The organism is Candidatus Methanogranum gryphiswaldense, assembly GCA_019262145.1.
Taxonomy (GTDB): Archaea; Thermoplasmatota; Thermoplasmata; order Methanomassiliicoccales; family Methanomethylophilaceae; genus Methanogranum; species Methanogranum gryphiswaldense.
In genome coordinates, this window is sequence record CP076745.1 from 746,025 (window position 1) to 861,367 (window position 115,343).

Consider the following 115,343-nt stretch of genomic DNA (forward strand, 5'->3'; position numbering starts at 1 on the left):
GAAGCTCCAAATGTGGTTGATAATTCAACAAAAGAAAATCTTAGAATTTTATTTGATAAATTAAATGAAAATGAAGTATCTTTATTTTCAATAACAGATCACAATCGTTTTGATGCCGAGTTATATGAAGAGATTGAAAGAATAATTAAACTTAATGAATACCCTAATGTAAAGAATATTTTAGCAGGAATTGAATTTGATGTTAAGTTAGAAGAAGATATGAAAGATTGTCATATAATTTGCATATTTAATGCAAAAAATTCTATTGCTGCGTATCTTCATATTGAAAAATGTATCAATGAAAAACCATTAATGAAAAAAGACGAGTTTTATTTAAAAAAAGATTTTGAGAATTTATTAGAGAATATTGGAATGGATACAATATTAATTGCATCTCAAAGAAAAGACATTTCTAATCATAATGGAAAAAATGCATCATTAAGCGATTCTACATTAAATGTGGAAGATGTTATAAAAATCGGTTATATTGATGCATTAGAATTTCAAAAACCAAATGTGGAAGGAATTTTAAATAGTAATCTCAAAGATCTACCACATAATATTTTGTTAATTTCTGGGAGCGATTGTCATGATTGGAGATATTATCCTAATCATGATGGAATAAATGGAAATCCCAATTTTCATCATTCTAAATCAAAAATGATGCCCACATTCAAGGGGCTTTTAATGACTATAAGTTCTCCAGAGCTTAGATTGAATAGTATTGAAAATAGTAATATTTCATATATTCGTAGTATAGAAATAGGAAATAAAACCATAGAGTTGGTGAATGGTGTTAACGCAATAATTGGTGAAAATGGTTCAGGTAAGTCTACTTTATTGCAACAGATTAGTGGAAAGGAATCAAAGAAAGATTACATAGTAAAGATAGTAAAAGAGAACAATATAAAGAGCATCAAAGAAGGAAACCCTATATTGAAATTTATTTCGCAGGGTGAGATAATAATTAATTTTAATAAGGGTAGTTTATTTGACACGAATTGCTATCCCGATATCGACACTTCTGAATTTACTGATTTGTATAGTAAATATTCAAGAGAATTAAAGCAGTATATTGAATATTCAATTAATAATGAAAAAGTATTAAGTGAGTTGTATAAGAATGAAATAAAATTTGAAAAATATAATTTGGATAAGACACATTACATTCAGATAGATTCTGAAATGAAACCAATTGAGAATAATCACGGATCTAAATTAAAGATCATAGATGGATTGATCACTACTATTGAATCTTTATTAGGCGATGTATACTTTAGTGAGGATTTTCAAAAATTGAATGATATTTTAAATAATTTATCGGAAATTAAAGATAAAATTAAAATTAAAAATGATGCGATAGAGATAAAAATAAAAGTTCAATCAATTGTCACAAGCTGTAGTATTGATTATATGTTAAAAGTATATCCTTTATCAACATCAAAAGATAAAGATATCACAAATTATGAATGTAAAAAATCAAATTTTATTTTTAAAATAGTTGAAGCGTTAAAAAGTAAAAATAAAATAGTGTCTTGGCCGGAATTACCAAAAAAAGTGAATGGTACCAGTTCAAAAACAGTTAAAGGATTCCAATTTAACGTAGAGGCAAACTATGATAAAAAGGACATGGGAAAAGGATTTTATTCAAAAATGTTTGTAAAAAAATATCAAAATGAAGAATCGTTAAAAAAAATAAATACATTAGAGGAATTTTCTGAGGCAGTAATGATCTGCACAGATGTTTCAAATATTGATGATTGCTGGAATGCTAATTTTCAAAAATTTATTGAGGAATCAACCAACTTTATTCGATATATAAAAGATGAGGGGTCTAGTTCAGGTATAGGAAATACGCTTGGAGAAATGTCTTTGGCATACTACAAATATTTTACACAAGATAATAAAAGTTGGGATGTCATACTAATTGATCAACCAGAAGATAATATATCCAACAATAATATAAGTTTAAAGTTAATTAATTATTTTCAAAGTTTAAGGAATAAAAAACAATTGATATTTGTAACACACAGTCCTTTGATGGTCGTAAATATGGATGTCGATAATGTTGTTTTTCTCAAAAAGATTAATGGTACCATAACAGCAGTAAATGGTTGTTTGGAATATGAAGATAACGATGTAAATATTCTTGGCATCATTGCGGAAAACATGGATGGTGGAAGAGAAACGATAGAAAAAAGGTTGCGTGTTTATGGAAAAAAATATTAATATTTTGATGAAAGACGATAACAGTATTGATGTTATTGTAGACAGTGTTGTTAAGCATACGATAAAAGAAGATATGAAAATAAATGCAAAAAATATTTTGGATATATTATCTTTTGAAGTTGGAGACACATATAAAATTACTAGCACAAATAATACTGGTAAAAATGAGGACGTTGTTAGATTTTTTTGCCAATTATTGGAGGATATAATAGCAAAAATAAAAATTGAATTTTCAGCACAAGTAGAATGAAGTCGATTTCTAATTTAATCATTCATTATGTTATCGCTGTATTGAACAGAGGATTGTTCAATGAAAGCTGATACTCAACGTAAGCCTGTCGGAACAGAAGACATTTCAGATACAATGAAGTGTGATTATTATGAATATTACTATTAATCTTTAGGGCATATATCGGTCGGGTCTATCCTCATTTTTGAGTTTTATATTGGATAGCACTGTATCTTTCTTTTTTTGTCTGTTATTATGGGCTTGAACACTTTGATTCTATAGATCCCCGTGAGGAGGTAGAGATTACCGATGAACTTCTCTATTTTCGAGATGTTTTGATATGATACATCTTCATTGCATCGAGCGGTTCCCGATTTTCCTTGTCGCAAGTTTCTTCGACCATTTTATGTAGATGTCATCCGTATTTTCGGTCAGTTCCATATCGGTAAGTCTGTTCATCGAATCCTCAAAGTAATGAACTTTGCGTTCAATCTGTCGTATCCTAAGTTGTTTTCAATTTTTATGAATTTCAGAAGGAATTTTACCTTCGGATTGAAACTGTGAGGAAGTGGGCTTACGTGACTTTTTCAAACAAATAGGAAAAGGAATTGCATGTTCTACGAAGGATAAGTAGAATGGTAAAGCCCAAAAACTCATATTAAGATGAATCTAGGATCGATCTCTTAATAATGTAAAAAGAAATAAAACACTATTCACGTATACTGTTACAAATGTCTGAGGATGTATCGATTGAAAACGATTTTGAAGAAATGTATTATTCTTCAAAGAAGCATAGACTTAGTCATGCATACGTTTTATCTTCGAAACTTTCTAAAATCTATTCAGGTTATAAGAAAGATATTGACGATCTTCCAGGTTGTCCAGACATTGTATATTTAAAACAAAAGATTGCCGTATATTGTGTTTCCGACCTTTGGCATTGCAGAGATGTAGAAAGGGTCACACGCGATACAAGATATTATGCCGATTTCTGGTTAGAAATGATAGCCAGATCCATTAGAATGGATTTAGAAATCGATAAAGAAATGAATGAACTCGGTTATACTGTAGTACGTGTCTGGAATTCTGATATTGATGAGAATCCAGATGAGGTTGCAGAATATATTAAAAAAATCGTGGATGAACAAAAAGTGAAATGAATGATAAATGAAAATTATTTAGAATACACTAACGATGAGGTTCTATTCCATTATCTATATGGAGAAAATACAGATTGGATCTACAATAGATTTCAATATTTGGATGGTCAAACTGGAAAAGATGAGCAGCCACATGTTATTCTCAATAATGGGTTGTTCGAATTCAAACAATCGGATCTGAAAGAGATAGGTGAGTTTGAAGCAATTTTCAAAGTAGGATATTTTGATGGAAATTATTATAAATTTAATGAAGAGGCTATAAGAACGAAATTTCCATTGAAGATTCGCAAGGGTTTCGAATTATATCTAGATGATTTTCAATTAATGAAAGGAACTCCTGTGATCAGAGTACTTGATAATATCCTTAAAAGTGAGATCATAATTGGAGATGGAGAAGGGGAGATATCATTAGATACTTTAAAAGAAGCAAAACAAAAGTATCCAGATAAAAAAGAGATCAACATTTACATAAGGTCTAGGGTTGCAAGGGTAATATCTGATGAATTGGATATAAAAACCGATTATGATAAGAAATTAATGGAATATGTAAGTAAAAAAACAAGAGGCCTAAAGGAATCTGAATCTAGTAGATCACTACTGAATGAACTGGAGATCGAGAGGCTCACATACACACGTGATAAATTAAAAGATATGCTGAAAAATAGGCATTCTTATAATGAGTTAACTTGGCAATTGGAAATTTTAAGGTTATTTCGTGTGATTTATCCACAATATGTTCGTATAATCAAGGGTGTTAATCTTCCTGCCGTAAACAGACATAAAAAAATTGTAGATTTTCTTATAGTGAACAGTTTAGGATATGTCGATGTCATAGAAGTTAAAATCCCAGATAAAAAAGTGATTTTGAAGAGTCAAAGATACAGGAATAATGCCATACCTTCGAAAGAATTATCTAATTCTGTAATTCAAATAGAGAATTATCTGTATTCCTTGAGTAGTTGGGGTAAAAAAGGTGAAGAGACACTCACAGCGCTTTATAAGGATGAACTTCCAGATGGTATGCAATTAAGGATTTCCAATCCGAGAGGCCTATTGATAATTGGTATGTTGGAGGATTTGGATGAAGATGAGTTATTTGGATTTGAGTTGACAAGGAGGCATTATTCGCACATTATAGACATAATGACCTATGATGATATGATAAAACGTATAGACACGTTGATTGAAGCTCTTGGTACGGATGGAGACATAATAATTGATAAGAAGTAATGGATTGGATTTTTTCCATTTTTTATTAAATTAAAGTTTAGAGAGGCTCACGGCCTCTCTTTGTTTAATGGTAGAAACACATCTTTTCAATCCATTTCTCGGCTTCTTCTTTCTTTTCGAATTTAGAATTTAGTTCTTCGTATCTCGAGGTGTGCTTCTCGCTGGTGGGATCGAATCCTACAATCACATGGCATAATTCATGGTACAGGCAGTAATCTATCACGTAATCAGGTACCATCTCGCTGTCGAGATGTTTCGATATCGATATCACCTTCATCAGTACAGAGCTGTTCCTGATTTTCCTCGCCACAGGCTCCTTCGACCAGCTTATGTAGACGTCATCCGTATTCTCTGTCAGTCCTATATCGGAAAGTCTGTCCATTGAATCCTGGAGGTCCCTGAAGTCGCCTTTGGCATTCCTCAGGATGTTTCTGCTCCTCTTCAAGTATATCGGTCTCTTGATCTGCGAGAATTCAGGTCTTGTAACCCAATCGCACATCTCTTTTGAATATCCCTGATCGTATGTTCCTCCGAGTTTCGAGAACAGTGTTCTCACGAGGTCCTCGATGACTTCATCCGGAGCATCGTTGAGATAATCCGATACTTTGAACTCAGTCCACTTGTAGCTTCTCTGCCATCTGACTTTGAAGTCCTTGAAGGCCATGAATTCTGCGGTAGTCCTATCGTATCCGAAGTCGTTTCCTATTCTTCCGAATATCTCGTTCATTCTTTCATCTGTTGTCATATTTCTTTACAACTCCTTTTTTCAGAAGGGGCTTTACCCATGAACGGGAGCTGCAAGGAAGCGGGCTTACGTTACTTTTTCAAGACAGAGAGGAAAAGGAACGATATGCCCCGCGGACGATGCGGGAGCGAAGGGTAAAGCACCGAAAAAGGAGTTCGAATGTGTGCACTTTCTGTCAGTTATATTTACTGTAGTCCCTTTCTTTAATTTTCATTTTCAATATTTATCTGATATGCAGTCAGATGATGCATTCAAAAAGAAGAAGAAAGCAACGATGGAACAAGATACGTACGACATACTGTTCGCGGTAAGGGATCTCCTGTTATTGGCAGACAGCATGATCGACAGAATCCACGGCAAAAGGTCCGAGGAGGTCGAAAGGGTGTTCCGCTGTGCGGAGGGGGAGCTTTACAGTTTCATCGATCGGACCGAATGAGCACCCATCAAACCCTTTAGATCTTTATGGATCTGCAGGAGTTATACTAACTGTAGTAGTAACTCCTTATAAAACGGGCGATCGTCCTTTGTTCATGGACGATGATTATTCGGAAAGGGGCCACGCGCAAACAATTTATGAATGTCAGTACGAAATCCTGTTCGCATTGCGCGATCTGCTGATGAGCACGAGAGATGTGGTCAGAGAAAGGTATGGAAGCGAGCCTGAGAATCTGGAGAGATCGCTGACGACTGTTGACAGGGAGGTTCAGTTGTTGATATGTAGATCGCACTGAGTTCAGGATACAAGACTATATCGTTTATCAAACATACAGTATGATATGATTATAACAGATAGATTTTGTCCAGTATGTAACGAGGTGCGAACATATGTGCCAAAATTCAAAACCTTGGTATTTGTCGGATTAATATTGGTAGAATCGATAATATTCATATGTCTAGCATCATTTTCAAAAGAATCTGGAGATTATTTCAGCGGGATGATAAATAACTCTGTAATCACTTGTATATTCGTTGGAATAATCCCTCCCTTGTTTTATTACATAGCAATGAGAGGAAAATATATTTGTTCAAAGTGCAAATCTGATATAGGCTTGTCCTTTTTTTCTGATAATTATAAGATTCATACAGAAGAATCTAAAGCAGAAAGAGGGAAATGTCTATATTGCGGAACAGTCAATGATCCAACGGATAAGTATTGTTTAAATTGCGGTAAAAGTCTAAAATAAATTAAAAATTCTCAACTCAACGAAATTGACTTCTAATTTGTTGAGTTGGAATATATTTAATATTCTTCCGGTAACAGTATTGTGGTCACCGATCTGTTCCATTGGGTGATGATCTAGATTTTAGTCCTGCCTATGTGATACGAGGAGAATAATCTGTCATCATTTTTCAGAGCATCATCGTTAGCTTCTTTGTCATCATCGCTGATGCTGCCCCGATCACCGTTCATATAGCATTGGGGAGCTTTATCGATCACTGATCTGAAAAGCATGTCATTCGCCATATCACGTATGCCTGAGGTCATCATTATGGTACCTGTTTCGAATAAGGCCATCATGCCATCTCACTGCCACATACCAGGTGTTTTATCGCATTGGTGAGATGGAGATTACTTCCATCCTCTTATCGTCGTTGAACAGCTTAGTGGCTATTTCGAGTTCCTGCAGGGCTTTGACCCTTTCAGGGTCGCTGAGTTCTTTGCAGATTTGTTTTTTGCTGAACAGGGATTCTTGGTCTATCTCTTTCTTGTCTAATGTCCTGTTAAGATTCGGAACAGATAATTATGGAATGCCATTTTTTATAACAATACAAATTGATTTAGTTTAAATCTAATATATTTAATGTAGTAGCTTAATAACATATCTTATTTACAGAATGCAAATTTTTATTTTGGTTATATAATAATAATTTAGTATTTATCTTAACTAACATTATTTGTTGCAGCGTATTGTTTATTTTATTGTAGTCCAATAATAATTAAGTTAATAACTTAATTAAATATATAAATTTCATATTGCAATTATTTTTAAGGTCTATAGTAAAAAATCCAATTATTATTGTAAAAATTTGATCAATTACTATAAAAGTTGAAAAATCACCAATATAATATGCATTTTCTGGATTTCAGTATCAAAACTCATGGATTTTTAATGCAAAACCGGTCTGTTTGAGTTGATATTCGGGAGTCCGTCGTGGACGCGATTACTATCAATTTGCATTCAAATTTGATTATTTCCCTATAGGTTCTTCATTATTTTTCATTTTTAAGGTAATATTGTATAAATAATGCAAAAAATTGAACATAATTTGATGTTATGTAAATTTTATAGTTAATAGCTTAATTAAGTTAATTTTTATTGATATATAATAACGTAATTTTACCCTTAGCAATTATTTATGTTAGTTAAGCTATTAACTTAATTAATAATGGTTCTATACATTATAGACATTTATCAAGAGATAGTACTTAAAAAATTAATCTAATTTAGCTAATTACTTTATTTTTTAAATAGTGTTATTTTATGAAACGAACTAATGCAAATAATATATGTTATTAAGCAATTAACTTAAAAATTAAATGTAAATTATAATGTGTAATTGTAATCTGTAAATAATTACGTTAATTAAGCAATAAGCTATATTTTTATCAATGACAATAGATAAAATGTAAGATAAAGTAAAGTAGTTAAAAATATTTAATTTGTTAAGTTATTAGCTTAACAAATATCAATCAATGATGCGGAATCCTGATTCATCGCCCTGAACATCGAATTTTATGTGTCTGTCCCTCAGGATCGCCATGATGGTCTTCGCATGTACTCCGAGTCCGACATTCATGAATTGGTTCTCCACTACCCTTTGTCCGTTGGTCTCGACCGTAGGTTGGAATCCAAGTGGGAAATGTGCAGTCTGGACCTGTAATGCGTACAGATTGCAATCCTTATCGAATATGGGTCCACCCGATTGTCCTTTCAGACCAGGGGTCGATGTTTCCACGTATAACAATTCGTAATTGCCATCCTTGCTTGTACCATTCAGGATGTTCCTAGTGTGTATCCCGTCATTGGGGAACAATGGAAGCGGGAGGACTCCTTTCTTGATGCGGAACGCATTCTGATTCTCAACGAATTCAGATTCCACATGTGCAAAGGGGAAACCCAAGCGGCAAAGGCTGGTTCCTGGGCGCATTGTGGCAGGGTCTCTGAATTTGGGGTAATTTTTGATCCACAGGGGGTTGAATGGTTCCAACCTTCCGACGGCGAGATCGATCTGCCTGTTCACGTATGCATCTACCAATCTCACTCCGTCCCATGCCCACCAAAAAGAATGATTTGTGAGCCAAGTGGGATCTGTCTTTATAGAATTCTCGGGAGACCCTGGAGATCTTTGGCGATTGTTGTTTAGAGCCTCTATCTCCTTGATCTTATTCTGATCGGCTTGGAATTTGACAAACGAGTCGAACATATGTCCTGCGGTAAGGATCCAACCCTGATCGTTCAATACGATGAATGAACCGCAACTTGCGTTTACCGTACCGTCAATTGTCCTTGTCGAAACGATAACAGGGCGGGTAAATAATGCTGCCTTCTCACAAGCATCTGCGAACATATCTGCATCATGTTTATTTTACTATAAAATCAATCTGGGCCCAAAAAAGCGAAAAAAAGAGAATTGAAAAAGGGACGGATCCCTTTTTTGTTTATTGTTGTTCGTTGAGTGCTTTCAGTATATCTGGTGCATCAAGAATCGCATTACCGATGGTCATGACGAGTTTTTCGTTATCCATGATCATATCGACGATTCTGGGGTCGACGAGTGCCATTCTTCCGATGTGCATGACGTATACTTTTGCAAGGTCCATGGCGTATTTTGCCTTAAGTTCCATTGCAAGGTCTTCTTCCTCGCGATCGGCCTCATTAAGACTGGGAAGATAGAATTCCATATAGAGTTGTGCAAGTTCCGATGGCAGAGATGCGATATCGTAGAGGTTTCCCGTCATATCGTTAGATCCGTCCTTGAGGTCCTCAACGATCGTTTTGTAACCTGCGATATCATTCGTCAGGAAGTTGATCATATTGAGGTATTTCTCAGATTCTTCACCTTTGTTATCTGCTGCTTTTTTGTCGTATTCATCGATTTCCATGATCTTACGTCCGATCACAGAGCGCATCAATCTGACCTGTTCTTTAATTTCCATGTTCCCATCCATTATGTTCACCTGTGCAGCAATATGCTATTGCTTGCAAATCTGTATGTTTTTGATAGCATATAGTTTTTTTTACGATATGCCACATATTTGAAAAAATGGCCATTCGATCTAAGAAAAAAACAAAATATTGTAATTGGTTAAAATGGTAGATCGGATCGTTGCAAGGTCCTTGTCTTTGTATGATCATCATTTGATCACAGGGGACCTTGCAGACCCTAATTAATATTTTTTGTTCCTAGGAACTCTTTTCACGACCTTTCCGCAGAACGGGCATTTGTTGATGGGGAGGTCATTGCCATTCTCATCTTCTCCGATGAGCTGAGGTCCTTGGTATGTGTCCATCACAACGATCGTTTCGTTGACCATCGCATCGAACATGGGTTTACAACATGCTGCCATGACGTCGACATCGGATATTTCCAAGTTGAGCAGCGGTCTGCTTTTCAGGTCCTTGATCCTTTGTTCTGTGATCATATCATTGATCCTTTCTGCATCCAGATCTGCGCCAGGATATTCTGTGCTTGCGGCATAAGCGAGTAATTTGACCGCTTCATAGAGGTCCTTTTCAGTCCCAATTCCTTTTTCATACATCAGCGCGAGATGGTACATTGCATTGGGATCTAGTGCATGGGATGCTTCAGAAAGCAATGAATATGCCTTTTTTGCATCGGTCTTTACGCCGTCTCCAGTAAGATACATGATGCCAAGTTCACGTTTTGCTGGGAGAAAATCCTGATCTGCCGCTTTCTCGAACCATTTGGCAGCGATATTGTAATCGATCGCATATCCGTCCTGACCAAGACAGTATGCGATACCAATTTTGTATTGTGATTCGGCATCTCCTTCCTGAGCATTTTTCAACAATGGTCCTGAGCGCATGTTCATTCCTCTTCGTCTTCCATATCGTCAGGGTTCTCTTTAAGTTTGTCAAGGAGCGTCTCGGCAGAATAGCAACCGTTGTCTTTGGCCAGATTGAGCCATTTGAGACCTTCTTCCTTGTCCAATGTGACACCGAAACCATCCATGTAATAGCATCCGATGCAGTACATCGATTCAGAATATCCGGCGAGTGCGGCCTTCATGAACCAATCGAAGGATTCCTTGGGGTCCTGTGGAAGGTCATCCGATTCGTTGTAGTACAATATTCCCAATCTGTCCATGGCGTAGACGTCACCATGGTCCGCGGCCTTCTTGTAGTACTCTGCTGCCTTCGATCTGTTGGTCTCAGTTCCTAGACCTACCTCATAGCAGCAAGCTACCTGATACATGGCGTTGACGCTTTCCTTCTCTGCGGCCTGCCTGTATAATTTGAAGGCCTTGCTCTCATCCTTTTCGACGCCGAGTCCTTCTTGGTAAAGGTATGCGAGCGAGTTCCTGGCCTCGGGGAATCCTTTGTTGGAGGAGTTCCTGAACCATTTGGCGGCCTGTTCGTAATCTTGTTCGATGGCTATTCCGTCAAGATACATCACGCCGAGATAGAACTGGGCCTCTGCAACACCTGCTTTGGCTGCTTTCTTAGAATATTCAAGGGCCTTTTCCTCATTCATGCCCTTGTAATCTTCTGTAAAGAGCATTTTTACCAAAACGGTCATCGCATCAACATGCCCGGCTTCGGCGGCTATCTCAAGATATTCGTAGCCTTTATCGATGTCCTGTCCGATCTCCCAACCATACAGGTAGGATAGCCCCAATGTGTACTGTCCGTCCAAGTTGCCTTCTGCTGCAAGGGCCATGATCTCGTCTATGTCCGCCTCAACGTCGCCATTGTCGGTCTCGAGTACGAATTTTTTTTCAGGCATGTATCGGGAAATCAGGTTTGTATATTTATTATTGGAGATTGTTAGACGGAGGATGGGACAGATTTAAAGATATTTTTATCTGTTTCAAAGATTCTTTTTGAGGCACATGAGGAATTTGTCGCACTCTTTTCTGTCCGGATAATTCTTCTCCATATGTTTGAAATCGGAATCATGCGACCGCTGGAATGGGCGATATCCCTGTCTCAGATGCAGGGTCTCATGAAAGACCACATAGTCCAGGACATTTTCAGGTACTTTCGGATCGTCGAGTGCGCTGGATATTGCCACTATGCGGACAAGCGGTGAACAGTATCCGACCTTTCTGTAGTTGGGTCTGTCCGTCCAGGTATAGTAGGAATTGTCTATGTCGGAAGGTATTATCAGACCCGTATCGAGAAGTCTTTGGACCGAGTCCATGAGGTCATATTGTTTTCCAACATGTGTTCTTGCAAGATTCTTGCTTCTTTGGATGAAAAGTTTGCGTTTATTCTTTCTGAATGTATCGCTGGTTATCCATTCCATGTACGCGGGCATAGAAGGGGCCTTTTTTCCATTGGCCATATTTATGATCGATTCAGTGAATTCAATGAGGGCTTCGTCGGGTGCATCGATGAGATAATCGGAAATCGACAGTTCTAAAGAGTTCAGACGGATCTTCCACGATACAGAAAGGTCCCTCGTGCTCTTGAAACAAGCATCGAATTCAGTGTATCTGTGCTTTTTTGCTAAAGGAGTGAGAAGTTCTGTTAATTCCTCATCGCTTCTTGAACGCATCCTTCCTCCCGGGCGGATCGAGTATGATGTCCTTTTGCCTCTGTTTCATTTGCATTGAATGTTCTACTCTGATGTCTTCAGTGTCATTGATGTTCCTGTGGGTGTGGTACATCATGGTCGCTAAGGTCGAAGGCGTTGGTGTGAAGATCTGGACCTGTTCAGGGTTGGTTTTCAGTTCACTATGAATGAATCTGTTCAGTTCCTCCATGTCACCCATATGGCATCCAGGATGGGCAGCCATCAGATAATATGTCAGGAATTGTTGTTTTCCAGATCTTTCGTTGGAATCATCGAACATGTCCTTGAAATCGAGCAGAACGTTAGAGTCTGGTTTCCCCATAAGGTCCAATATCTTTTTCGAAGTGTGTTCAGGTGCTATTTTCATCTGGCCAGATATATGGTCCTTTACTATGCAGTCAAGATATTTTCCACCGGATATCCCATCGTATACGATCATATCGTATCTGACGCCGGATGTAACGAACACCTTCTTGACATTGGGTATAGATGATAGTTTTTCCAGAAGGTCTATCTGTCTCTTATGATTTAGAGGAAGGTTCTGACAAGGTTTGGGGTATAGGCATCTTTTATCTTTGCATGCTCCATGTGTTGCTTTTTTCTCACATTCGATGCCATACATGTTAGCTGTCGGACCACCTACATCGTAGATAATGCCGTTAAAATTAGGTGAACTGGCTATTGTTCTTGCTTCAGAGATGATCGAACCCTCGGTCCTTGAAACGACTGTCCTTCCCTGATGTACGGCGATAGCGCAGAATGAGCATTCTCCATAGCATCCTCTGTGCGTGGTTATTGAGTTCTTGATGGTTTCGACAGCCTTGACGTGTCCTTGTTTTGCGTAATATGGGTGGACAACATTTTCGTAATCAGAAGAATAAATCGCGTCCAATTCCACAGGTTTCAGACTCCTCTGCGGTGGATTTTGTACAAGGAACCTATTGGCGTGTGGTTGGACGAGTCCTTTTGCTGTTACAGGATCACAATTCTCATAGAAGATTCTGAACATTGTCACAAAATCATGATTCTTATCTTTTTTTACACTTGCCTCTTCGTATGACGGGAGTTCTATGAAATCCTTAGGTTTTTCAGAGGACATGTAACATATTCCTTTGATCTCCTTCCATTCCTTATTGTCGCGTATCGCGCAGGCAAGTTCCAGATTGGAAAGTTCCGCCATCCCGTATGTTATGACGTCCGCCTTCGCGTCTAAAAGTATCGACCTTCTCACTGAATCGGACCACACATCATAATGTGCTATGCGTCTGAGGCTCGCTTCTATACCGCCGAGGACTATCGGTTTTCCCTTGCAGTATTTTTTGATGAGATTCGTGTATGCAATGCAGGCCCTGTCTGGACGTCTGTTGTTCTCTCCGCCAGGAGTGAAATCATCATCTTTTCTGAATTTGTTCGTCGGTGTGTAATTAGCGACCATGGAATCGACACAACCGGCGGTCACAGACCAAAAAAGATCTGGTTGACCTAGACGGCTTATGTCGATCTCCGAGGACATGTCTGGTTGACATATGATCCCGACCTTGAAACCATGGTCGATCAGATAATGTCCTATTATCGAGGCGCCATTGTAAGACGAATCAATGTATGTGTCGCCGGATACTATGATGATGTCGAGTGATTTCCACCCTCTTTTCTTTACTTCCTCTGTTGTTGTAGGTATGAACATGTGCGCCTCAATAAATGTACTCGTAGACGTGGTCGTTCATGTAGAATCCATCTCCGATATCAGTTTTCACATCTTTCTCTATAGTGAAACCGTTCTTCTCGTATGTTCTGCATGCTGTAGAATTGTCAACATTCACAGTAAGGTAGGCTCTTCTTAGGTTGAGCGTTTTTCCGATATCGAGTATCTCTTGGATGGATCTTGAACCTAGGCCTTTTCCTCTGAATTGTTTGTAAATATAGATCTTACTAATAAAAAGTGAATCTTTTTCTGGATTGACAGCAAAATATCCAATTTTCTCATGCTTTTCAAAGATGAAACCGTATTGATATCCAGCGTTCATCTGTTCCAATATCTTCTTCTCGGTTTGGAACTTCATTATCATGTAATCTGTTTGTTTGATGCCTATTATGTCAGGGAAATATTCATGCCAGATCTCGTTGGCCATTTTTGATATTTCTCTTGCTTCTGACGTGTTGGCAAATGTTATTGACATATCAAAGACCCATATCCTTCAGTAGTTTGGGTATGCCCATCTCAAAGTTGACACCGAATCTTATGTCCGTGCCTGCATTTCTTGTTCTGACAATGCTCTCAGCAGTGAAATCTACGGCAAGTTCATTGGCTCTTTTCAGACTGAGGCCGTTAACCATGGAGGATACAATGACAGAACCGAATACATCACCGGTACCGTGATAATAACCAGGTATGAGCTTGTGGAATGCGTATTCGATGGTATCGGCTTCCACATCGTAAGCGGCGGCTCCGAGGTCCTCATTGTTGAAGAAAACCCCAGTAAGGACCACTTTTTTTGAGCCCAGTCCACTAAGTTTTCTCAGAAGATTCTCGATCCATTCCTTTGTGTATGGGCCAGTTATGTATTTTTCCCCGACCATGAGACATGCTTCCGTTATGTTAGGAAGGATGACGTCTGCTTTTTTACATAGTTTTTTCATACCTTGAGGGAAATTCTTTGGGAATATCTTGTAGAGTTCTCCGTTGTCGGCCATCACGGGGTCTACGATGATCAAAGTATCTTTGTCTTTAAGATCATCGAATATGCCAGATACTATCTCGATCTGTTCGAAAGAACCTAAAAATCCTGTATATATGGAGTCAAATTTAAGGTTAAGTGTTTTCCAATGATCGACTATGGGTCTCATATCCTCAGTGAGGTCCCTATATGTGAATCCCGTGAACCCGCCTGTGTGCGTGGACAGTACGGCTGTTGGCATGACCGTGCATTCCAGACCTGTTGCGGATATTATTGGGAGTGCGACTGTTAATGAGCATCTTCCGAAGCATGAGATATCATGTATGGCGAGGACGCGTTTCTGTTGCATGACCAGGGGTTATATGTCTATGATAATAAATTTGTCCATAGTTTTTTTAAAGGTGGATGTATTTTTGCAGTCATGGATAAAGAGAAGAGATTGTTCGTACTTTTGTTGATAGTATCGACAATATCTCCACTTGTTTTGATGCTTACAAGAATGGGATCGCTAACATCTGGATATTCCATCTGGATCGGATTTTTGATGATAGCGATTTTTGTCCCAATCATTGCGTTGGGCGTATATATGGCATTTACAGGAAAAGGGCAATCTCTCATATCTGGATACAATATGATGTCTAAAGAGAACAGGGCTTGTTTTGATGGTCGTGCATTGGCAAAGGCAACGGGATGGGTGTTATTGATAATATGTATTCCTGTGCTGATCGGGATGGTAGCCATATTCTTCTTTGACGATCTATTGACGCTGTTATTCTCTACCGCATTGGCCATAATTCTGGCGGTCGTTCTTTTGATATATATGAACACGGGGGGCCGTTATCTTAAAGATCCCACTGTTAGGCCGAAGTCATCATTATCGAAGAGAGGAAAGATCGTAATATGTGTTGTAGTGGCAGCAATAGCAGTTGTCTCAATAGTTGGGATATATGCATTGACGCAGTCAGGTTCCGTCGATGCTGAATTGGGAGATGACGAGTTGCATGTCAGTGCTCCCATGCTCGATGAGAACATATCGTATTATGAGATCGGTTATGTTGAATTGAAGCAGAACCTGGATTTGGGATACCGTGCATCTGGATTTGCTGGAGCTCATGTTCTTTCCGGTCTTTTCCATAATGATCTCTATGGCGATTATCATCTTGGGGTGTACAAGTCAGTGGATCTATACATCGTGGTACATTACAACAATGAGGTCCTTGTGTTCAATCAAGATTCTGTGGCAGATACCACGAGTTTCTATGAGGATCTTCTCATAAAATTGGCCGTTTGATTTTTATCGTCGAAGGATATAGGTAGATATTATGGCGCCATCATCAGATGAACACTTGGAAACTGCTCTGAAGGACTACAACAATAAGGTCAACAGACTCGAGTTTGATGGAGGTACGGACGAGGAGTTCTTGGACGCGTACATCAACAGAGGGTGCATCCTTTCGATGATGGAGTATTATGTATCTGCCATATCCGATTTCGATGATGCTGTCGAGATAATCGCGCATATGGAAGCATCCGGCAGAAATGTAGATGCTGGAACTTTTGTAAAGGCATTCGTTTCCAGAGGTGAGATACATGGAGGCGACGATCTGAGGCCGATGGCTGATGATTATGCCAACGCGGCCACGAGGCTCAATGAGTTGAAAGATGGTTGTAAATATTATGACCGGAAGAAGATCATACTCATGTGCATAGGATGTGTGGAGAACCTTGTGGATGAGAATTTTCCCGGAGAGATAGAACCATTTGTCAATAAGGCTTGGTCATTACTTTTGACAAAAGAGGATTCCTGGTCCAAGAATCGTTATTTGGAATTATTGAATCTGAAAGGTCAGTCGGAGATAGATCTTGAGATGAAGGAAGAGGCAATAGAGTCATTTGCGGATGCTATATCTATAGGAACGGAGCTTTTGGAAAGGGGAGATCTGGAAGATGTTATGTCGTTGGTCTTTGCTTTCATATCAAAAGGGGATATAGAACAAGAAAAAGGGCTCATTGATAGCTACATAATAGACAGGAAAGCGGCCATTGTTCTCTTGGAACAAATGATGGAAGCAAATAAATTGGATGACGTTCACGTACTCGCTCAACTGCATCAGGACCTGGCGAACACATATTTGACCCTAAATAAGATAAAGGAAGCAGAAGAGCACCTCATGCGTGAAGTCGCTTTGGACATGAACGGTGCAAGGGAATACATACAGAATTTCTCCAACAGGCCAATAGTACCAAAATAATAGCTGCGATCAACAAAATAATGACCACTACTTTATTTCTATGATGCTATTCTATCCATTATAGAACAAAAGCATCAAACATATTAAGGGTCTCAGAACTACATGTTTAAAAGGAAAAATATGATCAATAACAATTTTACACAGAAATTATACGGCATATTATTTCCGGATTGCAGTGTTAAAAGATTTGTTAAGATTTCATTTTTGATCGTTTTGATGTTCATACCCATAATAGTGTATTTTGCAAAATGGGCAGACGTGGACCATTATTTCACATATGCAAGTTATGTGGTCGAGGGCTTGGTTCCATACCGTGATTTTGATTTCGAATATCCCCCGGTATCATTGCTATTCATGGTGATACCAAGGCTATTTACTTCGGACCATGACACATATTGCATTATCCAAACATTTCAGGCATTCATATTCTTTGCAATCGGAGTATATTATGTATCAAAGATCGCTGAGATGAACAAGACGCACAACGGAAGACTGCTTTTTCTTCTGCTGATAACCCTACTGATGGCCAATATATTTGTCATCGCAAGGAATGACATATACCCCACTGTATTCTGCATAATGTCCTTCTATTATTTCTTTCAGAAAAAATACACAGCCTCGTGGATACTCATATCTCTCGGGGTCATGACCAAGATATTCCCGTTGTTCATAGCACCGGTTCTTTTCATTCCTCTGCTGTTGAAGAAGGATTATGTTGCAGTAGTGAAAGGCATCATTATCTGCGTGTCGGTATGTCTGCTTATATCGTTGCCGTTCATAATATTAGATCCGTCCACTGCATTCAGTTACCTGTTCTATCATTTGGATCGCGGATTGCAGATAGAATCGGTTGCCAGTTCTTTCATAATGTTCTTCAACATATTCGACCCAGGTACGATCTCTGTAGGTTTCAGTTATGGGTCCCATAATCTAGTAGGTGAATTGCCAGATGCGGTAAGCCATATCTTGGGATATGTTCTCCCTATCGCTCTGTTGGTCTTCTTCATATGGGCCTTGATGAGAATATACAGAATGAGGTCCGACTGGGATTCGATGCATGTTCACAGGGTGGCAGCCATAGTGGGTCTGGAGATGATCATCATATTCATATTGTTCAATAAGGTCTTCTCCGCGCAATACATAATTTGGGTCCTTATGCTTTTAACGATAACACAATTCTATTGTTTCAATACAAAGATAAGAAATGAACTCCTCATATTGGCATTCTTCTATGGTGTATTTTCAATGATCAATGGGGATTTCACGTATGATTATCTTGTAGAGTTGAATAATGGGGCTGTGCTTGTGGTCTTCATTAGAAATATCCTTCACATTGCATTGATGATCGAAGTAATACGTTTGATCATAATAGAGACCCGTCCTGGAACAAGAAGTACTGCATGTGATACGGATTGCACCGTATGACGGTCTTTTGAATAATACAAGATCTAACGTCAAATTAGCTGTGATCAAAACAGGGAATAACGCTGACCTTAGGTTCATCATTAGACCATTATCAAGTATGATGCAAATTAATTCCAAATTATAGATTCAGTACGATCTAGTTCATGAAGAAGGATCAACAGACCAATTCATGGAAGAAATTGGACAGAGACCATTGGGAGGCCCAGTGTTGGCTGAATGTTAAAAATACATGGGATCCAATCATTTTCAGCATTTTCGGCGAACTCCTGGATACAGTTATATGTTGAACAATATTGGGGTATGATATGCAAGCAAGGTTCTGCAGATACTGCCACAGTCTCATGACTCCGGGCAGTGAACGCTGCAGGCAGTGTGGGAGAGAGCTCTCCGATGACTCCGACAGTAATCAGTCCAGCCTTATGGGATATATGAGCGCTAAGGCAGCTCAGAAGGTCGTCTATCAAGCAAATAAGGCTGCACCGTACATGCCATATGCACCAAGGGAGGGTCAGTTGGATATCATCTGCGATATTCGTTCAGCTCTTGACGACCATAGACATATCGTGGTCGAGTCAGGCACTGGAACAGGAAAGACCATAGTTTCTTTGGCAGCAGGTCTGGAGCATGCAAAAAGAACCAGTAAGAAGGTAGTGTATCTTACCAGGACGATATCCCAGAGTGACCAGGTCATGAAGGAACTCAGGGCAATATCCTCCATACAGGATATCTCTGGAATAACTTTGACCGGGAGGAACAAGGCCTGTCCGCTTTTCAGAGGCGAGGAGTACGACAATCTTCTTCCAAATGTATTGTCTCTGATGTGCGAGGACAAGAAATCAAAAAGCAACAGAGGTTCTGCGGGCGGTTGCAGATATTACGACAGAACAAAACAGATGCTTTCCGACATTGAGAACTATTGCAGGACCAATTTCCCGACATCAGACGAATTGGACAAATACTGTATTCAGCAGGGTGTCTGTCCTTATGAGACAAGGAAGGCCCTGATGAAGGAATTCGATGTCATAGTGGCACCTTATATCCATATTCTTTCTGAAGATATAAGGGTCAATTTCCTCACCAATTTGGGTGGTGAGAACGTATCTGTACTCCTCATTGTGGACGAGGCCCACAATCTGATAGATGCTGCAAGACAGCAGGAGAGTTATTCGATATCCATCCATATGATCGAGGCCGCGATCGACGAGTGTACAGCATTCAAGAGACCAGAATTGTATGAAGGGGTGGTGATGGACGATCTGGTCAATTTTATCAAGGTCATTGTCAGGCAACTCGGAGTAAGATACATAACGTTAGGAGTCACAGAATGCAAACTTCCTAACAATGCTGTCGAGGAAATGATATACAAAAAATTCAGTCTGGATCAAAAAACGCTTGATATGGCCGTGAATAAGATGATAGAGTTGGGAGAGGACAGAATGGACGTTCTTCTGGACAAAGGAGAACAGAACATGTCCCCCATCTATGCTCTTGGGGTTGCATTGAAGAATTGGACATCTTCAGAAGGTGAAAGGTATGTCAAATCGATAAAGACACGTGATGATGGGGAATATCTTTCAGCCGCGTGCATAGACCCATCAGACATAGTAAGGTTCATGCAAGGCTTGGATGGGGCTATTCATATGTCTGGTACCCTTCAGCCTTTGGAACAGTACTACAAGGTGATGGGACTTCCAAAGAATACTTTGGCAAGAACATATCCTTCTCCGTTTCCTCCAGAGAACAAATCTGTGATATTTGTCGAAGACGTAACGACAAAATATGACGTTATGAGTAAAGACCCAGCAATGTTAACTAAGATAGAGAGGAAGATAGCATCACTTTGTAATGCGGTCGATAAGAACACGTTGATATTCTTCCCTTCATACAAGATGATGAACAGTATGCGCCCCTTCCTTGAGAGAGATATAGACAAGAGTCTGTATTGGGAAGAGCCAGGTCATCAAAATAAGACCATGCGGTCGCTTGATGTATTCAGGAAAGGTAATGATGGTATTTTCTGCTGTGTGATCGGTGGTTCAGTTGCTGAAGGTATAGATTTTCCAGGTGATGAACTTTGTTTTGCAATTTTGGTAGGTATACAGTTCCCTCCGCCGTCCTTGGAATTGAAGGCGATGAGCGATATGTACGACCAACGTTACGGTGCGGGCATGGGATGGAAGTATCTTCAGGAGACACCTGCAGTGCGTAAAATGAGGCAGGCGATAGGTCGTTTGATAAGGACGGAGACGGACAGAGGGATGGCCGTAATACTTGATTCACGCGCTTCAAGATACCAGAGGCAACTCGAGGCAAAACCCTCTGACGATCCAGTAAGAGATGTTGTGCAGTTCTTTGCCAAACATTAAAAATAGCTATATACATCCTTTAAAATTGTTGTATCATGGCACTGTTGAATGTACTTGTCAATGTCAGATATTGGATATTGGCAGGCGTCATATGTGCATTCTTGATAGGTTCTATCGGAGACATAGCTTCGACATTGCTCATAGTCGTTCTGATAATCCAGATGTCCTTGTCAATGGAGGGTCTCACCCTACGTACCAAGGACATATCAGATAATTCCAAGGGAATAATACTTTCACTTGTTTCGTGTTTTGTGATAAGTAGTGGTTCAGCTTTATTGATGGGGCTTTTCTTCAGATCTGCATATCCTGATATATGGAGTGGGTGGGTAATGCTTGCCGCAACACCTTGTGCAGTGTCGGTCATAACATTTGCGCTTTATTTGAAAGGTGATATCAAATTATCGATATTGGCGACAACTGTCATTTACTTATGTGCTTTGATATTCACTCCTTTGATGACATACATATTTGCTGGGGATGCGGTGAATCCTCTTCAGATATTGAAATATGTTGTATTATTCATCGTTATACCTTTGGTTGCGACATATCCATTGAAGAGATTGCATCTTAACAGGGATGTCAAGGTCATCGGGATCAACATGATGATGTTCATGATGGTGCTGTTATCCGTGGGGTTCAATAGAGACTATTTCTTCAGTGAACCTACTATGGTGGTGTATATCGCTTTGGCATCTTTTGTTAGGATATTCATTGTCAGTCTTGTGATGTTCTACATAATGAAGAGAGCAGAAGTTCAAAGGGATAAGGCGTTCGTATATCTGGGAATGGCAGTTTGGAAGAATTCCGGGTTAGCATCAACATTGTGCATACTGCTTCTTGCAGATGCTCCGGAGGCTGTACTTCCTTGTGTTATATCTCTCCTTGTGGAGACCATATGGTTCGGTTCGTTGAGTGGTTATTTCAATAAGAAATGGCCGCACAGTTCAGTTGAAGGAGAGCCTGTCACACTTTGATCCCCTATGTTTGTATATAATGTAAACCGAGTTTGTTTGTCGATGTGTCTTTAAATATGATAATATATTAGGGAGGAACAAGCGGAGATAGCTAAGCCTGGCCCACGGCGCCGGTCTTGAAAACCGGTGGTGTCTCACCACGGGAGTTCGAATCTCCCTCTCCGCGCTAACTTTTTTGTCCAGATCGTCATTTTTTGGAGTTCAAATTTTTTGGGGATTTCTAGATTTCTGTATATAATGAACTGGATTCAAACTTAACTTTTATTGATGTAATATTCCTGCTGTCTAGGAGGGACACGCGGGGCAGTGAAACGACACAATTCCTTCAGTATTTTGCACAAAAACTTAAAGAAATATATTTGCTGATTATTGTTTTAAACAAATATACATATATACATATATACATAACAAGTATCATATACTCAGATTCATATATACACCTGAGGAAAAAATATGAAATCATTAAATGAAAAAGAAAAATCAATCAAAAAAAAGTTTGGTAAGACAGAAAAGAAAGTAAAAGCCTCGTTGAATGAGACAGAAGACAAAGTAAAAATCTCGCTGAATGATACAGAAAAGTCAGTTAAAAAAAAGCTTGGCAAGACAGAAGACAAGATGAAGTCATCTCTGGATAAAACCGAAAAATCAGTAAAAAAGTCTTTAGGCGAGTCAAAAGATAAAATAAATTCTTCGCTGAGCAAAACTAAAAAATCTGTTAAAAAATCTTTAGATAAATGAGTAGAAATTAAGACCTCTTTAGGATTCTGCAGTAGAGCGATAAAATAACGGTCGATTGTTGGATCTTAAAATTTTTTATTGAATTTTTAGATGAGTATGCATATTTTCAATATCGTTATAAATTATGCATTGTAAGCGAACGTGGTCTGATTAAGAGGTCTTGGGTCTTTTGATATTAATGGGATTATAAATGAAAATATACGATATTTTTAATATCTATATACGTATATACAATTATGACAATATGTGATTTAGATCCAGAGACAGTAAACGATCTTAAGAATATGATCTGGGATTATGATCTGACGAAACAACAGGCCATTAGCTATTACTTTTATCAGAAAGGCAATACTATGCAAGAGATTGCAGAGATGTTGGATATTAAACAGCCAAATGTCTCAGCACACATATCCAAAGCTAAAGTGAAGATAATCGAAAAGACCGGTGTGAAGCTTGATTTGATTTGCAATGCTCGGAAAAAAGATACGTTTCTCGATTGAGATACGAAAATTCAATCAAGGTTGCGATATTCGATCATCGATTCTTTTGGTAATGCAAATTTCAATTTTGCTATAGTTTGTATGAATAATAATGGGGAAAATAAAAATACTGTGTGAAAGAACCTACGTAACATCGTGAAATAAAAATAGCAAGAGCAGGTCACAATCACATAGGATTATTGATTTCAGGGTTTAGGAATAATGTGAAAATATGGTCTCTATATTCGAACAGATAAAAAGATTCATCATCGGAACGATCGTAGGTGTAGCCTCGATGCTTCCTGGGGTCAGCGGTGGGATAATCGCTGTCTGTTTTGGAATATATGAACGATTGGTAGCAGACCTTGCGGACCTAAGACATAGACTCAAGATGGATTTTGTATTCATATCGGTAATTGGATTGGGCATTTTATTTGGTATGGTGGTCTCTGCATTTGGATTGGACTATTTGATGAATAAATATCTGGTCCTCGCCTTGTTCTTTTTCTTCGGCCTTATAATCGGACAGATACCAGAATTATGGAACATAACAAAACCTAAAAGTAATAAATTTAACAAATACAACGTAGTTGCATTGATAATCGGGTTTTCTGCAATGCTTGTCATTTTAAAATTGGGGATCGGAGAAGACGTATCTGTAGGACACAATATGTGGTCGTATCTGTGTCTTATTTTTGTGGGTGTCGTAATTGCGGTATCAAAATTGGCACCAGGCATAAGCGGTTCAGCGATACTGTTGGCACTTGGCCTTTATCAGCCATTGATGAATGCCGTCACTAATTATGATTGGGCATTATTGATTCCTCTTGGAATCGGATTGATAGTAGGTGTTCTAGGTTTTGCAAAAGTTATAAATTATGCCTTGAACTACCACAGAATATCTACTTATTGTACAATATTGGGTCTTACGGTGGGCTCTGTGATCGTCATATTTAGTTATGCTTACGCAGAGATTACATCTGTTTCCGATGTTCTCGGTGGAATATTGGCAATCTTCATAGGAGTTGGAATGAGTATTTTGTTTGTCAAGATAGGAAAGATCTCTTTCAATCAAAATCAAACAAATGAAACTTTGTAAGTTGTATTGATTAAAATCTCATATGTAAGTTATATTTCAAGATGACTGGTTAATTTTTGATTTGTAATTTGATGAATTTGATATAAACCATGTTTTTTGTATGGTTGAATCCTTGACATATGTTCGAGAATATTATTTTGAGCTAAATTATGTATTGTGTTTTGATTGATGACAATTTACTTTTGTCTTTACACGAACTTGTTTTTTTTATAGAATATTGATTGCTTGTGAGTGAATTAAGTGATAATTAGGTTATATTTTGTAATATAGAATTATAAACGATACATGATAATGTAAGTCGTTACCGTCGTTATTTTGACAGAGATGACCGTATTCCATTAATGATGTTGGCAAATCTATTTGCATCAAATTGGCATATCGGGTTTGCTGAATTCAATCATTTAACAACAAAGTGTGTTAGGCATTCTTGTTGATGTGATGATATGATAAAAAGATGTGAAACTCATGGAGACGATATTCGCAGACAAATTATCAAAGAGATATGAGGATAATTTGGCGGTCAATTCCCTTTCTTTGTCCATATGCCCAGAGATATACGGTCTTCTTGGACCCAACGGATCTGGTAAGACAACCACCGTGAATATGTTGACAACAATGATGAGGCCGACATCTGGAAATGCTACGATCTGCGGTCATGATATAAGGACAGAACAGAAATCCATCAGGGAATGTATGAGTTACGTTCCGCAGTATATCGCTGCAGATACAAAGCTTACAGGCAGAGAAAATGTGAACCTCTATGCTAAACTGTATGGGCTGAAGGATAAATCAGAAAGAAGATCAAAGGTCGATGAGGCCTTGTCCATGATGGGCCTTTTGGAACGTGCTGAAGATCTTACAAAAACATATTCCGGCGGAATGCACAGAAGGTTGGAGATCGCCCAGGCATTGGTACATGACCCAGAGATTCTTTTTTTAGATGAACCGACCGTTGGTCTTGACGTCTCTGCAAGAAGATCCATATGGAAGCACATCGTAAATTTGAAACATAATGGAATGACGATCTTCGTGACGACCCATCAGATGGAAGAGGCAGAAAGGTATTGCGACCGCGTTGGCATAATGAAACTCGGAAATCTTCTCAGAGAGGGTAAACCCGCAGATCTTACAGCTTCGGTGAAATCGATAATCTCGATAGGTGCGGAAGGTCCTGTACCGGAATCGCTTATTGAAAAGATACAATTGATAAAGAATGAGAATGGGGAAGCGATATTCCTTTCTGAGGACTCAACGGACATGGATGATATCCTTTCCGCATATGAGATGGAAGGAAAAAGGATAATAACATCATCGATAAGAAAACCCACTTTGGAGGACATTTATCTCCTTTCTATAGACAAAGGTACAGAAGACATCGGGTCATTCGATCGTGGACAGTTCAACAATATGATGAGGAGGAGATGAGCATGTACAGAATGTTCGCCTACATAGAGCGTGACCTCATAAGATGGGGACGTTCGCCTCTCAATATCATTGCGACATTGGCTATGCCTGCGGCTTGGCTAATATTTGTGGGATTGATCATGCCGGTAAAGTATGACAATTATCTCGATTTCGTGACTCCCGGTGTTTTGATACTTACCATGATGACAGCTGGTCTTGCCGCCGGTTCATCCATAATGTTCGATAAGACGCTGGGCTATCTGAATAAGTTTTTGGCATTACCCGCTCCCAGAGAGAGTATATTGGCTGGCAAGATCATCTTCATCACAGTGAGAGGATTGCTGCAGACAACTGTCATATTGGTCATAGCGATCCTTATAGGGGCCACTGTTCAATCATTCATATGTTATTTAGAGATCTATCTTGTATTATTCCTGTTCGGGGTCATGATGTCAGCACTTGGATCTACAGTAGCACTCTATCTCAATGATCACGATACTTATGCTGCATTCCAAGGGATGGTATCCATGCCTCTGTATTTTGCATCAACGGCGTTGATACCTTATGATCAGATGCCAGAGGCATTGAAGATCGTATCCACGTTGAATCCATTGACCTATGCGATAGATGCAATAAGGGATCTGGCTGCAGGTGAGGTTCCACTGATGGAGATCGGCGTATTATTCCTATTGACAGTGGCCATATTGTTGATATGCGCCTATAAATTCCGTAAGGTAACCATACAGTGAAAAATAATAAATTATCGCGGACAGGATCTGGTCCGCAGTTAAAAATTAAAATATCAGATCTTTTTCTTCATTCTCATCCGTTTATCGATCTTTGTGGCTATTTCTGAAAGATTTTCATTCCATCCTTCGACCTCGTTAGATGTAATGATGTCGATGTTGCCTCCCTGATATTCGCCTTCGCCTGCAAGTTCTTCCATCCAGGATTCGATCTCGACGTAGTTCTCTTTGAGCTCTTCTAGTATCTTTTCATCTGCATTCCAAAGACCGCGTTGGTTTGCCTCCAACATGCGTCTTGCGATCTCTTCCAGAGCATACGGGTTGTTCTCTTGGAAGAACTTCTTCATCTCTGGGTCATTGACAAATGTGGATGTTATCTGATCGAATATCCAGTCATCTACTTCATGTGTGGATGCTTCCCATCCGTAGACACGGGTTATCCGTTTCATCATGTCAGTTGCACCCTTGTAACCGTGTTGTTTCTCTCCCTCAATCCAGCGAGGATTGAATAATTTCGTTCTAACTGTTCTGCGTATCTCGTCCGCTAATGTATGGACATTTATGTCCTTCGGTTCACGAGTGTCGCCATAATACGATCTCACTTCTTTTCCCGAAAGCTGTCTGGATGCTGCTGTAAGTCCCCCTTGGTTACTGAAGTAGGAGCAACATCCAAGAAGATCATGTTCGTCAGTGGCGGTCTTGTTATAAGTGATGCTGACCGTTGAGAGATTTGATGCGAATTGACCATGCATGGCCTTTCCGTTCCTGTTACCTCCGTATGCATAACCGTTGGATGTTATGTAGATGTCAGAAAGGTCCTTTTCTGTTTTCCAAGAACTGGCAAAGACAGCCAGATTAACACCAGATACGTAGGATCCGGGAGGAGCGCAGAAGAATCTTGCTGTTGCCTCATCGATATCAACGCCTTCACAAAGTGATGTCTGGGTATGTTTCCTGATAAAATTCATATCTTCAGGTTCATCCAATTCCGATAGTTCGCGTACTGCGGCATCCAATAGGTCGACGCAATTCATGAAATTGTCCCTTAATATTCCGGATGTGCGCACTGTCACATCTATGCGGGGATGTCTCATTTCCTCCAATGGTATGATCTTGTAATTGTGTACTTGTCCGTTAGGGCCCCATATCGGCTTTACACCAATTAAAGACATGATCTGGGACATTACTTCTCCGTCTGCCATCAGAAGATCGTTGCACATCCAGAAGAATGCTATATTCTCAGGTATTTCTCCGGTGTCATCAAGATATTTCTTGATGATCCCGTCAGCCAATATTATTCCAACCCTCCATGCTGTGTTGGTTGGCAGGCGGTGCGGGTCGAGGGAATAGAAGTTCTTACCTGTCGGTAAGATATCTGGACGCCCTCTCGTTATTAGTCCTGATGGTCCGGGAGGTACATATCCTCCTGCCAATCCATTTAAGAGAGCTTCGATCTCATGGGAATCATCGATGCGTTTGGAAATGTCCATTACTTTTTCCTTGTACATATCCAGCAGAGATATCTGGTCTTCATTCGCGTCCAGGCATAGTATGTTCAATGCCTCGTCGGCATTTTTTCCTTCAAGGAGCATGCCGATCATATCGCGTGTTTTGTTACCTATCAGTTCTATTACTGCACCATTTGAAAGTCCCATATCGAGATCGTAGCCTTCTTGATTTTTGTACATATGATCAAGATCAACTTCCATGATCTCCGCGATAAGGTCCTTTATAGAACCAGAACCAGCATCATACTTCAATATGGAGTTAATGAATTCTACTCTCATATTGCCTTCTGGAACTGTGCCAATTATATGCATGCCCATGTTCATCTGTGAGTTCCTTATCTTTGAAAGGATCTCGTGGCATTTTCTAACACACTCATCAAGAGGGGTGTCATGTGTCAGGTTAAGTTCAGTGAGGTTGGCTTTTTTGGCGGCATCCATTATCATATGTTTCAATTGATGTGAATGGGAAGGATCTTGGCGGGCATTTTCGTATTGTTCAAGGAGATTTTCAAGGTCTGTGAAGTCATCGTATAGTGAACTTCCTACCATTACACATTGCATATGATCTACCAATGTGGCACATGATCTTCTTTTTGCGATCGTACCTTCTGGCGGGTTGTCAGAATTATAGATGTACAGATGAGGTACCTTACCGATGCCGATCATAGGGTAACAATTATCTACGCTCATCCCTGTTGTCTTGCCTGGAAGGAACTCAAGGTTTCCATGGGTTCCTACGTGAACGACCGCATCTGCACCCCACATCTCCTCGTAGTAGAAGTATGTGGCCAAATACTGATGTGTAGGGGGACATAGAGGGTCGTGCAGTATCTTGCACACTTCTCCATCGCATCTAGCGCCGTAACATCCTCTCTTCGGTTGTACTGCAAGTATGGCATTGCCATATGAGACACCGGTTATCAGGATCTCGTTGTCAAGCACCATGCTCTTACCTGGAGGTTCTCCCCAGGTATCGACGATCTTCTTTTTCAGTGTGGGTTCCAGTGTCTCGAAGTATCTATTGTACTCGTCCACCGGCATCCTGTAGATGACACCGCCATGTTTGCTTATTTCTTGTACAGTGGTCCATCTGAACTCAGATATGGCCTTGTGGTCCATTATGTTTGCAATGAGCGCTTTTCCATTCTCGGGTGGGTCCACAGAATATCCTTCTGCTTTCATTGATTTCAGGATATTTGCCATGCTCTCATGGGTATCCAGATGGGATGCCCCTCCGACGTTTGCCTCAACACTGGCACATGGATTATTATTAAAGAAGAATACGATCTTCCTTTCGTTGACAGGCTTTTGTCCCATCTTTATTCTTCTCATTACACGTTCTGCAAGTCTTTTGCTGCTTGCAGGTATCAATGTGCGTTGGTAATCCATCTCTTCATTCGGACGTGTTGCTGCCAGCATAATTGGTTCGATCATTCCTTCGAATTCAGGGAATGCGATCATCCATGCTATGTCCTCTGTCAGTCCTGGTGAGTTCTCCCATTTCTCGATAGACTGATGTGTGGCTATTACTGGTTGGAATACGGGAATATTTAACTTTTCTAATAGTTCTGCTCCTGAAATGGCAGCTGATTTCTTATCTTCTCCGTTCTCAGAGAAACCTACTAGGAACGATGCCAATTTAACAATTGCAGAAACCATCGGCTTATCATCTTTCATGAGGTATTTTTTTATGCCATCTGCTATGTTTATGGAACCTCTTTCCTTGCTGCTTGTGGACAAGGAGTAGAACATTATGACGTTGGCTCCTTCTTTTTCAATGTCACGTAAAACAGGGAATTCAACGCCCGCACATCCGTCAGATGCCCATGATGAACGTGTTGCAATTATGCCAACCCATGGTTTTTTTGGATCGTACTTATACCATTCGAGATACTCTTCCGTCGAATCAAATATATGTCCATTGGCATCAGGATGAATGATCCCTTGCCAGGGGATCTCTTCCGGTGGAAGCGCTACTTTATTTGCACCCATGAGAACGTTGTTGAGGTAGACCATCAAACGGTTGCAGTTCTCTTGACCATTGTTTATGAGGTATGTGTAAGCTTTTATTGCGATGTCATGATCTACATTTGTATTGGCCCAATAAGTAGGGTCGGTTCCTACCGATATCAATTTTTTCGATGAAGAATATTTGCTAGTTATTTCTTCGATCTGACCCCAAAATTGTTGATTGTTCTTGTAATACAGGATTATGTCAGCATCTTTGATCGCTTCTTCCAGACGTGACATGGATGACGGATTGGCTTCTGCTTCGTGATGTGTCAATATAAAAAGATCTATTGAGGATTCATATGCGGCCTTCTTCATCATGGATCCATATGTGTCCCATGCGACCATTACAATCTTGGTCTTTTTATTCATCTTTAAATCACCTTGCACCATCGGCCTTGAGCTAACGTATGACCGTGTTTGAATCAAGATGTGATAACCTTTCAATTAGATAATCTTTAACTAAAAATTAACACCCATCACATAAGTAACTGATTTTATTATGTTGCGTATGATTTGTTGACTCGGTGTATCATTAGAAAAAATAAAAATGACTGATGTAAATTGTTTTGGATCGAGATTTATGTTACAGTGTAGAAGAGAAAATTCCAATAGCGTTAGATACGGTGTCTGCGCGCAGGTCCTCCAGCTTCAGATATTTTGCATCCATTTTGTCCGCTAGTTTCTTAGCGAACCCCAAGGTCAGCATACCCATCTCTGAATCAAGTACAAGGGATGGATAACCGCATTCTCTTATGCTCAAACATATTGAGCTTATCTCATCCATAGGTTTGGCATCCGATCTGCTAACGTTTCCTCTTCCGTCGGAAACGACCACCATCATCGGCCTGATCTTCGGGTCCTTTGACTGCTCCTTTGTTATCAGTTCATGGGCCTTGATGAGCCCATCCCCGAGAGGGGTCTTGCCCCCGGTCGGGATCTCGTCCATGCTCTTCTTTGCCAGAACAATGCTGTTGGTCGGAGGTAGTACGATCTCTGCAGTTGTCCCTCTGAAAACTATTAGGGATACGCGGTCTCTTTTTTGATAGGCGTCTGTCAGTAGTGAGGATATCGCGCCTTTAACAGCGATCATCCTTTGTTGTGCGCCCATGCTCCCGCTGGCATCCACGACGAATACGATGAGATTTCCCATCTTCCTCTCTTTTACTTTTTCTCTGATATCTTGAGATTCGATCTTGAGTGCCATGTTGCTGTCATTTTTACTCTGATGCAGAGCAGCGGCCCTAAGGGTCGCGTCCAATGCGATGCTGGTTGGTTTTCCACGTGGCATACGGTATCCTACGTAGCGTCCGTTGTTGGATTCCGTTTCCGTTCTCCTTCCTCCGCTGTCACGGACCACACTGTCTATCCTGAGTCTGCTGTCGATGGAATTGTGTTTTACTGAGAATTCTTCTCCGGTCTTGAATTCTGTGGTGCTTGACGAGTCTGAATGACTGTCATTGCGGTTGTCATCGTCGCCGGGTTCTTGTTCATCATTGTTATCGGGCTGAGGTTGATGATCATTCTGTTGATCGTTCTCTTCATCATCGTCATTCTCATCGTTCTGATCCTCATCTTGATCCTCGTCCTCTGGTGGAGGGGAATATTCAGGCGGGTCTTTGGAACGATGAGAGAGGACCAGCACTGCGGCGAGTCTGACATCCTTCTCCTCTACCTCTGTGCGCCCCTCGTATGCTGCAATGGCCTTGGACGTCTTCACCATGGCAATGTCGCCTCTATGGCCGTCCACGTGTGCCTCTATGCAGATCTCGATGATGAGTCTGAGCATATCGTCGGATATGTGTACGTTCCTGAGTATTATTTCTGCATTGTATACCCGTTGTGAAATGGCTTCGTCCTTTGTCTTCCATTTTTCGTTGAATCCTGCGGGGTCTGATGAAAAACTCATTATCCTTTCCAGGATGGTGATGCGATTGTCGGGATCGGATATCCCTTCTATATTGACGCACAGTCCGAATCTATCCAAAAGCTGAGGTCTCAGGTCCCCTTCCTCGGGGTTCATCGTGCCGATGAGTATGAATTTGGAAGGATGTGAGAACGAGATCCCTTCTCTCTCGACGGTGTTTATCCCCATGGCTGCGGAGTCCAATAACACATCGACGATGTGATCATTGAGAAGATTGACCTCATCGACATATAGGATGTTCCTATTCGCTTCGGCGAGTATACCTGGTTCGAACTTCTTCTCTCCGTTCTTTATCGCTGCACTTATGTCCAAAGTACCGACGACCTTGTCCTCGGTTGCAGACACAGGAAGTTCAACGACCTTCATTCTTGTAGTATGCGATGTTCTGTTCATGTTTTTGAAACAATTGGAGCACATGGTCTCGGGATGGATAGGATCACAATTGTATGGGCAGCCAATAATGACCTTCTGTTCGGGCAATAATGCCGCTAATGAACGCACTGCAGTGGATTTGGCTGTTCCGCGTTCTCCTCTTATCAGCACGCCACCGATGTCAGGGTCTATTGCATTTAGGAGTAATGCCTTCTTTAGAAGATTCTGACCAACAATTGCTGAGAAGGGATAAATGTTGGAATTATTCCTTTCGCCCATAAAATAACAATATCACTAATTTATAAATAATATTACCCAAGACATACTTTAGTTTTTATAATATGTTCATATTCATTTCTTAGTGAACGGCACGCATTCACACAAATTCCGTGAATCGGGGATCATAATGCTGTGTAAAACTTATTCGGAAGTGTATTCATGAGCGAAAAACACGAACGTATCATCTATCCATTCTCAGCAATCGTCGGTCAAGAAAAAATGAAGATGGCTTTGATTCTCAATGCTGTAAACCCATCTATTGGCGGAGTACTTATTAGGGGAGAGCGCGGAACAGCCAAGTCCACTGCAGTGCGTTCATTGGCTGCTTTGTTGCCAAAACAGGACATGGTAGTAGGATGTCCTTTCGGATGTGACCCCAATGACCCGGACTCTATGTGTGAATCCTGCAGATCAAAGAAAGGGAATTTTCATAAGATAGAACAGAGGATGCGTGTGGTGGAGTTGCCAGTATCCGCAACCGAGGACAAGGTCGTCGGTACTTTGGACATAAGTGCAGCGATAAAGAACGGAGAGAAGAAGTTCGAACCAGGTATACTCGCCGAAGCGAATAGGAATATCTTGTACGTGGACGAAGTGAACCTGTTGAACGATCATATTGTGGACGTTTTACTTGATTCCGCGGCCATGGGGATAAACACCGTCGAGAGAGAAGGCATCTCCTTCTCCCATCCTTCCAAATTCATACTCATCGGCACGATGAACCCCGAGGAAGGGGACCTGAGACCTCAGCTTTTGGATAGATTCGGACTGTGCGTAAACATTGAAGGGATATCCGATCCAGATGTTCGTCTAGAGATAATAAAACGTAAGATGGTATTCGATGAGAACCCTTTGAAATTCAGGAAGGAATGGGAATCAGATGAGAAGAAGATCGAATCCGATATCGTAAGGACGCAAAAGATACTTTCTGATGTCAAGATCGATTCGATTATGCTTAGAAAGATAGTGGACATCTGTATTGCGTTAGATGTGGACGGTCACCGTGGAGACATCGCGATGATGAAGGTGTCCAAGACCCTGGCCGCATATGAGAACAGGACAGAGGTCGAGGAGTCAGATATCAGAAGGTCTGCCGAGATGGTACTTTTGCACAGGATGAGGAAGACCCCGTTCTCGGAAACGAGACTTGACGGGTCAATGATAGACAAAGTACTAAAGAATGAGAAATGACATTTTTTGTTAGGTATACGTCAGAATCAATAGAAAGATTATTTACACACATAATCGATTGAATCAAACAAACGTTTCTTGGAGGTAGTGTTTATGGATAGTAAGAATGTTAGTAACTCTTTCAAGGTTTTCATGGATGAGGCACCTGAATATTCAGCGATATGGATGGAAACCGCTCAAAGATTGGATTCTGTATCCTCACTTGATAAAAAGACCGAGGAGATCGCATACATTTCAATACTGGCCGCAGTAGGTCTTGAGAGCGGAATACCATTTCATGTCAAGTCTGCAAAGAGATCAGGTGCAACAAGAGATGAGATAAAAAGTGCGATATTGTTGGGATTGCCTGCTGTTGGAAATATGGTGATCAAAGCCCTTCCTATAGCACTTGAGGCATATGACGGAGATTGAATTCTAATATCGCAAATTGAAGTATAGAAAATGGGCCATAGGCCCGTTAATTAATTTTTCTTATGGCATCCTTCATGCTTTTGACGTATTCTCCGACATGAGGTGCAGCATCTTTGCCATACTGGGCCACGATCTTGACAATGGCGCTTCCGACAATGGCACCGTCGCTGAGGTCCGCCATCTTGGCTGCTTGTTCCGGCGTGGAGATGCCGAATCCTACAGCGCATGGTATGTCGGTGTTCTTCCTGACCAATCTGACCATGGATCCTATGTCTGTGGTTATTTCCCCCCTGACACCGGTCACACCCAACGATGAGACGATATAGACGAATCCACTTGCTTCCTTGGCTATCATTGATATGCGGTCCTCTGAAGTAGGTGCAATCAATGATACAAGGTCCACATCATACCTTTTGCATATAGGATCGAACTCGTCCTTCTCCTCATATGGGATGTCAGGAAGTATCAGTCCGTCGATGCCGATCTCTTTACATTTGGATATGAATCTATCCGAGCCGTATGAGAATACCACATTGGCATATGTCATGAATACCATGGGCACATCCACTTTTTTGCGGATCCTTATGACCATATCGAATATCTTGTCCGTGGTGACACCCTTTGACAGCGCACGGGCGTTAGCAGCCTGTATGACCAGTCCCTCTGCGGTCGGATCAGAGAAAGGTATCCCCAATTCAATAAGATCCGCTCCGTTGTCGGCCATGGCCACGATGATCTTCTCGGTGGTCTCAAGGTCGGGATCACCGCATGTGACGAAGGGGATGAATGCTTTGCCATTGGCAAAAGCTACTTTGATCCTGCTCATTCTCTGATGTCCTCCCCTCTGTATCTCGCTATGGCCGCGCAATCCTTGTCGCCGCGTCCAGACAATGTCACGACTATGATATCGTCCTTCTTCATATCGGGGGCGATCTTCATCGCGTATGCTATAGCATGAGCGGATTCTATGGCAGGGATTATGCCTTCCATTCTTGAGAGGTATTCGAACGCTTCTACTGCCTCTTCATCAGTTATTGGGACATATTCTGCTCTTCCAATGTCATGCAACCAGGAATGTTCTGGTCCTATGCCCGGATAGTCCAGTCCTGCGGATATGGAGTACACCGGTGCTATCTGGCCGTATTCATCCTGGCAGAAGTAGGATTTCATACCGTGGAATATGCCTGGACGTCCAGTGCTGATGGTGGCAGCCGTTTCAAAGGTGTCTACGCCGCGTCCTGCCGCTTCACAACCTATCAGGCGCACATCCTTGTCATCTATGAAATTGTAGAATGACCCTATGGCGTTGGACCCTCCTCCCACACAGGCTATCACTGCTGTTGGGAGCTTGCCTTCCTTTTCAATGATCTGTTCTTTGATCTCCTTGGAGATGACACTTTGGAAGTCGCGGACCATCGTCGGGAACGGATGGGGTCCCATGACGGAGCCCAGACAGTAGTGAGTATCGTCAATGCGATTTGTCCACTCGCGGAATGCCTCTGAAACAGCATCTTTCAGCGTGGATGTTCCGGATCTCACAGGTATTACTTTGGCACCGAGCAATCTCATCCTGTAGACGTTCAATGATTGGCGTTTGGTGTCCTCCTCTCCCATGAATATGACGCATTCCATATCCATGAGGGCGGCCGCAGTAGCTGTGGCTACACCGTGTTGGCCCGCACCTGTTTCTGCAATTAGGCGGGTCTTGCCCATCTTTTTTGCCAATAAGGCTTGTCCTAACACGTTGTTGATCTTGTGTGCACCGGTATGGTTGAGGTCCTCGCGTTTGAGGTATATCTTCGCGCCGCCGAGGTCTTTCGTCATCCTCTCTGCCAGATACAGTCTGCTGGGCCTCCCTGCATATTCGGTCAGGAGTTTGTTGAGTTCCTGTTTGAATTCAGGGTCGTCCTTGTAATGATTGTATGCTTTTTCCAGTTCAATGACGGCATTCATCAGTGTCTCGGGGATATATTGCCCGCCGTGCATACCGAATCTTCCTTTCTTTGTCATTTTCGATTCTTCCTTGTCTTGATCCTTCACGTTCTGTATGAATTGCAAGATCTTTGATCCATCTTTCTTTCCGTCGGTCTCCACACCCGAGCTCACATCTACGGCGAACGGGTGCGATGAGCGTATCGCTTCTGAAATGTTACATGGGTTCAATCCGCCCGCCATGAAGAACGGACGTACCATATCCTTTGTGAATGCCCAGTCGAAGGTCATACCTGTTCCGCCTCTACCGTTGTCGAGCATTATGATGTCTGCATTGGTAGATCTGGTCATTTCCACGTCATTTGCATTTTCCATGTTAAATGCCTTGATTATGGGCACGCTTGTCGATCTACGGACGGCCTCAATGAATTCGTTGTCTTCGTGGCCATGCAATTGTACGATCCCGATTGTACCGTCCTTGACCAATTCTGTGATCAGTTCCACGGGTTGGTCCACAAAGACACCGACGCTCACGATCTCATCATTCATTATGGAACGGAGTCTTCTGGCATCATCGGGAGTTATCCTTCTTTGACTTTTTTCTGTGAATACGAATCCTGCATAATCAGGTCTGCCCTCGTTGACGTATCTTACATCATCGGGCGTTTTGAGTCCGCATATCTTGATCCTTGTCATGATGGCCTCCTAAGCTCGTCCAAAGCGGCCTTCTTGTCCTTTGAGCGCATCAGGGCCTCTCCGATCAATATGCCGTTCACACCGGCCTTCCTAAGGGCCTTCACATCCTTGTTGTCCTTTATCCCGCTCTCGGCTATGAACAGCACATCATCAGGCACATTTTTTCTTAATCTAATGCTGTTATCGAGATCGACCGTGAAGTCCCTGAGATCCCTGTTGTTGACACCTATCATCCTGGCACCCGCTTCCAACGCAGATGATATTTCGTTCTCATCATGGGCTTCCACCAGTGCGGACATCCCAAGCTCATCGCATATCTCGATGTATCCTCTTATCTTGTCAATGTCGGATATTGAGCATATCAGCAATATTGCTGATGCGCCCAATGTCTTGGCCTCATAGATCATATATTCGTCGACCGTGAAATCCTTTCTCAGACACGGTATGCTGACATTCTCGCTTATGGTCTTCAGATGCGAATCATCACCTAGGAACCATCTTGGTTCTGTCAGAACGGAGATGCATGATGTACCTGCGGATTCGTATTCCATGGCGATATTCAAAAATGGATATTCATCCACCATCCGTCCTTTGGAGGGCGATGCCTGTTTGCATTCGCAGATGAATCCGATGTCTTTTTTCGACAATGCTCTTTCAAATGGGAATCCTGTGTCGCATTCCATGGAAAATGCTCTTTTTTTCATCTCATCGAGGGGGATGGTCTTCTTTGACATCTCGACCCTGGTCCTCGAATTATCAGCTAGCTTACGCAGTATGTCGTCCATGTCTTTGCACTCAGCTGTTTGATGACGTTATGAACTCTTCCAGTTTTGCATATGCCTTTCCGCTGTCGATGGTCTTTGCTGCGAGGTCCATGCCCTGTCCGATGTCCGATGCTTTACCTGCTATGTAAAGTGCGGAGCCTGCATTGATGAGTATCGCATCGCGACGCGGTCCCAGGTCACCGTTCAGTATAGAACGGGTTATCGCGGCGTTATCCATCGGAGAACCGCCTATGAGTTCTTCTTTCTTGCATCTAGTAAGCCCGAAGTCCTCTGGACGTATGACAAATGATCTGTAGTATCCGTCCTTTATCTCACATACGCTCGTGGGCGCGCTCAGTGATATCTCGTCAAGCTTGTCCTGTCCATATACCACGAATCCGCGTTCTATGCCCAGATTGGTCATGACCTTGGCAAGAGGCTCGACCAACGACTCGCTGTATACTCCGAGCAGCTGCATCGAAGGTGATGCAGGATTGGTCAGTGGTCCGAGTATGTTGAATACCGTGCGGAATCCGAGTTCTTTTCTTATCGAACCCACATATTTCATCGAGGAGTGATATTTCTGGGCGAAGATGAAGCATATGCCCACATCTCTAAGGAGTTGTACACATTTCTCGGGTCCAAGATCTATTTTCACACCTAATGCTTCAAGACAATCAGCAGTTCCGCATCTGGATGATGCTGCTCTATTACCATGTTTGGCCACTTTAACGCCTGCGGCTGCCGCAACCAATGCTGAAGTAGTGGAGATGTTGAAGCTCTGTGACCCATCGCCTCCTGTGCCCACGATGTCCATGACCTTCATGTCATGATGGATCTTCGTTGCATGTTCGCGCATCGCTGCAGCGCAACCGGAGATCTCGTCTATGGTCTCTGCATTTGTGCTCTTTGTTGAGAGGGCCGCCAAGAAAGCTGCGTTCTGTATCTGCGTGGTCTGACCTGTCATGATCTCGTTCATGACCTGGTACGCCTCTTCGTAAGTTAGGTCCTTCTTGTCCACTATTTTTACTATGGCCTCTTTGATCAAGAGTTCATCTCCTTACGATATCAAGGAAATTGCGCATTATCTTTTCACCGTCAAGGGTCATTATGGATTCCGGATGGAATTGAACACCGTATGTGTCATGGCTTCTATGACAAACGGCCATCACTTCTCCGTCATCGCTCTTTGCTATTGTCCTCAGGCATGCAGGTAACGTTTCCTGTAATGCAGCCAGGGAATGGTAGCGTGCTACCAGGATATTTTCGGGGCATCCTCTGAAGATGGGACTTTCCGTGTATAATTTTACCATTGATTGTTTGCCGTGCATCTGTTTCTTGGCATACGATACTGTCGCACCATAGGCTTCGCATATCGCCTGATGTCCTAAACATACACCGAATATCGGTATCTTGCCACCTAGTTCACGTACCAATTCTACGCACACCCCGGCATCTTCCGGCCTTCCAGGTCCCGGAGATAAAACGATTGCACTCGGTTTCAGTTCAGATATTTGTTTTATGGTCATCTCATCGTTCCTTATGACCCTTATATCGGGTTCTATGGTGCCTATCAATTGATACAGGTTGTAAGAAAAACTATCATAATTATCGATCAGAAGTATCATTCGGATCCCTCCGCCATTTTTAGTGCTTTAACGACTGCCGCTGCCTTGCTTATACATTCTTGGTGTTCTTTTTCAGGAATTGAATCTGCAACTATGCCTGCACCCGTTCTGATGAATACCTTTCCGTTCTTTTTGTAGGCGATCCTTATCGCGATGCATGTATCGAGGTTGCCAGCAAAGTCGATATATCCGATCGCTCCGCCGTATATTCCACGTTTGTTGTTCTCTATGTCATTTATCAGTTGACACGCTCTTATCTTGGGTGCTCCAGACAAGGTCCCTGCAGGAAGTATTGCATCGATCGCATCCAAGGCGTCGAACTCGTCGCGTATCTCACCGCGTACAGTGGACCCTATGTGCATGACGTGGGAGAAACGTTCAATGCTGTGATATTTCTCGACCTTTACTGTGCCGAATTTACTGATCTTTCCGATGTCGTTCCTTCCGAGGTCCACAAGCATATTGTGTTCAGCCAGTTCCTTTGTATCGGACAAAAGGTCCTTCTCGAGGGCCAGATCTTCTTCTTTGGTCTTTCCTCTTGGACGTGTTCCTGCCAGAGGGAAAGTGTGGAGTACTCCGTCTTCCAATTTCACCAGTGTCTCTGGTGATGCTCCAGCGACCTCCATATCGGAACCTGAGAAGTAGAACATATATGGCGACGGATTGAGTTCTCTCAGTTTGAAATATGTGTTTAGAAGACTGCCTTCATATTCGGCTTCCAAACGATTGGAGAGGACCATTTGGAAAACGTCGCCTTCTCTAATGTGGAATTTTGCTTTATTCACCATGGCACAATATGTGCCCTCATCGAACAACGGTTTGAGTTCTGTCAGCATCTTTCCTGGCTTTTCTTCTTTCTGTTTCCCATTCTTCACAAGGTCTGCCATATGGTGCAGGTCCATGACCGCTTTGTTATAATTGGTCTCTACGTCATCCAGGCCCATATTAGCAATGAGGATGATCTTATGTTCGACATTGTCAAATGCAATGACCTTGTCAAATAGCATTATGTCGACGTCTTTGAATCCCTCCGTATCTTCTGCATTGAGATGAAGTGTAGGCTCAGAATATTTCAGATAATCGTATGAGAAATATCCCACCAGTCCTCCTGCAAAAGGTGGAAGGTAGTCCAGACGCGGGCTCTTATATCTATCCAGGATCTGTCTGATATATTTCCCAGGGTCTTTTGTTTCGAAAGATAGGGAATCAACTTTCATCTCACCGTTCACACATGTTATGGATATTTTGGGATCATATCCTAAGAATGTGTATCTTCCCCAGGTAGCATCCTCTTCCACCGACTCCAGAATGTAGCAGTGGCCGGAGACATTTTTCAGAATGCGAAGGACCTCTATCGGTGTCCTCACACCCGATGGGATTTCCATGCTTACAGGGGTTGTCTTATATTTGCCGTCTGCAGCAATTTTCCCGATCTCTTCAAGGCTGGGGCGTATCATCTATTCACTTTCCTTTGAAAGTTTGACTGAAATAATCTACATTCCGTCTTGCTTTCAAGAAACCCTTAAAATCAAATAGCGTATATATTTATCTACATCAATGTATATTTTAATTCATTACTGAATTGAAATTAATATAGAATATTTTTCAATTTCAATAGGTGGATGTACAGCTCCTCCATAGGTATGTTTATGTTGTAAAAAGTATTAACGGCCCTTAAGGTGATTAAATGAAAGTGGCAGTAACCTATGAGAACGGTGAGATATTCCAACATTTTGGAAGAACTGAACAATTTAAGATGTATGATGTGCACGAGGGGAAGATAGCTTCGTCTTGTGTCATCGGTAACGACGGCATGTCTCACGGGGGTCTTGTTAATGTTTTGGTCGCCAACAAGGTAGATGCGTTGATATGTGGAGGTATCGGAGGCGGGGCCAAGGATATTTTGACATCCCAAGGCATCAAGATATACCCCGGTGTATCTGGAAATGCCGATGACTGCGTGAAACGGTTCGCATCGGGCAAACTTGATTTCGACCCTGAGACGGAATGTCACAGTCATGAGGAACACGGCGAGGAACATTCTTGCCAGTGCGGACACGGAAAATCATAAAACTGTTGCGGGATGGTTCACGCAACAATTCAATTTTTTTGTCGTTAATCCAAAAGACTATTCCATTGCATGTCCGTATCCATGATATGTCAAGGACACTTCCTACAGCCCTCGGTCCGACCGCCGTGTATGATAACGGTATCAGAGACGGTACTCCTATCCTATATCTCCATGGTGGTCCTGGAACTTCAGATCCGTATAAGATAGTGGAGATCTCGGTACAATGTCAGGTTTACACGTACGACCAATACGGATGCGGAAATTCGTGGTGTCCAGAAGACCCAAACGAATTTTCACTTGAGATGTTCGTAGAACAGCTCAGGGAAGTAATATTGAGATTAGGATTGAATGAAAGTGGTTTTGTCCTGTGTGGAAGTTCTTGGGGTTCATTTTTGGCCTGTGCATATATCGGAAAGTACGGTACACCATGGGTCAAGGGCCTGATATTGGCCTCACCATACCTGGATGATGTTCATTGGAATAGACGCATAGATGAATTGATAATGGAACTTCCAGAAGAGTTCAGCAATGAAATAAGGAGATGCAGGGCCGCAGGAATCTATGGTGAAGAGACCGCATTGGCATGCAGGGCCCTTTACAGTGAACATTATGCAAGGAATGGACCAGATCTCATAGCGGATACGGATTTTATCACGAAGGATGACCTTTACAAGGTAATGTTCGGTCCGGCCGAGATATTGTGCAATGGAAAGATGAAAGGAGCGAAAGTATCGCGGTATCTGAAGGATCTGGATATACCAGCCATGATAATATGCGGTGATTTCGATATCACAGGACCGGAGATGGCATTGGAATATGCCGAGTCCATGAAAGAGTGTGAATGTGTGATCTTGGAGGATACGGGCCATATGATCAGCCGCGATGACCTTGGAAGGTTTGTAAGACTTTTTATGGATCGGTTTTCGGAAGGAAATGTCGGTCCTGTCACGGGAGAAAGATATCTCCCGGAGAATGGATATGATGTTATCTTGGACCCATCCAACATTGCAGATTCACCGGACCATGAAAGAGATAGGGCAATGCGTATGAGCGCAGATGAATGCATAGAAACAGCAAGAAGATACGAGAATGGCATTGGGGTTCAAAGGTCTTATTATTCTGCGTTGATCTTTTATCAGAATGCACTGGATCATATTTTAAAGCCATATCAAGAGGCTTTGGACGGTCCAGGGATGAAAGCGTATAGTACTCAATACGATCGCAGGGATCCGAGCAGACGGTTAATCCTATCTGAGAGGGGGTTCGAGGCCATATGTTGTGAGGAACTTGGCAATGTCTGTGAAGAATTCACATCGTTATCGGATGAGGATGGTAAAACATTAAGATGGAAGAAAAAAACCTATCGTAATGGTTCATTGAAAAATGATGTCATCGAGATCGGTCCTTGTCCGTTCTGTGGTTGTAAATTAGAAAATATTGCGGCCGATGAAAAGAAGATCGATGAATTGGCCACAGGTCTCGGTCCAGAACAGATATTGAAGATCGGAAAGAAGTACGAGGCGTCTGGAAGCATGAAGGATTGCATCATAGCACTAGGTCTGTACAAGAAGGCATTTCTCGATGCGGTCCCATCAGATCTTGTCGGATCTATCGATAATTGTGCCTCAGCCATAGGATCGTTGGAGAACATATTGTTAAAGAACGTAAATGGAACGCTAACACGTTCAAGCGTATGCTTCGAATCTGTATGTTGTGATGCATTCTCAGAGAATCTCAGAGAGGTATCTCCGCAACAAGACGGGTTCTATTGTGATGTCAGATTGGGCGATACATGGTACATGAACATCCATACATGTCCATATTGCAGATCAAGGGTCAAACGTGTTCCCAGGCATTATTAAGAATATGGCGGGGCCGTAAGGCCCCTAAATAATTTAAAACAGGCCAAATACCAGGTCTGAATATCCCACTGTGTCTTCTAAGGGAAGTCCAGCAACGATGACCGCTTGATCATACATGATCTTGGACATCTTGGCGGCCTTATCCTTATCGCTGGCATACGCATTCGCCAGTGCTTTGAAAGCAGAGTGATCTGCATTGAGTTCTAGGACGCGATTGGCCTTTACTTTTTGGTCTTCTGCACCCGGGACACTCATGAAATATTTCTCCATCTCGATGCTTACATGCCCGTCGGATGTCAAAAGTACAGCATGGTTCTTCAGTTTGTGCGATAATCTGACAGCAGTGACCTTGTCACCGAGGGTATCTTTTATGAAGTCGAGTAATTCCTTGGATTCTTCGGATCTGGTCTCTGCCTCTTTTTTCTCTTCCTCTGATTCCAGCCCGAGATCGTCTGTGGTCACATTGCAGAGTTTTTTCTCTTTATAGGTCTGTATCGCATTCATAACGAATTCGTCGATGTCCTCGGTCAGGCAGAGTATGTCGTAACCCTTGTCTTTAACCGGTTCGGTCTGCGGAAGGTTCTTCGCATGTTCGAAGGTGTCTGCAGATACGAAATAGATGCGGTCCTGACCTTCAGGCATCGACTTGACGTAATCGTCAAATGATATCATTTTGCCGTTGTTGGCAGAATGGAACATCAGAAGGTCCTTGAGAAGGTCCTTGTGCATTCCGTATTCGTCAACCACTCCATATTCGATCTGACGGCCGAATCCTTTATAGAATTCCTCATAAGTAGCACGTTCGTCTCTCATCAGGCGTTCGAGTTCTGCTTTTACTTTCTTTGTGAGATTTGCCTCTATGGATTTGAGCTGACGGTCATGCTGCAATACCTCTCTGGAGATATTCAACGAGAAATCTGGAGAATCAACGACACCACGTACAAACCTGAAACAGAAAGGCAACAGGTCCGCACATTTTTCCATTATCATGACACCGTTGGAATACAATTGCAATCCTGGCTGGAAATCGCGGGTATAGAAGTCGTAAGGTGCTTTGCTCGGGACGAAAAGCATGGCCTTGTAACTGACCGTACCTTCTGCGTTTATGCGGATCACACAAATAGGGTCCTCGAAGTCACGGAATTTATTCTTGTAGAATTCCTCGCATTCTTCGTCAGATACTTCTGATTTGCTCTTTTGCCACACAGGGATCATGCTGTTTATGATCTTATCCTGGACTTCTTCGATGTATTCTTTTTTAGGTTTACCGTTCTCATCGACCTCTCCAGTGTCCTTGTAACCATCGGATTCCACATCCATGTGTATGGGCCAGCGGATGTAGTCAGAATATTTCTTTATCAGATCTTCGATATTGAATGACTCAAGATATTGGCTGTAGTCATCGTCATCTTTGTCTGGTTTAAGGTGCATGATGACATCGGTTCCAAAACCATCTTTCTCGCATTCTTTGATCGTGTAACCTTCTATCCCATCGCTTTCCCATTGGTATGCTTGGTCTGCACCAAATGCTTTGGATATCACCGTGACCTTATCTGATACCATGAAAGTAGAATAGAATCCAACACCGAATTGTCCGATGATGTTGCTGTCCTTGCAGGTTCCGATCTCCGTCTTGAAATCGAGAGAACCGCTGTGCGCGATGACACCTAGATTCTTGTCCATATCGTCCTTGTTCATTCCGATACCGTTGTCAGAGACCGTTATTGTACGTGACTTTTCATCCACCGAGATCTTGATCTTGAGATCGTCCTTGTTCACACCGAGGGATTGGTCGGTCATTGCTTTGTAGTTTAGTTTATCGATCGCATCCGATGCATTCGAGATCACTTCACGAAGGAATATCTCTCTGTGGGTATAGATCGAGTTGGCCATAAGGTCAAGTAGGCGTTTTGATTCTGCTTTAAACTGTTTTTTCGACATTTTATTCACTCCTACAGTTGAACTGTTTCTTTTGTTTAATTGTTTGTTCTTCTATATAAATGTGACAATACTACTGACTATGGTATAGATTGCGAAAAAGTAGTAGAATGATAAAAAAGGAAAATGTGGCATTTGCCACATGTTTATTTTTAATTCTTTCTTAGGTGTACGGCCACTCCCACTATACCAATTACAACGATCACAGAGACGACCACGAACAAGACGATCCAGTCCGTGTCATTATCATTATTTGTAGGTTCAACGGATGTGTCGTCCTCTTCTGTATCATCGGTGTCTTCGTCGGAACTGTCATCCGTATCCTCTTCGTCATCATCAGAAACTTCCGTTATTGTGAATTCTAGATAATACGTTCCCGTGTATCCGCTTTCTGTGGAAAGTTCAATAATGAGTATGTACGAACCAGTGTCTGTCGGTAGGATGGCGTTGACACCATCTATTCCTGAAGCACTGTAGAGTATCGTGGAATAATAGCTCTCAGACGGGTTGTCGGTAATGGTCACTTGTAGATATTCTCCGTATTCGGAGAGATCCAGCGTACTTCCGTTGATCGTCAAGGTTATCGAAGATATGCTCATGGACACAGATTCGAACGATGTTGCATAATTCAATCCGTTCACAGAAATGGTAACAACATTGGAGCTATTCGAACTAGCACTTACCCCATTGAAGGTCATACTGTTTTTCGAAAGACTGAATGTAGTAGAACCTGTGGCAGTCGAATTTCCACTGTATTTCATCTGTGTTCCGTTGACATACACATAGTAGCTTTCTCCTATCGATAGATCATCAGAACTGAATGTAAGACTAGTGAAATTCCTTGTTACCTCACCTGAATATATGACAGTACCGTCCGTGGAGGTAATCAGGACAGTGGAATCAGCAGATTGCGTGGTAGAGAAATAAAGTTCCATGAATGCCTGGGACGAACTGCTTGAGACTGCATCATTCCTTGCACCAGTTGCGAATACGGTACCTCCGTTGATGATTATCTCCTCATCAGCATCGATACCCCCATCTGCTCCGTTGTGCGCAGTTGCGATGATGGTACCTCCATTGATTATGAGGTATCCATTGGAATCGATACCGTCTCCTTCAGTTCCTAGGCCGCCATTGATCACTAAAAGGCCGCCATTTATCTCTGTTACCGAGATCCCATCTTCGTTGGTGTTTATACCGTCGTCTTGCGAGTCAACGTATATGTTCCCACTGTTTATGGTAAGGTGAAGTTCCGAATCTATACCTTCGTTCTCTGCCGTCACATAGAGTACACCTGTGCCGTCAGTTTCTCCAGATATTATCATGGACATCTTAGAATAGATGGCGCCGTCGTACTTGTGCAACTTGCTTGTAGTTCCTATTTCGTATATCTTTGCTACATAGGAACCTTGAACATAATTTACAGAATCGTCTGCGATTATGATATTGGCCCCTGCTTCGTCAGAGATATCTGTTGTGACAGTAGAACTGTCCCCCGATTCCCAAACGCTATAGAATATTATCGCCGGTGCTACAGTGCATGTGATATCTACACTGTCAAGTATCAATGTCACTGTGTCGTCGCCAGCATCGATCGCGATCTGTCCATAAGACAGTGTTCCCGATATCCTGTATGTTCCACCCTGTGTTATTGTTATCACCGTATGTTTGCTTGCTTCGCTTTCGTCGTGCATGTCCGATGTAGAACCTGCACCATAGGAACTGTCTGTTCCGCTTTCGTAATACACTATTGTCGCTCCGACATAAACCGCAGAACTGCTGTCTGTAGAAGCTTCGCTACCGTCGACCAGGATCCCGCTGTCGCTGAGCACGATCAAGATCTCGTCCGATGTTGCTGCCTGAGATGTTTCCAGCGCTAAGGCTGAACTCATCATCAGGACGATAGCGATCATCGTGACACTCAATACTTTGCCTTTCATAGTCTCACTTCCTTGAAGTTCAGAAGGAGCTCGGCCCTGTGTCCAATGTTACATAGATTCAGACACGGATCCGTCGTTTCGAATACAGGGTCGAGTTCTTTAGAACTCGATACCTGCTGTCGAAATGCTGTAGTGAACACTGTACCCGGTATTTTGGATGGCAGGGTATGAAATGACAAGGGTCTCTGTCATATCCCAGGGCAGTGTACTGAAAACATTCTCCTGCTCTTCATCATCATTATCTTCGACCTGTGAAGGTTCCGTTTCTGTATTGTTGGTATCCTCATCAACATCCTCATCTTCTTTCGAATTGGGTGTGACCTTGGATATTTCAGCGATGACAGTGGAATCACTGTATCTTTCAATAAGGTCAAGAAGTTCACTCGAGCATGAAGTACCAAAGTATGTCGCAATTTCTTTTGCTATGAAATTTTTGAATCCCTCGGTATTTTCAGAGGATGTGATCGAAGATTCATAGGTCTCATCAACTACTATTTCAATGATGTTCAAGTCTGCAGATACATTGGAGTTATCCACATCTTCTTGTTCATCGTTGTAAAAGTTTTTGGTATTTTCAGTTATGAGGTTCATTGAGGAAAACACAGTCTCGGTCATTAGATATGGATAACCCTCAGAAGGAGAATTCACATCTATAGTAACTGAATTCGATGTGTTAACTACATCATATCCTACGAACTGTAGCATATCGTTGATGAAATCTTTATCTTGATCGCTCATCCCACTGGAGTGGAATTCGTCATTCCCGATCAATACTACTTTGGATCCAACGGATTCATAGTGTTCTTTTTCGGCATAGACCTTTTCTTGTTCGGTTATGATCTCCGTAAGGGAGTCATTGCCATCGATGGTCGAGTAGATGATGACGACATCGGGTGTATCAGCCGATGCGCAAGTGTCCTCTTTTTCTTCGATAAAGAAAAGGCACGAGAGGGTCAAAAGCATGGCTAATGTAGCCGCAATTGCCTTCTTGTGCACAAAGGACATAATTGTATCAAGGAATCGAGAAGAATTTAAAGGTTGTTGAACTAAGTTTCTATAACTTGTACATATACGTTCAATTTGTTGATTTATCGACAAACGATAAATATTAAGATCGTAGGGAAACATTGGACATTGTAATAATTCAGCGTATGAATACGTACAAATGAAATACTCAAGACCTCCTCCGGATACTGTGTTGATATTTGGGGCCGTTGTAGATACATTCCAAGAATTGACGTTACTGGAGTGGATATTCGTTCTAGTGACCATGGTCTATACGCCGTTCGGCATATACCAGGCCTATCTTACAATACGCTCCACTTTTCTCACGGACGAGAAATATCTTTCGACCAAGACCAGGCTTGAAAAGCCAAATAATGCGATAGTTGTGATCACTACGAACGGTATGGCAACAGATGTTGTTGAAAAGATCATTTCTGCTGTAAAAGGCTATGAGTTACCAGTTGAGATATTTGTTGTCAAAGAACTGCGTGATGATTTTAGTTACAGTTGCAATGAGATAACTGTACCCAAGGAATTTGCCTGTCCGAATATGTCAAGGAATAAGATGCGTGCATTGCAGTACGGCAATATCTGGTTGCATGAGCACGGTTATGATAAAGAAACCTACATAATCCACTTGGATGACGATAGTATAGTCGACCGTGATTATATCGAGTATGTCCGGAACTATCTCACCGCTGAAGGTGCACAGGGGTGCATCCTTCTAAGGGCTTTTGGTAGACATATGCTGTCATCATTAGCAGACATCGTCAGGATAGCCAATTGTGAGGTTTGGTGCAAACGTCGGAATAAGATCAACAAACCCCAATTCGTCCACGGAGAAGGCATCGTGGTAAGAGCGGATATTGAATATGAGATCGGATGGGATTATGGAACATATGGGGCCGAAGATCTCATTATGGGATTGAAGATCTCACAAAAATATACATTTGATCATATTCCGATGGGTAAGGTCTTCATTGCACCGCCTACGACTGTAAAGGACTACTATAAGCAGAGAAGAAGATGGTTCTGGTCAGTGATCCATAATGATGGTGTTGTAAGAAGATTGAGTCCTGTAACATTCGTTGTTTACATGTATATGTATCTGGTCGGTGTTTTGGGGCTCATAAGTTTATGTCTATTTCCCATACTGTTGTTAACCCAGATATATCTCAGTCCTATAGTCATAGTATTGTGTGTGATCAATATAGTCTGCTTTTTTGGTTATTATCAATATGGTGCGTCATTCCTAAATTCAAAGAAGGTATCCTTGATATTATTGGCAGTGCAAATTCCCATAGCTTTCTACGAGGGATTCACGGTACTGTACTCAATTATCAGGAAGCCAGATTTCAATACATTTGAAACGATCAAGAAAGTTTGATCTTTCTTGATTCGATTTCTTCCTTATTATGTACTTCGAACGGGTCAGGAATGAGCAGTGGACGTTTATCGCTTAACCTTTCATAAAGCAAGACGATCAGTCCTATCATTATGCTGATGATCATAAGTATGGTAAGGATGTATCCTATCGTCCAAAGACCTTTTGGACAGAAAATATAGCTACTGAACGCGATAACTAATATTGCCGCAGAGATGGAATAAGGAATAATTCTTAATTTGAATTTTTTTCTATTATCCATGCACTCACTCAGTTATATGAATCAATTCTGAGATTAAAAATGATTGTAAGTATGTTTCAATCCGTTCATATCATGTCGAATGACATTAGGTACGCTGCGACGGTGCCCACTATGAAGACGATCAGGACAATTATCATGAAGAAGAACATTCTTTTTGTCGATGCGTCGTGGGTGTCGATCTTGTACATTTTGTAGTATTCGAAAGAAAATACCGCGAGAACTATTGTCGCGAACGAGCACAATATTGGTGTTATGAATGATGTTGCCATGACCTTTCATCCCGTGAAAGGTCATGGGTATTATAAATCATTTCAGGAGAGGTGCACTGAGTGAGTTTCCTCTAATGAAATTGACGAATACTTTGAGTATGCTCTGAAGATATGCGTCAAGGTTCTGTTGTTCATAGGGGGGGTTCATCCACCTTTTTACCAATTCGATGAGTTCTGCACTTGTACATCCATCTGGGTGGTCAGCAACGAATTCCTTCCAATGGGCCATTCCTACGCGGAATCCCATTGTCTCTTTGAGTTGCATGATCTCTGGGTTGGTGATGTGGTACGTATCCATGATAAATGGTTAGCGAGGAAGACCCTATATTAAGTTATCCACTATGTACTCCTAGAAATTTCGGATATCGAGTGATATAGATGAGATACGGCGAGGTATGCACAGGAGTTTTCATAGAAAGGCCCAACAGATTTATCGCAATTGTGGATGTGGAAGGCATAAGGACGAAGTGTCATGTTAAGAATACCGGTCGTTGCAAAGAACTTTTGGTAAATGGAGCAAAGGTCGTATTGGAAAGATCGAAGAAGAAAAATAGGAAGACCGATTATGACCTCATTTCAGTGTACAAAGGGGGAACCCTTGTGAATATAGATTCTCAGGCGCCCAACAAGGTGGTCATTGAAAAAATTGGCACAATAATAGGTCCGTACGATAAGATGGTTCCAGAATACAAGATAGGCGATTCGAGGCTAGATGTATATGTTGAATCAGACAATACAAGATATTTGATCGAGGTCAAAGGAGTGACCTTGGAGAAAAATGGTACGGCACTTTTTCCTGATGCCAGGACCGAGAGAGGTGTTAAGCATATCAAAGAGTTGATGAAAGCGGTTTCTGAAGGATATGATTCCATATTGATATTCGTAATCCAAATGAAAGGCGTAGATCGGTTTGAACCAAATTATGGGATGCATTATGAATTCGGTAGAATGTTGGAGTTGGCCCATTCCTGTGGCGTAAGGGTACTGGTTTATGATTGCGTCGTCAAAGAGGACGAAATATCATTATCTGATCCAGTACCCTTGATCCTGGGTCATTCGTATTCTTGATGTTTTACCCTGTTGTTCTTTGGTTCTTGTGCATTTATCTTTTCTATGATGTCCAAATAATCTTCTAATGCTTTTTGCTGGTCTACTATCATCTGATGTACCAGATACACATTTTTCATCATAGGTTCTGCATATGCGAACTTCCCATTCTCCGGTTCGTTTATGATCATATTAATGACCATAGATTTTACCGATCTTGTACCGGATGTGGCATCTTGATACTCCACTACTGCCTCAAGAGCAGATGCACCATAGGTGGTTGCATTGATGTAATTCATGCCGGCATCACACAGGTCCTGATATGATGCAAAATCTACAGATTCAACAAGACGGCTCATGCCGACCACTAATTTGTCTTGGTAGTATTGGTATACCTCTATCTTGGATTTACCCACATCTGAAACGAGATTCGAGGGTCCGTACATATCTTTGAGGTCGCAGAGCCTAAATGTCGTGTTTATTTGGAATTTTTTCAAGGTCATTTCATTAGGGGTGATGACCATGTTCTTCCTTGCCAGATACATATCTATCATTGGTTGTATGATTTTATTATGTCTTATGATCGCTCTACGTTCTTCACGTTGCTTTCTGTTCTCATTGTTGAACATATTGACACTATCAAGAAATATCAGTACGATGGCTGCTGCTATCAGGCTGTCCATGGTACTGCTGATATGCGATTGCCAGGAGCCGATACCGTCACCGAACAAACAAAGAATTAGGCCCATGAAGACGATCAGTACGAATATAATTAGGAGAGAATAGATCGTGATCATCGATAGATGTCTTTTCTCACTCCTTGCAGCACTTCCAATCTTTAGTTTTTTGGACTTTCGTTTATTTGAGGTATTGGTTTTATCGGACCCATGTGGGTCATTTGATTTTTTAGAGGATATGTGAATTATGGGTCGCACCTTCTTATTATGTTCCTTATGATATCCTGGGTCTGTTCTGGTGTTCCAATTGTGTTGATCATATGCACATTACAATCATCCAGAAATTTTCTTAGGAATTCTGTCCTTATCCGCATTTTGCGTTCGGACCTAATGATTTGGTGAGGATTACAGAGGTCATTTATTAACATATAGTGTAACGCTTCTTCAGAGGAAATGGCAACAGATCTGCACTGGTCTGTTGGGTCGCGTTTCATCAGTATCACATGTCTTATTGTTGTACTATTCGATACAGAATCATTTCCAGCAATCCATCTTATGTTGGCTATTCCCCTTCCGTTACTATCGAATCTGACATTTTTTACGAGAGGTTTGAATTCTTCCCATACATCTCCGATATCAGCATCAATGTAGCAATTCTTTTCAGATCCATATGCCACGGGTCTTCCTTTACCTAATTTAACAAAGTACCAGTCATCCGAGATCAAGCGTGAGTTCACATCCCTGAGCAATCCCCATGATTGAGTGGTCTTGCCCGTCTTCGAAGGAGCAATGAGGGTCACACCGACATCATCGACATCTAATACTGCACCATGAATGGAAAATCTATCGTGTGCCTCTTCTAAGATATTGCCCGTTATTCCAAGTGCTATGCTCTTTATCCATCCATAGTAGTCAATGTTGAATAGAAATGCAGTACAGGTTCTGGGTTCAAAAAAAACTTCCATATCAAGTTCTAAATCATTGATGCAGAATAATCTGGCATGCGGTACCGTATGGTCGGACATGGCATAAAAATTGTCATTCCACATTTCGATATGTTCTCTATCTGATGTACATAGCTCGACGCATACTCCCGCGATGTCAGCTTTTGCAGAGAATAGGATATTGGAACAAAATCTCATCTTGTAAGCATCGCATGTTTCCTGGTCGATCAATTTGACTGAATAACCCATATGATCAATTACGATAAGTATACGAGATAAATCATCTTTTGTATCATGGAATGAAATCAGCACGTCTTTTTGACATCTGTATCTATGTCCTTTTCGAATGTGACCATGTTCAAGAATATGTTATCTAACGCCCAGTTGGCCAATTCTTTTAGTATGGGTCCAAGGCTTCTGCCACGATCGGTTATACTATAGACAACACGTACTGGTACTTCAGCGTAGATCGTCCTAGATATGAGGCCGTCCCTTTCAAGTTCTCTTAGTTGATTGGTCAGCACCTTTGGAGATACCATCGGCATCTGAGATAAAAGTTCTGAAAATCTCATGTCGCCTTTGATCATAAGTTTGCAAAGGACCGTAGATTTCCATTTCCCTTCGATCAGGGACATTGTAGCGTCAACAGCGCAGTCCATCCTGGGTGCGTTGTCCTTGTTTAGCATAGTTACCCCCAACCACTATTACTATTTCAAAATTCTCTAACAATTCTTTTATATTACTACTATCCTTTGGTAAGTTGGTGGTTCATTGTCAATTGTGGCAGTAATATCTAGTCCTAGAAAAGGCGGAAATTGTGATACTGTGGTTAACGCCATAGCAGATTCAGCAAAGGAAAATGGTAAGGATGTCAAAATCTTTTATTTGAATCCCATGACAAATAGGAAAGGGTGTCAGGGATGCAATGGATGTAAAAAAGCTGGTAGATGTGTGGTAAAGGATGACCTCACTCCAGTTTTAGATGCGATCAGGGATTCAGAGGGTGTTATATTATCATCACCGGTCTATTTTGGCGAGGCGTGCGGACAGTACAGATTACTGGAGGATCGGTTCTATTCGTTCCTCAATGGGGATTTCAGTCTGAATATCGGTACAGGAAAAAAGGTCGCCATAGTTACTTCTTGTGGATCGGCTGGAGCTCAGGAATTGGCAGATAAGTTTGAAGGTGTGATGGTAAATTACTTTAAATTTAGTTCAGTTGGAAAGATCGCCATCACGGGTGGAAATCCTCTTGACGCGGCCAAGAACAACAAGGATATAATGTCCAAGGCAAAAGAGATAGGTAAAAAGATTTGAAAACAATGGAGAGGTCGATCCTCTCCTAAACGTTTTTCTATACAGTCTACATATTTGTCCTAATGACTGGCAGCGTAGAGATCGATGTTCACACGACTGAGTTCGGTATGATGGATATCACTGGTGATGTGCGTGATGTGATCTCCAAAAGTGGTTTTAAAAGTGGGATAGTGGTAATATATTCTACTCACACCTCAGCGGGTATAACAGTTAATGAAAATGCAGATCCGGATGTCAGGAACGATATTATGTTTGGACTTCGCGAATCATTTCCTGATAGGTTCGAATTCAAACACAGTGAAGGTAATTCTTGTGCTCATATAATGACGTCCGTGATCGGATCGTCGGCTACAGTGATAGTGGAGAATGGCGAGATGTTGCTTGGCCTTTGGCAAGGTATATTTATATGTGAATTTGACGGACCAAGGGCCAGAAAGGTACTTGTTAAGATGATTTCGGACTGATCGTTGCATAATTCTTATTAACAGGTACTTTCATTAAGGCAATGGGATGGAAATGCAACCTACAATTGCAGTAATATATGCTTCCAGTATAACTGGAAATACGAAAAAGACAGGAAAATACATTGCCGATGCTCTTAAGGCCGATACATTTGACCTCAAAAAGCAGACGGTGATCGATCTCAAAGGATACAAACAGATTGTGTTCGGAACCGGCATCCATGCAGGAAAACCTTACAGTCCGTTAGTGAAATTCTTAGAGAAAAATAAAGCTGACCTCACTGGTAAGAAAGTATCTCTTTACATCTGTTGCATGTTCGACGATGAGAAAGGAGAAAAACAGTGTGCGACGGTCTCCACTACACTCGGTATAGCCGATGCTGCATTTTTCTGCGGAAAAGGCGAGAAAGACGAAGCAGGCTTCGAGAAGAAAGTGGACGATTTCATTGCAAAGCAGCGTGCTTGAATGGAAACATTCAGCACGGGCTTCCTTGTGCTGCTCGTCGTTTATCTGGTCATATGCATGATAGCTTTTGCTTTGTATGGTATTGATAAGCGTAGGGCCATCAAGGACCAATGGAGGATATCGGAGGCTACATTGCTGACCGTGTCTTTCTTTGGAGCAATTGGTGCTGTAGCAGGAATGAAGACATTTAGACACAAGACACAGAAGCTAAAATTCAAGGTGGTTTATTTGTTCCTTGTCTTGAATATTGTTCTTTTGGCCTACGCGTTCATCAAAATCTAAACTTTTTCATGAATATAATTTTCCGATATCAGTGTCGATATCTTCTGAACCTAGAAGTACGACCCTGCTGTCGGGTCTCTCTTTTATTAATTTCATGTTCACTAGATCTCCTAGCTGTATTGAAAAGTCTTTGATCTCTTCAAATGATGGCATATTCGTGATTGAAAGTCTTTCTCTCGATCCTCCGACAAACACATAGCCTTTAGGTTCTATGAGATCTGGTTCGGCAATATTATCGAGTTTAGCATAATCCTCTATCCATCCGAAGTTCAGGTCTTTGACCAACGTATGCCTTATGACGGTCCTTGTATCGAGTGATGGGAACGATTCAAGTGTTTTCATGAGTCTTTGCCAACCATCTTTGATCTTTGGGCGGCATACTTTTTTGTAAATTTCTTCGTTGGGTGCAGCTACGGTGACATACATCTGTCTCGGCAGTGTATCCAAGGCATTCATCTCATCGGGATATGTTCCATTGGTGACAAGGAACGTTGTCATTCCACGACTGTGGCATTCTTTGAAGAAATCAGATAGATATGGGTAGGTGATCGGTTCACCGGCCAATGATATGGCAACCTGGTTCGGATTGTATGCTTCTTCAAACATCTTTTTGCTGCATCTCGGGTCTCCCTTGAATCCCGATATCAAAAGCCTCTGTTGTTCTATGAGAGCGTCTAACATCTCTTTGGGTTCAGCCCAGTCAGTGACCTCAAAATCTCTTCCTTCGACCCTCCAGCAGAATGTGCATTGATGACTGCACTCATTTATCGCAGGTGTCATCTGTAAACATCTGTGACTTTTTATGCCATAGAAATCCTGTTTATAGCAATGTCTTTCATGAAGCATACTTTCCTTCATCCAATGACAGAGTTTTACTGCTGCGTGGTCTTTGTAGAGCCTGTATTGTTGACGTATGAGAAGATCGCGATAAGATTCATCCATTGGATCACTTAAAATTCAAATAAGTTGCGTTGTGTTTTTTTGGTTTCAGGTTTGGATTGTACATCCTGTACCATCGTTGTTTGTATCTGTTCTATTACAGGGGGTATATCAACGATAGGTTCTGGTTTTTTTATTATTTGTGTTGTTTCTTTTGGAGGAAGTGTCTTTAAAAAGGCTTTTTTCACTTGTTCTGAATCGATCTTTTTATCGATCAGATATCCGAGTTCTTCTGGTTCAAGTGTAGCATCTTTGACTAACATTACACAGTATTCTTCCGAATTCCTGCATAGTTGTTTTACGTTGGGAAGTATGTCAAATTCTACTCTTTTTGTGGATGTATGGTTAAGGACAGCCAATTTGTAACAAATGGAATATTTGAGAGCACGTGTGTTCTTGGAATGAGACATTTTAGATAGATACATGGGAAAACGAATTCTTTCATGTGAGACCAGACTGTTCATCCTCGCTGTTGCAACACCCATCGTCATCATATCGCTGGCATAAGCCCAGAATCTATAGTATTGACGTCTGTGCACCCTTCCTAGATAAACATCTGCACGGCATAGTTTTTCATATCCTCTGACCAGGTCCCCAGGCTCACGATATTCATATGGAAGGTTTTCGTCCACCCAGAGTATGGCGGTCTCTGGGTCGGAATCTGCTTTTGAAAGCATTGCTCTAGCCGATCCAGGGTCGTTCTTTCTGAAAATCGCGTCTACGACAGCATACATATCTTTTTTTATATTTCTTTCAGATATTTGATCTGCCGATCCATATGATATGTTCTGTGTTCCCAATCCCAAGGATTCCAGGTCCCTTATGGCCGCACGCATATCACCGTTTGAATTTGATGTGATCCTATCAAGAACACCTGTATCGATGGTAATGTTCTCCTTTTTTGCAATGGCAGCAAGGGCAGCAACTATGGCACGAGAGGTCGGCTTTCTAAATGTTATTTGTATAGTGTCTGTTTTTATTGCAGAACTTTTTTTTGAAAGGGCATAGAAGTCATTGACGATCAATATCACCGGTTGTTTGGTGGTCTTGATAAGCTCGTTAATCGCCGGAAGAGCACCCTTATCCACGGAACCGAATAGGTTGTCCGCCTCATCGAGAACAATGAGTTTTCTGCCACCATTTTTGACATCCAGATAGTTTCCACTGTTATCAAATGTATTCGAATTTGCGCCCCTTACAGCAATGTCCCTGATGATGTCCCCTGTCCGTTGATCGGACGCATTCATCTCAACTATCCCCCAACCCATATCAATGGCAAGTGCTTCAGCGGAGGTGGTCTTTCCAACACCAGGTGTCCCGATCAGTATGAGGGCTTTCTTTTCCGGTATTCCCATATCCCATGATTTTGCCCAAGATAGCATCTCGTTGGTAGCAGATGGATTACCGACGACGTCTTTTAGGGTCTTCGGCCTATACTTCTCGGTCCAATCCTCAGACATGTCACTCCTTTTTGATCTTCTTTTGTTGACGTGGCATGAAAGCCAGGGTCAGGGCCTCCATTGCCTGTATGAAGTAGATGAATATACTTGCTAAGAAAAGTATGGTACTATAATAGGACGTGAGATTTCCATAATAGGTTAGATAGAACAGAGGAACGGATATTACCAAGTATATTGCCGCTCTTTTGTAACTTCTAAACCAAAGATGCCCCAATCCAAATATGTTGAAGAATCCGGGGCCTAATGCCAGAATTATGCCTACTATTCCGCTCTTGTTGAGTTTAGGTCTGAACGTCGAGGTCATTTGATCCTTTGTTATCGTTGCACCGCAATGTTGACAGAACAAATCACCGGGATTTATATCACATCCGCACGTTTTACAGATGTTGTTTCCTTGAACGACATTCCCTTTATCATCTAGTTTTATCGCGCTTTTGCTGGAACGCCCACAGTGATGACAGAATTCTGAATTTTCTGGAATCTCGTTTCCACATTCAGGACAGATCGTTTTCATTTTTTTTCCTTCCTTATGTTAAATGCATGCGATATATGCCATTAGTGCATTCGACTTTAATAGGTTCGCCGTATACTTCACTAACGGTATCGGAATTCAATACTTTTGATTTCTTGCCGTCGGCGAATATTTTTCCATTTTTCAACATTATCACTCTGTCTACACAGAGAGGTATGTCTGTAAGGTCATGTGTGATCATCATTATACTTATGCCACGTTCAATTAGAATATCGAACATCTGTCTGAATCTGGAATTCATTACAATGTCTAGTCCAGTCATCGGTTCATCAAGGACGAGCAGTATAGGATCTGTCACAAGTGCTCTGGCTATCAACGTACGCCTCATCTCTCCCAATGACAGGCACTCAATCTTTCTTTCCAATAGATCTTCTATACCCATCATGGTTGCCATTTCGTATGCTTTTTTGATCATGGTATCGGTCACGTTCACATTTCTGAAGATATCTAGGCTTCCGAAATATCCAGACATTATTACTTCGAACACTTTAGTATCGGATCTGAACTGATTCTGCAGGTCCATCGATACGACACCCATCTTGTTTCTGAGTTCGAATATATTCCAATTGGATTCCCCGAATATCTTGATTACAGATGGGTCCTCCTGATCATAAAAAGGAAGAACATCCCCCCTGAGAAGTTTTAGGAGGGTTGTTTTTCCCGAACCATTAAGTCCGATTATTGCGACATTCTCCCCCAGACCTATGTCCAGGGTTATTGAGTCGAGGATCTTTCTGCCATCACGCACAACAGAAACGTTCCTCAGTTCAAGCGCACCATCAGCCATACAACCGCATATGTATTGTCATTTAAATGTTCTTCATTCTGCTGTTTTATTGGCATCGGCCGTTGTGATCTCCGCTTCAGGTTCGTCATTCTGCGGGACATTCTTTTTGAAAAGAAGTACCGCCACCATTGCCAGGATCGATATTGGGAGTGCGATGATCACAGGGTCAACGTACATCAAGCTTGAATTCATGAACAGTACTTGGTTACCGGTGATCAATTTACAGATAGGCAGGAATATGGATGTGCTTTTACATATGAAAAGTGCCCATATCAGGTATGATACCGTTCCTGCTACAATGCTTGCGATCGCTGCATCTTTTCTAGGTCTCTTTGAGTACAATCCATGAGTATAGGTCGGGAGCAATGCTACTGCCGTCATACCCATGAACAAGGATGTTGCCTTGGCGATGATGTCCGATGGCATGAGATAACAATATACGACGACAAGGACCATCATGATCGCTGTGAACATACGGTTGATCCTTATGGATTTGGAATCGACAATGATGTTCTTGTCTTTCTTTTTCATGATGTTGTATATATCATGACCTCCCGCTGCACCTATGGTATGCATGAGTGCGCTGATGGTAGAAATTGAGGCGCATAGAAGTGAGAGTAAGAATAGAGAAACGAACACATTTCCGAATGTGACATCTGCGAATATTTCTAAGACGAATGTTGGTATTATGTAATCTATACCAAGTGTCACATGTTGATATGCGATCTGACCGTATTCATTGAAGAAATACACATTGCTGAGCGCACCACATGTGTATGCGGCTCCTACGATCATGAATATGAATATGGCACCTATTACCATCGATTTGTTTAATGTTTTATCATCCTTTGCAGACATGTATCTTACAGCTAGTTGTGGCTGTGTTATGACACCGATACCGACTCCGAGCAGGAAAGTTGTCACAACCATTAGCCATTCATTGGATCCGAAGTCGGAGAATGAGGTCCATCCGTTGAATCCGCTAAGTGTACCAGTATAATCCCATACATTCTGACTCCATAGATCAGATAACGCTGAATTGGCGGCCGTTACGCCTCCGAGGGTAACATATGTGACAATTAGTATTACCGCCATACCGGCAAACATGATCACTGCCTGTAGTGCATCATTGTACATCACTGCGATTATACCACCGTAAATGACATAGACACCAACAACGACGGCCAGGCCTATCAGGATAAGATCATAGTAATCTGTAAGGCCTGTTATCACAGCAAGAGAGTTGACTCCTCCCTTGAGAACAGCCGCACAATATATGGGCATCATGACGATGATAATGATCGCGGTGAAGGCCCTGATACCTTTTGACTTGTATAGTTTTCCTAAAAGGTCTGCAAATGTCGAGGCTTTGAGTTTTCTGCCAAGTCTTCTTGTGCGTTTTCCGAATAGTGCGAAGGCGACAAAAACTCCAACGAACATGTTGAGGAAACAAAGCCACAACATAGACATTCCGTGAACGGCAGCCTGTCCTCCGAAACCGATTATTGCCGATGCACTCAAGAATGTTGCACCATAGGACAGAGCAATGATGAATGCATTGCTTTTGTTTCTTCCTAGAAGGTAGTCTTGATTGCTCTTTGTGTGTTTATATCCATAATACCCAAGGAATATGGTAACAGCAACGAATATTACCATCATTACCAGGAAAATCGGTATTGATACTGATGTTTCACTCATCGCTCTCTTCCTCTTTATTCTTGTAGTATAGGTAGTATGCAATACACAATATGGTGCACGCGAAACATGCAACGTACGCACCCCAGATCCACGGGTCGGTTATTCCAAAGAAGCTCATTCCCCTCTCTCCCTGTCACGTGCTAACAATTAGCACGGTCTTATGTTTGATTTTGTATATAATGATTTATGAATGAATTTTTGTCTAAGATAATGAATAACCAGAAGATGTTATATATCGACAAACAATAGACCCCTTGTTAGGCTTGACCGGGGAGCTTGGCGTGCCCTACACCCGCAATCGTCAATAGCGGGGGTGACAGCAGGGGGCGGCAACGCTGAACGTTCAAGCTCACAAAGTGACTATGAGATCTTGTCCTGTAGAGTTGGCGTACGTATGTGTGACGGCCGGAGGGTCGTTTTCCTTACGCTAATCGGGGGAACCGGGTCAGGCCCTGACGGGAGCAGCCTTACCTTGAACTACTGACGTTTGCGGGTAAACAGGGTTGAGGATCAATGTGATAAACTTGAGCTGGGATGTGGTGTCCACCTCTGTGGCCTAACGCTTTTATCTTTTAGGTACACACCCAGTTATGATGTCGGTTTTGAAATCGAATAATACTTTGGTCCGGTCTTCATATGTAAGTTTTAATTCTTTAGTATCGTCTATCTTACCTACAACAGCACCAGTGCAAGCCACCGCTTCAAAAAGTTCTATGACCTTACCAGAATTTTCTGGAGGACAGGCAAACACGAATCCACATCCCTGATATGAAAGGATCCATTGGATCAGATCCACGCCTTCAGGTATTGGGATCATGTCTATATCCACCGTACCGCCTTTTTGTGAACTTTCAAGCATCATACCGAGAGTACCGATACAACCGGGATTGCTCATGTCCTTGCCAGAATGTACGAGGTGCATGGCAGCGATCCTGGTCATGACCTCCATCTGGTCCTGAACAAGTTTATCTTCTTTGTTGATGGTGGTGTCCCATGCGTATTTCAATCCATCAGGGTAGTGTCCATCCAGATCCATTACGAATATGATGTCGTCACCTTTTTTTGCTTCAGAACTGAGTATAATGTCACCTTTTGGAACCTTACCTATTATCGCGATGTCGATCGCATTATACTTACAATCCGGGTGTGTATGACCTCCGACAATGGGAACATTGAATTTTTTGACAGCCGTACACATTCCGTTGATTATTTGATTGCAAACTCTGCTTTTTGAAAGTGACATCACATCGACCATTGCCATCGCCTTACCGCCCATGGCGGCAATATCGTTGACATTTACCAGAACAGCATAATAACCTGCAAAGAATGGATCCGTGTTGACAAGTGATTCCATTATGCCATCTGCAGCAAATAAAATGTAATCGTCTCCATAATCGATGGCGGCAGCATCTTCTCCTTCAGAAGCAGCTACCTGTGGAAAGGCAGAGACAGGAAATTTATCCACAATTGTGTGAATAGGCCTTTTTCTTGTGACCCCTGGGAAGTTTTTAATAGCTTCAATAATGGCATCTAAGGTCATAGACCCGCAATGATTGTATAGGATAAAAAGGGTGTTGTCCTTCACATCAATTTGGTTTGTTTTGTTTCCATGACCAAGTGTCTAGAATCTTTGTATTCCAGTATGATATCCGTTAGAACGTCAGAATATATATCTGGATATTCGAATGTGGGTTCATATGCGATCTCTGTCGGAATTATATTTCCATTGCGTTTAAGGATTTTTTTGCATTCTGCAACAGTTTGGCCATCTACGGGCCTCGCATTCACCCTGGAAACACCTGCAAGTTTTAATTCTGATTCAAATATCGGACGTTTGAAGAGGCGTGAGAGAACATATAATATTGTCTCATTAGGTTGGTCAGATATTTTTTTAACTGATCTTTCTACAGATTGATATATCGTATCATTTGTTCCTTTGATCGGTATATATATTTTGGAAGGGGGGATCTCTTTTTCTCTTAGGATATTCATATCCGTCAATGCCCGTAGGTATCCTGTCAGTATGAGACGATGATGTTTTATGCCCTGTGCTTCGAGTTCTTTCGCAAGTGCACTGATGGATTTTCCATCCTTTCCCAATGCTTCGATGACTTTACGATTGAAATCTTTTTCTGGGTTAAACATAGTTATGAGAGATTGTATTCTTAGTTAATAAAACTTAATGTGAATTTGTATATTTTAAATAATTTTGACATTAAATAATGTCTGGATGTCTGTATTGATAACAAATGTGATAACAAAATTGGTAATGTATGAAGGTTAGTATTTTACCAGATCGAGTTCAAAAATTACTATATATGTATGTAGTGTAAACGGTTTGTAAGCCAGCCAACCCTAAGGGTGTCACGGATGGGAATCAAACACCGGAGACCGCGCTTGCACAGCATAAGATCAGTTGTCCCGAGGAATACCGCGATTTTTCTTGGGCAATATCCCCCAGCTGATTGAAGGTCTCCTTAACTCTTCTCAGATCACTATTGAGATTATCACAAGTATGAACATCATCCATACTGCCATCGACACGTAACTTGTGATCCTATCTGCAATTGCTTCACGTCTTTGACGGTCCTTTAGACCAAACTTTTCGAGGAGCCAATCGATACCTCCAAGGAATATGAATCCACCGTCGAACGGTACTGCAGGTATGGCATTGGAAACACCCAATATTATGTTCAGCCAGAATATCCAATAGAATAGGCTGCATATCCACCAGAATACATCTGCATCTCCGGGAACATCATACCACCATTGGCACGATGACGGCATAGGTGAGAATCCGCTGAAGGGACCGGAGATGTAACTTATGGCAGATGTAGCATAGTCTGTTACGGTCTCGTCGCTGTAGAAGGGATTCCTTGCGATATCTAATACTTCATTGGGCGTTTTGAAGCTCATTCCAGATGTTGTTGTGCTTATACCAAGGTATCCTACAGATCCATTAGAACTCAACGTTGTAGTAACGGTTTCAACTTCTCCTTCCGAGGTCATGTATTCTATCACGACATCTTCACCTGAATGCGTGGACTTCATATAGTTACTGAATTGATTAGCGGTATACAGTGCGGTTTTTCCTTCACTCGAGGTGAGTGACAGTATGTAATACCCTGCTTCCAATCCAGCAGTATCTGCCGGAGAGCCTTCAACAACTTTTTCAATATAGACTCCCCAAGTAATGACTGCAATACCTGTGGAATTTTCAGTTATGTAATTAACTGTAACTGTATCTCCTGGATACCATGTATATGTAGTGGTGTAGTCGTAAAGTATTATCTCTTGTCCGTCCACAGTATCTATTATTGCTCCTGCCGGGATTCCGTTCTCATAAGCTTCTGAGTTCGATGTCACACCATACACCGCTGCTTGATCGCCGTATGGTGAGGATATCCCGCCTAACATTACAACCGCGAACAACATGAACGCTATCGATCCAACGATAAAGTTGGTTGCGATTCCTGCAGCATACAGATGAAGTTTGACTTTTCTTGTTGCTTTTCCAACATCTTCTTCATTTGGCTCTACGAATGCACCCATAGGAACGACAAGGTGCAAAAGCCCTGTTGAATCCACACGCATACCGTTGGAAGCTGTTTGCATGCCGTGCGCCAATTCATGAAGGCATACAGCAACGATCAGACCTATTATTCCGAATCCGATCGGTAGCAATGGATTGATACCGGGTATTGCAAGAGCATATTGTATTCCTAACCCTTCAGATTTTAATGTTGAAGGTAGATTCAATAAACCTACTATCAGGATATACATTATCACAATCATTAATATGAAAGAGAGAACGAGGGATAATGCTCCAAAAAATCTCCAAAATCTATTATATTTGGAATATTTGTTAATGAGTCTCATTCCCAATTTGGTCCTTAACATTATAGCAGGACCGTATTTTTTGAGACCGTATTTCTCTGCTTTTGGAGAATATCGTACCCAGAAATAGAACGGTACATAGATTATTGCCAATATGAGCAAAACAAGGTACGCCAGTTCCATTTCTCCCATTCCCCAATCAGAGTAATGCTTATCCCTATAAAAAATAATTCAGGGTTTTATTATCTCTATATCGGTCTTGTTATAGTCGTATATGATCTTTTTTGCCCATTTTAATTTTTTGAGCTTCTTTTCAGGATCACAGTTACTTTTTTGACCAGGATTATCAAAATCAAAACCTTCCAGTAGTATTTTTTTGGCCCCATAATGTTTGGCAAGGCATACTGCACGGTCACCGTCCGTGAAACCTCCAAAATTCAATACTATCGTATCAGGCTTTGATTGTGTTGTAAGTATGACTGGTCCTTTGAATCTAGATGCGTACATAAGGATGGCCGTATGGTTGTCGCCATGTGCGTGTAACAACGAAATTGTACCATCTTCACTGGCCTGTATTTGAGGAATTATGTCGCCATCCAGGTCTGTCACAATTATATCAGGTATTATCTTCATACGGAGTAGTTTTGAGACTGCCGATCCTGACGCAATGAACGTCCCTATCGGTTTGAGATTTTCAATGTCCTTTTCAAGATTGTCTGAATTTCCAAATACAGTGACCTCGGTACCGATGATCTTGGTAAGTTCCTCTTCATCCATCAGGTCACAATTGACGGTGACCATCTTTAGGATCCTGACCGAGGTCTCATCCATTCCTTTATCGTATCCCATATCCTCAAGGATCTGGTTGTATATTGGTTCCCAATCACTGTACTGCATCTTCATCCAGCCTATTGTCTCTTATATAGAATTGCTTTATATAACGAAGGATCGCAGCCCCGATAAACGCAATAAGGATCCCTGTAGCGATCTCAAACGTATATGTGGTAGGATTGACAACACCGATCTTCAAATAATTTAGCAGTATGTCCAGAGCCCCCATGCATATAAGTCCCAGTGCTGCAAGATTTATGCATGATGTGAAATGACTGATCTTTATCGTATTATTTCTGAGATATGAATCCAACATATCTCCCGCGATATAGATCATCATGCCGAATATTATGAACCACATAACTGAGTATATGTACCATATGATGATTTGTGAAATACGATAGATATATATGGTTTCGAGTGCAAAGTATCCGTAAACAACGCCTGCGGCCATTATTATTATGGATACCATTGTGAAGGTAACAGAAACGCTCCCGGATTTGAATCTACTCATCCATTTTTTTTGCCATTTGGAGATCCAATCAGGTATGTTGTATGCATAAAGCATAAAGAAAAATCCAATCAGGAAAACCACCAATGGGGTCGTAATTGAGAACAGTTCGGAATTACCTGCATACACAGAGAATAAGCCTGGAATAAGATATACGAGGGATATCAGAACGATGACCCATCCTATAGGGGCTAAAAATCTTTTTTTCTTGGCAGGATCGCTCAAAATCTTTGAAAAAATGTAAACTGTCCCCTCTATTCCGGGTGCTTGCTTTACATAGACCTTTCTGACCGAATCGATATGAATACGGGATGATATTATTGGATAAACGTATTCATCCTCTGCCCCGTCACCAACAAGTATTATGCAGTCTGGTTTGACCTTATCGAGGACCTCTTCGAGTTCTTCGACGATAGCTGCATCTGATCTGTAACCAACTTTTTGATTTCCACAGATCAGTGCCACCTCTACATTGCTATTCCTATCATTGTGTAGATCCTTGTAGATGTTTATTGCCGCATAAAGGGCATTGATATCAGAATCTTCAGGGTCAGCTATTCCCAGGGCAGTTGCCGCTATTGAACAGTCTTGGACACCTATCACAGGTGACTCAATACCTCCTTTGACTCCAAAATCATCATCCCTGTCCACAACAAGGATCAGCGTTTTTTTCATTGTTTTTACATCACTTCATTGGTATTTAAGTTTCATTCTGTTATAACATTTGGAGTTGGACCTTATTGGCAGACTCCTTGGTTGGCATATCGATTTATTGTTTGGATATTTTGATTATTTGATTATTTCAGAGTAGAATTATATGATCGCCCCGACACATTTATTTCTAATCATCGTCGCCTATTATGGATTCGCCTCGTGAAACTATATGTTTGCTGTAGTTAAAATCAACTTTTTTTGTATAGACATCATTCATGGTTAAACAAGATTTATTAACGTTATCTTGCATGAGATACCATGGATGTAATTTGGCATGGGCATTCGTGTTTTGAACTACAAGGTAATGAAATTACTATTGTTCTGGATCCCCATGATGGAAAATCCATTGGAATAAAACCTCCCATGTGTTCAGCAGATATCGTGTTGATGTCGCATGCACATTCGGATCACAGTGCTTTTAAAATTGTAAAGGGAAACCATACTGACATTCTTGGTCAAGTGGGTGAATTTGAGGTCAAAGGCATTAAAATAAAAGGGTATCCTTCATTTCACGACGAGGAATCCGGTGCCAAACGCGGATTGAACACGATATACAAATTCAGAATGGATCATATGACATTCTGTCACTGTGGGGACATAGGCGACATACCTTCTCAGAATGTTATCGATGATCTTCAGGACGTCGATATATTATTTGTCCCAGTAGGAGAGGTTTTTACGATTAGCCTCGGTAAATTGGATAAATTCATAAAGATGATAAATCCAAAGATAATTGTTCCCATGCATTATAGGGTGGGGGGGCTTACTCAACCGATAGATACAATCGATGACTTTCTCGAATATATAGACAAAGATTCTATAATATTCGTAGGTAACGAAGTCGATCTAACATCGGATGATGTAAGTGAGTTTATGGGATGCTGGGTGTTCGACCGTTAGGTCAGAACAGATTCAGTCCATCCTCGATTTTACCCATTTCTATTGGTGTGGTCAAATCTCCGATAAGTGCACCTTTGCTATTGGCAAGTATTCCGGCGCCCAGGTATCTTATACCGTGATTGACGGATGCTCTCCTCGCCTCTACTTTCAGTACATCTTGGATCAGAGCCATTTCCTCATCTGTTACATCTGGGTTACAAACACATCCTTTGTTTGTTACACAACATACAGACCCTACTGTGTTGCAACCTGCTATAGAGGCCTTCACAACTTCTACACCAAGGGTTTCTCTGATTGTCCGTTCTGCATTGGTTCCGATATCGGGACTGATGATCGCACCGTGATCATTAGCAAGGATATTGTTTCCGGCTGCATTCATCTTATCTTCAATCGTATCCACTGGAATGTGTTCTCTGATAAAGGAAAGTTCTTTTTCCTCTGTCAGATTGGAGACGATCGCTCCATAAGAGTTCATGGCGACCAATGAACCGACCACATATGAGCCGGCCACGGTCGTCATGAATGGTTTGACCTCCAATATCTCCTCAAGATCCTTCATGAATTCAAGAGAAGCATCGCAAGCGACGAAGCCGAGGCTCTCGTTCACTACTGCGTACACCCCAATGTTGGGATTGCCGGCATATCTCGAGAGTCTCATCATTCGAATCACTCTACTAGGGAAACTTCTACAAGTCCGTCGTCGAATTTGACGGCCTTGATAGTTACCTTGGAGGGAGGGTTACGAATTCCGTTCTCCCAGATTTTCTCATTCAAAGAAGCATCGATCCAGACATTGTCCTCGTCGACCTTCATGTGCCTCATGACGAATTCCCTAACCTCTTTCACCGCACGAGCCGATCTCTTTGTGCGGGGAGCCTGTTTTGTCTTCCTCAGGGGGACGACCATGATTCTCTCTATCTCATCAGCCATATATTTCCCTCCTCACTCTTTCAGTTTACCCATGCGCCACGACCTTCTTTTTGGGTGGCGAAGGAATTGTCTGTTTGTTCTAAGCATGACCCACGCGGGAACACGGCGGTTCTGCTTTATTTTCTTGTTCAGCCTGCCTTTCATGGCTGCCGGTTTAGTGCTTGACATGTGTTTATCTCCTCTCAATAGTGATCTCTCTCTTACGAGGTATGATCTTCTGAAGAATTTCTCTTAACATGGCGTCTGTAATGACTCCCTGAAGCCTGCCGCTCTGTGCAATCTGTATGAGCTGCATCTCCACAGCGTTGGCTTGTTCGGGATTCGCAAGTTTGATGTTTGCGAGTCTGTCCCGTGCCTCTGGAGTTAGGATCTGCCTGAGAATGGCCTGCTTCTGCATCTCAAACTGTTTGGCTTTTTCTTCTTGTGCAGACTGATTATTTTGCTGCTGTTGGACTTCAGCCATTCTTTTTTGTCTAAGTGCTTCTAATTCAGGGTCTTCCATGTAAGTTCACCTTCAGTTCTTTTTCATCTCGTCAAAGACCTCTTTCGCAGTGTTGTCAAGGAGTGACTGTCCTGCTGGGCTGATTGCACGGCCCTGCTTGTCTTTGGATACAAGGTATCCAGCGGATTCAAGCTGCATCATGCACTTTCTGGCGATATTGCGGCTTCCTTTGACTGCCCTGTTAGGCATAGATCCTTTGTCTGCAAATCCTCCGTATTCAGCGGCTAATTTACTGGATCCCATTGGACCTTTTACATAAAGCTTCCTAAGAATGGAGGCAGACCTTGTGTACCACCAATCATCCTGTGTAGGCGCTCTTTCCGTGTGCCTGCCTGTTTTTGCATACTCTGCCCAGTCAGGAGGCGCGATCTTATCGTTCTCCTTTAGTTTCTGAGCTGTCTTGAGTATAAGTTGCTCAGCAGGAACATCATAGACTGTTACCATTGTAATTCCTCTTTGAATCACCCGAATTCGACTGTATTATGGTCTTTTCGAGCAATAACGAACAAAGGTATGCCTGGTCACATATAAAAGCATTGCTGAATACAAATATCAAAAACTTCAAATTCCGCACATTCGGCTCACGCCCCTGTACGGCCTGCGGAAGAAAATCCCGCCACGGCAATGAATGGATAAACATCCGTTCACTGACATCCGTGAATGCAACAACTAGTTGATAGTATTTGAATTCATCGAAAAGGAAAACACGATATGTGTAAAATAGTAGAGAATATATTATCATTTTATGGAAGGAAGTAAATTTTGTACCCAGTGCGGTGCAAGTATAAAGGAAGATGATACCTTTTGTCCAGAATGTGGTCATCAGGCCGGAGAGACCTCCGAATTTGCAGCAGAATATGAGGCAAAGAAGAAATCTGACATTGCGAACAATGCAAAAAATTACACACTTGCAATAGTGATACTCTGTGCAGCATGGGGAATCTTCGCATTGTATGATGGTTTGAGTATGGCCTTAAATGTCGATACTCTGATACAACAATTGAAAGACTCTGATGTCTGGGAAACTGTATTGCAGTACATGACAGAACAGCAATTCAGAGATCTTATCGCGACTTTGGGGTATGTGTTGGCTGCCAGTGGAGTATGTGCACTTATCGCTGGCTTATTGGTAGGTCTTAAGAAATTCTACATGGGAGCGGTCATTGCATGCTCAGTAGCATCGGTTCTGGGACTTGTCGTGATAGTTGGTGTATTTGGATTTGTTGTGGTATATCTGATAACAAAGACCAAAGGTGTGTTCACTAATTGAAAGATTGGACACTATTTTAAATTTAAAATAAATTTATGGCCCCTTCGGGGGCCAAATTATTTACCAATTTTTAGCACGTATCTCGAAGAATGGTTGGGGATGCTTACAAACAGGGCATATGGCTGGAGCCTCTGTGCCTACGTGAAGATATCCGCAATTCTTACATTTCCATACACACACATGGTCTTTCTTGAAAACTTTTCCATCTTGGACATTTTTTATGAGATCCAAATATCTTTCTTCATGTGTTTTTTCGACATTTGCGACTGCTTGGAATAGATTGGATAATTCTATGAATCCTTCTTCCTTCGCGGTTTCGGCGAAATGCTTATACATATCAGTATATTCATAATTCTCGCCAGCAGCAGCATCCTTCAGGTTTTGGACAGTCTCTGGTATACAGCCGTTGTGTAATGCTTTGAACCATAGTTTTGCATGTTCTTTTTCGTTCTCAGCAGTTTCTAGAAAGATGTCTGCTATCTGTTCATATCCTTCTTTCCTCGCCTGCGACGAATAATACGTATATTTCGTTCTAGCTTGACACTCACCCGCAAATGCGGTCAATAAATTTGCTTCTGTTTTAGAGCCTTTTAGTTCCGTATCAATCACCTTCAGGCCAGGTATGGTGTTTGATTTAATTAAGGTAGCGCTTAAGTCATTTTCGAGAAAACAATCCTTTTTTGACATTCCCATTCTTATCGAATTTTTTCTTCAACAAAAGATCATAATTTTTTCTAGCCGATATGTTACCAGGATCGATTCTGAGAACTTCTTCTAATTCGATTTTTGCTTTTTCAAAGTCCTTGAGGTCCATGAGAAGAAGTACTGCATAATTCTGATGATATTCGCATTTATTGGGGGATAAAGATATCGCTTTTTCGTAGAATTCTGCCGACATTTTAAAGTCTAAAAATTGATTCCTCAAGAATCTGGCATATGCGTTGTATATTTCCGAGCTCGGTTCTAATTCAATGACCTTCTCATATCTTTTTTTTGCTGCATCGCGATATTTCTTATCTTTTGACAGTATGGAAAGAGATGCCTTGAGAGCCTCGAGATTATCTGGCTCCAGATCTAGAATTATATCCATTTCCATATCGCCGTATCCTTCATCGTTCAAATTAAAATATGCAATATTGGCCAACAGAAGTCTTGGTTTTGTGTTATGAGGGTCCGTCTTAAGGTAGGATTCGAGTGTCTCAGCGGCACCCTTAGGGTTACCACTTTCAACCTGTTTCTTCGCTTTTGACATTGCATCATATGCCGGGTCGCTCATGTGGACCGTGAATATTGTGCAAGTTAATATTATTGACTAAAAATAGTGGAAAGAAGTTTGAAAAAAAATTGTTATGTTTAAAATATCACTTTTTCTTCTTGTTGAAGCAAAGGAACCAATCGAGACAATATTTATTGGAGTCTTTGTTCTCGACGCGTTCTTTTGCGGTACCGCAGGACCCAGCAGTTGGGATTATTGTGTCGTCTCCCGGCATCCATCCGCACGGAGTAGCACAGCTTTCTTTATCCGCGGTCTGAAGTGCAGCAAGCACTCTCTTCATTTCGTCGAAGTTCCTTCCACAAGAAAGTGGGTAGTACATGATCAGTCTTATGGTTCCTTTGGGGTCAATAAAGAAAACAGCTCTTACAGCCTGTGTATTGGATTGTCCCGGTTGGATCATACCATATTTCTTAGCCACATCCATGCGAATATCTTCGATCAGAGGGAATTTCACTTCGATATTTTTCATTCCATTCCATTCGAGTTCCTGTATCTTTCTAAGCCAAGCAATGTGTGCGTACAGTGAGTCAACGGAAAGACCTACAAGTTCGCAATTCATTTCTCTTAGTTCTTCAGCTCTGTGTGCGAACGTCATGAACTCCGTAGTACATACCGGAGTGAAATCTGCAGGGTGGGAAAAAAGAATGACCCATTTTCCTTTGTAGTCGTGTGGGAAGTTGATCTCGCCTTGCGTGGTCACAGCCTTGAATTCAGGTGCTTTGTCCCCTATTAGGGGCATAATGTTACAATCTTCACTCATATGTTTACCTCCTTATTCCGTCAAAGGATATGTTGATATGGTTTTGCTGAATATTTAAGTATTGGCTTAAGCAAAATTGATCGATTTTAGTTGCGTGTAGATTCGGTTTTGTGACATCTTTTGCAGTCATTACAACAGTCGCAGCCTTTACAACGTTTTTCAGAATGGCATATACAACGTTTTTTCAATGAGCAGTTTTCCATTGTGGGGTCACATGGTATCCTCACAATTTCTGTCAAATTATTCAAATATGAGGAGATCTCGTGTAATTTGTCACAGTTTACTTCATATTGAATGAAATATCCACACTTTTTGCCCGTAACCAGTCCACAGTCGCGCAAAACTTTCAAATGCTGAGATATTGCAGCCTCGGAAATATCCAATCTTTTTGCTATTGCCCAAGCACAAAAACTATACCTAAGCAATAATTCGACGATCGACCTGCGTGTCTCATCAGACAATGCTTTCAAACAGAGATCAAGATCGTTCAAGTTATCACGATGAATTTGCTAATATACTGTTCGGATAAAAAATAATGCTTCAATTTTTGTTGCGATACTTACGCTCATAATAACTAGTGACAATACCATTTTTGAATCCGGTGTAGAAATGATTCACATAAATATATGATGTGAAAGCTGAGATAAGTCCCATGAACAGTACATATCCTATGTATGTCACGAGTATCCGTGAAAAATCCATTCCCAAATAAGCTGAGAGCATAAGGATCATCATGATGAATGTGATCGCAAAAAATCCCTGATATAATCTGCTTTTCATTCCTTTCCACAAGTAGTAAGGTCTCGCTTGGGATTTTACATACGCGCCAACTGATTTCATTATGCTCCATGGTATGACCAATGTAGAAAGGAACAATGAAAGCATCACCGCGATGACCAGCATCTCATCGAGAGGCATCTCTGTCAGGAAGAATGGATTGAGGAAGATATATGAGCATATTACAATTCCTAGTAGGAATAGGCTCATGAACACATTAAAGAATAGTTCTTTATTGAATTTGTCATCATCCATCTGTGGATCAAGATCCACTTCTTCTACATCAATGATGTCAGGTATGCGAAACATCCCATATGTGAATCTTTTCTTTTTCGAATCGTCTTTCTTTGATGTCTCGATATATCTGAATATACGATACAGGTAACTTCTAAAATATCCGACCATCACAGATATCACGCCAATGCTGACAAGATATATCGCGATAAAGATTGAATATACCGCAACTGTAATACTTATGAACGAAACATTACCTCCGAATATATCGAAGAATTTGATCAGAAATACGCTGGGATAGAAACCCTCTCCAGCAATGAAAAGTACAAGTCCGATCAACATTGGTCCGATTATGAATATCAGGATATTGACCTTATAATTCGTCACTCCCCTATCCATCATGAAACAACAGCAAAAGCCTAACATGCAGAATCCAAAGACAAATCCTAAACAAATAGCATAAACCAATTGTGTGATCGTAGAGGAATTTGTTAAAATTATCACTAGTATGACTAAGAATACGCTTATTATCAGGAAAAGAGGGAAACGTCTGATTATAAAATAATCTAGTTTATCCTGTTTGGACATCTTTTCACGAGGCATATTTGTTTTGGACCTTATGTTGAACGGAATGTTCGATGCGTAACGGAGTTTTATGCGGTTCTTATCCACGGGGTGCCATAGGATTACCTTTTTATTAGTTTGTCCCCAAAAGGCTCGATAATTATAATATCGTTGAATCAATGTCCATGTATGGTCGAGCAGAAGGGTCTGAAGAATAGAGGTTATCTGCATTCCGATGTCGATGATAGACGTAATGCGGTAGAAAAATTCACAGGGACCACTCTTGAGAGCATCTCCAAATATTGTTTCAGTTCGGAGAAGGCCTCAAAGAATGTTGAGAATATGATTGGAGCGGTCCAGATACCGCTTGGATATGCTGGACCCGTTAAAGTAAATGGCGAATTCGCAAAGGGGGAGTTCCTCATACCGCTTGCGACCACAGAGGGAGCACTCATAGCTTCCATATCAAGGGGAATGTCGGTCATCAATGATGGTGGAGGGGTCAACACCTTGGTCCTCCAGGATATGATGACAAGAGCTCCTGTTTTTCGTGTCAGAGATATAAAACACGCTAAGGAAACTGTTGATTGGATAGAGAACAATATTGACCTACTCGATCAGGCAGTATCGGGGACGACAAGTCACGGCAAGCTCCACGATGTTGAATCTTTCATCGACGGACGGGGACTTTATCTCAGATTCTCTTTCAATACTGGAGATGCAATGGGAATGAATATGGCCACCATCGCAACGGAAGCAGCATGTGAGGTCATACAAAACAATACAGGTGCCGAAATGGTCTCCGTTTCTGGAAATCTCTGCAGCGATAAAAAGGCCGCAGCGATCAATCTTATCAAAGGACGCGGAAAAAGTGTTGTTGCAGAGGCCAAGATACCAAAAGATGTGGTTGAGAACAGGCTTCATACAACAACGGACCTCATCGTCGAGATAAACTATAGGAAGAATCTCGTTGGCAGCATACTTGCTGGTACTTTGGGAGCTAACGCACATGCGGCAAATATGGTAGCCGCCATGTATCTAGCAACAGGACAAGATCCGGCCCAAGTGGTTGGCGGTAGCATGTCCATTACAACATGCGAGAATGTGGATGGCGACCTTTACATATGTGTGAGGATGCCCACCGTTGAAGTCGGTACGGTCGGAGGCGGTACAACACTCCCCTGTCAGTCGGAAGCATTGAGCATGATGGACTGTTTAGGTGAAGGTAAATCCAAAAAATTATCAGAGCTAGTAGCAGCAACCGTATTAGCAGGAGAATTATCCACGCTTGCCGCTCAGGCTTCTGGACAGTTGGGAAAGGCGCATAAGGAACTTGGACGCTGATAAAATGCCAGTTATTAATTTCAAATATGATGACCTCTGCGGTCTGATGGGAAAAAAGGTCCCTCAGGAGACCCTAATTGATAAAATACCAATGATCGGTGCTGACATGCACGATACTGAAGGTAATGAGAATGAGATGTCTGTCGAATTCTTTCCAGATCGTCCAGATCTATTCAGTGTGGAAGGTCTGGCAAGAGGCATGAGGGCCTTTTTGGATATAGAACCAGGACTCAAGACATATCCTGTAATTAAGACGAATATATCTGTCACTACAGATTCCAAGGTCACAAAAATAAGACCGTATTTCTTATGTGCAGCAGTATTCGATGTTGAAATATCGGACGAATTTCTTAGATCGATGATGGAGCTTCAAGAAAAACTTCATATCACCATAGGAAGGAAAAGAAGCAAATTCGCAATAGGTATACACGATTTGGATAAGGTCGAGTCGCCTTTCACATATACGGCTTTAGAGCCTCACGATATAAGATTCGTTCCTCTTGCCAAGACTGAGGAGATGGATCTTGCAGAGATATTGGTGAAGCACGAGAAGGGAATGGCATATGCGCATCTTCTTGATGGGTTAGAAGAATATCCTGTGATACTCGACAAGAATGGGAATGTCCTTTCATTTCCACCAATAATCAACGGTTCTCTGACCACCGTCACCACCAAGACACACAATCTGTTCATAGATGTGACTGGAATGGATAGAAAAGCTGTGAAGGGTGCATTGGATATCGTTGTCACCGCACTCGCGGAGCGTGGCGGCATTATCGGAACTGTCGATATGAAAGGTAACGAGAACTGTACCTCTCCTAATCTTGATCCTCTGACAAGGACCATATCATCAGCCGCATGTCAAAGATTTATCGGCGTAAAGCTGGGGAACGACGGCATCATCAGATCGCTCAAGAGAATGGGAATGGATGCCAGTGTTGATCCAAGGGATCAGGATGCGATAATCGTCAAATATGCTACCACAAGACTTGACATAATGCATGATGTCGACTTATTCGAGGATGTTGCCACAGGATACGGATTTGAGAAATTTGGAAGTCAGTATCAGGTCAATCAGACCATAGGGCATCTCAGTGCCGATACAACATTCTCTGAAAGTATCAAGGATATAATGGTAGGTCTGGGTTTTACTGAAGTAATGACCCTCACATTGAGTAACGAAAAAGATGAATTCGAGATCTCAGGTCTTCCGAAAATAGAATCTGTGAAGGTGACCAATCCTATAACCGAGGAACACACGTGCCTAAGATCGTATCTTATGCCCAGTCTTATGAGAATATTGAGGCACAACAAACACCGCGATCTTCCTCAAAGGATATTTGAGGTAGGTTATGTCATAAAGGATAACAAGACCGTTCTGCATCTGTGTGTTCTTGCCACTGCATCGAAGGCATCATTCACAGAGATTAAGTCCATTGCCGAGGCCGTATTGAGAGAGACCTCCACAGAGCACACACTCTCGGTGTGTCCTTATACAACGTTCATCAACGGAAGAGGAGCATTCGTCAACATAGATGGCAGTCCGGCAGGAGTCTTTGGAGAGATATCTCCTAAAGTGATAACAGATTTTGATATGAACCATCCTGTCATGATGTTTGAGATAGACCTCACGCCAATAATATCAAAAAAAGCAGGGAAAATGTTCTGATAACATGAACGTAGGGGATTCGTTTCCGCAATTTGTTCTCAAGGATGAGGACGGAATGGAAGTAGACAGTAATATGCTGAAAGGTATACGTTACGTCATATACTTCTATTCCAAAGATGGCACAGCGGGATGCACAAAAGAGGCTTTAGACTTCACAGGAAATTATGTAAAATTCATGTTCAGGAACATACCTGTATTCGGTGTAAGTAAAGATTCTCCTGAAACACACAAGAAGTTCAAAGAAAAGAACGATCTGAAGATAAAATTGCTAAGTGATCAGGATCACAACCTTATGAGTAGAGTGGAGGCTTGGGGCCCTAGGACAATGTATGGCAAGGTCACCGAGGGTGCCATTAGATCCACATTCATAATTGGCAAGGATGGGAATATAGAAGCTGTTTGGAAAAAAGTAAAAGTAGATGGCCACGCAGACATCGTTCTTGCAAAAGCTCTGTCATTGTATAAGGATTTATGAATTGAGCATTTTGTCCATTTCTGCAAGTATCTGATCTGCATTGCCTAATATGAATTCATCGCAAAGATCCTTAATTGGGGCATCTGGGTCTGTATTCACAGCAATTATCTTTTTTGCCGAACCTATTCCTGCCTTATGCTGTATGGAACCAGATATTCCGAATGCGATATACACGTCCGGAGCTACATTACGTCCGGACTGTCCTACCTGTCTATTCTGAGGCATCCAGCCCTTATCCACCAATGCGCGCGAACAGGATACCGAAGCTCCGATCTTGGCAGCTATCCTCTCAGCTACGGCAATGGATTCTTTTTTTATGCCCTTTCCAAGCGATATCAGGATCTTAGCTTTTGAGATATCTGATTCGATCACTTTTTTTCTTTCAGATGAGATGATATCCTTTAGATCATTGTTGGTTGCTTGACGATACATCACTGTTCCTTTTCTTCCTATCTGCGGTTGAGGCATTGGAAAAGTTCCGGGGCGTACAGTTGCCATTTGTGGAAAATTGCTGCAGGAGATGGTGGCAATTATATTACCTCCAAAAGCAGGTCTGGTCATTAAAAGGGCCCTTCCATTCATGCTAAGTTCGGTGCAATCGGCAGTCAGTCCTGTAGCCAGTATGGCAGCAACTCTTGGAGCAACCTCCCTTCCTCTCGATGTCCCACCGATCAATATAACAGCAGGATTTATGCGGTTCGCCACATCTGCTATTGCATCAGCATATGCTTCTGGATGATATGTGGCAAGGGTCTTGTCCTTTACATGATAAAGCGTGTCTATACCATAGGCGAATATGTCGTCATAAAGCATTTTTACATCATTATCTCCAATGATAATTCCGATCGTACGGGAATCGCTAATGTTCTTGAGTTTACCTATAAGCTCTATTGATACATCGACGACCTTTAGTTTATCGTCTATTATTGATGTTTCAATCCACACGAGATTGTCTTCTGCTGTGGATTGATTTAGGTTATATTGTTGGAGCATTCCCGGTGGCAGACCGTTCTCATTATTGGTCCCACAAGATCCTCCGCTGGAACATGTGCTGCAATCGCTCATTTGATCCCCTCCAATATGTGTTTGGCCGCCGTTGATGGATCGGTGCCATCAATTATTGTGCACTTATGTTCGGATTTTGGAGAATATGAGTATACTATCTTTGTTTTCGATCCTTTGAGGCCTACAGAAAATATACCTAATCCCAAAGATACGCGGTCTAAGGTCTGTATCTCTTTTTTTGCCGCTTCCAAATGCATTGATATTGAAGGCAGACGACGATTGAGGTCTCCTTGAGAAACAGAGATCAGAGACATATGCGGAAGTTTGCATGTGCGTATCTCATCACCGTAATTTTGTATCACGGTCATACCAGTAAGATCTCTTGAGATCCCTTCTACATAGTAGAACTGTGGTATGCATAGCATCCTTGAAAGTTCTGCTGGCACTTGTGCAGTATCTCCATCTGCTGCTTGTTTACCGCAAAATATGTGGTCATAATCAGGTGCGATCTTATTGACGAACGCCGTCAGTGTCCTGGATGTTGCGTATGTATCCGCACCTGCAAATGCCTTATCCGACAGCAGATATGCTTCATCCGCACCTAGTTCCAGACATCTTAGCAATGCTTCTTTGGCCTGCAAAGGACCCATTGTTACTGCGACTATACGATCCTCATTATTTTTTATTCTATTGATCATATCCAGTGCATATTCGCAATATGGATCCAATATCGATGGTACGCCAGTTCTTATGAGGTTGCCGTTCTCATCGACGTTGATCATTGTAGTATCTGGAACTTGTTTGATCATAAGTAAAAATTTCATCTTACCACCATGTTTCCGGGGTTCAGTATCCATTTTGGGTCCAGGACATTCTTGATCTCTTTTATTTCATTGAGTCCTTTTTCTCCATACATCATCGATATGTATTCTATTTTCAATTTACCGATGCCGTGTTCAGCACTAGGGGAGCCATTCAGCGCAATTGCTTTAACAGCTAGTTTCCGGTAAGCCTCTTTGGCACGGTTTATATCATCCATATTCTTCAATATGATCTCTACATGAAGATGCCCGTTTCCGATGTGTCCGAATATCACATATTCCAGATCGTACGTGGCAAGGACCTCCCTGTAATAATCCATCATTGTATCCAGATTTACAAGAGGAACGGACATGTCGGTGCCCATCTTATGCATGCCTGGATTCCCTCCTTTCAACGATGCGACATAATCGAATATGGATTGAGGTACTGAATGTCTGAACGCAAAGAACCTCTGTCTATCTTTTAATTCATGCCCGCACCAGCTGTTTTCCAGAGACCCGTTGTGTCTGGATGCTATTTGATCTATCTGTAAATAGCGATCTTCAATTTTTTCATCATATGGAAGATCGAAGAAAACTGCAGAACCAGCATTATCTGGAAGATCAGGCATATCAGTGAACTTGGGATCCTTCCTTCTGGATGCTCTGATAAGATCCAATGATCCTGTATCAAAAAATTCTATAAATTCAGGGTGAATCTCGGACTCAACGAATTCTTTTACGAAATCGTAAGCATTTTGGTCATCTGGAAAGAAAATAATGCTGGACATAAGGGGATGCCAAGGTGCAAGATATATGTCTGCTTCAGTAATAACTCCAAAAATTCCTTCACTTCCAATAAAGACATCCACAGCATCCACATCTTTCGATGTCATGATACCTGTAGCATTTTTTATTCCAAGTCTAAAATCATATGTGGGTACCTTGATCATTACACCATTTGAAAATATGATCATGCCGTCCTTTGCTTTCAATTTATCACGTTCGAGATCGAGTACATCTCCGTTTGAAAGCACGATCCTAATGCGTTTGACCCAGTTTCTTGTTGGACCATATTTGAATGTCCTTGGTCCTGATGCATTTGTTGAGATGTTTCCTCCGATGGAACCATTGAGTTCGGTTGGGTCAATTGGGTAAAATAGTTCTGAATTCTTTGCAATATCAATAGCTCCTTCAGATAATTCTTTGAGACCATCATATGATCTCTTTCTGATGAGGTCATTCAATCCATTTATTGTAACAGCTGGTTGAAGTCTTACATAAACGCCTTTTTCATTGCTTCCAATCCCGATGACCCTGTTCATTTTTTCAAGGGTCATGACATCTCCCCCGTTGGGAACTGCTCCGCCACATACTCCAGTGCGCATTGCGGATATTGTTATCGTCCTTCCTGAAGCTGAGGTCTTTTTGAGAACTTCAATAACCTCGGATTCGTTTGTAGGCATATACAGGACATCTGCTGTACCTGTCATTTTGGATTCATCCGTCAAATAAGGGGAGGTTTTTTCCAAATTTTTGGATATCAACATATCATTCATCCCATATACGAGGAATCATAGCTGCCATCACAGACTGTTCTGTTAATGTCTTTCTGTCAATAAGACCTTTACTAAGAAGGCCTATTGCTCCTTGTTTTTGCCCAATATCCATGTTCCCATATATCTGGTGTACAGCTTCTCCAACAGTATACCCGTCACGGACCAATTTTGCGATCGCATCAGGATATTTGAAGCCCATTCCCGTACCAATCGTCAATTTTCCTTCACGATCAAGTATTGCACAGTATTGAAAATCATATAGTCCATCCGGCATTTCAAAGACTCCTGCCTCTATACCTACTGCGATATCATGAGAACCTAAAGAATTCTTAGCCCTGTTTATCGCACCCTGACGTGTCTCCATTTCAAAAGGTTGAGGTGAAACGCCACTGTCTGCAGCTATGGCAGTTATTTTTACATTTTCAAATATGCGTTCCATAACTGAACGCACAGCCTCTACTTTTACATGATTTGCAGAACCGACAACAATGTCCGGAACGTCTATTTTGCCATTTTTTGCATATTTGCCTTTTAAAATATCACTTGCATTGATTTTTTTTCCATCAGATGCTTTGATGATGGGGACGGTGACTATATTCAAAGGTTTGATCCCTCTATTTATTCTATCATTCCTTATCTTTTCGGCATTGTGAAATGTTTCGGCAGACACTACAAGTACGTCAACTGTGTCCATTTCTACAGGACCATATAGATTGTCGATCACACTCAAAGTGTATGGTTTCCCCAAAGTGTCCAGATATTTTTTTAGATTGACTTCTCTGATATACAGCGGTACTGTGTCGTCTCTGTTCTGGGATGCCATTATGTCAGAGGTTATTCCCACTAGGACAGAATCACCTAATTCAAATGCTTTATCGATGAGTATTTTATGACCATCATGTAGAACATCGAATGTACCGGCCACAGCCGCTTTCATGATATCACAGTCCGATCATGGCGATCACGACAACAGTGATCGTAACGATCACTATCCAAATTATCATGAGTTTTCTTATTTTCTTTTTAGCATCTGCTCCGGCCGATTCTTTACAACTATCGCTGCAGAAATGACCCTCGCCTATGAACGCCTTGCCACAGACCTCGCAATGTCTGTGTTGTGGAATCTTGTCCGAAAAAATGCCTGTCATAATCAGTTATCTCTGTTCAGATTAAAAATATTGGTCAGGATAGATACCTGTCCATTTCGTTATGAACAATTATCATGCAATGATCAGCGTGCAGGCTGTAAGGTCCTAAGCATATTTTATCTGGATTCCTTGCAAGCAGAGCATTTTCTTCATCCTCTGTAAGATCTCTGTTATCTCCCAAAACAAATATTGGATCCTTTGGAAAATCATATTTGCTACAATCGGTGCCATCTTCCTTGAGGTATACGAATGATCCCTTTGATGAGAGATGTTCAAGGACGTCATCAAATGACATTTTGGAAACATAAACACCGGGTGAGGATTTTATCTCCTCTCCTTCTGGTATTTTTTTCAAAAGTGCATTCCTTATCAAAGAAGAAGTACTCCTCTCATCTGGATTTAGATATCTCATGTCTTCTCCACAGAACCTAATGGTCTTTGGTGCGGCAATTCCTCCTTCCAGAATAAGAAATACATCAACATCTTTACGTAGATCGTGACTTAAGAAAAATGCTGAATTGACACATCTGCATAATATGTCTAGTCTTCCAGCGCCACCAGCGATATCGTCTAGTTTGAAATCGCCGGTAGTAATGGCCTTATGACCAGTAATCACGAAATACCTCATTTGTCTCACTCCGTATCTTGGAGTTCGTCAAGGTCCATTCCGCCGAACTGTTTCATCATCTTCTTACGCATTTTACGGTCCTTACCGAAAGAACCCATCATCTTTTTGCTTTGATTATATTGCTTCAAAAGTTCACGAACATCATGTCCAGAAACACCTGACCCAACAGCGATCCTATCGATCCGCTTTCCTTTTATGAGATTGGGTTCATCCTTTTCCTGTTTTGTCATTGAATCCATTATGACCTTGTATCTAGCTAATTTGGCCTGAGATGCCTCATAATCGATCTTATCATCCATGTTACTCATTCCAGGGATCATGGACATAACTTTTTGCAGAGGTCCCATCTTTGTAACGGCCTGCATTTGTTGATACATATCGGTCAATGAGAATCTTCCGGAAAGCATATTCTTAGCCACTTGTTCAAGTGCCTCATCCTCTCCAATCTCTTCTTTTGCAATCCTCACCAATGATGCCAGGTCGCCCATTCCGAGGAGTCTTGATATGAATCTGTCAGCATCGAATGGTTCTAGGTCGCGTATGTGCTCTCCCACTCCGATGAACACTATTCTTGCTTTTGTCTTGGCAACTGCAGAGAGCGCACCTCCTCCTTTAGCAGTACCATCCATTTTAGTAAGTATGACACCCGTTACTCCCACCGCATTATGGAATGCATCAGCTTGAGGACCCGCCTGCTGCCCTACTTGAGAATCCAAGACCAGTATCCTCTCACTAGGTTTGGCGATGTAGGCGATGTCTTTTATCTCCTGGATTAGGTCTTCCTCCAGTGCGTGACGTCCGGATGTGTCAATTATCACTATTTTCTTATCCGAGAATTTTTTCATTCCACGTTCGACTATCTTCGCAGCATTCTTTTCTTCAGGTTCCCCATATACTTCTGCGTTTACCTTTTCCCCAAGTTGCTTGAGTTGGTCAAGAGCTGCAGGCCTGTATATATCGGCCCCGATAAGTCCAACGCTGAATCCTTTCTTGATAAAATAATTTGCTAATTTTCCAGTTGTGGTGGTCTTACCCTGTCCGTAAAGTCCTACCATCATGATGGTCTGAGGTTTAAGCGCCAATCCATCTCCGTTATCTAAAAGAGCGACAAGTTCTTCGTAGATTATCTTGGTAATATGGTCTTTGGGACTTCTTCCCGCTGGAGGTTCCTCATTCAGTGCACGGTTTTGTATTTTATTAGTTAATTCTAATACAAGCTGGACATTAACATCTGCTTGCAAAAGGGCACGCTGAAGTTCTCTGGTGATGTCTCTGACGAGATCGTCATCTACAACCGATGAACTGTTTACGCGTCCGATAACATCTCTGAGCGATTTTCCCAATCCTTCCAGTACCATACAATCTACCTGTTATATGCTTGATATTATTTATTGGAATTGATTGGAAACCAGATGGTTTGAAAAGTACGGGAATCGGCCAGCCAGTCAGAAGGGATGGGATGCACTCTACAAAACTGACCTTTTCCCTGCATGACTGATTAGTTAGCAGTATATATAAATGTTTGTTAAAAAACAGGTATCAATCTGTATAACAATCAGGTTTAAATCCTTTTAGTCTAAGGGAATTTAACACAACAGATATTGAAGAACAAGACATAGCAAGTGCGGCGATCATCGGCATTTCGGTAAAGGAAGACAATCCCAATAAGAACGGTAGGCCTGCAGCAATTGGTATACATACCACATTATAGCAGAAAGCAAAAAATAGATTCTGCCGTATGTTTCTTATTGTAGCTTTACCAATAGCAAATGTGGCTGGTATGTTCCTCATATCATCATTCATTAGGATCACATCTGCTGAATCTATGGCGATATCTGTACCTGAGCCGATAGCGATCCCGATGTCAGCCTGTATGAGTGCGGGAGAATCATTTATACCATCCCCGACCATGGCCACATCTGCACCTTTAGCTTGTATTTTTTTAACAATATTTATCTTATCTTCAGGTAATGCCTTGGATATTATATTCTCAATTCCGGTCTCTTTCGCAATCTTTTTTGCGGTAGAATCGGAATCACCCGTCACCATTGTTACATTTATGTTCATTTTTTTAAGATGAGATACTGCGCTGCGAGACGTTTTTCTTACAGGGTCCCCCATAGAAATGGACCCAACATATATTCCGTCTATTGCAACATATATCTGGGTCATTCCTTCATCATTACTGATGTTATCGGAAAATTCTATTTTATTTTCCATTAGGAGTCTGTCATTACCAACGATCACATTTTTTCCCTTTACAGTACAGATTATGCCCTTTCCTGTTACGGATGTAAATTCTTCAGGACGGTATATCTCCACAGATAGATCTTTTGCATAGGATATGACCGCCTTGCCCAATGGATGCTCTGATACCGATTCAGCGGATGCAACATAGGCGATGAATTCTTTTTCATCAATATCTGTGATTATTCTTTCAACCTTAGGACTTCCTTCTGTGAGTGTTCCTGTCTTATCCAATATTATTTCAGAAATATTACCGGAACGTTCTAGTGTTGCAGCATCTTTAAAAAGAATTCCATATTCTGCGGCCCTTCCAGTACCCACTGTTATCGCTAAAGGCGTAGCTAGACCTAATGCACAAGGGCACGAGATGACAAGTACAGATATCAGAATGACCAGTGAGAATTCCAGTCCTTTGCCTGCAAGCATCCATAATACGGCGGCTGCAACAGCAATTAGTATTACAACCGGAACAAAAATGGAAGCGACTTTGTCAGCGATCCTCGCAACAGGCGCTTTTGTACTTTGTGCATCTTTGATCATACGGACGATCTTGCTGAGCGCAGTATCTCCGCCTATGCGGGTAACTTCTGCTCTGAGAACGCCTGTTGAATTCGTGGTTCCGCTATAGACCTCATCTCCTATCGTCTTCTTGACGGGCATACTTTCACCAGTAAGCATTGATTCGTCGACGTGCGATAGTCCCTCGATGACTTTTCCATCTATAGGGATTCTATTTCCAGGCCTTATGACCGTTATGTCCCCGATATTCACTTCTTCTATTGGAATTGTGACTGTGTCCTTACCCCGTTCTATCTCAGCGGTCGGAGGTGCAAGATCCATCAGCCCTTTGACGGCATCATTAGTTCTGACCTTCGATCTGGATTCGAGATATTTACCTACTGATACCAGAGTTATTATCATGGCTGCAGAATCAAAGAAAAGGGAATGCATTGCGGAGTCATTTCCCTGAAATATTGTAATGATGCTGTAAAGACTGTATATTATCGCTGCCAGAGTACCTAAGGCTATCAGAGTGTCCATTGTGGGATTTCCACGCAAAAGAGATGGAATGCCTCTGATGTAAAATCTTCTTCCAGAAAAAATCACTGGGATACACAATATCAATTGTATTATCGAATATAATTCCGCATTATCATGAAATGGAATATTCAGACCCAGCATAGGCCCCATGGCCATGATCATAAGGATTGCAGTAAAAACCACAGATATGGTCAGATCCCTTTTCAATGCAATGGATTCTTTCCTTTCCTTTTCCATTATGGTATCGTTATCGCCTTCCAGGACATCATATCCTGATTTACGTATAGCATCAGAGATGTATTCCGAAGATATTTTCTCGGGGTCGAATTCAACGAACACTGTATTCTCTGAGAAATTTGCATTTACGGATAGGACGCCGTTCAATTTTCCTACCGTTCTTTCTATTTTTGCAGAACAGGAGGCACAGGACATGCCGCCGGTTCTTAAAATGATCTTTTCACTCATTTAAAAAGTCCGTGTTTGACCTTTGCCTTAAATCCAGCATTAAGAACGGCCATCATCAGATCTTCTTCTGAGGCCCCTTCATGCTCTACGGTCGCGGTACCTTTATTCATGTTGACATCAACATTTTTAACACCTTTTACGGCGGACAAACCATCTTTGACCTTTTCAACACATGAATTGCACATCATTCCTTCGATCTTGAGAACGATCTTACTCATGGTTAGGTAATCCTAAAACAGCTATATAATCTTGACAATCACAAAAGTGGATATAAAAAAGAAAATCGTTTAAGTTCCCGCTTTCGCGGGATAAATTGAAAGATCACAAGTATCCAGATTTCTGGAGCATCATGAGGTCTTCGGTAGACAACTTGTCTCCGGATTTGAAGCGGTCAAAGATCTCCTTTGCCTCTTTCTTGGACTCGTTGTCGTATCTCTTCTTCTTAACGGCATTTTTCTTGTTTCTAATGCCTGCGACATCTTTGTCCATTTCATGAACAGATTTGATCTGTTCGATGTGTTTCCTGTGCTCCTCGTCTGCAGCCTGTTTGCATTCTATGAATTTCGCCTGAGCGGCATCTGCTTCTTTTCTAAGTGCATCTGCTTCTTCGTAGAGTTTCAACATCTTGTCGTGGGCTGTCTGTGCAGCCTCTGCGAACTCAGATACCTGGTGGTGACAAGCTTCCGCCTGTACTTTGGCATCCCTAAGTTGCTGAATGATCTCTTTGACTTCTCCGCTCTGCTCGAGGGTCTTTTCTTTTTCCTCGATCTGACGTGCAATAACAGAGATCTGTTTAACGATCTCGTTCTCTTTGTCCTTTCCAAGTGATTTTGTCTGCTGGGTATATTCCAGGTCTTGGAGTTGTTTTTTGAGCTGTTTTACAGATACTTCGCCCTTGTCCTCTGCGGACTTCTCGGGTCTAAGTGCAGAGATCTGTTCCTTGAGTGCAGATACTTTCTGATTCCACTCATCCCTTACAACTTTCGTTTCTCTTACTTTCTGATTGAAAGAGTCACGTTCTTCTCTGCATTTTCCTGCCTCATCAACCAATTCACGGACTTTTCCGTTGAGGGTGTCCCTCTTGGCTTTCCATTCTTTGGTCTGAGTGTTGAGCTCGTCCCTAAGGCGCCTGTGTTTCTCAGCGTCGTTGTTCACGATGCTGCGTTTTTGCTCAATTTCCTCCAGGTTCTCTGGGGAAACTTCTGTCTCCACAGTTTCCTCGACCTGTGCGTCCTGTTCTGTAAGAACCTCAGCTGCCTTATCGGCAACCTGTTGTTGCTCTTCCGAATCAATCTGCTGTACTTCCTCCACAAACTTTTCCATAAAAATCACTCAATTGTTCGAACTGGCCATAATCGAAAGCATGGCCCACTTTTCGATTCCCTCTATATGGAGACCATTTATAAGGATTTCTACTTAAAACATTTTTTACATTGATATTCTTGAACCAAGGATAATTTGAAACCCTAAAGTTGTGTCATTGGTCGAAGTTATTTTGTTGATTCTAGCTCAATATCTTTATTTCGGCTAAAAGCATATTGGTTGTAATCGTACGATTTAGGTCAAACCTTCATCAACTTATAAATACCGTAATTCAATCCAACAGTCGATCCAAATGAATGACAATATCTGTCCCCTCGATTACAGGTACGGCCGTAAGGAGATGAAGTCCATCTTCACAGAGAAGGCACGCATCCAGTACCAAATGAATGTAGAGGCCGCATTGGCCAGAGCCCATGCTTCCATTGGAACGATCTCCAAAGAAGATGCTGATGAGATAGGACGTGTCTCAAGTCTGGATGTTGTCAATGTTGAAAGGATCAAAGAGATCGAGAAGGAGACCAATCACGACCTCATGGCCATGGTCAAGGCAATGACCGAGCAGTGCAGAGGAGATGCAGGTAAATATGTGCATCTCGGAGCAACATCTAACGATATTGTTGATACTGCCACTGCACAGCAGATAAAAGCTGCGTTGAAGATAATAATGGATGACGTTGATGAGCTGCTGTACACTTTCGCTAAGGTCGCTAAAAGGGAAAGGGATACCCTTGAGATTGGAAGAACACACGCACAATACGCAATTCCCATAACGTTTGGATTCAAGGTTTCAGGTTACATTGCAGAAATGCTTAGGCACAGAGAAAGATTGATCGAAATCATGCCGAGAGCCTGTGCTGGTAAAATGGCAGGTGCTGTCGGTACAGGGGCAGCATTGGGTAAGAATTTCCAAAAAATACAGATCTCCGTCATGAGAGACCTCGAATTGACATATGAGCCTGCTGCCACACAAGTAGTTGGACGTGACAGGTACACAGAATTGATATGCCTGATGGCAAATATTGCCACGTCCCTCGAAAGATATGGAACAGAGGTAAGGAACCTTCAAAGATCCGAAATCAAAGAGGTCGAAGAAGCATTTGATGCTGCCAAACAAGTCGGAAGTTCAACGATGGCCCAAAAAAGGAACCCCATCAACTCAGAGAATATATGTGGTCTTGCAAGGGTCTTAAGGGGATTCCTAATACCCACATTCGAGAATCAGGTCCTCTGGCACGAGAGAGATCTGTCCAATTCATCTGCTGAAAGATTCACGATACCTCATTCATTCATATTGTTGGATCAAATCCTATACAAGACGAACTGGGTTTGGAACGGACTCGAGATCCACAGAGACAGAATGCTGAAGAACATCGAGGCTTCGCAAGGACTTGTAATGGCTGAACCAATAATGATGAAACTTACGGAGAAAGGCATCGGAAGACAAGATGCACACGAAATGGTCCGCGAGGCATCCATGGTGGCCGTAGATAAGGACCTCCATCTGAGAGAGGCTCTCATGCAGAGAGAAGATATCAGAAAATATCTAACGGAGAAGGAGATTATCGATCTTATGAACGCTGCGAACTATGTTGGCGCATCAAAGGAGATCACAGACAAGATGGTATCCGCAGTTGAGGATGCACTCGGGAAGAAGGTGTGAATATGGAAATGTCACCTCAAAAAAGAGTACGTGTTAGACAAGGAGCCATACTTGGACTTGTAGTGGGAGTTTTTATCTTCATTTTCTTTTTCTTGGTTGCTGGCAAAGTGTTCTATCTTATTTTCATACCGCTCGCATGTGCAATGGGTGCCGCCGTCCAGTATGTCAAAGACGATACAACCGACGATGACGATTAAGTACTGTTTTAAAATAATGAAATGGTGCGGGGGCGATTCCCCGCATCAATTGGCTTCAGATCTTTTTTCCTGCATTGGGCCCAGGCGTCACATAGAAAATATCTGTGACCTTCAGCTTTAAAAGATTCTTTGCGGGATATGTCTCCTTTTTTGCATGTGCGAATGCAACGGCTTCCTCATAGTCCTTTCCAGAATTCTCAACAGCCACTTTACATTTGATCTGATAGCCATTAGGGAATTCAGGATTCCATACATAAAATGAGGCGAAAGGGTTCTCTTTAACATTCGCAAGGGTCTTGTTCATGTAGTTATCTACGATCCAAATTGTTTCGTCATCTTTTACGATAAGCATCCCTACCGGGGCGACGTTTGGTATTCCTGATTTAGATGCAGTTGCAAGGGCGAAGGGCTTGGTCTTCGACAATACTTCTTTGACTTCTGTTGTCATCTTCATGATTATCATGTCGGAATTGGATTGTTGAATATAAACCATATTCGTATCATGCGTTTGTTTAATGTTTGAATTCAAAAACAAATATTTTCTCTTTCAACAAGTTTATATCCTTTCTTTTATTCAGCACATCAGCCGGAAAAAAATGGGCAAGTAGATTAGCCCGGTTAGATCGCATCGTTCGCAACGATGAGGCCGCGTGTTCGAATCACGCCTTGTCCACTAAATCTTTCTTACTACCTCCCTTTAATTTGTTTTTTAAGACTAATTATGGAAAATATGTGATTTTATTCGATTTATTTCATTATGTCACATCTTTAATCGCATAGGAGAATGTTATACCCAATTCATTTTCATTTGAAGTAACATCCATATAGTCCTTTATATTCCGTGAAACAAACCCATGGACCTACTGACCATATTCCTGATAGCCATCGGCGTTTCAATGGATGCCTTCGCAGTAGCTTTGTGCAAGGGACTTGCTGTAAAGAAAGTAACCCTTAGAGACGCATTGATCGTAGGTATCTGGTTTGGTGGGTTTCAAGCATTGATGCCGCTTATTGGATATCTTCTTGGAACACAATTCCAAGAAAGCATCAGTTCTATCGACCATTGGATCGCGTTCATTCTTTTGAGTTTGATCGGTGCGAATATGATCAGAGAGGCTTTGGCCGATGATGAGGATGGCATCAATAGTTCTCTTGGTTTCAAAATAATGTTGCCCTTAGCTTTGGCTACAAGTATTGATGCACTCGCCATAGGCATATCGTTCGCATTTTTGAACATAGATATTGTACCAGCAATAATCATCATAGGAATAACTACAGCCTTTATAGCTGCGATCGGCATGTTCATTGGCGGTTCGTTCGGAGCCAAATATAGATCGAAAGCAGAACTCATCGGCGGAGCAATACTCATAATATTGGGATTCGAAATATTACTGGAACACCTAGGTATCATTTGAATTATAATTGATCGATCCAATTGTAATTATTATTGTAATATTGAGTTTTTTATTATTAGTTCAAGACAAAGGATATTTATCTAATCTGGATGATATATCCAATAGATATTACATGATAGTGAAAGACAAGGCCATACTCGTTGTCAGTTTCGGAACCAGTTATAATGAAAATCGTAAAAAAACAATTGGATCGATCGAATCATCAATTACTAAAAAATATCCAGATTGGGAAATTAGACGTGCGTTCACAAGCAAGATGATCATCGAGAAGCTTGCAAAACGTGACAATGAGAAAATCGATTACATAACCAATGCCATGGAAAGACTTATTTCAGATAAAGTCAAAACTGTGATCATTCAGCCTACACACATAATGAACGGTATGGAATATGACGACATAGTTAGGGCAGTATCTGGATATGTGAGGGCTTTTGATACGGTTTTGATAGGTAAACCACTGCTTACTACAGAAAGAGATTATGATAATACTGTCAAAGCAATAGAATCCACACACATAAAAGAAGCAAAGAATATTGCTGGTGACAGAGCAGCGATAATCTTGATGGGGCATGGTACAGAACATTATGCAAACGCCACTTACAGTCAGTTACATCTCAAACTTCAGATAGCAGGTCATACGAACATATATGTGACCACTGTTGAGGGATTTCCAACATTTGATGATACGATATTGCTGATAGAAGGAAAAGGTTACAGGAATGTTGTTCTCTTTCCGTTCATGTTGGTTGCTGGTGATCACGCCAATAATGACATGGCTGGTGATGATGAAAATTCACTTAAATCCCTACTTGAGAAAAAAGGATATGATGTCCACTGCGTAGTAAAAGGTCTGGGGGAATATAAGGAATTCATAGATCTGTTCATGGTTCATATTGATGACATGGTAGAAAAATCCACCAAAGCTTCAACAATGTGTAAATTAAACATTTAAGATGAGCGATAACCAGACTCAATTAAATGATTTCATCAAGAACAATTAATTATAATGTAGACGTAAATACTATATTATGGAACACAAGGTCAATGAACATGTATTAACGGAAGTACAATCAAGATCGGTGCTAAAAAAGGAAGAGATAGGGATATTTGCCACGACAAATGAAGATGGCACACCATACGCTATTCCTATGCATTACATTTTTTTCAATGACAGAGTGTATATGTGGACTCGTCCGCACGGCCAAAAGGTCACGAATATAACTCGTGATCCTAGATGTAGCTTTGCTGTGCTAAATCTAGCGAGCTACGATTCAGTAAACAAGGTCGAATTTGAGAGTGTGGTAGTGAAAGGAAAAGCAAGAATGATACTTGATGACAATGATAAGGTCAAGATATTAGCAGACATATCTGAAAAATATGGAAAGAATAAGGATATAACCTTGGAAAAAGTAAAAATGACCGGAGTAATAGAGATAATTCCTGACACAATAACAGGAAAGTATCGCAGCGGCCTCTGACTATCTTCAGAACAAGATTCAAGTATGCATTGTTGAGACAACAGATCATTCGGATCCAGTCAGGTTAACGAATGTGGTTATTTTCTCTTGCCATCCGTCTTCCAGAGGACCCTTTGTAGTCAATACAAAGATGCTCATGTCCGTTACTTTCAAAAGACCTTTATCTTGAAGCATTTTGTTCATAATTGGTAAAATCTTCTGCCATTTATCAACAGATTCCTGTTTGGGTCTTTTATCGGCCTTCTTGCTAGGTTTGATCTCCATTTCGGTGGATATTACAGCATATTTGCTTCCAGAAGGTATATCTTTCTTTTCTATGAAGTTACGAATGCTCCGTATAGGTTTTCCAAAACGTGCGGGTGTGATGAAAACATACAAATCTGCTTTTGGAATTTCTCTCCCTTGGAAATCATTCACATTACGGATGATGACCTCATTGCCTTTTTCTGTCATCTGTCTCTGATATTCTACCGCCAAATTAAGACCGTTACCATATTTTGATGCGTGAAAAAGCTCTATTTTCATATTGAACACCAATAATGAGACGGTATGATAGAAATAAAAACATTTGTTATTTCTTAGGTTTATTGTGAAGATTCTCTATTACACGGCGGTATCTTCTCATCTCTGCCCCGTAATAATATGATGTGCGCTGTTACACAAATTCCGACGATCATAAGGATTACGAGGATCAACATATTGTTGCGCATAAAATACATAGATATTGGTAAAAGTAACCAGAGGAATATGATACTTGTCACCTTTGTTTTTTTGGATACCCCCGTACCGTTCTGATAATTCGTTATGAATTCTCCAAAATAACTGGATTGTGACAACCATTTGTACATGCGTTCACTACTTCCACTGAAACAAAGTGCTGCGGCGATTATGAACGGCGTAGTTGGCAATATGGGTATGAATATGCCGATAGCACCTATAGCTGTGGCAAAGATTCCTAGAATAATGAGTATTGCCTGTCGAATCTTCATACCAATCGCCATTTTTGAATTGCTGTATATCGTAGTTAATTTTAACCATTATTTTTTTGTACTTTGGAAAACTTTTGATCTTTTTTACATTCAAAATATTTTCTGTTAATTATTGCTTCAGACATGGACGTCGGGGGCTTTACATGTAATAATCATCAAATTATGGTTAATTTTATTCTTATATGGTATTTAAGGATATCATTCACATCCAATGTAAGATTGTAAGAATATCGGCCATAAGTATTGCACCATAACATAAGGCAATTCACTATGATTTACATAAATGGAGTTTGTACAATCTTTTTTTCTAAAAATACCATTAGATGAATCACAATCCATAAGGATTTAATAACCAGACAGTAGATAATCAAATATGGAACCCAGGATGAAAAAATATCCATTGACCGTTGAACAATGCGAATCTGTTCTGATCAAGTCAGAAACAGGTGTCATGGCAACATTGAACGATAACGGTGCTCCATACGCAGTTCCCGTTAACTATGTTTACCTGAATGGAAAGATATATGTTCACGGCCGCGCAAAAGGACAGAAAATATCGAATTTGATCCTTGATCCTAGATGTAGTTTCACCGTGTTTGATGCTCAAGGTTATAACTATGAGGGAGAGACCGCATGTGATACAGAGACTGATTTTGAAAGTGTTGTGATCCAAGGTAGAGCTTTTATGGTAAATGATGAAAAAAGAAAATTTGAGATCTTAAGGGCCATATCTGATAAATATGGAAGAAAAGGTATTGAGATTCCTTTAGAAAGAATATCATTCACCGGCGTAATAGAGATAATACCTGAAGCAATCACTGGAAAATATCATAAAGGACCCTGATCTAAACTTTGTAGATAGATCGCATTATTTTCAAGATCAACCATATTTTCTTGTTTTTGACTATAATGTAATATAGTGACAATACGTAATTGGCGATGGTCTATTAAATGGAACAAAACCTGCTATTGGTAATAGCGATACTGGCCATATTTGTTGTATTGGTCTCCGCATTCAGCGGTGTGAAGATAGTACAGCCTTATGAACAGGCAATATACATGAGACTCGGTAAGTACGTCCGTGTCCTCAATCAAGGTCTGAACATCGTATGTCCGCTTATAAACAAGGTTGTAAAATTGGATCTTCGTACAGAGGTCATGGATGTGCCGAAGCAGGAGGTCATTACAAAAGATAATTCTCCTGTTTATGTCGATGCCATAATCTACATCAAGGTAACAGATCCGAAGAACGCGTTCTTCGAGGTTACGGACTATCGTCTTGCCACGGTGAATCTTGCACAGACAACATTACGTTCGGTGATCGGAGAGATGGAACTCGACGAGATACTTTCCAACAGGGAGAAGATCAACATTCAGCTGAGGGACATACTGGATGAAAGCACCGACAAATGGGGTGTAAGGATAGAGACCGTTGAGATCAAAGAGGTGGATCCTGCAGCAAAGGTCAAATCATCCATGGAGGACCAGACTTCAGCGGAAAGGAAGAGACGTGCCGCAATCCTCGAGGCAGACGGTCTCAAGAGGGCAGCAATCCTCGAGGCAGAAGGTAAGAAGAAATCAAGGATACTCGAGGCAGAAGGTCTTAGACAGTCCATGATACTCGAGGCAGAAGGTAAAAGGCTCGCCACGATATTGGAAGGACAGGGTGAGGCACAAAAGTTGCGTATACTGTCTGTCGGAGCAGCAGCCATGGATTCTAAAGCATTGTCAGTATTGTCATTGGATACCCTTCAAAAGATAGGTCAGGGAGAATCGTCAAAGATATTCTTCCCAATGGAGCTCACCAGATTGGTGGATGGAATATCTGATTACTTGGGCTCTGCACAGAGGATACCCGATAGAGCGGTATCCGATACAGAGAGTATCAGACGCGATGTCGGAGACCCCGATGATATATTGGGGCCGATCCCCAAACAAGAGGACATAAGACGCGAAACTGAAGAGATAAAGAAGAACGTCGAGAACGAGATATCGGAATCCAACAGTATTGCCGAATCAGTCAAGACATCAAGGTCAAGATCTTGATTTAAAATCTTTTAATTGCACCCCTTTTGGGGTGCAATATTTTCCTTATGATTTAAGTATCGGATCGACAATTACATGTCATGGACCCGGTAACGCTGGCTTTGATATTGATCATCATCGGAATGATATTGATCATAGTGGAAGCCTTCAGTCCGGGCGTGTACATGATAATTCCCGGCACCGTTCTTTTGATACTGGGGATACTAGGTTGGGCTTTTCCAGATTTCCTTTTCACTTGGAAATCGCCAGTAGTGGCGCTCGTAATTGCTGTACCCGTGACTGTCCTCACAGTATGGGGTTACAGATACTTGGGAAGACCAGAACCCCCTTCCACGACCGTCATGGATTCTTTGTTGGGAAGGAATGGAAAGGTGACCGTTGCAATAGTTCCTGGTAGCATGAAGGGCAAGGTCAAGATAGGCTCCGATACATGGAGCGCTGAAGCAGATGAGGAAATTGACATCGGACAAGAAGTAACAGTCGATTCCAGTTCTGGTGTCCATGTGCATGTGAAGAAAAAATAATTCTATTTCTGAATCTTAAAAGTAATGGGAATCTATAATTAACCAACGGTTAGCTTTATCTGTACTGAAGTTCCTACATTGAGTTGATCATGGACTGGTGGTTAGGACCTGTATACCTGTTAAAACTGTATAAAGTTGAAGAAATTTACTAACTCAGACATTGCTCTGCAAGATCATACTAAACTTGATCTTCATCGGTCAGATCGAAAGCGCATTATGAATGTGTGGAGGTCTTATGATGAAGTGGAAATGTACAGTTTGCGGTTATATTCACGAAGGCGACGAGCCTCCAGAAGAATGTCCTGTCTGCGGTTCACCTAAAGAGGTTTTCGTATTGATGGACGAAAAAGAAGGATCTACGGAACAAACCTCTTTAAAATCCTACAGTACGGTTCATGATGCTGATATATTGGTGGTGGGAAGTGGCGCTGCAGCACTTTCTGCAGCGATAACAGCCAAGGCCAATGGCGCCAGCGTTATAGTATTGGAAAAAGCATTATCTGTGGGAGGAACCACCATCCGCTCAGGTGGAGGTTTCTGGATACCTAATAACAGATTTCAAAAAAAGGCTGGAATACGCGATACGAAAGATGACGCTCTAAAATATATGGCACGTTACTCATTTTCACATCTTTATGATCCCACCAATATGAGCTTGGGTCTTCCAGAGCACGACTACAGTTTATTGAGTGCATATTATGATAATGCTTCCGAAATGGTTGATTTTCACGAAAGCGTAGGATCCCTTCAGATCATCAACGAAATAAATTGGTTGGGCAAAATGCAAGTTGACTATCAGGACCATATGCCTGAGAACAAAGGAATACGTGGACGTGTTCTTTATTCTTGCAATCCCGATGGAAAAAAAAGCTATGGTTATGAGCTTATGCGGCAATATCAGGAATGGTGCCGTAAGAATGATGTCCCGATACTAACAGGCCATCGTGTCATTCGCATTCTACAAAATAAGAAAAAAGAAGTGACCGGACTAGAGGTCAATGTTGGTAATGATAATCAGACATTCAGAGCATATAAGGCCGTAATATTTGCAAGCGGAGGTTATTCTCATAATCCTGAAATGGTGTTGCGTTTTCAAAGAGGTCCTCACTTCGGAGGATGTGCAGCATCAACGAATACAGGTGATTTTATTACAATGGCAACCGAGATTGGTGCGCAATTAGGAAACACGGCTGGTGCTTTTCGTACTCAAAGTATATTTGAAAATGCAATTTCCGATCCGAATGGAATGAACAGTGTTTTCTATGTTCCAGGAGACAGTGTTCTCGAGGTCAACAAATATGGCCATCGTTTCGTTGACGAAAAAAGGAATTACAATGATCGGACCATGTCTCATTTCATCTGGGATCCGCAACGTGCCGAATGGACGCATATGCTTGTATTCATGATATTCGATCAGAGAACGGCTACACTTTGGCAGGGATTTCCACCATATACAATTCAAGGTAAGGAAGCACCGTACATCATCAAATCGGATACATTCGATATATTAACCGATGAAATATCCATTCGTCTTGACTCATTGAAACATCATACGGGAGGATTCAAATTATCACCTGATTTTAATGACAATCTAAAAAGAACGGTCGTTCATTTTAACGATTTTGCAAGAAAAGGTCATGATGATGATTTTCAAAGGGGGGATTTCTTCTATGATAGGGAATGGACCACATTCCCTCCAACTATACCCGGTCAGGAATGGCCTCCTAAAAAAAGCAAGAATCACACAATGTACCCATTGAGCGATAAAGGGCCTTATTATGCGATCATATTAAGCGCTGGAACACTGGATACAAATGGCGGACCAGTAATTAACGCTAAAGCTCAAGTACTGAATGCAAGAGGCGCTCCCATTTCAGGTCTCTATGGTGCCGGAAATTGTATAGCATCCCCAACAGCTAACTCGTATATTGGGGTGCAGGCAGTACGATAGGCCCAGCAATGACATTTGGATATATCGCAGCAAAAAATGCGATCAATGAACCATCAAATAAAGGATTGCACTAAAAATGCCCATTTTTACTTGATGGATTTAATTATCAAACAGAAAATAAACCTCTTTGACCTTTTCATTTCTATGAATTCGAAATCTTTGCATGATGACGATATTTATTACTCTTAACCTCAATATCTATTTCGTGAATTCAACTTTTAAAATGGTATCTACAGACGAACTGAGATTCAATCCATTTACCAAATTAGGCAGAGATTGGATACTCATTACTGCTGAGGTCGATGAAAAGATCAATTGCATGACAGCGTCTTGGGGAGGAGTAGGTGTAATGTGGAACAAGCCCGTAGCCATTATTTTCCTACGTCACAGTCGTTATACAAAAGAACTTGTGGACAAGGCCGATTCATTTTCCATTACAACATTTGATGTTCCAAAATATAAGGAAATGTTGTCGTATATGGGATCGGTATCGGGACGTAACGAAGATAAGATCAAGAAAATGGGTTTGACCATCGATCATTGTGATGGCGTCCCTTTCTTCGAGGAAGCCTCCTCCGCAGTTATATGCAAAAAATTATGTTGTCAAGAGATACAAAAAGAGAACATCCCGAAAGATATACTGAATACAATGTACCCCAAAGAAGATTATCACAGTATGTACATAGGTGAGGTCTGCAAGGTCCTAAAAAAATAATTTGTTCAAAATTTCATTTCAGATACGAAGAAAACATTGTAATCGGTTTCAGTAAGCTCCTTCAATCCTGATTTTATCAATCCTTCATAAAATGAGGATATGTGTCTGAATTCCATATCGCCTATACTGTTTCTTTTAATGTTGATTCTCAAAGGTATGTGTGATAATATTCTTGTGTTAAGGTCATATCCAATATTGATTCCACAAGCCTTATCTAAAAAGACCTCGGGCTCAATGTTCGGATCATGTGATACCATTGCTTTCGCAAATTCTGAACCTGTCCTATACATAAGCCCGGTACCATCAATTCCTGTAAGTCTGAGTGCACAGGTAACATACTTGAAAGCATATCTGTAATAGTCTGAAGGGTGGTCTGCCAATGAACGAAACATTTCCTCAACTAAACTCGTGCAACCTTTCTCCATCTTTGCAGGAATTAACATTGGTATGGCCTGAAGTTCATAATAAACATACTTTGAACGAGTATCATTATCAGATGAAATGGCACCTATTTTCATTAATTTCGCTATGTTCATGTGCACTGTTACAGGCGGTATGTCCAATTGTTCTGATAATTGCTTAAGTGATCTTTTTCCTTCCTTCAGCAATTCTAATATCCTCATCTGTGTCTCATTACCGAAAAGTATCGATTTATTTCCTACGAGGTATACTGCATACGGCTTATCATCTCTTTTCTCTTCTGAAGCAAGTATACTATTCTTTCCTTTACAACAACAATTATATGGTTTGATTATCAGATATGTCGTATCGTCCTTTTCCTCAACAGAATCTAGATGATATGGGTCACCTGTCCTTTCCATCATGAATTGACACAGCGACCCAATCACAAGACGAGTGGATATCAAAGACTCTCTTGAAGTCTGACCGCGATGTGTTTGCTCCACGACCATATCTTTTCCGTTGATGATTATCTTTATTGACGGAAACGAAGCTCTGTTGTAAATCTCAGTTATCGCTCTTATGAACTGCTCATCATCCACATTACCAAATTTTTTCCACATATAATGAGCAGAAAGTCTTCCACATCTTTCCAATAAGGGATCGATACTTATTCCTACGCTGAGCGGTATTATACTTGTAAGCATGAGTATCGCACTGTCATGTCCTTTTTGATTCAGGACAATACGCTCCACGATCGTTTTCTCAGCCTGCAAGATCTCCGGTCTCACTTCTACAGATTCCAAGCATTTGAAAGATGATGGATAATAAACGACCTTTCTTTTATCATTAGCATCTTGATAGGAATTTACAAGCTGCCATCTCAATAATTTCATCATATTGGACTGTATGGACGACTTCGACAAATTCAATTCCAAAGCGATCTCAGAAGATGTCATTTCTGAATGCTGAAGTATATCCATTATACTGATGCTAACGGGATTGGTAAGATATCTTACTCCTCCGTCGGTCACGAATATTGCGTAATGATCGCTGTACTCTATGTCTGCCATGATATCTGTATCCAAAACTGATGCCTTAGTATCGGATTGATGAATATAATAGTTTTTCAGATCATTAATATCGTACTGTGATCTCAAAACCGTTTATCTGCAGATTGGTGAAATACTGACATGAATCAGATTATAATGATATGATGTACATTACCGATCATGATCATCTGTTTCAGCGGTACCGGAAATAGCATGCATGTCGCAAAGTATGCATCTGCTGTTATCGGTGATGAAGTTGTTTCCATAAACGATCTTTTAAGATTAAGAGAAAAAGAACCACTCAGATCTGAGAGGCCATGGGTGTTAGTGTGCCCGATATATGCATGGAGAATACCTCGTGTAGTAGAAAAATTCATTCTTGAGAATGCATTCATGGGCAACAAACAGTTCTATTCCATCCTTACATGCGATTCAGAAGTCGGAAGTGCTGACAGATATTTGAAAAAGCTGTGTACAGAAAAGGGTTTTGTATACATGGGTATGGCATCTGTCAATATGCCAGAAAATCTAATTACGATGTATCATGCCCCGAGTGATAAGGACTGTGAAGTGATAGTTCGTCGTGCTGATAGAAGGGTCAAAGGTCTTGCTGAACTTATCAACTCAGAAGTGAAACTTACTGACAATAAATCCAAAAGTATTTTCAAAAGTGCAGTGGTAAATCCAATATTCTATAAATTCTATGTAAAACCAGAAGGATTCCGTACAACAGATTTGTGCACATCGTGTGGACTTTGCACTTCAAATTGTCCGATGAATAACATTAAAATGATCAAAGGAAGACCACAATGGGAAAATAATTGCACTTTCTGTATGTCATGCATATGCAGATGCCCTACGGAAGCAATAGAATATAAGAATAAGACGAAAGGAAAAAGAAGGTACGTCTGCGTCGAAACAGATGAACGGTCTTAATCGTACATGCCCTTAACAGCATTGACGATAGAACAAAGATTCTCATCTGTTGTATGCGGAGATACCCCGCATCCAGGTGCAATTATGTCAAATCCAGCATCAATTATCTTTGCCGTGACATTCCTGCATTCTGATTGAGTTCCCATGAGTAAAGGAGATACTGCTCCTATATTGCCCACCAAGATTGTTTTTCCGCCTATTCTCTCTACTGCAGTATAAGGGTCCACCTTTTCTTCTATGGAAAGACAATCGACACCCGTATTGACCATTTTTTCCAATATGGGCTCGGCATCTCCACAGATGTGAAGTGAGGAATTCGCACCTTTGACGTTGGACAAACATGTTCTTATGAATTGACCAGAGAATTTTTCGAACATGTCGGGCATTATGATATCTGGAGATCCGGCTCCCTCTGACATTTGGATTATGTCCGCGCCCGCATCTGAGAGAGCTTGTACATACCCGCGACACAAAGGCTCTACCAATTTTACCCATTTTAACGATTCATCTGGTGCAATTATGGTACCCATTATTAGATCCTCTATCGATACCAGATGACCTACAAGTGTAAGCGGTCCTGTTGTACCTGCTATCACTGGGTATTCTTCACCGTATTTTTTTGACATTATATCGATCGCATCGATCACAGTTCTTGGTCTGCCTTCTGAGATGAATTCTTCACTTCCGATGAAAAATGGGAATTGATTATTTTCTTCCAGGAGTCCTAATTTGTATGGATGGTCTTTCACCATGGGCGTTCTGTCCTTTTTACCCTTATCGATATTGCAGCCCAATCTTTCTGCCTCCACTGAAAGACAGAATGGAGCACGCACGGCTTCAAAACCAAACATTTCTGCAGCACTCGCTCCAAGAACAGACATCATCTCTGGATCATAATTGGCTTCAGGCCAAAATATGCCTTTTCTATCCATCTGCGACACTGTCACACTCTGTGTGAAAATAGCAACGGGAGGTCTATCATAAGATTCTCCGTTTATCGTGGAAAGAACACGTTCCCTTGGCGATACGGTCATATCAAACAAATGGACGTGTCAATATTTATCATATATCAGTGCATGCACACAAACCAATCGGTAAAGGAGGAAATTCGTTGTATGATCTCAATTTCATTATTTGGCTTATAATCGGAGGTCTTCTTGAACCGGTTTGGCTTCTTGCACTTAAAAAATCCAATAATTTCAAAAATAGAAAATACGCTATACTGGCACTTATTGTTATGTTTGCAAGTCCTCTTTGTTTATCGTTTGCAATGAAAGGGATCCCTGTCGGTATTGCGTATGCTGTGTGGACAGGGATCGGTGCGGTTTGTGCTGTCGGTCTTGGATCGTTGCTGTTCAAAGAAAAGATAACAAAACATATTGCATTTTACACCTTCCTTATAATATCTGGAACAGTAGGATTGACATTGGTAGGTGGTCTTTGATGAACCCGTGGATGTATGTGATATTGGGTGGATTCTTTGAGACAGCTTGGGCAATAACTCTGAAGCTTTCAGATGGATTCACCGAATGGTTATGGGTGGCACCTACGATAGCTCTTATTATTATCAGTACCTTTTTACTTAATAGGGGGTTGACAGCAAATCTTCCTGCTGGGTCTGCTTATTCTGTATGGGTCGGGATCGGTGCAGTTGGAAGCCTAATCGCAGGGATTATGCTTTTTGACGAGTCGGTAACATTACTAAAAATATTATTTGTGATATCGATAATTGCAGGTGTCATTGGCATCGAGCATGAACATGGTAAAGAGTTTTCAAAGATCGTGGAAGAGATCAATAAATGACCAGTAAACAATTAATGTGACCTATTGATCATATCTTGTTTGATATCCCATAATCTTTTTGACATATCCACATAATAGACATGCGGATTAGAGAAACGTTTGACCTCCTCCCAAAGAGTGTCAATCTGCTGAGCACAATACTCGCGTATCTCATCGAGGGAGGGCATATCATATACAAGTTCACCGTTTTTAAATATAGGAACCAAAAGTTCTTTCGCGCTGTAATCAACTAGAACCTTCTTTTTCCATGTAGCTTCAGGATCAAATATCTCGAGAGGCTTAGAATCGTCTATCGTTTCATCATAAACGCATATCTGATCTGCGATGGCCTTTCCGTCATTGTCAAATAACCTGTACAATTTTTTGAAATGAGGAGTCGTTATCTTATCAGTGTTGTCAGATATTTTGATCTTTGGAATAACATTCCCGTGTTGATCTTCGATGGCCACAAGTTTGTAAACTCCATTGAACACGGGTTCACTGTGAGCTGTTATCAGATTATCTCCGACACCGAATACATCGATACATGCTCCCTGCTCGATGAGATCGCGTATCAACCATTCATCGAGAGCATTTGAAACAACTATTTTACAATCCTTGAGACCAGCCTCATCAAGCATTTGTCTTGCCCTGCATGTCAAAAAAGAAAAATCTCCAGAATCCAAACGGATCGCACATTTGGTTATACCTCTTGGAACCAATACTTCTTTGAAAGCCCTTATTGCATTTGGAACGCCACTTTTGAGCGTGTTATATGTGTCTACAAGAAGTGTTGCATTTTCAGGATATATTTCACAGAACGCTTTGAAAGCATCCAATTCCGTATCGAACATCTGGACCCATGAATGGGCCATAGTTCCGCTTGCTGGCACTCCGTACCACTTATCTGTGACCGTGCAGGCGGTTGCACTGCAACCTGCAATATAGGCGGCCCTTGCACCCAATATTGCCGCATCGGTGCCCTGAGCCCTTCTGGAACCAAATTCCAATACAGATCTTCCTTCGGCCGCTCTGACAATACGATTTGCTTTTGTGGCGATAAGGGTCTGATGATTGATTGTCAGTAAAGAGAACGTCTCTAATATCTGCGCTTGAATGGCTGTGGCCCTGATAACCGCCATTGGTTCTCCTGGAAAAACAGGCGTTCCTTCAGGAACTGCATACATATCTCCGGTAAAATGAAAATCATTTAGATAATTCAGGAATTTTTCTCCAAAGACACCTTTAGAACGCAAAAATTGAACATCACTCTCGGAAAAACGTAGATTCTTGATGTAATCTATCAACTGTTCCAATCCGGCAGTAATAGCAAAACCACCTTTGTCAGGCACACGTCTGTAGAATATATCGAAATATACTATGCGATCCTGAAGACCTTTCTCCATGTAACCGTTTCCCATTGTATATTCGTAATAATCGCAAAGAAGCGATACGTTTCTGTCATTCATCTGACTGTGTATCTACTAATTGCTATAAGTATAACTCTCAGGCGTTCAATATTCCTCATTGAATTGGTAAAAAAAAATTTCATTATGGAACCAAATGCAATTTTAAGTAGTTTCACAACAAACTTACAGCACCGCAAGGGTTAATAAAAGAAAGATGTATCTTAGAGTATGGAAGACAAGGCCGCGAAATCTTTTGTTATCGCGATATTGCTAATATCGCTTTTATTTCTCGGAACCTTGTATGCTTTGGAAAACAATGACGGGTCTGGTACTGTCAAATGGACACTCCAAAGCGGTGTTTATATCGATGAGGACAACGAATCAGGAAACATAATTTACGAATCAGACTATGACCTAGTTGTAAATACACAAAATAATGGTCTTTTTCAAGGAACTTATGGTAAAATATCTGTTTCTGGTCAAATAAATGACGAGGAAATATGGTTTCAATTTCAATTTCCAACTATGACTATTGAATTTCTAGGAGTTATATACAACGGTAATACGATGGTCGGGCAAGTTATCACTTGTACTGATTCGGATGTAATCACTGCTTACAACCTCATATACACGAACGATGGGTCAAATGTTTCTGTAGAATTCGAAGATATTGACGGATTATCTGCTCTTTGTGATAAAGCTGTAATGGCATATGGAAAAAATGAATTTGAAAATGTATTAAACGATGATTCGAGGATCACTATAACAAATCAGATAGGTGGAGTATTTTACGGATCGATGGATCAGAACATTAACGGTGAGAAAACAGAAGTCGTATTTGTTGGCACATTGATACCTACGGAAGAAAATGGCGATTTTACGGCTGAATGTTGTGATATCAACGGAGAATACTGGTGTATGAATGTATACGGTGACGGAGAATGCATCACGATGACGGGATGTTTTGAGTCCAATTCTATTGAAACAAATGGCGCCCTTGTTACCGTTGAGCAAGTCTACTTTTTGGGCACTCCCGATTATTCCCTTATTCCAACACCGATTGAAATCGGGAATTCCGAATGGGTGGCAAGTGAGATCACCATTATGCATTCAAATGGAGATTATACAGAAGAGGATATCGATTGTTCGATAACGTTTTTCAATCAAGAAGACGAATTGATCTATGCTTACTTATGTCTTGGATCTACAGAGGAGACATCAATGGCAGCTTGCATGACATATGATTTTTGTGATGCTGATTATTTCCTTGGTATGATGGACATGGGCAAATTACCCATATACATATATGGCGGTTTTATTGGTGATGATACATTGGTACTTTACTTCAATACATCCGATGGAGATGACTACTACACGACTCAGATCGTTTTTGAAAATAAATCTACAATGTAAATTGATAATTACGATCTGGATCGTGTTAATTTGCGTCCTACTCCCATTTTTTCTCTTATCTCCGACGTAAACATTCCCGCAATCACAAATCCATATACGATGAACATGCAGATCTCATCAATTATCTCGAATACGTCTATCTCCATGGCTGAATCGATCATGTCTGAAATCGTAAGTAAGAATGATACCGTGAAGAAAACCACGATTATATACCACATCAAAACATCTAAACTTGATCCTACATTTCTTTTCATAGAACGAACCATGAATAATGAGAGAACTGTGGCGATAAGGGATAAGGCCATCGATAAAAGATCGTCGCCTATCTCTTCTCCATCAATTGTCAAGGAAAGAGCATCGGAGAAAACATCAATTAAAATTATTATCGTTGTTATGGTGATATATTCACATATTATCTCTATTTTTGCTTCACGAGACCTATATATCAACACTCCGTCCCAGATCTCAATGAATCCCATTAACGTAGAAAAGATACAAATTATCAGTGTTCCTTTTAATTGTGGCCATATGGGTGGATCAGAGATTATGACGATCAAGAAAAGCAACGGAATGAACAATGACATTGCCCCAACAATAATTAACGCTAGGCCTGCATTTTTATTGCTTTCGAAGATCTTCATGCAAACCGATATTATAATTAAAGTAAAAAAAATGTTACATGCATTCGGTATTTGCATAACTAGAAATTTGATTGAATATTGTGATAATACATTAAATAATTCAAAAAATGTAAAATTAAAAATGGTCCAGGAACAAAAATCATATAAAATTAAAAATTTACTTTTCGTATCATTTTTGATATTTTTTTTAGAATTCATCTTCAAAATCACTAGTCAAATCAATTTGAATTAACGAAACAGATTTATAATGGCCAAATCCTTTTTGTAGTATTGGATGAATACTCCAATAAGTGAGAATTATGGAAGAAAAGAATAAGATTATCACATATGCTGTGGTCACCCTTGTTGTAGGTGTATTAATCGGTACAGCGGTAGGTTACGCGGTATTCCACGAAGACAAGAATACCGATGATACGTACTATTACTATCTCTATTTTGGTGACAATAGTAGCGATAATGATTGGTACAGCGGAACAGGATCCAATGCAGGTGATGCGTTCAGTAATGCAATGGATAAAGCTGGATTTGACTGGGACATAAGTGCATACGGATACATAGGCTCGATAAACGATATCGGTGAAACATCTGGATGGGCACTATACCAGTACCTTTACTCTGAATGCACATCGGCGGCAGCAGACAACAGTATATTGTATCCTGTCAACGACAGTTACGGATATTATGCATCTTCCAACGGATGGAAGGTAATAAATGGATATGATGACGCTTCGATTGACTTCAAACTCTCAGAGATCTCATCATTTGTTTATTTCTTCTCTGTTTATCCTTCTGATTGGGATCCAGTGACACCATTGGATGATGATGGGTGGATGTCTACAGGGCCATTCAGCTGAATAAATATTGCCTGGATGTTCATTACACCCAGGCATTAAACAATTTATGATAGATCACAAACTATTACGACGAGGTGCAAAAATTTGATAGGATTCTTGTCATTGGCCATATTCACAAACTCTCATAAATCTGAGATAGATAATGGAAATTCCGTTCCAAAAGAAAATGGTATTAAAATAAAAAAAATGACCAGAATTGCTCGTATAAAAGTATTCCTTACCGTCATAATAGTCCTATCTGGAATCTTTGTCACATTTGCGATGAACGGTGTAGGGTCCAATGCATATCAATCTCAAACCGAAGGAATCGTATTGGATTTTGGCAATTATGATACTGTTTGGACCGATGCAGATTACAATGAGGTTTCTTCTGCGGTCGATCTTTTAGAATATGCGTGTGACGAAAACGGATATTCCTATACATTCAACGAAGAGGGTATTCTAACAGAGGTCAACGGAATCTCCAATTCAGACACTGTGATGTGGACACTATGGTATGTTACAAAAGGAAGCACAGAATTTACAGAATCAGAAAATTATTCCATTGACGCATCGAATTATTCAGGTACTGTTTGGGCATATTGCGAGGACGGCGAAGAACCTGCCGTGATCGTTGATGGTTCTGGAACATGCATATATGGCTATTCACAAGCCAATAGAATCGTTTCGTTATCGCCTTCAGCTACTGAAATTCTGGGTTCAATGGATGCCATCGATGCAGTTGTCGGTACCGATTATTATAGTGATTATCCTTCATCCGTTGTAGAAGGGAAAAGTGACGGCAGTATTTCTGTGGTGGGAACGTATACAGACCCTAGTTATGAATCGATAATGAAAACATCACCGGACATGGTGATATGTGACAGTTCTCAATATAATCAGATACAAATGACCACTAAGATGCGTACATCTGACATAAATGCAGTACTTTTGTACGAGGGTGAAGACATCGAGACCATAATCAATAATATATTCATTGTCGGGATTGCAATAGGGTATGGAATCCGTGCCCAGAATGTAGTAAGCGATCTGGATTATGCTGTTGAAGAGATCGAGGAACTCTTAGAAAATGGAGAATATTCAGACATTGAAACGATGATCTCTCTTTCATCTGATGCTTCGCCTTATGTGGCTGGCAATTATACCTATGCTGATAACATATTGATCAACGTATGTGGGTTCAACATCTTTCATTCCATGAACGGATGGGTGCATATAAATTCAGAATACATTTCTGAATACAACCCTTCAGTCATAATAATATATTCATCAGAATATTCTGCAACACAGGCCGATTACGATCTTATGCTGTCCAATCTATCTGCAGAATGGAAAAGCACAGATGCGTACAAGTCCGGGGAGATCTATTTGTTCGCAGACGAACTTGGCGAAATGGCCCAGCGTGCCGGTCCGAGATTTGCACAACTAATGGAAATAACAGCAAGGATATTGCATCCTGATGCCTTCGATGACGGTATAATCATACCGAAATATATTGGCGACAATTATGAGGACTATCTGACGATCACAAAGAATCTGGGGTTCGATAGCTGATGCAGTTCAAGGGTACATCGGTAGGATGTGTCATTCCTATTATTGTCGTAGGCATGTTCATCTTATCTTCTTTTGCAGTTTTAGCGTCCGGAGACGCAGCTCAATCAGATAATACTGAATTATTATTGGATGAGGGAAACGGAGATACCAATTGGATGGATCTCGTCTCATCAAGCACATATGCTTCTACTATCGAAAACACACTTAACGATGCAGGATATATATGCACGATATCAAATTCGGTTATATCTGTTGAAGGAAAAACTTCAGAGATAATCGGTTCTAGCACCAGTTCGGGTGGAACATTCATTGTATCGGGAACTACCGGAATTACAGTTACATCATATTGGTTTGCATATATTTGGAATGAAGATACATTAGAATGGGAAACAATAACCGATCTATCTGAAAATTACAATTCCGAATATCTGGCAGTCGGATTTTATCCCGTTGGATATACTCCTGCAGAAACTCCTGAAAATCCATCTTCTTGGACGTGCATTGCAGGGGATGCTGAGAATTCAGGTACACAAACCGCCAATCTATCTTCAGAAACAGGTACTATTGCCTGGTCCTACAAGAGCGTAGATGGTGTTACCGGAGTATATTCATCCACATTGGTTGCAGGAGGATTTGCCTTTGTTAAGTATGGTTATGCTTCTTCTTCGAATGTTGTGGTCGTATGTTATGATCTTAATTCCGGAGAAGATGTTTGGGAATTCTGGTATAAATGCACATATTACGAGACTACAACAGATCTTGTGGTAGGCGATTATCTATTTGTGCAATCTTCCAATGGACAGATCTATAAATTTAATTGGAAGGAAGGCCCAGGAGAAGACAACTCGAATGTCAAGACATTCAATGGAGAATCTTGGGGCAGCAGTACAGCGATACCTGATGACACGGGAGCTGAATTGATAGGAGCATTTTACGGTGATGGCGCAGGTTCCATGGTATGCGATTCGGGAGCAATATATGTTGCATGTTCGAACGGAATGATCTACTGTTTCGATCTGGATCTGAATCTATTATGGTCTTACCAGACATCGGGGCATGGATATTACACTTCACCGACGGTATATGATGATTACGTCTCTATTGGTATGTATGATGGACATCTCTACATACTGAGTAAAACAACTGGCAGTCTAATTGTCGATGAGGTGGTTTACACCACTACCTACAAGGGCAGTGTTTATGGACAGGTCTCAGCACCATGTTTCTTGAAAGAAGGTGACAGTTACATCATCTTTGCATCATATAGTGATGGAAGGGGAATGAGTTCTCAAACATTTGGGATCGTTGTATACGAATTCGATGGAAATGAACTTACTGAGATCTCTGATTACGTGGATGTTTTTGGCGGAGGGATATCAACATATCTAAGTCCTTATACCGATTCTAATTTTAATGGAATTTATTTTATGGCCGCTAACGGCCTCTATAAAATGGACACATCTGGGAACTATGAGCTGCTTAACAGTACGTTCTCTGAATTGAAAAGGACCAAATCATCACTTGTCATTGTCAATGATGAATACATTTACATTGCGTGTTACAACGCCAACTATGGAATGTATAAACTCGATATGAATGGAAAGATACTCGGCTCATTCCAATCCTCCTTTACTTCTTACTGTATGTGTCCTGTTACCGTGGTCGATGGAATGTTCATATCCGGTAACGATGGCGGGGTTTTTGCTGTAAGTGGAGCATTTAACGAATATATACCACCGACAAATGATGACAAGATGGAATTATGGGAAAAGATTGCCATTGCCATTGCCATATTCTTGTTACTTATAGCTTTGATCTGGGCAGTTTTAAGATATGTAGTAAAATGGGAAAAACCATTTGCACATGTTAAAGGATCAATTTTACATTTCTTCTTCGGAGAAGATTATACACATAATACCCGGAACAAACATCGTCTTTGGGCGGTCATGCTAATAGGAATATCGCTGACACTAGTTGCTGCCATAGCTTCATTATGCATAGGATCCAACACAACAATGTCGATCGGTGAAATGTTCAGTGCGTTGATATCTTCGATACAAAAAGGTGGACACAACCTGACATATAATGAGATGTTGATATACAATTCAAGATTGCCCCGTATCCTGGCAGCAATTGGAGTCGGAATTGGTTTATCCGTTGCAGGTGCCATGTATCAGGCAATAATAAGGAATCCATTGGTGGACCCTTACATAATGGGTGTATCTGCTGGGGCAGGAACAGCGGCTATAGCGGTAATAGCATTCGATTTCACATTCTTAGGATTTTTCAGTTCTCAAGATATATATCTGACCGCATTTGCCGCCATAATAGGCGGTCTTGTAGCATTTGCATTTACTATGATACTTGCAGAAAAAGCTGGCGGGACATCGATAAATTATGTATTGGCAGGAATAATCATAGGATTGGTCTTTTCTGCGATACAAACGCTTTTGATGATATTCGCTGGAGCTCATATATCTGGAGCTTTGACCTGGTTATACGGCTCTTTTGCATTGATAACATGGGACAAGGTCTGGTTGATATTGGTGCCTGCGATCACAATATCCTTGATCCCATTGATCTGGGCCAAAGAATTCAATCTTGTGCTCTTGGGTGAAGAACAGGCCAAACAGATGGGATTGAATGTCAAAAGATTCAACAGAGTGATGCTTATAGCGGCGTCCGTGCTAACCTCTTTCTGTGTGGCCTTCGTCGGTATAATAGGTTTCGTAGGATTGGTTATACCGCATCTATGCCGTATGATACTGGGCGGGGATCACAGATTGGTACTTCCCGCATCTATGGCATTCGGCGGTGCTTTGATGATATTTGCAGATCTGCTGTCAAGAGTACTATTGGTAGGATATGAACTTCCCGTAGGAGCGATAACCACCATAATCGGTGTGCCAGTATTCGCATATCTACTAGTAAAAAGAGGTAAGATGTATGATGGATGACGTCCAATCGTTAAAGATCAAAGGCCTTAACAAGGCATACGAATACAGATATCATACAGTAATGGAAGTTTCCTATTTCTTACAACTTGAGGAGATAGCGGAAGTTATTGAACCCAATGATTTTAGAAATGCCACAATTCCAAAATTTATAAGCAAGATATACGAACCTATGGGGGGAAGGGCCCTATGATCTGGACATGGTTGATATTAGCAGTTATCTTTATCGTTATACTCTATGTCATATCATACATATTCAGGAAGAATTATTGGAACATTAAGGAAAGGTCATCAAAATGGTTCAATGGGGATTCAGATTATCATTCTGATTCAAAGAGACGCCGTATAAAGATAATGATCTCTGTGGGGATTGTCGTTTTATTGGTTGCATTCATTGCGGCCCTATGTATTGGACCTACAAAGATACTGTCTGTTCCAGATATGTTCTCCGCTCTGATATCAGCGATATCAAAAGGTGGACAAAATCTTACATCTGATGAGATGCTAGTATATGATTCCAGACTTCCACGCACCCTTGCTGCCATTGGCGTTGGGATCGGGCTGTCCGTTGCAGGTGCCATGTATCAGGCAATAATAAGGAATCCATTGGTGGACCCTTACATAATGGGTGTGTCTGCAGGAGCAGGAACAGCGGCCATAGCGGTAATAGCATTCGATTTCACATTCTTCGGATTATTTGCTCAACATTCGATATACCTTACAGCATTCACAGCAATAGTAGGCGGTCTTGTAGCATTTGCATGCACCATGATACTTGCAGAAAAGGCTGGCGGAACCACAAACAGTTATGTCCTTTCTGGAGTCGTCATAGGAATGATATTCTCGGCCATACAAACAATAATGATGGTTTTTGCGGGAACACAGGTGACAAGTGCATTGCTATGGTTATTCGGATCGTTCTCCAACATAACCTGGAGTCAAGTATGGTTGATGATCATACCTATTTTGGTAATGTCAATAATTTGCTTCCGTTGGGCTAAAGAGTTCAATCTTGTTCTTCTGGGTGATGAACAGGCCAAACAGATGGGATTGAACGCCAAGAGATTCAACAGGGTCATGCTAATAGTGGCATCTGTACTGACCTCTTTCTGTGTGGCCTTCGTTGGTATAATAGGTTTCGTAGGATTGGTTATACCACATCTATGCCGTATGATACTGGGCGGAGACCACAGGCTGGTACTTCCCGCATCTATGGCATTCGGTGGCGCATTAGTGGTATTCACGGATATTGTCTCCAGAACAATTCTTCCAGGTCAAGAATTACCAGTGGGCGCCATAACTACTCTTATAGGTATTCCAGTATTCGCTTATCTATTGATTAAAAGGGGGAAAATGTATGAAGGATGATATCCCATTGTTAGAGATCAAAGGCCTGAACAAAGTATACGAAGACGGATATCATGCCGTAAAGGATGTTTCCTATTCTTTACAACCTGGATTGATTGTAGGGCTAATAGGTCCGAATGGTTGTGGTAAAACAACGATGATGAAATGCATTAACAGGATGCATAACCCTACATCTGGAGAGATCCTCATTGACGGTGAATCCGTACTGAACAAAACACCATCAGAAGTTGCGAAATTGGTTTCCAACGTACCTGCGGAATTGAAGGCATCCTTCGGATTGACGGTCTTTGAAACTGTGATGCTTGGAAGATATCCACATCTTCAGAACATATGGTGGGAGACGCACGAGGACGAATCGATGGTGATCGATGCTCTCAAGAAATTCGGAGTGTATCATTTACAGAACCGTTCATTGAATATGCTCTCGTCGGGAGAAAGACAGAGAGTGCTCATCGCCAAGGCCTATGTACAAAATCCCAGACTGATGCTTGTGGACGAACCGACATCCCACCTAGATATGAAATATAAATTGGATGTCATGGAATACCTGAGAGCAATGGTAAAACAAGATATGACCGTTCTTGTAGCCGAACACGACATCTCCCTTATGGCCAGATACTGTGATCTTTGCATAATCATGAAGAAAGGAGAATTGGTCACAATTGGGAATCCCAAAGAAGTCATCACAGAAAAGTTAATGCAGGAAGTATACGAGGTAAGTGCTTCTGTCGGATTCGATCAGGATGGGGAACTTTTCGTATTACCAAAGAGGTATACAGGTAAACACAATCTTTGAACATTATTTTCAGTATATTATGTAAAAATATCCAACGCAGATCAGCAATGTTATAAATGATACTGGCAATCCAATTTTTAATGCTTGCCAAAAATTCAATTTTATATCGTATTTCTCCGATTCCTCAGCCACTATGATATTAGCCGCTGCACCAATGAGCGTTGCATTACCGGCTAATGTTGAGGATGCGGCCAAAACAAGCCAGAACATCTCTTGAGATGGTATCATATTACCTATCAACATCACTGCTGGAACATTACTGATAAGATTGGATAACACCGCTGAGAATGCAGCTATTCCGAGTATGCTTGGTGTTTCTCCTTCACCAAAACCAGGGAATAAAGATGCAATTTCATCTATCAGCCCAGTACTTACCACACCCCCCATCAATATGAAAAGACCTACAAAGAACAATATTATGGACCAATCTACACGTTTTACCATCCAAACCGCATTGCCTATTCCCTTCGTAACTCCAGCAATTAGAGCAACGATCCCAGAGGCCAATGCAATAATGTATATGGGCAAACCTAACGGATCTGATAGCGCAAACAATACTACTGTTATTGTGAGTAGACCGAGCATAAAGATCAATCTGGGTCTATCAATTTTAACAGTATCATCATTGTTTATTTCTTTGTATTTTACCTCTTCATTGATGTCCTTTTTAAAGAAGAAGATTATGATCAATATCGCGACTGTTAATGCAATAATGGCCAAAGGTATTGTTTTAATAGAAAATTCCAAAAAACCTATTCCAGCCTTTGTTGCGATATAAGCATTCTGCGGATTGCCTACTGCCGTTGCAACACTGCCAATATTTGAAGATATGAAAAGACCGACAAGATAAGGTATCGGATTAGCTTTTAATGAACGACAACACTTTATTACAACTGGTGTCAATAGTAAAACGACAGCATCATTAAGCATTATAGCTGATAAAAATGCAGATAAAAGCATTAAAGATACTAGGAATTTTATATGAGAGGGATTACCTGCGATCAATTTATGAACGATTACCTCAAAGAATCCAGCAAGTTCAAGACCTGCAACAAGCAACATCATTCCAAACAAAAGAAGAAGAAGTTCATAATTGATGTATAACGGAATATCACTAAAACTGACAAGACCCAGAACCAACATGGCCGCTCCGCCAATAAGAGCTATTCCTGCACGCCCGATCTTGGTGCCTGGTATCTTATGTATGGCAATCAATGCATATGTCACTAAAAACACTAGTAGGGCAAGCAGGCATTCGATGGTCATTCTACCCTCATTCAGCATTATCCCTTTATTAGTTTATCCCATGACTAAAAATATGAAAATGTGATTTTGGCAGTATGCAGGTTCCTCCGAATATCCATGCGATGGTTGCGCCAAGAGCAATAAAGATGTACATCAACAAAAGGATGAATCAAAAAATGATTGGACTGGGACTTACTGCATCGACTGTACCTTTTCTATTTGAATTAGAAAAAAATGAAGGCACAAGTCTTAAAGAAATCACGGCGCACCTGAGTGTTGATAAAGCACTCACAACGAGAACAATTAGACAGTTAATAGACAAGGGATTTGCTGAAGATATAAGTGAAAATCACCGTTCGTGTAAGATCGTATTGACCTCCAAAGGTCGCGATACAGTCAAAGAAATAAACACGTATGTTATTGACGTGCATAACGATGTCTTCACATACATCTCAGAAGAAGAATTCCGGACCATGATGATCGTCATGGAAAAGGTCTATCGTAGAATTTGTGAAAAAGAAAAGGACCTCGAATCAAAATGATACTAAAATATCTGAAGGCCACTGAATGGTGTCTTGTAGCC

Annotated in this window: 118 protein-coding genes, 2 tRNA genes and 1 other RNA gene (2 of these 121 cut by a window edge); 56 read left to right on the plus strand and 65 right to left on the minus strand. The window is 41.2% G+C overall.

Annotation, left to right across the window (positions count from 1 at the left end):
* From KRP56_03805 to KRP56_03820, 4 genes are all read left to right on the plus strand, one after another.
* Window positions 1-2,229, plus strand: the 3' portion of a protein-coding gene (locus KRP56_03805) for a hypothetical protein (protein ID UAL08378.1). Its footprint begins 81 nt before the window's first position; only the last 2,229 of its 2,310 coding nucleotides appear in the window; its start codon lies beyond the left edge, outside the window; it ends in the stop codon at window positions 2,227-2,229.
* A 7-nt stretch (window positions 2,230-2,236) separates the two neighbouring features.
* Window positions 2,237-2,479 (plus strand): hypothetical protein, encoded by a 243-nt coding sequence (locus tag KRP56_03810; GenBank protein UAL08379.1) that lies wholly within the window; start codon window positions 2,237-2,239, stop codon window positions 2,477-2,479.
* Between the two features lie 710 nt (window positions 2,480-3,189).
* A complete protein-coding gene (locus tag KRP56_03815; GenBank protein ID UAL08380.1) occupies window positions 3,190-3,618 on the plus strand; it encodes a very short patch repair endonuclease in 429 nt (142 codons plus the stop codon).
* Window positions 3,619-4,848, plus strand: a complete 1,230-nt coding sequence (locus KRP56_03820) for a DUF4263 domain-containing protein (protein ID UAL08381.1) — start codon at window positions 3,619-3,621, stop codon at window positions 4,846-4,848.
* 64 nt (window positions 4,849-4,912) lie between these two features.
* Here KRP56_03820 and KRP56_03825 read toward each other — a convergent pair whose 3' ends face one another.
* A complete protein-coding gene (locus tag KRP56_03825; GenBank protein UAL08382.1) occupies window positions 4,913-5,593 on the minus strand; it encodes a hypothetical protein in 681 nt (226 codons plus the stop codon).
* A gap of 232 nt (window positions 5,594-5,825) precedes the next feature.
* Here KRP56_03825 and KRP56_03830 point away from each other — a divergent pair, with 232 nt between their 5' ends.
* Both KRP56_03830 and KRP56_03835 read left to right on the plus strand, forming a co-directional pair.
* Window positions 5,826-6,029: a hypothetical protein gene (locus KRP56_03830; GenBank protein ID UAL08383.1), complete on the plus strand. Its 204-nt coding sequence runs from the start codon at window positions 5,826-5,828 to the stop codon at window positions 6,027-6,029.
* A gap of 94 nt (window positions 6,030-6,123) precedes the next feature.
* Complete coding sequence (locus KRP56_03835) at window positions 6,124-6,324, plus strand: hypothetical protein (protein ID UAL08384.1); 201 nt, start codon at window positions 6,124-6,126, stop codon at window positions 6,322-6,324.
* A 566-nt stretch (window positions 6,325-6,890) separates the two neighbouring features.
* On the opposite strand, the gene KRP56_03840 is transcribed toward KRP56_03835, so the two are convergent.
* From KRP56_03840 to KRP56_03880, 9 genes are all read right to left on the minus strand, one after another.
* Window positions 6,891-7,112 (minus strand): hypothetical protein, encoded by a 222-nt coding sequence (locus KRP56_03840; GenBank protein UAL08385.1) that lies wholly within the window; start codon window positions 7,110-7,112, stop codon window positions 6,891-6,893.
* Window positions 7,113-8,281: 1,169 nt separating this feature from the next.
* On the minus strand, window positions 8,282-9,163 hold the full coding sequence (locus KRP56_03845; GenBank protein ID UAL08386.1) for a trypsin-like peptidase domain-containing protein: 882 nt from the start codon (window positions 9,161-9,163) through the stop codon (window positions 8,282-8,284).
* A gap of 91 nt (window positions 9,164-9,254) precedes the next feature.
* Window positions 9,255-9,752, minus strand: coding sequence for a hypothetical protein (locus KRP56_03850; protein ID UAL08387.1), 498 nt, complete (start codon window positions 9,750-9,752; stop codon window positions 9,255-9,257).
* 231 nt (window positions 9,753-9,983) lie between these two features.
* A complete protein-coding gene (locus tag KRP56_03855) occupies window positions 9,984-10,643 on the minus strand; it encodes a sel1 repeat family protein (protein UAL08388.1) in 660 nt (219 codons plus the stop codon).
* A gap of 2 nt (window positions 10,644-10,645) precedes the next feature.
* A complete protein-coding gene (locus KRP56_03860; protein ID UAL08389.1) occupies window positions 10,646-11,563 on the minus strand; it encodes an SEL1-like repeat protein in 918 nt (305 codons plus the stop codon).
* Between the two features lie 84 nt (window positions 11,564-11,647).
* Window positions 11,648-12,337 (minus strand): DUF45 domain-containing protein, encoded by a 690-nt coding sequence (locus KRP56_03865; GenBank protein UAL08390.1) that lies wholly within the window; start codon window positions 12,335-12,337, stop codon window positions 11,648-11,650.
* Complete coding sequence (locus tag KRP56_03870; protein UAL08391.1) at window positions 12,318-14,039, minus strand: YgiQ family radical SAM protein; 1,722 nt, start codon at window positions 14,037-14,039, stop codon at window positions 12,318-12,320. Before KRP56_03870 ends, KRP56_03865 begins: the two co-directional genes overlap by 20 nt.
* A gap of 7 nt (window positions 14,040-14,046) precedes the next feature.
* The gene (locus KRP56_03875) at window positions 14,047-14,532 is read right to left on the minus strand and encodes a GNAT family N-acetyltransferase (protein ID UAL06999.1); all 486 of its coding nucleotides are present in this window, start codon (window positions 14,530-14,532) and stop codon (window positions 14,047-14,049) included.
* 1 nt (window position 14,533) lies between these two features.
* Window positions 14,534-15,379, minus strand: coding sequence for a pyridoxamine kinase (locus KRP56_03880; protein UAL07000.1), 846 nt, complete (start codon window positions 15,377-15,379; stop codon window positions 14,534-14,536).
* A gap of 72 nt (window positions 15,380-15,451) precedes the next feature.
* Here KRP56_03880 and KRP56_03885 point away from each other — a divergent pair, with 72 nt between their 5' ends.
* The 11 genes from KRP56_03885 to KRP56_03935 all read left to right on the plus strand — a co-directional run bounded on the left by KRP56_03885 (window position 15,452) and on the right by KRP56_03935 (window position 26,516).
* Entirely contained in the window at window positions 15,452-16,321 is an 870-nt protein-coding gene (locus KRP56_03885; GenBank protein ID UAL07001.1) for a DUF3784 domain-containing protein, read from the plus strand.
* A 31-nt stretch (window positions 16,322-16,352) separates the two neighbouring features.
* Window positions 16,353-17,282 (plus strand): hypothetical protein, encoded by a 930-nt coding sequence (locus tag KRP56_03890; GenBank protein UAL07002.1) that lies wholly within the window; start codon window positions 16,353-16,355, stop codon window positions 17,280-17,282.
* A gap of 216 nt (window positions 17,283-17,498) precedes the next feature.
* Window positions 17,499-18,707 carry a glycosyltransferase 87 family protein gene (locus KRP56_03895; protein ID UAL07003.1) on the plus strand — a complete coding sequence of 403 codons (1,209 nt, stop codon included), beginning with the start codon at window positions 17,499-17,501 and terminating at the stop codon, window positions 18,705-18,707.
* A gap of 305 nt (window positions 18,708-19,012) precedes the next feature.
* On the plus strand, window positions 19,013-21,073 hold the full coding sequence (locus KRP56_03900) for an ATP-dependent DNA helicase (protein UAL07004.1): 2,061 nt from the start codon (window positions 19,013-19,015) through the stop codon (window positions 21,071-21,073).
* Between the two features lie 35 nt (window positions 21,074-21,108).
* On the plus strand, window positions 21,109-22,047 hold the full coding sequence (locus tag KRP56_03905; GenBank protein UAL07005.1) for a Na+-dependent transporter: 939 nt from the start codon (window positions 21,109-21,111) through the stop codon (window positions 22,045-22,047).
* 81 nt (window positions 22,048-22,128) lie between these two features.
* Window positions 22,129-22,213: transfer RNA gene (locus KRP56_03910), tRNA-Ser, on the plus strand.
* 287 nt (window positions 22,214-22,500) lie between these two features.
* Window positions 22,501-22,785 (plus strand): hypothetical protein, encoded by a 285-nt coding sequence (locus tag KRP56_03915; protein UAL07006.1) that lies wholly within the window; start codon window positions 22,501-22,503, stop codon window positions 22,783-22,785.
* A gap of 236 nt (window positions 22,786-23,021) precedes the next feature.
* Entirely contained in the window at window positions 23,022-23,285 is a 264-nt protein-coding gene (locus KRP56_03920; GenBank protein UAL07007.1) for a helix-turn-helix transcriptional regulator, read from the plus strand.
* A 211-nt stretch (window positions 23,286-23,496) separates the two neighbouring features.
* The gene (locus tag KRP56_03925) at window positions 23,497-24,363 is read left to right on the plus strand and encodes a DUF368 domain-containing protein (GenBank protein ID UAL07008.1); all 867 of its coding nucleotides are present in this window, start codon (window positions 23,497-23,499) and stop codon (window positions 24,361-24,363) included.
* Between the two features lie 465 nt (window positions 24,364-24,828).
* Entirely contained in the window at window positions 24,829-25,788 is a 960-nt protein-coding gene (locus KRP56_03930; protein UAL07009.1) for an ATP-binding cassette domain-containing protein, read from the plus strand.
* Window positions 25,785-26,516: an ABC transporter permease gene (locus KRP56_03935; GenBank protein ID UAL07010.1), complete on the plus strand. Its 732-nt coding sequence runs from the start codon at window positions 25,785-25,787 to the stop codon at window positions 26,514-26,516. Before KRP56_03930 ends, KRP56_03935 begins: the two co-directional genes overlap by 4 nt.
* Before the next feature lie 53 nt (window positions 26,517-26,569).
* On the opposite strand, the gene cobN is transcribed toward KRP56_03935, so the two are convergent.
* The gene (cobN, locus tag KRP56_03940) at window positions 26,570-30,403 is read right to left on the minus strand and encodes a cobaltochelatase subunit CobN (GenBank protein UAL07011.1); all 3,834 of its coding nucleotides are present in this window, start codon (window positions 30,401-30,403) and stop codon (window positions 26,570-26,572) included.
* A gap of 214 nt (window positions 30,404-30,617) precedes the next feature.
* Window positions 30,618-32,609, minus strand: a complete 1,992-nt coding sequence (locus tag KRP56_03945) for a putative cobaltochelatase (protein UAL07012.1) — start codon at window positions 32,607-32,609, stop codon at window positions 30,618-30,620.
* Window positions 32,610-32,768: 159 nt separating this feature from the next.
* Here KRP56_03945 and KRP56_03950 point away from each other — a divergent pair, with 159 nt between their 5' ends.
* Together KRP56_03950 and KRP56_03955 are read left to right on the plus strand one after the other, a co-directional pair.
* The gene (locus KRP56_03950; protein UAL07013.1) at window positions 32,769-33,800 is read left to right on the plus strand and encodes an AAA family ATPase; all 1,032 of its coding nucleotides are present in this window, start codon (window positions 32,769-32,771) and stop codon (window positions 33,798-33,800) included.
* A gap of 93 nt (window positions 33,801-33,893) precedes the next feature.
* Entirely contained in the window at window positions 33,894-34,211 is a 318-nt protein-coding gene (locus tag KRP56_03955) for a carboxymuconolactone decarboxylase family protein (protein UAL07014.1), read from the plus strand.
* A gap of 46 nt (window positions 34,212-34,257) precedes the next feature.
* Here KRP56_03955 and trpA read toward each other — a convergent pair whose 3' ends face one another.
* Genes trpA through KRP56_03985 form a run of 6 tightly spaced genes read right to left on the minus strand, consistent with a single transcriptional unit; the run spans window position 34,258 to window position 40,688 of the window.
* The gene (gene trpA, locus KRP56_03960; protein ID UAL07015.1) at window positions 34,258-35,037 is read right to left on the minus strand and encodes a tryptophan synthase subunit alpha; all 780 of its coding nucleotides are present in this window, start codon (window positions 35,035-35,037) and stop codon (window positions 34,258-34,260) included.
* Entirely contained in the window at window positions 35,034-36,839 is a 1,806-nt protein-coding gene (trpB, locus tag KRP56_03965) for a tryptophan synthase subunit beta (protein ID UAL07016.1), read from the minus strand. The genes trpA and trpB overlap by 4 nt, the downstream gene beginning before the upstream one ends.
* Complete coding sequence (trpC, locus tag KRP56_03970) at window positions 36,836-37,624, minus strand: indole-3-glycerol phosphate synthase TrpC (protein UAL07017.1); 789 nt, start codon at window positions 37,622-37,624, stop codon at window positions 36,836-36,838. Before trpC ends, trpB begins: the two co-directional genes overlap by 4 nt.
* A gap of 10 nt (window positions 37,625-37,634) precedes the next feature.
* Window positions 37,635-38,651 carry an anthranilate phosphoribosyltransferase gene (gene trpD / locus KRP56_03975; protein UAL07018.1) on the minus strand — a complete coding sequence of 339 codons (1,017 nt, stop codon included), beginning with the start codon at window positions 38,649-38,651 and terminating at the stop codon, window positions 37,635-37,637.
* 4 nt (window positions 38,652-38,655) lie between these two features.
* Window positions 38,656-39,231 (minus strand): aminodeoxychorismate/anthranilate synthase component II, encoded by a 576-nt coding sequence (locus KRP56_03980; GenBank protein UAL07019.1) that lies wholly within the window; start codon window positions 39,229-39,231, stop codon window positions 38,656-38,658.
* The gene (locus tag KRP56_03985) at window positions 39,228-40,688 is read right to left on the minus strand and encodes an anthranilate synthase component I family protein (protein UAL07020.1); all 1,461 of its coding nucleotides are present in this window, start codon (window positions 40,686-40,688) and stop codon (window positions 39,228-39,230) included. Before KRP56_03985 ends, KRP56_03980 begins: the two co-directional genes overlap by 4 nt.
* A 230-nt stretch (window positions 40,689-40,918) precedes the next feature.
* Between KRP56_03985 and KRP56_03990 the strand changes: the two genes are divergently transcribed.
* Window positions 40,919-41,302: a NifB/NifX family molybdenum-iron cluster-binding protein gene (locus KRP56_03990; GenBank protein ID UAL07021.1), complete on the plus strand. Its 384-nt coding sequence runs from the start codon at window positions 40,919-40,921 to the stop codon at window positions 41,300-41,302.
* A gap of 86 nt (window positions 41,303-41,388) precedes the next feature.
* Window positions 41,389-43,164 carry an alpha/beta fold hydrolase gene (locus tag KRP56_03995; protein UAL07022.1) on the plus strand — a complete coding sequence of 592 codons (1,776 nt, stop codon included), beginning with the start codon at window positions 41,389-41,391 and terminating at the stop codon, window positions 43,162-43,164.
* 33 nt (window positions 43,165-43,197) lie between these two features.
* Here the strand turns inward: KRP56_03995 and htpG are convergent, their stop codons facing one another.
* From htpG to KRP56_04010, 3 genes are all read right to left on the minus strand, one after another.
* Complete coding sequence (htpG, locus tag KRP56_04000) at window positions 43,198-45,105, minus strand: molecular chaperone HtpG (GenBank protein UAL07023.1); 1,908 nt, start codon at window positions 45,103-45,105, stop codon at window positions 43,198-43,200.
* A 149-nt stretch (window positions 45,106-45,254) separates the two neighbouring features.
* On the minus strand, window positions 45,255-47,042 hold the full coding sequence (locus KRP56_04005; GenBank protein ID UAL07024.1) for a carbohydrate-binding domain-containing protein: 1,788 nt from the start codon (window positions 47,040-47,042) through the stop codon (window positions 45,255-45,257).
* 99 nt (window positions 47,043-47,141) lie between these two features.
* Window positions 47,142-48,047, minus strand: coding sequence for a hypothetical protein (locus KRP56_04010; protein UAL07025.1), 906 nt, complete (start codon window positions 48,045-48,047; stop codon window positions 47,142-47,144).
* 160 nt (window positions 48,048-48,207) lie between these two features.
* On the opposite strand from KRP56_04010, the gene KRP56_04015 reads away from it, so the two are divergent.
* Complete coding sequence (locus KRP56_04015; protein UAL07026.1) at window positions 48,208-49,434, plus strand: glycosyltransferase family 2 protein; 1,227 nt, start codon at window positions 48,208-48,210, stop codon at window positions 49,432-49,434.
* On the opposite strand, the gene KRP56_04020 is transcribed toward KRP56_04015, so the two are convergent.
* The 3 genes from KRP56_04020 to KRP56_04030 form a co-directional block, all read right to left on the minus strand.
* Entirely contained in the window at window positions 49,421-49,693 is a 273-nt protein-coding gene (locus KRP56_04020) for a hypothetical protein (GenBank protein ID UAL07027.1), read from the minus strand. The two genes, KRP56_04015 and KRP56_04020, sit on opposite strands and share 14 nt — an antisense overlap.
* A 65-nt stretch (window positions 49,694-49,758) precedes the next feature.
* Complete coding sequence (locus KRP56_04025; protein UAL07028.1) at window positions 49,759-49,962, minus strand: hypothetical protein; 204 nt, start codon at window positions 49,960-49,962, stop codon at window positions 49,759-49,761.
* A gap of 37 nt (window positions 49,963-49,999) precedes the next feature.
* Complete coding sequence (locus KRP56_04030; protein ID UAL07029.1) at window positions 50,000-50,260, minus strand: hypothetical protein; 261 nt, start codon at window positions 50,258-50,260, stop codon at window positions 50,000-50,002.
* 80 nt (window positions 50,261-50,340) lie between these two features.
* Between KRP56_04030 and sfsA the strand changes: the two genes are divergently transcribed.
* A complete protein-coding gene (sfsA, locus tag KRP56_04035) occupies window positions 50,341-51,030 on the plus strand; it encodes a DNA/RNA nuclease SfsA (GenBank protein ID UAL07030.1) in 690 nt (229 codons plus the stop codon).
* Here sfsA and KRP56_04040 read toward each other — a convergent pair.
* The 3 genes from KRP56_04040 to KRP56_04050 all read right to left on the minus strand — a co-directional run bounded on the left by KRP56_04040 (window position 51,015) and on the right by KRP56_04050 (window position 53,289).
* Complete coding sequence (locus KRP56_04040; protein ID UAL07031.1) at window positions 51,015-51,806, minus strand: hypothetical protein; 792 nt, start codon at window positions 51,804-51,806, stop codon at window positions 51,015-51,017. The genes sfsA and KRP56_04040 overlap by 16 nt on opposite strands.
* A gap of 125 nt (window positions 51,807-51,931) precedes the next feature.
* Entirely contained in the window at window positions 51,932-52,879 is a 948-nt protein-coding gene (locus KRP56_04045) for a hypothetical protein (GenBank protein UAL07032.1), read from the minus strand.
* Between the two features lie 56 nt (window positions 52,880-52,935).
* Window positions 52,936-53,289: a helix-turn-helix transcriptional regulator gene (locus KRP56_04050; GenBank protein ID UAL08451.1), complete on the minus strand. Its 354-nt coding sequence runs from the start codon at window positions 53,287-53,289 to the stop codon at window positions 52,936-52,938.
* Window positions 53,290-53,401: 112 nt separating this feature from the next.
* On the opposite strand from KRP56_04050, the gene KRP56_04055 reads away from it, so the two are divergent.
* From KRP56_04055 to KRP56_04070, 4 genes are all read left to right on the plus strand, one after another.
* Window positions 53,402-53,947 (plus strand): flavodoxin family protein, encoded by a 546-nt coding sequence (locus tag KRP56_04055; protein ID UAL07033.1) that lies wholly within the window; start codon window positions 53,402-53,404, stop codon window positions 53,945-53,947.
* A 62-nt stretch (window positions 53,948-54,009) separates the two neighbouring features.
* Window positions 54,010-54,411: a secondary thiamine-phosphate synthase enzyme YjbQ gene (locus tag KRP56_04060; GenBank protein ID UAL07034.1), complete on the plus strand. Its 402-nt coding sequence runs from the start codon at window positions 54,010-54,012 to the stop codon at window positions 54,409-54,411.
* A 46-nt stretch (window positions 54,412-54,457) separates the two neighbouring features.
* Window positions 54,458-54,874, plus strand: a complete 417-nt coding sequence (locus tag KRP56_04065) for a flavodoxin domain-containing protein (GenBank protein ID UAL07035.1) — start codon at window positions 54,458-54,460, stop codon at window positions 54,872-54,874.
* Window positions 54,875-55,156, plus strand: a complete 282-nt coding sequence (locus tag KRP56_04070; GenBank protein UAL07036.1) for a DUF1294 domain-containing protein — start codon at window positions 54,875-54,877, stop codon at window positions 55,154-55,156.
* A gap of 6 nt (window positions 55,157-55,162) precedes the next feature.
* Here KRP56_04070 and twy1 read toward each other — a convergent pair whose 3' ends face one another.
* The 5 genes from twy1 to KRP56_04095 are packed head-to-tail and all read right to left on the minus strand — an operon-like array spanning window position 55,163 to window position 60,572.
* On the minus strand, window positions 55,163-56,098 hold the full coding sequence (twy1, locus tag KRP56_04075) for a 4-demethylwyosine synthase TYW1 (GenBank protein ID UAL07037.1): 936 nt from the start codon (window positions 56,096-56,098) through the stop codon (window positions 55,163-55,165).
* Between the two features lie 8 nt (window positions 56,099-56,106).
* Complete coding sequence (locus KRP56_04080; GenBank protein ID UAL07038.1) at window positions 56,107-57,555, minus strand: replication factor C large subunit; 1,449 nt, start codon at window positions 57,553-57,555, stop codon at window positions 56,107-56,109.
* Between the two features lies 1 nt (window position 57,556).
* Window positions 57,557-58,069 (minus strand): zinc-ribbon domain-containing protein, encoded by a 513-nt coding sequence (locus tag KRP56_04085; GenBank protein UAL07039.1) that lies wholly within the window; start codon window positions 58,067-58,069, stop codon window positions 57,557-57,559.
* A gap of 13 nt (window positions 58,070-58,082) precedes the next feature.
* Entirely contained in the window at window positions 58,083-58,874 is a 792-nt protein-coding gene (locus KRP56_04090; protein ID UAL07040.1) for an ATP-binding cassette domain-containing protein, read from the minus strand.
* A gap of 33 nt (window positions 58,875-58,907) precedes the next feature.
* Entirely contained in the window at window positions 58,908-60,572 is a 1,665-nt protein-coding gene (locus KRP56_04095) for a sodium:solute symporter family protein (GenBank protein UAL07041.1), read from the minus strand.
* A gap of 255 nt (window positions 60,573-60,827) precedes the next feature.
* Between KRP56_04095 and ffs the strand changes: the two genes are divergently transcribed.
* Window positions 60,828-61,134, plus strand: an RNA gene (gene ffs / locus KRP56_04100) — signal recognition particle sRNA.
* 3 nt (window positions 61,135-61,137) lie between these two features.
* Here the strand turns inward: ffs and KRP56_04105 are convergent.
* The 5 genes from KRP56_04105 to KRP56_04125 all read right to left on the minus strand — a co-directional run bounded on the left by KRP56_04105 (window position 61,138) and on the right by KRP56_04125 (window position 66,426).
* A complete protein-coding gene (locus tag KRP56_04105) occupies window positions 61,138-62,112 on the minus strand; it encodes a methanogenesis marker 2 protein (protein ID UAL07042.1) in 975 nt (324 codons plus the stop codon).
* 41 nt (window positions 62,113-62,153) lie between these two features.
* A complete protein-coding gene (locus tag KRP56_04110) occupies window positions 62,154-62,717 on the minus strand; it encodes a hypothetical protein (protein ID UAL07043.1) in 564 nt (187 codons plus the stop codon).
* Window positions 62,718-63,059: 342 nt separating this feature from the next.
* Window positions 63,060-64,592, minus strand: coding sequence for a site-2 protease family protein (locus tag KRP56_04115; GenBank protein UAL08452.1), 1,533 nt, complete (start codon window positions 64,590-64,592; stop codon window positions 63,060-63,062).
* Between the two features lie 48 nt (window positions 64,593-64,640).
* Entirely contained in the window at window positions 64,641-65,306 is a 666-nt protein-coding gene (locus KRP56_04120) for a DUF115 domain-containing protein (protein UAL07044.1), read from the minus strand.
* Window positions 65,293-66,426 (minus strand): DUF373 family protein, encoded by a 1,134-nt coding sequence (locus tag KRP56_04125; GenBank protein ID UAL07045.1) that lies wholly within the window; start codon window positions 66,424-66,426, stop codon window positions 65,293-65,295. Before KRP56_04125 ends, KRP56_04120 begins: the two co-directional genes overlap by 14 nt.
* A 297-nt stretch (window positions 66,427-66,723) precedes the next feature.
* Here KRP56_04125 and KRP56_04130 point away from each other — a divergent pair, with 297 nt between their 5' ends.
* Window positions 66,724-67,365, plus strand: a complete 642-nt coding sequence (locus tag KRP56_04130; protein ID UAL07046.1) for an MBL fold metallo-hydrolase — start codon at window positions 66,724-66,726, stop codon at window positions 67,363-67,365.
* A 1-nt stretch (window position 67,366) separates the two neighbouring features.
* Here KRP56_04130 and KRP56_04135 read toward each other — a convergent pair whose 3' ends face one another.
* From KRP56_04135 to KRP56_04155, 5 genes are read right to left on the minus strand one after another with little or no spacing between them, the layout of a single operon-like run.
* Complete coding sequence (locus tag KRP56_04135) at window positions 67,367-68,023, minus strand: translation initiation factor IF-6 (protein ID UAL08453.1); 657 nt, start codon at window positions 68,021-68,023, stop codon at window positions 67,367-67,369.
* 8 nt (window positions 68,024-68,031) lie between these two features.
* Entirely contained in the window at window positions 68,032-68,295 is a 264-nt protein-coding gene (locus KRP56_04140; protein ID UAL07047.1) for a 50S ribosomal protein L31e, read from the minus strand.
* A gap of 12 nt (window positions 68,296-68,307) precedes the next feature.
* Window positions 68,308-68,463 (minus strand): 50S ribosomal protein L39e, encoded by a 156-nt coding sequence (locus KRP56_04145; GenBank protein ID UAL07048.1) that lies wholly within the window; start codon window positions 68,461-68,463, stop codon window positions 68,308-68,310.
* Window positions 68,464-68,467: 4 nt separating this feature from the next.
* The gene (locus KRP56_04150) at window positions 68,468-68,797 is read right to left on the minus strand and encodes a DNA-binding protein (protein UAL07049.1); all 330 of its coding nucleotides are present in this window, start codon (window positions 68,795-68,797) and stop codon (window positions 68,468-68,470) included.
* Between the two features lie 12 nt (window positions 68,798-68,809).
* A complete protein-coding gene (locus tag KRP56_04155; protein ID UAL07050.1) occupies window positions 68,810-69,241 on the minus strand; it encodes a 30S ribosomal protein S19e in 432 nt (143 codons plus the stop codon).
* Window positions 69,242-69,542: 301 nt separating this feature from the next.
* On the opposite strand from KRP56_04155, the gene KRP56_04160 reads away from it, so the two are divergent.
* Window positions 69,543-70,067 (plus strand): zinc-ribbon domain-containing protein, encoded by a 525-nt coding sequence (locus KRP56_04160; protein ID UAL07051.1) that lies wholly within the window; start codon window positions 69,543-69,545, stop codon window positions 70,065-70,067.
* 60 nt (window positions 70,068-70,127) lie between these two features.
* On the opposite strand, the gene KRP56_04165 is transcribed toward KRP56_04160, so the two are convergent.
* The 5 genes from KRP56_04165 to KRP56_04185 form a co-directional block, all read right to left on the minus strand.
* Window positions 70,128-70,754, minus strand: a complete 627-nt coding sequence (locus tag KRP56_04165) for a rubrerythrin family protein (protein ID UAL08454.1) — start codon at window positions 70,752-70,754, stop codon at window positions 70,128-70,130.
* Entirely contained in the window at window positions 70,723-71,343 is a 621-nt protein-coding gene (locus tag KRP56_04170; protein ID UAL07052.1) for a hypothetical protein, read from the minus strand. The genes KRP56_04165 and KRP56_04170 overlap by 32 nt, the downstream gene beginning before the upstream one ends.
* 85 nt (window positions 71,344-71,428) lie before the next feature.
* The gene (locus KRP56_04175; GenBank protein UAL07053.1) at window positions 71,429-72,103 is read right to left on the minus strand and encodes a peroxiredoxin; all 675 of its coding nucleotides are present in this window, start codon (window positions 72,101-72,103) and stop codon (window positions 71,429-71,431) included.
* Between the two features lie 86 nt (window positions 72,104-72,189).
* Window positions 72,190-72,594 carry a metalloregulator ArsR/SmtB family transcription factor gene (locus KRP56_04180; protein UAL07054.1) on the minus strand — a complete coding sequence of 135 codons (405 nt, stop codon included), beginning with the start codon at window positions 72,592-72,594 and terminating at the stop codon, window positions 72,190-72,192.
* 49 nt (window positions 72,595-72,643) lie between these two features.
* Complete coding sequence (locus tag KRP56_04185; protein ID UAL07055.1) at window positions 72,644-73,786, minus strand: hypothetical protein; 1,143 nt, start codon at window positions 73,784-73,786, stop codon at window positions 72,644-72,646.
* Window positions 73,787-73,867: 81 nt separating this feature from the next.
* Between KRP56_04185 and hmgA the strand changes: the two genes are divergently transcribed.
* From hmgA to KRP56_04200, 3 genes are read left to right on the plus strand one after another with little or no spacing between them, the layout of a single operon-like run.
* Complete coding sequence (gene hmgA, locus KRP56_04190) at window positions 73,868-75,022, plus strand: hydroxymethylglutaryl-CoA reductase (NADPH) (GenBank protein ID UAL07056.1); 1,155 nt, start codon at window positions 73,868-73,870, stop codon at window positions 75,020-75,022.
* Window positions 75,023-75,026: 4 nt separating this feature from the next.
* A complete protein-coding gene (gene pheT, locus KRP56_04195; GenBank protein ID UAL08455.1) occupies window positions 75,027-76,691 on the plus strand; it encodes a phenylalanine--tRNA ligase subunit beta in 1,665 nt (554 codons plus the stop codon).
* A 4-nt stretch (window positions 76,692-76,695) separates the two neighbouring features.
* Window positions 76,696-77,166 carry a peroxiredoxin gene (locus KRP56_04200; GenBank protein ID UAL07057.1) on the plus strand — a complete coding sequence of 157 codons (471 nt, stop codon included), beginning with the start codon at window positions 76,696-76,698 and terminating at the stop codon, window positions 77,164-77,166.
* On the opposite strand, the gene KRP56_04205 is transcribed toward KRP56_04200, so the two are convergent.
* The 10 genes from KRP56_04205 to KRP56_04250 form a co-directional block, all read right to left on the minus strand.
* Complete coding sequence (locus KRP56_04205; GenBank protein ID UAL07058.1) at window positions 77,161-78,231, minus strand: electron transfer flavoprotein subunit alpha/FixB family protein; 1,071 nt, start codon at window positions 78,229-78,231, stop codon at window positions 77,161-77,163. The genes KRP56_04200 and KRP56_04205 overlap by 6 nt on opposite strands.
* Entirely contained in the window at window positions 78,228-78,995 is a 768-nt protein-coding gene (locus KRP56_04210) for an electron transfer flavoprotein subunit beta/FixA family protein (protein UAL07059.1), read from the minus strand. The genes KRP56_04205 and KRP56_04210 overlap by 4 nt, the downstream gene beginning before the upstream one ends.
* Entirely contained in the window at window positions 78,992-80,464 is a 1,473-nt protein-coding gene (locus tag KRP56_04215; GenBank protein ID UAL07060.1) for an FAD-binding oxidoreductase, read from the minus strand. Before KRP56_04215 ends, KRP56_04210 begins: the two co-directional genes overlap by 4 nt.
* Window positions 80,465-80,522: 58 nt before the next feature.
* Complete coding sequence (gene yjjX, locus KRP56_04220) at window positions 80,523-81,467, minus strand: inosine/xanthosine triphosphatase (protein UAL07061.1); 945 nt, start codon at window positions 81,465-81,467, stop codon at window positions 80,523-80,525.
* A 4-nt stretch (window positions 81,468-81,471) separates the two neighbouring features.
* A complete protein-coding gene (locus KRP56_04225; GenBank protein ID UAL07062.1) occupies window positions 81,472-81,678 on the minus strand; it encodes a DUF2116 family Zn-ribbon domain-containing protein in 207 nt (68 codons plus the stop codon).
* A gap of 34 nt (window positions 81,679-81,712) precedes the next feature.
* Window positions 81,713-82,306: a tRNA (pseudouridine(54)-N(1))-methyltransferase TrmY gene (gene trmY, locus KRP56_04230; GenBank protein ID UAL07063.1), complete on the minus strand. Its 594-nt coding sequence runs from the start codon at window positions 82,304-82,306 to the stop codon at window positions 81,713-81,715.
* A gap of 5 nt (window positions 82,307-82,311) precedes the next feature.
* Window positions 82,312-83,664 (minus strand): signal recognition particle protein Srp54, encoded by a 1,353-nt coding sequence (locus tag KRP56_04235; GenBank protein ID UAL07064.1) that lies wholly within the window; start codon window positions 83,662-83,664, stop codon window positions 82,312-82,314.
* A 181-nt stretch (window positions 83,665-83,845) separates the two neighbouring features.
* Complete coding sequence (gene cadA, locus KRP56_04240) at window positions 83,846-86,059, minus strand: cadmium-translocating P-type ATPase (protein ID UAL07065.1); 2,214 nt, start codon at window positions 86,057-86,059, stop codon at window positions 83,846-83,848.
* Window positions 86,056-86,277 (minus strand): cation transporter, encoded by a 222-nt coding sequence (locus KRP56_04245; GenBank protein UAL07066.1) that lies wholly within the window; start codon window positions 86,275-86,277, stop codon window positions 86,056-86,058. Before KRP56_04245 ends, cadA begins: the two co-directional genes overlap by 4 nt.
* A gap of 103 nt (window positions 86,278-86,380) precedes the next feature.
* Window positions 86,381-87,382: a phosphoserine phosphatase gene (locus tag KRP56_04250; GenBank protein UAL07067.1), complete on the minus strand. Its 1,002-nt coding sequence runs from the start codon at window positions 87,380-87,382 to the stop codon at window positions 86,381-86,383.
* A gap of 292 nt (window positions 87,383-87,674) precedes the next feature.
* Between KRP56_04250 and purB the strand changes: the two genes are divergently transcribed.
* Both purB and KRP56_04260 read left to right on the plus strand, forming a co-directional pair.
* Window positions 87,675-89,042: an adenylosuccinate lyase gene (gene purB, locus KRP56_04255; GenBank protein UAL07068.1), complete on the plus strand. Its 1,368-nt coding sequence runs from the start codon at window positions 87,675-87,677 to the stop codon at window positions 89,040-89,042.
* Window positions 89,043-89,044: 2 nt separating this feature from the next.
* Window positions 89,045-89,239, plus strand: a complete 195-nt coding sequence (locus KRP56_04260; protein ID UAL07069.1) for a hypothetical protein — start codon at window positions 89,045-89,047, stop codon at window positions 89,237-89,239.
* Window positions 89,240-89,294: 55 nt separating this feature from the next.
* Here KRP56_04260 and KRP56_04265 read toward each other — a convergent pair whose 3' ends face one another.
* Window positions 89,295-89,693, minus strand: a complete 399-nt coding sequence (locus tag KRP56_04265; GenBank protein ID UAL07070.1) for a pyridoxamine 5'-phosphate oxidase family protein — start codon at window positions 89,691-89,693, stop codon at window positions 89,295-89,297.
* A gap of 144 nt (window positions 89,694-89,837) precedes the next feature.
* On the opposite strand from KRP56_04265, the gene KRP56_04270 reads away from it, so the two are divergent.
* The 4 genes from KRP56_04270 to KRP56_04285 all read left to right on the plus strand — a co-directional run bounded on the left by KRP56_04270 (window position 89,838) and on the right by KRP56_04285 (window position 92,132).
* A tRNA-Ala gene (locus tag KRP56_04270) sits at window positions 89,838-89,912 on the plus strand.
* A gap of 181 nt (window positions 89,913-90,093) precedes the next feature.
* Complete coding sequence (locus KRP56_04275) at window positions 90,094-90,654, plus strand: manganese efflux pump MntP family protein (protein UAL07071.1); 561 nt, start codon at window positions 90,094-90,096, stop codon at window positions 90,652-90,654.
* Between the two features lie 112 nt (window positions 90,655-90,766).
* A complete protein-coding gene (locus tag KRP56_04280) occupies window positions 90,767-91,606 on the plus strand; it encodes a sirohydrochlorin cobaltochelatase (GenBank protein UAL07072.1) in 840 nt (279 codons plus the stop codon).
* 76 nt (window positions 91,607-91,682) lie between these two features.
* Entirely contained in the window at window positions 91,683-92,132 is a 450-nt protein-coding gene (locus tag KRP56_04285) for a pyridoxamine 5'-phosphate oxidase family protein (GenBank protein UAL07073.1), read from the plus strand.
* Window positions 92,133-92,177: 45 nt separating this feature from the next.
* On the opposite strand, the gene KRP56_04290 is transcribed toward KRP56_04285, so the two are convergent.
* Window positions 92,178-92,666 (minus strand): hypothetical protein, encoded by a 489-nt coding sequence (locus KRP56_04290; protein UAL07074.1) that lies wholly within the window; start codon window positions 92,664-92,666, stop codon window positions 92,178-92,180.
* A 50-nt stretch (window positions 92,667-92,716) separates the two neighbouring features.
* On the minus strand, window positions 92,717-93,121 hold the full coding sequence (locus KRP56_04295) for a YbaN family protein (protein UAL07075.1): 405 nt from the start codon (window positions 93,119-93,121) through the stop codon (window positions 92,717-92,719).
* Window positions 93,122-93,494: 373 nt separating this feature from the next.
* On the opposite strand from KRP56_04295, the gene KRP56_04300 reads away from it, so the two are divergent.
* From KRP56_04300 to KRP56_04320, 5 genes are all read left to right on the plus strand, one after another.
* Window positions 93,495-93,965: a pyridoxamine 5'-phosphate oxidase family protein gene (locus KRP56_04300; GenBank protein UAL07076.1), complete on the plus strand. Its 471-nt coding sequence runs from the start codon at window positions 93,495-93,497 to the stop codon at window positions 93,963-93,965.
* Window positions 93,966-94,072: 107 nt separating this feature from the next.
* Window positions 94,073-95,167: an SPFH/Band 7/PHB domain protein gene (locus KRP56_04305; protein UAL07077.1), complete on the plus strand. Its 1,095-nt coding sequence runs from the start codon at window positions 94,073-94,075 to the stop codon at window positions 95,165-95,167.
* Window positions 95,168-95,277: 110 nt separating this feature from the next.
* Window positions 95,278-95,691, plus strand: a complete 414-nt coding sequence (locus KRP56_04310) for an NfeD family protein (protein UAL08456.1) — start codon at window positions 95,278-95,280, stop codon at window positions 95,689-95,691.
* Between the two features lie 235 nt (window positions 95,692-95,926).
* Entirely contained in the window at window positions 95,927-97,642 is a 1,716-nt protein-coding gene (locus tag KRP56_04315; GenBank protein UAL07078.1) for an FAD-dependent oxidoreductase, read from the plus strand.
* A 223-nt stretch (window positions 97,643-97,865) separates the two neighbouring features.
* Complete coding sequence (locus tag KRP56_04320; protein UAL07079.1) at window positions 97,866-98,357, plus strand: flavin reductase; 492 nt, start codon at window positions 97,866-97,868, stop codon at window positions 98,355-98,357.
* A gap of 5 nt (window positions 98,358-98,362) precedes the next feature.
* Here the strand turns inward: KRP56_04320 and KRP56_04325 are convergent, their stop codons facing one another.
* A complete protein-coding gene (locus KRP56_04325) occupies window positions 98,363-99,844 on the minus strand; it encodes a winged helix-turn-helix domain-containing protein (protein ID UAL07080.1) in 1,482 nt (493 codons plus the stop codon).
* Window positions 99,845-99,988: 144 nt separating this feature from the next.
* On the opposite strand from KRP56_04325, the gene KRP56_04330 reads away from it, so the two are divergent.
* Window positions 99,989-100,744, plus strand: a complete 756-nt coding sequence (locus KRP56_04330; protein ID UAL07081.1) for an EFR1 family ferrodoxin — start codon at window positions 99,989-99,991, stop codon at window positions 100,742-100,744.
* Here the strand turns inward: KRP56_04330 and KRP56_04335 are convergent.
* The gene (locus tag KRP56_04335) at window positions 100,741-101,778 is read right to left on the minus strand and encodes an MtaA/CmuA family methyltransferase (protein ID UAL07082.1); all 1,038 of its coding nucleotides are present in this window, start codon (window positions 101,776-101,778) and stop codon (window positions 100,741-100,743) included. The two genes, KRP56_04330 and KRP56_04335, sit on opposite strands and share 4 nt — an antisense overlap.
* A gap of 77 nt (window positions 101,779-101,855) precedes the next feature.
* On the opposite strand from KRP56_04335, the gene KRP56_04340 reads away from it, so the two are divergent.
* Window positions 101,856-102,188 carry a multidrug efflux SMR transporter gene (locus KRP56_04340; protein ID UAL07083.1) on the plus strand — a complete coding sequence of 111 codons (333 nt, stop codon included), beginning with the start codon at window positions 101,856-101,858 and terminating at the stop codon, window positions 102,186-102,188.
* Window positions 102,188-102,547, plus strand: a complete 360-nt coding sequence (locus tag KRP56_04345; GenBank protein UAL07084.1) for a multidrug efflux SMR transporter — start codon at window positions 102,188-102,190, stop codon at window positions 102,545-102,547. Before KRP56_04340 ends, KRP56_04345 begins: the two co-directional genes overlap by 1 nt.
* 11 nt (window positions 102,548-102,558) lie before the next feature.
* Here the strand turns inward: KRP56_04345 and KRP56_04350 are convergent, their stop codons facing one another.
* On the minus strand, window positions 102,559-103,995 hold the full coding sequence (locus KRP56_04350) for a nicotinate phosphoribosyltransferase (protein UAL07085.1): 1,437 nt from the start codon (window positions 103,993-103,995) through the stop codon (window positions 102,559-102,561).
* Window positions 103,996-104,163: 168 nt separating this feature from the next.
* On the opposite strand from KRP56_04350, the gene KRP56_04355 reads away from it, so the two are divergent.
* Entirely contained in the window at window positions 104,164-105,348 is a 1,185-nt protein-coding gene (locus KRP56_04355; GenBank protein ID UAL07086.1) for a hypothetical protein, read from the plus strand.
* A gap of 8 nt (window positions 105,349-105,356) precedes the next feature.
* Here the strand turns inward: KRP56_04355 and KRP56_04360 are convergent, their stop codons facing one another.
* A complete protein-coding gene (locus tag KRP56_04360; protein ID UAL07087.1) occupies window positions 105,357-105,989 on the minus strand; it encodes a hypothetical protein in 633 nt (210 codons plus the stop codon).
* Window positions 105,990-106,288: 299 nt separating this feature from the next.
* Between KRP56_04360 and KRP56_04365 the strand changes: the two genes are divergently transcribed.
* The 6 genes from KRP56_04365 (at window position 106,289) to KRP56_04390 (ending at window position 113,515) form a co-directional block, all read left to right on the plus strand.
* On the plus strand, window positions 106,289-106,843 hold the full coding sequence (locus KRP56_04365; protein ID UAL07088.1) for a hypothetical protein: 555 nt from the start codon (window positions 106,289-106,291) through the stop codon (window positions 106,841-106,843).
* 186 nt (window positions 106,844-107,029) lie between these two features.
* Window positions 107,030-108,397 carry an ABC transporter substrate-binding protein gene (locus tag KRP56_04370; protein UAL07089.1) on the plus strand — a complete coding sequence of 456 codons (1,368 nt, stop codon included), beginning with the start codon at window positions 107,030-107,032 and terminating at the stop codon, window positions 108,395-108,397.
* On the plus strand, window positions 108,397-111,354 hold the full coding sequence (locus tag KRP56_04375) for an iron chelate uptake ABC transporter family permease subunit (GenBank protein UAL07090.1): 2,958 nt from the start codon (window positions 108,397-108,399) through the stop codon (window positions 111,352-111,354). Before KRP56_04370 ends, KRP56_04375 begins: the two co-directional genes overlap by 1 nt.
* On the plus strand, window positions 111,344-111,544 hold the full coding sequence (locus tag KRP56_04380) for a hypothetical protein (protein ID UAL07091.1): 201 nt from the start codon (window positions 111,344-111,346) through the stop codon (window positions 111,542-111,544). The genes KRP56_04375 and KRP56_04380 overlap by 11 nt, the downstream gene beginning before the upstream one ends.
* Window positions 111,541-112,719, plus strand: coding sequence for an iron ABC transporter permease (locus KRP56_04385; protein ID UAL07092.1), 1,179 nt, complete (start codon window positions 111,541-111,543; stop codon window positions 112,717-112,719). The genes KRP56_04380 and KRP56_04385 overlap by 4 nt, the downstream gene beginning before the upstream one ends.
* Window positions 112,709-113,515, plus strand: coding sequence for an ABC transporter ATP-binding protein (locus KRP56_04390; GenBank protein ID UAL07093.1), 807 nt, complete (start codon window positions 112,709-112,711; stop codon window positions 113,513-113,515). Before KRP56_04385 ends, KRP56_04390 begins: the two co-directional genes overlap by 11 nt.
* A 9-nt stretch (window positions 113,516-113,524) precedes the next feature.
* Here the strand turns inward: KRP56_04390 and KRP56_04395 are convergent, their stop codons facing one another.
* On the minus strand, window positions 113,525-114,781 hold the full coding sequence (locus KRP56_04395; GenBank protein ID UAL07094.1) for an arsenic ABC transporter: 1,257 nt from the start codon (window positions 114,779-114,781) through the stop codon (window positions 113,525-113,527).
* A gap of 74 nt (window positions 114,782-114,855) precedes the next feature.
* Here KRP56_04395 and KRP56_04400 point away from each other — a divergent pair, with 74 nt between their 5' ends.
* Together KRP56_04400 and KRP56_04405 are read left to right on the plus strand one after the other, a co-directional pair.
* Window positions 114,856-115,302: a MarR family winged helix-turn-helix transcriptional regulator gene (locus KRP56_04400; protein UAL07095.1), complete on the plus strand. Its 447-nt coding sequence runs from the start codon at window positions 114,856-114,858 to the stop codon at window positions 115,300-115,302.
* Window positions 115,299-115,343, plus strand: the 5' end (the start) of a protein-coding gene (locus KRP56_04405) for an ABC transporter ATP-binding protein/permease (GenBank protein UAL07096.1). The gene runs 1,710 nt beyond the window's last position; the window shows 45 of its 1,755 coding nt (coding positions 1-45); it begins with the start codon at window positions 115,299-115,301; its stop codon lies off the right edge, out of view. The genes KRP56_04400 and KRP56_04405 overlap by 4 nt, the downstream gene beginning before the upstream one ends.

Excerpts from the sequence above, each read along its gene's own strand:
- KRP56_03810 (UAL08379.1), top strand. The coding sequence starts at position 2,237 with ATGAAAGACGATAACAGTATTGATGTTATTGTAGACAGTGTTGTTAAG.
- KRP56_03815 (UAL08380.1), top strand. The coding sequence starts at position 3,190 with ATGTCTGAGGATGTATCGATTGAAAACGATTTTGAAGAAATGTATTAT.
- KRP56_03820 (UAL08381.1), top strand. The coding sequence starts at position 3,619 with ATGATAAATGAAAATTATTTAGAATACACTAACGATGAGGTTCTATTC.
- KRP56_03825 (UAL08382.1), bottom strand. The coding sequence starts at position 5,593 with ATGACAACAGATGAAAGAATGAACGAGATATTCGGAAGAATAGGAAAC.
- KRP56_03830 (UAL08383.1), top strand. The coding sequence starts at position 5,826 with ATGCAGTCAGATGATGCATTCAAAAAGAAGAAGAAAGCAACGATGGAA.
- KRP56_03835 (UAL08384.1), top strand. The coding sequence starts at position 6,124 with ATGGACGATGATTATTCGGAAAGGGGCCACGCGCAAACAATTTATGAA.
- KRP56_03840 (UAL08385.1), bottom strand. The coding sequence starts at position 7,112 with ATGATGGCCTTATTCGAAACAGGTACCATAATGATGACCTCAGGCATA.
- KRP56_03845 (UAL08386.1), bottom strand. The coding sequence starts at position 9,163 with ATGTTCGCAGATGCTTGTGAGAAGGCAGCATTATTTACCCGCCCTGTT.
- KRP56_03850 (UAL08387.1), bottom strand. The coding sequence starts at position 9,752 with ATGGAAATTAAAGAACAGGTCAGATTGATGCGCTCTGTGATCGGACGT.
- KRP56_03855 (UAL08388.1), bottom strand. The coding sequence starts at position 10,643 with ATGCGCTCAGGACCATTGTTGAAAAATGCTCAGGAAGGAGATGCCGAA.
- KRP56_03860 (UAL08389.1), bottom strand. The coding sequence starts at position 11,563 with ATGCCTGAAAAAAAATTCGTACTCGAGACCGACAATGGCGACGTTGAG.
- KRP56_03865 (UAL08390.1), bottom strand. The coding sequence starts at position 12,337 with ATGCGTTCAAGAAGCGATGAGGAATTAACAGAACTTCTCACTCCTTTA.
- KRP56_03870 (UAL08391.1), bottom strand. The coding sequence starts at position 14,039 with ATGTTCATACCTACAACAACAGAGGAAGTAAAGAAAAGAGGGTGGAAA.
- KRP56_03875 (UAL06999.1), bottom strand. The coding sequence starts at position 14,532 with ATGTCAATAACATTTGCCAACACGTCAGAAGCAAGAGAAATATCAAAA.
- KRP56_03880 (UAL07000.1), bottom strand. The coding sequence starts at position 15,379 with ATGCAACAGAAACGCGTCCTCGCCATACATGATATCTCATGCTTCGGA.
- KRP56_03885 (UAL07001.1), top strand. The coding sequence starts at position 15,452 with ATGGATAAAGAGAAGAGATTGTTCGTACTTTTGTTGATAGTATCGACA.
- KRP56_03890 (UAL07002.1), top strand. The coding sequence starts at position 16,353 with ATGGCGCCATCATCAGATGAACACTTGGAAACTGCTCTGAAGGACTAC.
- KRP56_03895 (UAL07003.1), top strand. The coding sequence starts at position 17,499 with ATGTTCATACCCATAATAGTGTATTTTGCAAAATGGGCAGACGTGGAC.
- KRP56_03900 (UAL07004.1), top strand. The coding sequence starts at position 19,013 with ATGCAAGCAAGGTTCTGCAGATACTGCCACAGTCTCATGACTCCGGGC.
- KRP56_03905 (UAL07005.1), top strand. The coding sequence starts at position 21,109 with ATGGCACTGTTGAATGTACTTGTCAATGTCAGATATTGGATATTGGCA.
- KRP56_03915 (UAL07006.1), top strand. The coding sequence starts at position 22,501 with ATGAAATCATTAAATGAAAAAGAAAAATCAATCAAAAAAAAGTTTGGT.
- KRP56_03920 (UAL07007.1), top strand. The coding sequence starts at position 23,022 with ATGACAATATGTGATTTAGATCCAGAGACAGTAAACGATCTTAAGAAT.
- KRP56_03925 (UAL07008.1), top strand. The coding sequence starts at position 23,497 with ATGGTCTCTATATTCGAACAGATAAAAAGATTCATCATCGGAACGATC.
- KRP56_03930 (UAL07009.1), top strand. The coding sequence starts at position 24,829 with ATGGAGACGATATTCGCAGACAAATTATCAAAGAGATATGAGGATAAT.
- KRP56_03935 (UAL07010.1), top strand. The coding sequence starts at position 25,785 with ATGAGCATGTACAGAATGTTCGCCTACATAGAGCGTGACCTCATAAGA.
- cobN (UAL07011.1), bottom strand. The coding sequence starts at position 30,403 with ATGAATAAAAAGACCAAGATTGTAATGGTCGCATGGGACACATATGGA.
- KRP56_03945 (UAL07012.1), bottom strand. The coding sequence starts at position 32,609 with ATGGGCGAAAGGAATAATTCCAACATTTATCCCTTCTCAGCAATTGTT.
- KRP56_03950 (UAL07013.1), top strand. The coding sequence starts at position 32,769 with ATGAGCGAAAAACACGAACGTATCATCTATCCATTCTCAGCAATCGTC.
- KRP56_03955 (UAL07014.1), top strand. The coding sequence starts at position 33,894 with ATGGATAGTAAGAATGTTAGTAACTCTTTCAAGGTTTTCATGGATGAG.
- trpA (UAL07015.1), bottom strand. The coding sequence starts at position 35,037 with ATGAGCAGGATCAAAGTAGCTTTTGCCAATGGCAAAGCATTCATCCCC.
- trpB (UAL07016.1), bottom strand. The coding sequence starts at position 36,839 with ATGACAAGGATCAAGATATGCGGACTCAAAACGCCCGATGATGTAAGA.
- trpC (UAL07017.1), bottom strand. The coding sequence starts at position 37,624 with ATGGACGACATACTGCGTAAGCTAGCTGATAATTCGAGGACCAGGGTC.
- KRP56_03980 (UAL07019.1), bottom strand. The coding sequence starts at position 39,231 with ATGATACTTCTGATCGATAATTATGATAGTTTTTCTTACAACCTGTAT.
- KRP56_03985 (UAL07020.1), bottom strand. The coding sequence starts at position 40,688 with ATGATACGCCCCAGCCTTGAAGAGATCGGGAAAATTGCTGCAGACGGC.
- KRP56_03990 (UAL07021.1), top strand. The coding sequence starts at position 40,919 with ATGAAAGTGGCAGTAACCTATGAGAACGGTGAGATATTCCAACATTTT.
- KRP56_03995 (UAL07022.1), top strand. The coding sequence starts at position 41,389 with ATGTCAAGGACACTTCCTACAGCCCTCGGTCCGACCGCCGTGTATGAT.
- htpG (UAL07023.1), bottom strand. The coding sequence starts at position 45,105 with ATGTCGAAAAAACAGTTTAAAGCAGAATCAAAACGCCTACTTGACCTT.
- KRP56_04005 (UAL07024.1), bottom strand. The coding sequence starts at position 47,042 with ATGAAAGGCAAAGTATTGAGTGTCACGATGATCGCTATCGTCCTGATG.
- KRP56_04010 (UAL07025.1), bottom strand. The coding sequence starts at position 48,047 with ATGTCCTTTGTGCACAAGAAGGCAATTGCGGCTACATTAGCCATGCTT.
- KRP56_04015 (UAL07026.1), top strand. The coding sequence starts at position 48,208 with ATGAAATACTCAAGACCTCCTCCGGATACTGTGTTGATATTTGGGGCC.
- KRP56_04020 (UAL07027.1), bottom strand. The coding sequence starts at position 49,693 with ATGGATAATAGAAAAAAATTCAAATTAAGAATTATTCCTTATTCCATC.
- KRP56_04025 (UAL07028.1), bottom strand. The coding sequence starts at position 49,962 with ATGGCAACATCATTCATAACACCAATATTGTGCTCGTTCGCGACAATA.
- KRP56_04030 (UAL07029.1), bottom strand. The coding sequence starts at position 50,260 with ATGGATACGTACCACATCACCAACCCAGAGATCATGCAACTCAAAGAG.
- sfsA (UAL07030.1), top strand. The coding sequence starts at position 50,341 with ATGAGATACGGCGAGGTATGCACAGGAGTTTTCATAGAAAGGCCCAAC.
- KRP56_04040 (UAL07031.1), bottom strand. The coding sequence starts at position 51,806 with ATGATCACGATCTATTCTCTCCTAATTATATTCGTACTGATCGTCTTC.
- KRP56_04045 (UAL07032.1), bottom strand. The coding sequence starts at position 52,879 with ATGGGTTATTCAGTCAAATTGATCGACCAGGAAACATGCGATGCTTAC.
- KRP56_04050 (UAL08451.1), bottom strand. The coding sequence starts at position 53,289 with ATGGACTGCGCTGTTGACGCTACAATGTCCCTGATCGAAGGGAAATGG.
- KRP56_04060 (UAL07034.1), top strand. The coding sequence starts at position 54,010 with ATGACTGGCAGCGTAGAGATCGATGTTCACACGACTGAGTTCGGTATG.
- KRP56_04065 (UAL07035.1), top strand. The coding sequence starts at position 54,458 with ATGGAAATGCAACCTACAATTGCAGTAATATATGCTTCCAGTATAACT.
- KRP56_04070 (UAL07036.1), top strand. The coding sequence starts at position 54,875 with ATGGAAACATTCAGCACGGGCTTCCTTGTGCTGCTCGTCGTTTATCTG.
- twy1 (UAL07037.1), bottom strand. The coding sequence starts at position 56,098 with ATGGATGAATCTTATCGCGATCTTCTCATACGTCAACAATACAGGCTC.
- KRP56_04080 (UAL07038.1), bottom strand. The coding sequence starts at position 57,555 with ATGTCTGAGGATTGGACCGAGAAGTATAGGCCGAAGACCCTAAAAGAC.
- KRP56_04085 (UAL07039.1), bottom strand. The coding sequence starts at position 58,069 with ATGAAAACGATCTGTCCTGAATGTGGAAACGAGATTCCAGAAAATTCA.
- KRP56_04090 (UAL07040.1), bottom strand. The coding sequence starts at position 58,874 with ATGGCTGATGGTGCGCTTGAACTGAGGAACGTTTCTGTTGTGCGTGAT.
- KRP56_04095 (UAL07041.1), bottom strand. The coding sequence starts at position 60,572 with ATGAGTGAAACATCAGTATCAATACCGATTTTCCTGGTAATGATGGTA.
- KRP56_04105 (UAL07042.1), bottom strand. The coding sequence starts at position 62,112 with ATGACCTTAGATGCCATTATTGAAGCTATTAAAAACTTCCCAGGGGTC.
- KRP56_04110 (UAL07043.1), bottom strand. The coding sequence starts at position 62,717 with ATGTTTAACCCAGAAAAAGATTTCAATCGTAAAGTCATCGAAGCATTG.
- KRP56_04115 (UAL08452.1), bottom strand. The coding sequence starts at position 64,592 with ATGGAACTGGCGTACCTTGTTTTGCTCATATTGGCAATAATCTATGTA.
- KRP56_04120 (UAL07044.1), bottom strand. The coding sequence starts at position 65,306 with ATGCAGTACAGTGATTGGGAACCAATATACAACCAGATCCTTGAGGAT.
- KRP56_04125 (UAL07045.1), bottom strand. The coding sequence starts at position 66,426 with ATGAAAAAAACGCTGATCCTTGTTGTGGACAGGGATGATGATTTTGGA.
- KRP56_04130 (UAL07046.1), top strand. The coding sequence starts at position 66,724 with ATGGATGTAATTTGGCATGGGCATTCGTGTTTTGAACTACAAGGTAAT.
- KRP56_04135 (UAL08453.1), bottom strand. The coding sequence starts at position 68,023 with ATGAGACTCTCGAGATATGCCGGCAATCCCAACATTGGGGTGTACGCA.
- KRP56_04140 (UAL07047.1), bottom strand. The coding sequence starts at position 68,295 with ATGGCTGATGAGATAGAGAGAATCATGGTCGTCCCCCTGAGGAAGACA.
- KRP56_04145 (UAL07048.1), bottom strand. The coding sequence starts at position 68,463 with ATGTCAAGCACTAAACCGGCAGCCATGAAAGGCAGGCTGAACAAGAAA.
- KRP56_04150 (UAL07049.1), bottom strand. The coding sequence starts at position 68,797 with ATGGAAGACCCTGAATTAGAAGCACTTAGACAAAAAAGAATGGCTGAA.
- KRP56_04155 (UAL07050.1), bottom strand. The coding sequence starts at position 69,241 with ATGGTAACAGTCTATGATGTTCCTGCTGAGCAACTTATACTCAAGACA.
- KRP56_04160 (UAL07051.1), top strand. The coding sequence starts at position 69,543 with ATGGAAGGAAGTAAATTTTGTACCCAGTGCGGTGCAAGTATAAAGGAA.
- KRP56_04165 (UAL08454.1), bottom strand. The coding sequence starts at position 70,754 with ATGTCAAAAAAGGATTGTTTTCTCGAAAATGACTTAAGCGCTACCTTA.
- KRP56_04170 (UAL07052.1), bottom strand. The coding sequence starts at position 71,343 with ATGAGCGACCCGGCATATGATGCAATGTCAAAAGCGAAGAAACAGGTT.
- KRP56_04175 (UAL07053.1), bottom strand. The coding sequence starts at position 72,103 with ATGAGTGAAGATTGTAACATTATGCCCCTAATAGGGGACAAAGCACCT.
- hmgA (UAL07056.1), top strand. The coding sequence starts at position 73,868 with ATGGTCGAGCAGAAGGGTCTGAAGAATAGAGGTTATCTGCATTCCGAT.
- pheT (UAL08455.1), top strand. The coding sequence starts at position 75,027 with ATGCCAGTTATTAATTTCAAATATGATGACCTCTGCGGTCTGATGGGA.
- KRP56_04200 (UAL07057.1), top strand. The coding sequence starts at position 76,696 with ATGAACGTAGGGGATTCGTTTCCGCAATTTGTTCTCAAGGATGAGGAC.
- KRP56_04205 (UAL07058.1), bottom strand. The coding sequence starts at position 78,231 with ATGAGCGATTGCAGCACATGTTCCAGCGGAGGATCTTGTGGGACCAAT.
- KRP56_04210 (UAL07059.1), bottom strand. The coding sequence starts at position 78,995 with ATGAAATTTTTACTTATGATCAAACAAGTTCCAGATACTACAATGATC.
- KRP56_04215 (UAL07060.1), bottom strand. The coding sequence starts at position 80,464 with ATGACAGGTACAGCAGATGTCCTGTATATGCCTACAAACGAATCCGAG.
- yjjX (UAL07061.1), bottom strand. The coding sequence starts at position 81,467 with ATGAAAGCGGCTGTGGCCGGTACATTCGATGTTCTACATGATGGTCAT.
- KRP56_04225 (UAL07062.1), bottom strand. The coding sequence starts at position 81,678 with ATGACAGGCATTTTTTCGGACAAGATTCCACAACACAGACATTGCGAG.
- trmY (UAL07063.1), bottom strand. The coding sequence starts at position 82,306 with ATGAGGTATTTCGTGATTACTGGTCATAAGGCCATTACTACCGGCGAT.
- KRP56_04235 (UAL07064.1), bottom strand. The coding sequence starts at position 83,664 with ATGGTACTGGAAGGATTGGGAAAATCGCTCAGAGATGTTATCGGACGC.
- cadA (UAL07065.1), bottom strand. The coding sequence starts at position 86,059 with ATGAGTGAAAAGATCATTTTAAGAACCGGCGGCATGTCCTGTGCCTCC.
- KRP56_04245 (UAL07066.1), bottom strand. The coding sequence starts at position 86,277 with ATGAGTAAGATCGTTCTCAAGATCGAAGGAATGATGTGCAATTCATGT.
- KRP56_04250 (UAL07067.1), bottom strand. The coding sequence starts at position 87,382 with ATGGAAAAGTTTGTGGAGGAAGTACAGCAGATTGATTCGGAAGAGCAA.
- purB (UAL07068.1), top strand. The coding sequence starts at position 87,675 with ATGAATGACAATATCTGTCCCCTCGATTACAGGTACGGCCGTAAGGAG.
- KRP56_04260 (UAL07069.1), top strand. The coding sequence starts at position 89,045 with ATGGAAATGTCACCTCAAAAAAGAGTACGTGTTAGACAAGGAGCCATA.
- KRP56_04265 (UAL07070.1), bottom strand. The coding sequence starts at position 89,693 with ATGAAGATGACAACAGAAGTCAAAGAAGTATTGTCGAAGACCAAGCCC.
- KRP56_04275 (UAL07071.1), top strand. The coding sequence starts at position 90,094 with ATGGACCTACTGACCATATTCCTGATAGCCATCGGCGTTTCAATGGAT.
- KRP56_04280 (UAL07072.1), top strand. The coding sequence starts at position 90,767 with ATGATAGTGAAAGACAAGGCCATACTCGTTGTCAGTTTCGGAACCAGT.
- KRP56_04285 (UAL07073.1), top strand. The coding sequence starts at position 91,683 with ATGGAACACAAGGTCAATGAACATGTATTAACGGAAGTACAATCAAGA.
- KRP56_04295 (UAL07075.1), bottom strand. The coding sequence starts at position 93,121 with ATGAAGATTCGACAGGCAATACTCATTATTCTAGGAATCTTTGCCACA.
- KRP56_04300 (UAL07076.1), top strand. The coding sequence starts at position 93,495 with ATGGAACCCAGGATGAAAAAATATCCATTGACCGTTGAACAATGCGAA.
- KRP56_04305 (UAL07077.1), top strand. The coding sequence starts at position 94,073 with ATGGAACAAAACCTGCTATTGGTAATAGCGATACTGGCCATATTTGTT.
- KRP56_04315 (UAL07078.1), top strand. The coding sequence starts at position 95,927 with ATGATGAAGTGGAAATGTACAGTTTGCGGTTATATTCACGAAGGCGAC.
- KRP56_04320 (UAL07079.1), top strand. The coding sequence starts at position 97,866 with ATGGTATCTACAGACGAACTGAGATTCAATCCATTTACCAAATTAGGC.
- KRP56_04330 (UAL07081.1), top strand. The coding sequence starts at position 99,989 with ATGATCATCTGTTTCAGCGGTACCGGAAATAGCATGCATGTCGCAAAG.
- KRP56_04335 (UAL07082.1), bottom strand. The coding sequence starts at position 101,778 with ATGACCGTATCGCCAAGGGAACGTGTTCTTTCCACGATAAACGGAGAA.
- KRP56_04345 (UAL07084.1), top strand. The coding sequence starts at position 102,188 with ATGAACCCGTGGATGTATGTGATATTGGGTGGATTCTTTGAGACAGCT.
- KRP56_04350 (UAL07085.1), bottom strand. The coding sequence starts at position 103,995 with ATGAATGACAGAAACGTATCGCTTCTTTGCGATTATTACGAATATACA.
- KRP56_04355 (UAL07086.1), top strand. The coding sequence starts at position 104,164 with ATGGAAGACAAGGCCGCGAAATCTTTTGTTATCGCGATATTGCTAATA.
- KRP56_04360 (UAL07087.1), bottom strand. The coding sequence starts at position 105,989 with ATGAAGATCTTCGAAAGCAATAAAAATGCAGGCCTAGCGTTAATTATT.
- KRP56_04365 (UAL07088.1), top strand. The coding sequence starts at position 106,289 with ATGGAAGAAAAGAATAAGATTATCACATATGCTGTGGTCACCCTTGTT.
- KRP56_04370 (UAL07089.1), top strand. The coding sequence starts at position 107,030 with ATGACCAGAATTGCTCGTATAAAAGTATTCCTTACCGTCATAATAGTC.
- KRP56_04375 (UAL07090.1), top strand. The coding sequence starts at position 108,397 with ATGCAGTTCAAGGGTACATCGGTAGGATGTGTCATTCCTATTATTGTC.
- KRP56_04380 (UAL07091.1), top strand. The coding sequence starts at position 111,344 with ATGATGGATGACGTCCAATCGTTAAAGATCAAAGGCCTTAACAAGGCA.
- KRP56_04385 (UAL07092.1), top strand. The coding sequence starts at position 111,541 with ATGATCTGGACATGGTTGATATTAGCAGTTATCTTTATCGTTATACTC.
- KRP56_04390 (UAL07093.1), top strand. The coding sequence starts at position 112,709 with ATGAAGGATGATATCCCATTGTTAGAGATCAAAGGCCTGAACAAAGTA.
- KRP56_04395 (UAL07094.1), bottom strand. The coding sequence starts at position 114,781 with ATGACCATCGAATGCCTGCTTGCCCTACTAGTGTTTTTAGTGACATAT.
- KRP56_04400 (UAL07095.1), top strand. The coding sequence starts at position 114,856 with ATGCAGGTTCCTCCGAATATCCATGCGATGGTTGCGCCAAGAGCAATA.